Source organism: Burkholderia sp. 28_3 (genome assembly GCF_003253915.1).
Taxonomy (GTDB): domain Bacteria; phylum Pseudomonadota; class Gammaproteobacteria; order Burkholderiales; family Burkholderiaceae; genus Burkholderia; species Burkholderia cenocepacia.
In genome coordinates this window covers 1-112,900 of the sequence record NZ_QKZF01000008.1, presented here as the reverse complement: position 1 = coordinate 112,900, position 112,900 = coordinate 1, and the positions used below count along the sequence as shown (strand labels likewise).

Sequence of the window (112,900 nt, the reverse complement as noted above, 5' to 3'; positions counted from 1 at the left end):
GTCTCCCTCTCGAGGACGGCTGAACGATGCATGCGGAACCCGACGACGAACTCGTTCGCTTCGACGCGCACGGCGGCACGCCGCTGCCGGCGGCCGGCGCGGAAGGATGGATCGACCACGACGGCGCACGCATGTGGCACGCGTCGTTCGGCCAGGGGCCGGCGGTCGTGCTGCTGCACGGCGGCCTCGGCCACGGCGGCAACTGGGGCAACCAGGTGCCGGCGCTGCTCGCGGCCGGCTACCGCGCGATCGTGATCGACAGCCGCGGGCACGGTCGCAGCACGCGCGACGACCGACCCTATTCGTACGAACGCATGGCATCGGACGTGCTGGCCGTGCTCGACGCGCTGCACGTCGACCGTGCACGCTTCGTCGGCTGGAGCGACGGCGCGTGCATCGCGCTCGTGCTCGCCGCCCGCGCACCGGAACGCGCGGCCGGCGTGTTCTTCTTCGCGTGCAACATGGATCCGGGCGGCACGAAGGAGATGGTGCCGAGCCCGCTGATCGACCGCTGTTTCGCGCGGCATCGCAAGGACTATGCGCGACTGTCCGCGACACCGGACCAGTTCGATGCGTTCGTCGCGGCCGTCAGCGAAATGATGCGCACGCAACCCGATTACACCGCGCAGGACCTCGCGGCGATCGCCGTGCCGGTGGCGATCGTGCAGGGCGAGCACGACGAATTCATCCGGCCCGAGCATGCGGCGTACTTGGCACGCACGATCCCCGGCGCGACGCTGACGATCCTGCCCGGCGTGAGCCATTTCGCGCCGCTGCAGCGGCCCGAACGGTTCAACGCGGCGATGCTGGCGTTTCTCGAGCGGCTGCCGGGATGATGCACGCACGGCCCGCCGGCGAGCGGGCGCGTGCGTCGGCCCGGGTTCAGACCATCGCGTTGTCGGCGCCCGGAATTTCGTGCGCCTTGATCTGCTTGCGCTGCAGCTTGTAGCGCAGCTTCCCGAGCATGCCGTCCTCGTGGCTGACGCGCGTGATGTTCTGCACGTATTCGTCGTCCGGTGCGATGGCCTGCGCGCCCATGATCCATCGCACGCTTTCGCGATAGTCGTACAGCGACTTGTCGTTGATGTCCGCAAGGAAGAACGACAGCGCGGCCATCGCGGCAGGGTGACCGCCTTCGGCATGTCGGCGCAGTTCGTCGACGTAGCGATGGCGCGACGGATAATCCTCGATGTCGCCGATGAACATCAGCATGCACTCGAGGCCGTCCGTATGCCCCATCTCGTGCGCCTTGCGCGCGGCCTCGACGGCCTCGGCCTGCATGCGCACGCGTTCGGCACGGTCCGTGCTGGTCTGCCCGATGTGATGGTACGTGTAGCCGAGCCGGTACGCAGCCATGTTGCCGCCGGCCTCCATCGATTCGCGGAAGTAGTGGGCGGCGCGGTACGGGTCGGGCTCGACATGCGTGCCGTCCTTGTAGAAGCAGCCGAGCAGGTAGCCGCACGAATCGCCGCCCGCCTCGTAGCCGAGCTTGCAGATGGCGAGGGCATCGGCGGGGCGCCGGTTCTCATACTCGAACGCGGTGGCGATCTGGTTCCATGCGAGCGAGCCGGGCTCGTTCTCGCGCGCGGCTTCGAGCCAGGCGTCGCCGCGCGCGTCGTCCCGCGCGAAGCCGAACGTGCCGGTGCGATGCGCATAGCCGCGCAGGATCATCGCCGACGTGCAGGCGCGCGCGTCCGACGCACGTTCGATCGCGCGGGGCAGCCAGTCGCCCTGTGGATCGAGGCCGAGCGCCAGCCGCAAGCCCATCGCCATCGCGCGGTTGTCGTCGATCGGCTCGTTGCGTTCGGCTTCCTGCAGCCGCGCGTAGGCTTGTTCGTACTCGCTGCGCTTGAAGTGGCTGTACGCGAGCCAGTGCAGCGTTTCCCACCGGTGATACGGATGCAGCGCGGCCTGCGCACGCGCGAGCGTCGCGGTCATCGCGTGGCGTGCGTCGTCTTCGTCGTCGTTCGCATCGAGCGTGTTGCCGGCGTAGTCGTCGCGCCAGATCTCGTGCAGCAGCCGGTCCTTCTCGACCGCATCGAGGTGCGCGCACGCGTCGGACGCGACGAACGCGCGGATGTGATCGTGCGAGCCGCCCCAGCGCGGCTGCATGTACCAGATGAACGTGCGCATCGGGAAGAACAGCTTCGGGTGGACGTGCAGCGTCGCCTCCATCCAGTACCACTTCTCCTTGCGCAGCTTCTTGCCCTGGACCGGGCCCGGCAACGCGTCCGGAAATGCCGGCGGGCAGGCGACCGGCACGTCGGGATTCAGCCCCGAACGCGCGAACATCTGCTGCAGTTCGGCGTGCGTGGCTTCGTCGTCGGCGCCGGCGTTCAGCTGCAGTTCGGTGACGGGCCAGCGGCGCTCGCGCACGAGCTGCGCGAGCCACTCGGGTTCGCCGAACGACGACACGCTCGTGAAGATCACCATTGGCGCGCTCCACATCGTCGGCGCGAGCGCCAGCGCGCGCAGCGCGGCGACGAGCGTCAACGTCGCGCACGCATGCGCGCCGATCCAGCCGGCTTCGGTCACCGTTTCGGCCCAGCCGCCGCCGCGGTATTCGTAGGCCCAGTGGTGCCAGTAATGCGCTTCGCACAGCCACGCGTGCGCGGAGCGCGGGTTCGCGGCCTGCCACGCGCGCAGGCGCGCGAGGCCCTCGGCGCCGGCGTCGAGGCACGACTGCACGTCGGCCGGCAGCGCGTCGACGTACCGCCCTTCGGCGATGCGATCGTCGAAGCTCGCGGCGAGCGCGGCATCGAGTTGCGCGTCGAGCGCGGCGAACTCGCCCGCGCGCAGCAGCGCGTCGACGTCGCAAATGAACCAGCGGGATGTCGCGGGCGGAATCAGGTCGGCGGAAGCGGAGGACATGTCGGTATCGGCGGTCATGACGAAACGGGTTGAGGATCGAAGATGCGGTAGCGCTTCCACGGCAGCGAAAGCCAGTTTCCGGACGGATTGCGCAGGTACTCGCGCACTTCCTGCGTGGCGCGCGACGACGCGGGGCCGTCCTGGCCGCTGCCGCGCAGCCACTGCTGGCGCGCCCGCGCATACGCGAGTCCGAAGTCTTCCCAGCTGTCGAAGCTGTCCTGCGCGCGCTGGGCGTTGAGCAGCAGCACGACCCACGCGTGCTGTTCGGACGTCCAGCCGAGCAGCGCGATGCAGCGCACGAGAAATGCGGTGCGCGCGCAGTCGAACGCGAGTGCGTCGCGCACGCGCCCGACGGCGGCGAGTTGTTCGTAGAAGCCGTCGTGCGAGCGGCCGACGCCGCGGATCCAGCCCGCAAGGATCGACGGCACGCGCTGCACGATCTGCCACTCGGGCAGGTCGGCCGGCAGGTCGAGTTCGCGCCTGACCTGGCGTGCGAGCCGTTCGCGCTGCGAATCGGGCAGCGCATGGACGAGATCGTCGCAATCGCAGCGCAGCCCGTTGCGGATCAACAGGATGTCGGCCAGCGCGAGCGCCCAGCGACGGCGGTTCGGCGGCGCCTGCTCGGCCTGCGCATGCGCGAGACGAACGGCCGTGGTTTGCCGTACCGGCACCGCGCTGTCGGCGCCCGCGGCCTGGTCGGCGTCGACTTCGCGCACCATCCGCGCGGCGACCCGGAACGAGCGACACACGTACCACACGAGCCACAGCGCGACCGCGCCGAGCAGCAGTTTCAGCATGACGGGCTCCCGTCCGCCGGCACGGGCAACGCGAACGCCGCGCACAGCGCGGGATCGATCGCGATGCCTTCGATCTCGAATGCGGTCGTGGCCGGTGGTGCATTCGGTGCGCGCGCGGCCGGCAGCGCATCGGCCGGCAATGCGTGGCGCGCGGCCGCCGCGACGGCCGGATCGATCTGCCGCAGCTGGCCGAGCGCATAGGGCGCGTTGCGCAGCAGCAGCCATTGCAGCACGGCCGGCGGCTGCTCGAAATGCTCGATCAGGTGGAAGTTGTCGCTCATCACGCTCAGCAGATGGTCGGGCGAGCGCACGTCGGTGACGAAGGTCCAGGCGCCGGTGGCCGCGCCCGGCGCGTCCGGCTCGAACACGAGGCCCATGCCCTCGCAATCCGGATGGCGCTCGCCGCGCGGCGCGAGCGCGCGCAGGAACTGGCGGACGTCGTCGGCATAGCGGCGCACCGGATGACGATTCTGCTTGCCCTTGATCTGGTCGATGCGCAGGCCGTCGCCGCTGACCTGCAGGCTGATCGTCACGTGCGGCTGGTTGCCCGCGCCGCGCAGCGTGAACAGGCGCAGCCGGCCGTCCTGCGCGGCTTGCGCGTACTGCTCGCCGTAGCCGCCGCGCAACCGGCGGCGATCCGCGAACTGGCCGAGGCAGTGCTGCATGTAGTACGACTCGTACGCGAGCTCCTCGCGCAGCGCCGCATGGCTGCCGACGAATTCGAACACGATTCCGTTCGGCGTGCGCAGCACCTCGCGCAGCGCGAGGCCGCTGCTCGGCACCCAGCCCTTGTCGCGGCGCGCCTGCATCCGCTGGTGCTCGCGTTCCCACATGTCGAGCGCCATCGCGCAGGTAATGCGCTGCAGTTTCTGCGCGAGCCGCGTGCCGGCGCGCGAGCGCAGGAATTCGACCAGCACGCGTTCGCGGTCGATCAGCAGCATGTGCTCGGGATCGATGAAGTAGAGCGGCGCGGGCTCGGCGGCGGGTAGCGGCACAGCGTTGGCCGCCGGGCCGGGAGCGGCAGACGCCGCGGACGCCGGTTGCGCGCGGAACCGGCGCACGAGCCATTCGGGCGCCGGCCGGTCGGCGCCGGCGAGTGCGCGGTAATCGGCGAGCGAATCGAGCGGCTGCGCCTGCTCGAACGCACCGACGACCCAGCGAAAGAAATGGTTGCCGAGCCACGCACGGATCTCGGCCGGATCGTCGCGCTCGGTGCTGCGGCGGGCGATCGCCGCCTTGATGTCGGGCGCATTGACGACGTCGCGCGGCCGATAGGCCGACGCGGCCATGGTTTCGGTCACGGGTTCACTCTCCGGTCGGGCAGGGCGTGCGCGGGCGGTGCGCGCAGGACCCTGGCGGTTCTTTTGGCTCAACGGCGAAACGGCGAACGTGCGCGCGCAAGAACGCGCTGGCGTCGCGTATTCCGGTTCAGGTCGATCGGTGCGTGAACGTCACGCGAGCGCGCGGGAGCCGATGACGCGGGAGCGGGCGAGCGGGATAGGGCGATTCATGGATTCTCTCAGGTCGGATTTTATTTTTGGCTTTCGCGAGTCTACTTCGATCCGTGCGGATGAATCAATCACGCGGCTGGCCGGCGCCGCTGGATCTGACAAGACTTATCTCTTTTTCATCGATTTTCGACGAGGCGCCACCCGGCCGCCGGATTCGATGCTGTTAAAACCGGCAGGTTTTCCCGGAAAACGGGTGAGTGGCCCGGCCATGACGGCGGCCTCGTTCCCGCCTTCCACTTATCTCATAAGTTTTTCTTTCGGCTCGCGCAACATATCGTCGATTGTTGGCGGCCGGGCGGTAGCGGATAGTCCTGCTTCGACAGGCCGGTCGCCACCTTTTTCGCGCGGCGCGGCCGGATCTGTTGTCCATGCAACCATCGGAAAGAGAAGGAACCGCCCCCATGCGATTCAATGCGACACGCTTCGCCGCGACCCTGCTGGTCGCCGCATGCGCGACCGCCACGGCCGGTCGCGCGGCCGCCGTCACGCAGGACGACCTCCGCGACACCGTCACGCGCCAGATCGCGCCGCTGATGAAGCAGTACGCGATTCCCGGCATGGCGATCGGCATCGTCGCCGACGGCAAGCCGTACGTGTTCGACTACGGTGTGATGTCCAAGCAAACCGGCAAGCCGGTGACCGGCGACACGCTGTTCGAGATCGGCTCGGTCAGCAAGACGCTGACCGCGACATTGGCGTCGGACGCGCAGGAGGGCGGCGAACTGTCGCTCGCGGACCCTGCAGGCAAATATCTGCCCGAGCTGCAGGGCAAGCCGTTCGGCGTCGTGACGCTGCTCCAGCTCGGCACGCACACGCCCGGCGGAACGCCCCTGCAGGTGCCGGACAGCATCCGCGACGACGCGGGCCTGATCCGCTATCTCGACGCGTGGCGGCCCGCGTATGCGCCGGGCACGCACCGCAAGTATTCGAACGTCGCGATCGGCATGCTCGGCTGGCTCACCGCGAAGGCGATGCACCAGGATTTCGCGACGCTGATGGAGCAGCGGCTCTTTCCCGCGATCGGGATGACGCATACGTACATCAACGTGCCCGCCGCGCGCATGGCCGACTATGCGCAGGGCTACACGAAGGACGGCAAGCCGGTGAGGATGACGGAAGGCATGCTGTGGCAACCGGCTTACGGCGTGCGGACCACGGCGGCCGACCTGCTGCGCTTCGTGCAGGCGAACATGGGGATGATCCACACCGCGCCGCGCTTGCAGCGCGCGATCGAACGCACGCACACCGGCTACTTCCGCGCGGGGCCGCTGACGCAGGACCTGATCTGGGAACAGTACCCGTACCCGGTCGCGCTGCCGACGCTGCTGGCGGGCAACGCGCCGAAGATGCTGTTCGATGCGGTGCCGGCCAGCGCGATCCAGCCGCCGCTCGCGCCGAACCCGGCGACCTGGATCAACAAGACGGGCTCGACCGGCGGTTTCAGCACGTACGTCGCGTTCGTTCCCGCGAAGCGGATCGGGATCGTGATGCTCGCGAACGGCAACGTGCCGATCGAGGAGCGCGTGAAGGCCGCCTACCGGATTCTCGGGTCGCTCGGCGACGCGCGGTAACGTTGTCGCGCCCGCCCGTCGGGAAGCGTTCATGACGGGCGGGCGAGCCCGTGGTCGGCGGCTCGGGCCGGCGGCACGAGATCGCGGCCGACGGCTGCACGCCGGTCGAAGCGGGCTTCGCCTGACGCGGCCCATCATCCCGCCGCGCGCAAAACTGTTTTAGCGATTCACGCCTTCCGCCGTCGGCACCGGCCGTCGATACTGCGACGCACGACATTTCGCGGGACGGGCGCCGCATGGCCCGTTTCGCCTCCGGAGCAGCGGATGAAAGGCATCAGGATATTCGTGACGGGCGCGACCGGCTACATCGGCGGCTCGGTGGCCGCGCGGCTCGTCGCGGCAGGGCACGTCGTCACGGGGCTCACGCGCGATGGCAGCCACGCCGCGAAGCTCGCGGCGGCCGGCATCATGCCGGTCGTCGGCACGCTCGACGACACGGCGCTGCTGTACGCGTTCGCGCGCGACGCGGACTGCGTCGTCAACGCGGCGAGCAGCGATCACCGCGAGGCCGTCGAAACGATCATCGCGGCGCTGAGCGGCTCGGGCAAGACGTTCCTGCACACGAGCGGCACGAGCGTGATCGCGGACGATGCGCAAGGCGCACACGGCGACGCGATCGTGTTCGACGAAACGACGCCGATCGTCGAGCCTGCGAAGGCCGAGCGCCGCGCGATCGACCGGCTCGTGATGTCGGCCGCGTCCCTCGGCATCCGCTCGGCCGTGATCTGCAACAGCATGATCTACGGCGACGGCCTCGGCCTGCGTCGCGACAGCGCGCAACTGCCGCTGCTCGCGGCCATCGCGCGCGATGCCGGCGCGGTGCGCGTGATCGGCAAGGGGCTGAACCGCTGGTCGAACGTGCACGTCGCCGACGTCGCCGACCTGTATCTGCGTGCGGTCCATGCGGCGCCACCGGGTGGGTTCTACTACGCGGAAAACGGCGAAGCGTCGTTCGCGCAGATCGGCCGTGCGCTCGCCGCGCGGCTCGGGTTGCGCTCGGTCGTCGAATGGGACGTCGCCGATGCCGCGCAGGCGCTCGGTCACTCGCGTGCGCATTTCTCGCTCGCGTCGAACAGCCGCGTGAAGGCGCTGCGCGCGCGGCGGGAACTCGGATGGGCGCCGAAGCACGGCGCGATGCTGGACTGGATTCGCGACGAGATGCCCGTCGCGGCCTGACGCGGCCGCTTCGCGTCGTCTGACGAAAAGCTGCGCGTGTTGGCGTGGCCGGCTTCCCGCTTCACACCCGATTGTTCGGACAATATTCGCCGCGAATTATTGAATCGAAATCAACTGTGATTCGCACGCGCGCCCGCTTATCAAACCGGCGCGGCGGCACTATCGTGGCGGTTCCTGACACCGCTGACGACTGCCGACCATGAAGACGACCCTCGACGAGATGCTCGCGTTCGTGACCATCGCCGATACCGGTTCGTTGACGGGGGCGGCGGACAAACTGCACCAGCCGACCTCGGTGATGAGCCGGATCCTGCGACGCCTCGAGGAAAAGCTCGATACCACGCTGATCCGCCGCACCACGCGCCGCCTCGAAGTGACCGAGGAGGGCAAGCTCTTTCTCGACTACGCGCGCGAAATCATCGCGTCGGTCGAATTCGCCGAGGAACAGATCGTCAGCCAGCGCGAGACGCCGGCCGGGCGACTGCGGATCAATGCGGCGATGCCGTTCATGCAGCACGTGATCGCGCCGATGATGCCGGGCTTTCGCGACGCGTACCCGGCGATCGAGGTCGAACTGCATACGAGCGACGAGATCATCGACCTGCTCGAACAGCGCACCGACGTCGCAATCCGGATCGGCGAGCTGCGCGATTCGACGCTGCATGCACGCCGGCTCGGCAGCAGCCGGCTGCGCATTCTGGCGAGTCCGGCCTATCTGGAGAAAGCCGGCGTGCCGACGCGTGTCGCCGATCTCGCGAACCATACGCTGCTCGGTTTCGTGCAGCCGGAGACGCTGAACCACTGGCCGCTGCGCACCGCGGACGGCGACGTGTACCGCATTCATCCGGCGCTGCAGGCGTCGAGCGGCGAGACGTTGCTGACGCTCGCGCTCAATGGCGCGGGCATCGTATGCCTCGCCGACTACATGACGGGCACGCATCGCCGCGATGGCAGCCTCGTCGAACTGCTCGTCGACGACGCCATCGAGTTTCGCCAGCCGATTCACGCGGTGTTCTATCGCAACACGACGCTGTCGTCGCGCATCGTCAGCTTTCTCGACTATGTGGGCGCGCAGTTGAAGGCAGGCGGCGACATCGATTGACGTCGATGCCGCCCGCACGGGTTCACGCGACGTAAAAGGGCGACGGGTTCGCATGACATCGAACCCGTCGCCCTTTGCGCATCGCTCGAAGCGAGCCGCGTGCTTACTGCCCCAGCGCACTCATCAGCCTGACCCGGCTCAACGTTTCCTCGGTGCGCGCCTGGGCGAGCGAATCCTCGGCCGCGAGCAGCGCACGCTGCACCTCCAGCGTATCGATGAACGCCGATTCGCCGCTGCGCCACGAGCGGTTGATCTGCGTATACGCATCACGCGCATTCGACACCGCGCGCTCGAGGCGCTCGGTCCGGCCGTGATTCCGGGCGGTCGCGGCCACCGATGTCTCGACGTCGCCGACGGCCGTCAGCACCGCCGTGCGATAGGCGGCGAGTGCCTGGTCGGCCTGTGCGCGCCGCAACGCGACGACGCTGCGGCGCCGGCCGCCGTCGAACAACGGCGCGCTCGCGCCGGCGCCGGCCATCCACGCGAGCGAACGCGCGAGCGACGCGCCCGAGAAACCGTCGATCGCCGCGCCGATCACGCCGATCAGTTGCAGGTGCGGCTTCAGGTCGGCCTCGGCGACGCCGATGCGCGCATAGGCCGCGACGACGCGCGCCTCGGCCGCGCGCACGTCGGGCCGCCGGCGCAGCAGGTCGGCCGGCGTGCCGATGCCCGGCGCGGCGGCGGTCCACACCGGCGCGGGCGCGGGCGGGTCGAGCCGCGCATAGATCGCCTGCGGCGTCGACGCGGTGATGATCGACAGCCTATGGATCGCGGCTTGCCGCTGCAGTTGCAGCGCGGGCAGCTCGGCCAGCGTCGTTTCCGTCTGCGCGGTGGCGCGGTCGACGTCGGCGGCCGGCACGACGCCGGCGTCGAACAGGCGCCGTGTCGATTCCTCGGTGCTGCGCTGGCTCAACGCGTTGGCCTCGACCAGCGCGAGCCGCTGTTCGAGGCCGCGCACCGTCACGTAGGTGCGCACGGTTTCGTCGATCGTCGCGATCCGCACGGCCGTCGCATCGTTTTGCGCCGATGCGATATCCGCGTCGGCTGCCGACACCCCCTGGCGGATGCGGCCGAAGATGTCGATTTCCCATGCGAGGCTCGCATTCAGGTCGAACGCGTTGCCGGTCGTCGGCGTATCGGTCGGGAACGCCTGCGATGCGGAAAGCCGCTGACGGCTGGCGCCGGCATTCAGGTCGACGGACGGGAACCATGACGACGCCGCGCCGATCCGCACCGCGCGGGCCGCATCGATGCGCGCGACGGCCGCCTGCAGGTCCAGGTTGTTCGCGAGCGCAGTGTCGACCAGCCGGTCGAGGATCGGATCGTGGAAGCCATGCCACCACGCGCCGGTGTCGGCGGCCGGGCCGCTGGCCGCGAGATCCGCGTTCGCAAAGGTCGCGGCCAGCGGCGGCGGCGTGACGGTGGCGACCGGCGCGCTCGTGCAGGCGGTCAGGACGGCCGCTGCGGACAGCGCGGCCACGAGTCGAACGAACTTCATTGCACAGCCTCCGTCGCGACGGCTGCGACAGCGGTCTTGCGCATCGCGAGCCGGCGAACCATCACATAGAACACGGGCGTAAACAGCAGCCCGAAGAATGTCACGCCGATCATCCCGAAGAACACCGCCGCGCCGACGGCCTGGCGCATTTCCGCGCCCGCGCCTTCGGAGATCACGAGCGGCAGCACGCCGAGGATGAACGCGAGCGACGTCATCACGATCGGGCGCAGCCGCTGCACGCATGCTTCGACGACGGCCTCGACGAGCTCGGCGCCGTCGGCCTCCAGCTGTCTTGCAACCTCGACGATCAGGATCGCGTTCTTCGCGGCGAGCCCGACCAGCACGATGAAGCCGATCTGCGTGAGGATGTTCACGTCCTGGCCGAGCGCGCGCACGCCGAGCGAGGCGGCAAGCAGGCACATCGGCACGATCAGCAGGATCGATACCGGCAGGCTCCAGCTGCCGTACTGCGCGGCGAGCACCAGATAGACGAGCAGCACGCACAGCGGGAACACGAGCAGCCCCGTGTTGCCGGCCGTGGTCTGCTGATAGGACAGATCGGTCCACTCGAACGAGATGCCGGGCGGCAGCACCTGTTTCGCCAGTGTTTCCATCGTCTTGATCGCGAAGCCCGAGCCGAGGCCCGGCGCGGTATCGCCGTTGATTTCGGTGGCCGGATACAGGTTGTAGCGCGGTGCGCGATCGACGCCGAGCATGTCGTCGATACGCGTCACGCTGCCAATCGGCACCATCTCGCCGTCGCGATTGCGCACCTTCAGCCGCGCGAGATCCGACGCGCCGACGCGGAACGGCAGGTCCGCCTGCGCGGTCACGCGATAGGTGCGCCCGACGATGTTGAAGTCGTTGATATAGGTCGAACCGAAATACGTCTCGACCGCGTCGTTGATCGCCTGGCTCGGCACGCCGAGCATCTCGGCCTTCTCGCGGTCGAGTTCGACGTGCACCTGCGGGCTCGTCGCGGAGTAGGGCGTGTAGACGCCGACCATGCCGGGCGTGCGGTTCGCGGCCGCGACGAGATCCTGCGTGGCCTTCGCGAGCGCGGCGGTGCCGAGGCCGTTGCGGTCTTCGAGCCGCATCGCGAAGCCGCCCGTGCTGCCGAGACCCTGCACCGGCGGCGGCATCGCGACGACGATCGACGCTTCGGTGATGGTCGCGAGCCGCTTGCGCATCTCGGCGGCAATCGTGTCGATCGTCAGGCCGCGCGCCTTGCGTTCCGGCCAGGGCTGGAACACCGGGAACAGGCCGGCGCTGTTCGCCGAGTTCGTGCCGGTCGCCGCGTTGACGCCGGAGAACACCGGCACGCGCGCGACACCGGGCACCGACAGCGCGATGTCCTCGATCTTGCGCGCGATCGCGCTGGTGCGTTCGAGCGTCGCGCCGTCGGGCATCCGCACGAGCACGACGAGGTAGCCGCGATCCTGAGCGGGAATGAAGCCCTTCGGGCTCGACACGAGCAGGTAGCCGGTTGCGGCGATCAGTACCACGTACAGTGCGGCCATGGCGGGAATGATCCGGACGACTTTCCGGACCAGCCGGCCATACGCATCGGACAGCCGCTGGAACAGGCGGTTGAACGCGTTCGAGAAGCGTCGCGCGACGCGCATCGCCGGCGCGAACGGCGCGGCCATGCGGGATGTCGGCGTCGGTGCGTCATGGTCACCGGCGTGCGCTTTCAGCATCATCGCGGACAGCGCGGGCGCGAGCGTTACCGACGTGAAGAACGAGATCGCGGTCGACACGGCGATCGTCACGCCGAACTGGCGGAAGAACTGGCCCGAGATGCCGGGAATGAACGAGGTCGGCACGAACACCGCGCACAGCACGAGCGTGATCGCGAACAGCGCGCCGCCGACTTCCTTCATCGTCAGCAGTGTCGCGTCGCGCGGCCCCGCACCGGCCGACAGGTGCCGCTCGACGTTCTCGACCACGACGATCGCATTGTCGACGACGATCCCCACCGCGAGCACGAGGCCGAACAGCGTCAGGTTGTTGATCGAGTAGCCGAGCACGGCCATCGCCGCGAATGTGCCGACGAGCGACACCGGAATCGACAGGATCGGGATGATCGACGGCCGCCAGCCCTGCAGGAACAGCAGCACGACGAACACGACGAGCACGACGGCCTCGTAGATCGTCTTGACGAGTTCGTGGATGCTGTCGCCGATGAACGCGGTCGGGTTGTAGCCGATGTTGTAGACGATGCCTTTCGGGAAGTCCCTGGACAGTTCGGCCATCTTCTTCTCGACCGCGGCCATCGTCGCGACCGCGTTCGCGCCGGGCTGCTGCAGCACCTGCAGCGCGATCGTCGGGTGGCGCAGCATGTAGCTGTCGGTCGCATACGCGAGGGCGCCGATTTCGACGCGTGCGACGTCCTTCAGCCGCACGAGCCTGCCATCCTTGCCCTGCTTGACGACGATGTCGCTGAAATCCTCGGGGCGCTTGAGCCGCCCCTCGAAGATCAGGTTCGGCTGGAATGCCTGGTTCGTGATCGGCGCCTGCGCGACCACGCCGCCCGCGAGCTGCGTGTTCTGCGCGCGTACCGCGGCGATCAGGTCGGCCGGGCTCAGGCCGAACGACGCGACGCGCTCGGGGTCGAGCCAGATGCGCATCGAGTATTCGCGCGCGCCGAGCGCGTTGATGTCGCCGACGCCTTCGATCCGCTTGAGCACGTCCGCGACGTTGCGGATCGCATAGTTCGATACGTACAGCGGATCGTAGCGCTGGTCCGGCGAGTACAGGAAGATCGTGCCGAGCTGCGTCGGCGACGACTTGCGTACCGACACGCCGCTGCGCTGCACCGGTTCGGGCAGGCGCGGCGTCGCGAGCGCGACGCGGTTCTGCACCAGCACCTGCGCCTTGTCGACGTCGGTGCCGGGCTTGAACGTCGCGGTAATGTTCAGGCTGCCGTCCGACGTTGCCTGACTGTACATGTACAGCATGTCTTCCACGCCGTTCACTTCCAGTTCGATCGGCGTCGATACCGTTTGCGAGACCGTTTCCGCGGAGGCGCCCGGATAGGTCGCCTGGATCACGACGGTCGGCGGCGCGATGTCCGGATACTCGGACACCGCGAGCGAGAAATAGGCCAGCGCACCGGCGATCGTCAACACGATCGACAGGACGATCGCGAGCACCGGCTGCTGGACGGACAGGCGGCCGAGGTTCATTGCGCGCTCCCCATCGTGCCGCTCGCCGCGTGGGCCACCGTGGCCGCTTCGATCGCGCGCGGCACGGCCTTGACCTTGTCGCCGGCCTGCACGCGCTGGAAGCCGTCGACGATCACGGTATCGCCCGCCTTCAACCCCGCATCGATCTCGCGCAGGTTGCCGTACAGGCGGCCGGGCGTGACCGGGCGGATCGCGGCGGTGCCGTTCGCGTCGACGAAGTACAGCACGCGGCGCGTCGCATCGGTCGCGACGGCCGCATCGGGCACGAGCAGCGCGTGGTGCGCGACGCGGCTCGACAGGTACACGCGGCCGAACTGGCCGGGACTCAGGCGCCGGTCCGGATTCGCGACGCGTGCGCGCTGGCGCAGCGTGCCGGTCGAGTCGTCGAGGCGGTTGTCGACGAAATCCATCGTCCCCGTCAGCGACGGCCGGGCATCGCCCGGCAGCGCGATCGCGACCTGCCGCGACGACGCGTTGCCGCCGCTTGTCCGCGCTTCGCGCGTATAGCGCAGGTAACTTTCCTCGTCGACGTCGAAGTAGATGTCGATCGGATCCTGCGACACGATCGTCGTCAGCACGGTCGCGTCGCTGTCGCCGCCTTTCACGAGATTGCCTTCGCTCACGAGTTTGCGGCTGATGCGGCCGGACATCGGCGCGACGATGCGCGTGAACGACAGGTCGAGGCGCGCGCGTTCGAGTGCGCCTTGTGCGCTCGTCACCTCGGCCTGCGCGCCTTGCACGGCCTGCCTGCGCTGGTCGTAGAGGCTCTGCGCGATCGTATCGGTCTTGATCAGGATGCTCGCGCGCTCGAAATCCTGCCGGCTCAGCTTCAGTTGCGACTGCGCGCGTTCGAGCGCGCCCTGCGCGGCGGTGACGGCCGCCTGGTACGGGCGCGGGTCGATGACGAACAGCAGGTCGCCCTTGCGGACGGTCGCACCGTCCTGGAACGCGACCTTGTCGAGATAACCGCTCACGCGCGGACGCACGTCGACGGTGTCGACCGCTTCGAAGCGGCCGGTGTAGACGTCGACGTCGTGGACGTCGCGCACGACGGGCGCACTGACGATCACGTTGGGCGTCGCGGCCGGGGCCTTGTCGTCCGACTGGCAGCCGGCCAACGCGACGAGCGCGGCGAGCGGAACGGCGGCCAGCACGGCCGATCGCGCGATGCGTTTCAATCCTGGATATCGGTTCATATGCGTACGAGATGTCGAGTGGGGCGCGTGGCGCCGGACGGTGCGAAGTATCGGGCGCGGCGCGCGGCGGATAAACGGACGAAGCGGCATAAGAACTTGTACTGCGCAGTCACGAATCGCTGCCTGCATCGGCGACCGGCGAGCCGGTTTCGCGGAGCACGGCGAGCAAGCGGAAGGGTAGCGACGACGCGCGGCCCGAATGCCTGTTCAGGCGATTCGGGCCGGCCATGCGGAGGGGGCGGACGCGCGGTTGCGCGTATCGGAAGGCGTGCTCGCTTGCACGCCGACGTGGCTCAATGCCCGCGATAGATCGAGTCGCGGCCGTTGACCGACATCGCGCGGCCGGATTCGCCGGCCGTGCGGGTTTCGCTGCCGTAACCGGTCGTGTCCGCGGCCGGGGTGGCGTTCGGGGCGGATTGCGCGACGGCGTTTTCGCGCACACGCTGTTCGGCGGCGAGGATCGCGGCCGGATACTGGTTGTGATCCAGCGCCGGGGTGTAGCCGACGGCCGCGAGGCGGGCCATCTCGGCCTTCACTTCGGCGCGGGTCAGCTGATGGTCGGCCTGCTGCGCGAACGACAGCGCCGGTGCGGCAAGGATCAGGGCGGCAAGGGTGGAAGAAACGAGCGTTTTCATCATGGGGTACCTGTGGGGTTGAGTGAGCCGCAACCAACGTCGACCACGTCGATGTCGTTGCGCGTGCAGCCAATATAGGTACGCCGACGCCCGGGAAAAACGGCTGCCGGACCAAATCATTTTTGATTCTGAGTCACGAATCGAACGTGAATTCGGTCGGCAGCCTTGCCGGCCGGGGCGTCTGGCCCGAACAGCGGCTGGGGGCCGGTGATCGAAACAGGCCGCCAATCGGCCCATTAGACCTCGCGGGACTCAAGTGTGTCGAATTCCGTCTTGGACAGACTTAACCCGTCTCCCTAGACTGAACTCGCTTTCCTTTACTCCCTGGAGAAAATCATGAGTCTCAAAGACAAGCTGCCCGGCAACAAGATCCTCGGTTTCGGTACCGCCCCGCTCGGCAACATGTTCCGCAACATCCCCGACGCGGAAGCCGCGGCCACCGTCGAAGCCGCGTGGCAACACGGCATCCGCTATTTCGATTCGGCCCCGTTCTACGGCGCCGGCCTGGCGGAAATCCGCCTCGGCGACGCGCTCGCGAACCATTCGCGTGACGAGTACGTGCTGAGCACGAAGGTCGGCCGCGTGATCCTCGACGAAATCGAAGACGTGTCGGCGCGCGATCTCGGCGAAAAGGGCGGCCTGTTCGAACACGGCCGGCCGAACCGCATCGTCAACGACTACTCGGCCGACGCGACGCTGCGCTCGATCGAGGACAGCCTGAAGCGTCTGCGCACCGACCGCCTCGATATCGTGTGGGTGCACGACATCGCGCAGGACTTCTACGGCGACGAATGGCTCGCGCAATTCGAAGTGGCGCGCAAGGGCGCATTCCGCGTGCTGAGCAAGCTGCGCGAGGAAGGCGTGATCAAGGCGTGGGGCCTCGGCGTGAACCGCGTCGAACCGATCGAACTGGTGCTCGACCTCGCCGAACCTCAACCGGACGGCATGCTGCTGGCCGGCCGCTACACGCTGCTCGATCACGAGCGCGCGCTGCAACGCGTGATGCCGGCGGCGGCCGCGCAGAACGTCGGGATCGTCGTCGGCGGCCCGTACAGCTCGGGCGTGCTCGCGGGCGGCACGCACTTCGAATACCAGAAGGCGTCGCCGGAAATCCTCGCGAAGGTCGACCGGATCAAGGCGATCGCCGCGCGCTACGACGTGCCGATCAAGGCCGCCGCGCTGCAGTTCTCGATGTCGCATCCGGCGACCGTCGCGGTGATCCCGGGCGCGAGCCGTCCGGAGCGGATCGCGGAAGACCAGGCCGCGCTGAACGTGGCGATTCCGGCCGACTTCTGGCGCGAGATGCGTGAACAAGGCCTGATCGCGGCCAATGCGCCGCTGCCGACCGATCGTTGATCCTGAAAGGTGATGACATGGTACAGGCACATGCAAGTATCGAGATCGCGGCTTCGGCCGACACGGTCTGGCAACTGATCGGCGGCTTCGGGTCGCTGCCCGACTGGCTGTCGTACATTCCGGCCAGCGAGCTGAGCGAGGGCGGGCGCGTGCGGCGTCTCGCGAATCCGGCGGGCGATGCGATCGTCGAGCGGCTGGTTGCGTTCGACGAAGCGGAGCGCAGCTATACGTACGCGATCCTCGAAGCACCGTTTCCGGTCGTGAACTATCGCTCCACGCTGCGCGTGCGCGAGAACGGCCCGAACGCGTCGAAGGTCGAGTGGTCCGGCACGTTCACGCCGCACGGCGCGACCGACGACGAAACGATCCGGCTGTTCCGCGGCATCTACGAAGACGGCCTCGCGGAACTGGCGAAGCGCTTCGCGGTGGCCTGACGGCGACACGTCGCATCGTGTGACGGAGGCGGGGCGTCCGGCTCCCGCCACGCCTTCGCCGCGGGTGTCGCCTGCGGCGCAGGTGTGGGCGCAGGTGTGAGCGCGTCGGCGTGGTTCTACACCGACGGGCCGCCGCCATCGGCGTGCAGCTCGTCGATCAGCAGCCGCGCGCCCGGCGAGATCGGCGCGCCCTTGCGCGTGACGAGTTCGTAAGGCTCGCTGCGCGAACCGATCCGCAGCGGCAGGATGCGCGTCATGTCGTGCCGCGCGAAGAATTCGGCGACGTCGATCGACACCAGCGCGACGAACGACGGATTGCCCTGCAACAGCGCGAGCGTCGCGAATGCCGACGTCGTTTCGAGCAGATGCGGCGGAAAGCGGATGTCGGCTTCGAGGAATTCGCGTTCCAGGAGCAGCCGCATCGGCATGTTCGCGCGATACACGACCCACCTGTATTCGGCGAGGTCGCGCAGCGCGAGCTTCTTTGCGCCCTTGAGCGGATGGCGCACGTTCGCGACCACCGCGAGCGTCTCGTCCTGCAGCTTCACGCTGTCGTAGAGCTGTGGCGTGCGGCTGATCGTCGTGCGGCAGATTGCAAGATCGAGCCGGCCTGCGTCGATCTCGCTCAGCAGCGCTTCGCTGGTGTCCTCGACGATCTCGACGGACATCTCCGGATGGCGTGCGACGAGCGTCGAGATCGCATCGGTCAGCCGCGGCACCGCGCCCATGATCACGCCGACGCTCACGCGCCCGCCATGTCCGCGCAGGATGCCGACGATTTCCTCGCGCAGATGTGCGAGATCGGTATGAATCAGCCGCGCGTAGCGGATCACGCAATCGCCGACCTCGGTCGGTTCGAGCCCGCGGTTGGTGCGATTGAACAGCGGCGTGCCGAAGGTCGTCTCGATCTCCTGCAGCGCCTTGCTCGCGCCCGGCTGCGTGAGCGCGACCTGCTGCGCGGCCTTGAGCAGCGAGCCCTGGTCGGCGAGCGCGATCAGCAGGCGCAGCTGCTTCAGGTGAAGGCGGGAAATGATGGAGTGAAGCGGCGGGGTCATGGATGTGACGAAAAGTTATACCGGTATCACGTCCCGTCAATTGTCTCGACGACTGTGATTCCTTATGCTGGCCCGTCGAGCCTTTTTATCAAGCCGTTTTTGGATGGGTGAACCGGGATGCCGCCGGCGTGCGGCGGAAAGCGGGCGCACTCACTATAACTTGAACTTATTGCCGTGTCGATTGCGGTCGCACCCGGACGACACGCGCTGGATGCCAGGAGCGAAGCACACATGGATCTGAACATCGAAGACCGCTGGGCGCTGGTTTGCGCGGCCAGCAAGGGGCTGGGCAAGGGGTGCGCGCAGGCGCTCGTCGCCGAGGGCGTGAACGTCGTGATCACCGCGCGCGGCAGCGACGCGCTCGACGCGACCGCCCGCGAACTGCGCGCGCTCAACCCGGCCGTCACGGTGGTGGCGGTGGCCGGCGACATCACGACGAGCGCGGGCCGCACGGCGGCGCTCGCGGCCGCGCCGCAAGTCGACATCCTCGTGAACAACGCGGGCGGCCCGCCGCCAGGCGATTTCCGCGAATGGACGCGCGACGACTGGATCGCGGCGCTCGACGCGAACATGCTGACGGCGATCGAGCTGATCAAGGCGACCGTCGACGGGATGACCGAGCGCGGCTTCGGGCGCATCGTCAACATCACGTCGAGCGCCGTGAAAGCGCCGATCGACGTGCTCGGCCTGTCGAACGGCGCCCGCACGGGGCTGACCGGCTTCATCGCGGGCATCGCGCGGCAGAAGCGCATCGCGGCGCGCAACGTGACGATCAACAACCTGCTGCCGGGGCTGTTCGATACCGACCGTCTGAAGAAGGCGACCGAAGCGTCCGCGCAGGCAGAAGGGGCGGACTACGAAGCGACGCGTGAAGCGAAGCGCCGCAACGTGCCGGCCGGGCGTTTCGGCACGGCCGACGAATTCGGCGCGGTCTGCGCGTTCCTGTGCAGCGCGCACGCCGGTTACCTGACCGGGCAGAACGTGCTGCTCGACGGCGGCGCATATCCGGGCACGTTCTGAGCGCGCGGCGTCCGTCGCGGGATGCCCGGGCCGCACGGTGCGCCCGGGCATGGCTTGCCCGCGTTACTTGATCACCAGCGGATTGACCGGCGCACCGGTGCCGCCGACGATCTTCAGCGGCGCGGCCGTGTACAGGAATTGCCACTGGCCGTCGCGCGCGCAATCTTCGGCGAGCGCATCGAGCAGCACGACCTCGGTGAACACGACGCCGAGGTTGCGCATCAGCGCGTTGTGTAGCGGAATCATCACGCCCGACACGGGGTCGACCGTCACTTCGTTGCCCATCGTATCGGTGACGAGGTTCGGAATCTCCATCTCGCGGAACCATTCGACGAGCTCGCGGCTGAACGTGAGCCCCGGCTCGACGTAGTCGCGATAGAACTCGGCTTCGTCGCGCTCGTAGAACGATCCGATCCAGCCGGTGCGGATCAGCAGGATGTCGCGCGGCTCGATCGTCACGTTCTGCGCGCGCGCCGCGTCGAGCAGGTCGTGATGATCGAACGTCTCGCCCTTGTCGAGCACGCGCTTGTTGCGATGGCGCGCGATGTCGATCAGCACCGCGCGGCCCGCGATACCGCGCTCGGCGATCGGCAGGATGCTCGCGCGTTCGAGGCCGCCGACCGTGCTCAGCGCGTCGTAGCCGTTCCACAGCGTATCGTCGTACCACACGTGCCCGAGCGCGTCGCACTGCGTCGAGCCCTGCACGTGCATGAAGATCACGTCGTCCGCGTATTCGACGTTGCCGTCGAAGTGCGCCTTGCCCGCGAGGAAATGGCCCTTGTCGAGCACGTTCATCCGCATCGACGGGCGCCGGCCCGGAAACAGCGGCTCGCCCTTCGCGTGGCCGATGTCCACCTGCAGCGTGAAGGTGCGGCCCTGGCGAACGGCGGCGATGCCGCGCATCACCTGTTCGGATTGCAGATAATTCAGCGCGCCGACTTCATCGTCGGGGCCCCACTTGCCCCAGTTGGTCGGCAGGCCGTCGAGCAGGCGCTTGACGTCGGGGCCATCGGCCGGTTTCTGCACACACATGTTCGTCTCCATCGTTGTGATCGACGCGAACCCGGGGGCGGTTTGCCGTGCGGGCATTCGGCATCGGACGGGCGCGCCCGGTGCGGCGCGACGTCGGACCAGTATAGAAATCGCGCCGCGCATCCGGTATTGAGAGCCGCTCATAGCGCTATGAAAAGCTGTCATGCGCGAAGTATTGACGCGGGTCGGGCGGGTTTGAAACCATCGTGGTCGATCGTGGCGGCGCCGCATGCGCGTCGACGCCAACGCATCCAGTCGATTGATCCACACAGGAAACGGAAATGAACATCGCAGGCAACTTGCTGATCGGTCAGCGCGCGCGGCGCGGCACCCAGGGCGTCACGTATGCGATCGACGCGGCGAGCGGCGAACGCATGGAGCCGGCTTTCGGCGGCGCGACCGTCGTCGATCTCGACGAAGCGTGCGCGCTGGCCTGGGCGGCCTTCGACGCGTATCGCGAGACCCCGCCCGAAGCACGCGCGCAGTTTCTCGAAGCGATCGCGGCGAACATCCTCGCGCTCGGCGATGCGCTGGTCGAGCGCTGCGTCGCCGAATCGGGCCTGCCGCGCGCGCGTGTCGAAGGCGAGCGCGGCCGCACGGTCGGCCAGTTGCGCCTGTTCGCCGGCGTGGTGCGCGCGGGCGACTACCTCGAAGCGCGCATCGATCCGGCGCAGCCGGAACGCCAACCCGCGCCGCGCCCCGATCTGCGCCTGCGTCATGTCGGCGTCGGCCCGGTCGCGGTATTCGGCGCGAGCAACTTCCCGCTCGCGTTCTCGGTGGCGGGCGGCGATACGGCGTCCGCGCTCGCGGCCGGCTGCCCGGTGATCGTGAAGGCGCACTCGGCGCACCCCGGCACGTCGGAACTCGTCGGGATGGCCGTGCAGCAGGCCGTGAAAGCATGCGGGATGCCGGAAGGCACGTTCTCGCTGCTGTTCGGCAGCGGCCTTGAAATCGGCCAGGGGCTCGTGCGCGACCGCCGCATCAAGGCGGTCGGCTTCACCGGTTCGCGCCATGCGGGGACCGAACTGATCGCGATCGCGAACGCGCGGCCCGAACCGATCCCCGTCTATGCGGAGATGAGCAGCATCAACCCCGTGCTGTTGTTCCCGCACGCGCTGGAACAACGCGGCGACGCGATCGCGCAGGCATTCGTGCAGTCGCTGACGCTCGGTGCCGGCCAGTTCTGCACGAACCCCGGGCTGATCTTCGCGGTGGAAGGGCCGGCGCTCGAACGCTTCGTCGCGGCGGCGGCCGGGCGGCTCGCGCAGGCGCCGGCCGCGACGATGCTCACGCCCGGTATTCACCAGGCGTTCGAGCGTGCGGTCGCGGTGTTCGCGCAGCATCCTCAGGTGCGGACCGTCGCGCGCGCCCAGGCGCCTGCCGGTGCGAACCAGGGGCAGGGCGCGCTGTTCGTGACGAGCGCCGACGCATTCCGCGAATCGAAGGCATTGCACGAGGAGATTTTCGGCGCGGCGTCGCTGATCGTTCGGTGTCCGGACCTGAACACGATGCTCGCGCTGGTCGAGTCGCTGGAAGGGCAACTGACGGCGGCGATTCATCTCGACGAAGCCGATTACGCGGACGCGCGCCGATTCCTCCCGGCGCTGGAGCGGCGCGCGGGCCGCGTCCTGGTCAACGGCTTCGGCACCGGCGTCGAGGTCGCGCATGCGATGGTGCACGGCGGCCCGTATCCGTCTACCGCGGACGGGCGTTCGACGTCGGTCGGCAGCCTCGCGATCCGCCGCTTCCTGCGGCCGGTCAGCTATCAGGACATGCCGGATGCGCTGCTTCCCGACGCATTGCGAACGAGCAACCCGTGGGCGCTGAACCGCCTGCTCGACGGCAAGCTCACGCTCGCGCGGTAAGCGGCGAGCGAATGGCAGGCGGGGCGTCGCGACGCACCGGCGCCCCGCGTTTTCACGGCCTTATTTGCCGACTGCCGCGACGATCTCCTCGCCGGTCAGGATCTCGCGGAAGATGCCCACCAGCGGGCGCAGGTTGACCTTGTGCCACGCGGCCCACAGCGGCGTGCGGTAGCTGAACCACGGCAGCTCGCGCAGCACGACGCCTTCCGGCACCTGGTGACGCAGGCTTTGCTGGATCATCGTCACGCCGAGCCCGGCGGCGACGAGCCCGAGCGCGGCGAGCGGCTCGGTCGCTTCCACCGAGATGTCCGGCGAAAAACCGGCCTTCGCACAGGCCGCGACGAACGCGCCGTGCCGCGGCGCGCTTTCCTGCTGCGTGACGCCGATCCACGCCTGCGCGGCAAGATCGTCGGCGACCAGCGTCTTCTTCTTCGCGAGCGGATGCCCGTCGGGCAGCGCGAGCAGCATCGGATCGTTCAGCACCATCGTCGAATCGAGTTCGGGATCGTCCGGTGCGGGCGGCTCGGTCACGAGCGCGATGTCGAGGCTGCGTTCGCGCAGGCCTTCGAGCTGCGCGGCGCAGGGATAGTTGTACAGCGCGATATGCACCGACGGGCGCTCCGCGCGCAGCGTTTTCAGCGCGCGCGGCAGCACGCCCGAGTGCGTGGCCGTTTCCAGATAGCCGATGCACAGACCGCCTTCGTCGCCGCGACCGAGCCGGCGCGCGAGCGATTCGAGCCGGTTCGCATGGCGCAGGAACGCATGCGCTTCGCTGAGGAACGTGCGCCCGTCACGCGTCAGACGAATGCGCTGCTGGCTGCGTTCGAACAGCGTCAGGCCGAGCTTTTCCTCGAGCTGCGCGATCTGGCGGCTGAGCGGCGACTGCGAAATGTGCAGGCGTTCGGCCGCGCGGCCGACGTGTTCCTCTTCCGCGACCGCGATGAAATATTGAAGCTGGCGGATGTCGAGCATGTAAGACCTTATGGGACTCAAGTGTGATGAATTATGTCTTGGACAGACTTATTCATGCAACCTAGACTGGGCGCACTTTCCTGTCCCATCCGGAGAAACGCATGGCTCTCAACGACACGCTGCCCGCCGACAACCGGCTCGGTTTCGGCGCGGCGCCGCTCGGCAACATGTTCCGCGACATTCCCGACGCGGAAGCGCACGCGACCGTCGAAGCCGCGTGGGCACGCGGCATCCGCTACTTCGACACCGCGCCGTCGTATGGCGCGGGGCTCGCGGAAGCGCGTCTCGGCGACGCGCTGGCCGGCCGGCGCCGCGACGACTACTTCATCAGCACGAAGGTGGGCCGCATCGTGCTCGACGATCTGGAGGAAGCGGCCACCCGCGACTACGGCGAGAAGAGCGGGATCTTCGCGCACGGCCGCGCGAACCGGCTGGTGAGCGACTACTCGGCCGACGCGACGCTGCGCTCGATCGAGGACAGCCTGAAGCGGCTGCGCACCGATCGTCTCGACGTCGTGTGGGTGCACGACGTCGCGCAGGACATCTACGGCGACGAATGGCTCGCGCAGTTCGAGGTGGCGCGCAAGGGCGCATTTCGCGTACTGGGCAAGCTGCGCGAGGAAGGCGTGATCGGCGCGTGGGGCCTCGGCGTGAACCGTGTCGAGCCGATCGAGTTGCTGCTCGACCTCGCCGAACCGCAACCGGACGGCATGCTGCTGGCCGGCCGCTACACGCTGCTCGATCACGAACGCGCGCTGCAGCGCGTGATGCCGGCCGCCGCGGCCCGTCACGTCGGGATCGTCGTCGGCGGCCCGTACAGCTCGGGCGTGCTCGTCGGCGGCGCGCACTTCGAATACCGGAAGGCGCCGCCCGAGGTCGTCGCGAAGGTCGAGCGGATCAACGCGATCGCCGCGCGCCACGACGTGCCGGTCAAGGCCGCCGCGCTGCAGTTCGTGCTCGCGCATCCGGCGACGGCCGCGGTGATTCCGGGCGCGAGCCGCCCGGAGCGCATCGCGGAAGATGTCGCGGCGCTGACGTTCGAGATCCCCGCCGATTTCTGGCGCGAGATGCGCGAGCAGCAGCTCGTCGCGGCCGATGCGCCGCTGCCGATCGATCGTTGATTCCGTCAGAGCCGCCGAGTCCGTCTGGCCGCTGACGACGCGACGAGGCCCGCTCGCGCGGGCCTCGTCGTTTCGGCAGAAGGAAAGCTCGGCTGCGTGACCGTCAGCCGTGCGTGCGCGGCCGGTAATCGATCAGGCTGGAGAACACCGCGATCAGCACGGCCATCGCGACGAAGAACAGCAGCGCGAGGAAGTACGAGCCCGACCACTGGACGATCACGCCGATCAGGATCGGCACCACGACGCCGACCATGCTGCCGCAGAAGTTCATCGTGCCGCCGAGCACGCCGGCGCGTTCCGGGCCGCCGACGATCGCCGGCAGGCTCCAGTACATCCCGCAGAAGCGGATGAAGAACATCGCGATGCTCAGCAGCAGCACCACGGCGTTTGCGTTCGCGATATAGGCCGCCGCGAGGATGCACGCGGCCGCGATCAGCGAAGAGCCGCTGAACATCGTGCGCATCACCAGGTTCGGCGACGCGCCCGACGCCTTCCAGCGATCGCCGATGGTGCCGCCGATCAGTTCGCCGACGAAGCCCGACATGAAGATGATGAAGGTCGCGCCGCCCGTCGTCGCGATGTTGAAGCCGTAGGTCTTGTGCAGGTAGCTCGGCATCCACGTCAGCAGCCCGTAGAACACCGCGAGGATGCAGCTGTAGCCGGCGAACATCGCGAGCACCGAGCGATCCTTCACGAGTTCGCGCAGCGGCACGCGTTCGCCCGTGGTTTGCGTCGGCGCATTCGCGCGCGTGATGTGTTCGAGCTCGGCCGCATTCACGCCCGGATGCTCGGACGGATGGTTGCGGATGTAGCGCCATACGAGCACGCCCACCAGCATCGTGCCGACGCCCGCGATCACGAACGCGATGCGCCACGATCCGAACCACGCGATCAGCCCGGAAATCAGGATCGCGCCGAGCGCGCTGCCGAGCGGCGCGCCGCCGTCGACCAGCACCGCGCCGCGGCCGCGTTCGTGCGGCGTCAGCCACGTGCCGATCAGCTTCGCGCCGGCCGGGAACACCGGCGATTCGGAGAAGCCGAGGCCCATGCGCGTGAGCATCAGCAGGATCCAGTTGTGCGATGCCGCGCCGAGCGCCTGGAACGCGCCCCATGCGAGCGTCGCGGTCGCGATGATGCCGCGCGTGTGATAGCGGTCGAGCATCACGCCGACCGGGATCTGCATCAGCGCGTACGACCAGAAGAACGCGCTCAGCATCAGCCCTTCGAGCGCCGGCGACAGGTTGAATTCCGGTGCGATCAGCGGCATCGCGACCGACAGCGACGCGCGGTCGATGTAGTTGATCGCGACCAGCAGCAGCATGAGCAGGAAGATGCGCCAGCGGACGTTGGTCGGCCGCGCCGCCGCGTCGAGCGAAGTCGGCGCGGCGGCCGGGACGGCGGGGGAAGTCGAGGGGGGCATGCGTGTCTCCGTCGTTATGGTTGCGGGGGCGATGGCATCGTCGCCGTGCAGCGACTGTAGGGGCATGGCCGCGTCTTGCCTAATGACGCTTCGTGATCGCGTGATAACCAAACGGCGCGGCGCGCGGGGAATAAGCGGACGTTATCGGGCGATCCGGTTTTTTCATTACCGGCGGCAATCGGCCGCTTGTAGTGTTCGGTGCGGAGACTTCACACGGAGAAAGCACCATGAGCCCATTCCAATATTTCTTTCCCACCACGCTGAAATTCGGCAACGGCCTCGCGCGGCAGGCCGGCGAACTGCTGAAGCCGCTGTTCAGCGGCAAGCTGCTGGTCGTGACCGACGAAGGCCTGATCAAGAGCGGCGTGCTCGAAGGATTCTTCGCATCGCTGCGCGACGCGGACGTCGCCTACGAAATCTTCTCGGGCGTCGAGGCGAACCCGAGCACGGCCGTGCTCGACAGCGCGCTGACGTTCCTGAAGGAGCATCGCTGCACCGCCGTGATCGGCGTCGGCGGTGGCAGCAGCATCGACACGGCGAAGGGTGTGGCCGCGATGGCCACCAACGGCGGCACGATTCTCGACTACGAGGGCTACAACAAGATCCCGGACGAACCGCTGCCGATCTTCGCGATCCCGACCACGTCGGGCACCGGCAGCGAATGCACGGCGTCGACGGTGTTCACGAACCAGGAAACGCTGTTCAAGACCGTGATCGTCAGCCACAAGCTGTTCCCGAAGCTCGCGATCCTCGACGCGGAGCTCACGCTGAAGCTGCCGGCCGCGATCACCGCGGCCACCGGCATGGACGCGCTGACGCATGCGATCGAATCGTATGTGTCGAAGCAGGCGAACCCGGTGAGCCAGTCGCTCGCGCTGGGCGCGATCCGCCTGATCGGGCGCAGCCTGCGCAACGCGTTCTACGTCGGCTCCGATCTCGCGGCGCGCGAGGACATGCTGCTCGGCTCGTTCCTGGCCGGCGTCGCGTTTTCGCAGTCGAAGCTCGGCAACGTGCACGCGATCTCGCACACGATGGGCGGCGTGTTCAACATCGCGCACGGCATCGCGAACGCGGCGCTGCTGCCGTACGTGATCGAATTCAACCGGCCGGCCTGCCCGGCGCTGTATCGCGACATCGCGGCAGCGCTCGGCGGCAACGTGACCGGCGTCGATGCGGAAACGGCCGCGCGCGCACTGGTCGAGCAGATCGTCGAACTCAATCGCGCGCTCGCGATTCCGTCGAACATCCGCGAGCTCGGCGTCGATCTCGCGCACCTGCCGCAGATGGTGGCCGACTCGATGCGCAGCGGCAACGTGCTGGTCAACCCGCGGCTGACGACCGCGCGCGACGTCGAAGGCATCATCCGCGCCGCGTACGGCGGCGAACTCTGATCGCGCGACCCGCGCGAAGTGCGATTACCCGAATCGATTCAACCAGGAGCAGTCATGTATTACGAAATGCGGACCTACACGGTCCAGATCGGCAAGATGAACGAATACCTGCGGCACTTCGAGAAGGAAGGGCTGCCGGTGATCTCCCGCTATGCGACGCTGGTCGGCTGGTGGTACACGGAAATCGGCGAACTGAACCAGGTCGTCCACATCTGGGCATACGAAAGCCTCGACGATCGCATCAAGCGCCGTACCGCGCTGTACGAGGATCCGGACTGGCTCGAGAAGTTCGTGCCGAAGGCGTTCCCGATGCTCGAGAAGATGGAGTCGAAGCTGCTGCGCCCGGCCGCGTTCTCGCCGATCAGGTAAGCAGGGGACCTTGCAGCGTTTCGACGAGCAGGCGCGCACCCGGCGACAGGTGCGCGAAGGTACGGGCGACGACGCCGTACGGCTCGTCGAGCGCCGGGATCGCGACGGGCAGGCACGCAATCAGGCCGAAGCGCTCGCCGAACTCGGCGACTTCGCGCGGGATCACGGCCACCAGCTCGGGGTCCGCCTGCAGCAGCGTGAGCGTCGCGAACGTCGACGCGGTTTCGATCGGATAGCGCGGCACCTCGATGCCGGCGTCGGCCAGTGCGCGTTCGAGCGCGAGCCGCATCGGCGTGTTGACCGGATACGCGACCCATTCCGCATCGGTGAGATCGCGCAGCGTCAGCGTGTCGCGCCCGGCGAGCGCATGCGTGCGCGCGGTCACGACCGCGAGCGGTTCGGATTTCAGCGGCAGGTAGTCATACGCTTCCGGGCGGCGGCTGTTGCCGTTGCGGCAGATCGCGAGGTCGATGCGGCCGTCGTCGATCAGCGCGAGCAGGCTCGCGCTGGTGCCTTCGACGATCTCGACCGACAGGTTCGGCTGGCGGCGGCGCAGGTCGGTCAGCGCGCGCGTGAGCAGCGGCACCGCGCCCATGATGACGCCGACCGCGAGATGGCCGCCATGCCCCTGCGTGAGCGCGAGGACTTCGGTGTGCAGGTGTTCGAGGTCGCTGTAGATGAGGCGCGCGTAGCGCGTGACGCAGCGGCCGAGGTCGTTCGCGACGAGGCCCTTCGGTTGCCGCTCGAACAGCGGCATGCCGAGGATGTCCTCGATCTCGCGCAGCACCTTGGTGGCGCCGGGCTGCGAGATCGCGATCTCTTCGGCGGCCTTGTGCAGCGAACCGTGGTTTTCGAGCGCGATCAGCAGTTTGAGCTGCTTGAGGCGAAGGCGCGACGCGATATTGGCGAGGGAGGGAACGGCCAGCGGCTTCATGGCAACGACCAAACCGAAAGCGCGCATTATAGCCCGTCCGGCCCATAAACGATCCTGAGGATCGCCAAGAAATCGCGGGTTTTCCGGCCTTCGGATCACCCGCGCATGCGGTCAATTTCCGTACATGTCGAAGTCGAAATACTTCGACTGGATCGCGTTGTACGTGCCGTCGCCGCGAATCTGCGCGATGGCGCGATTCAGTGCGTCACGCAGGTCGGTGTCGGCCTTGCGCACGCCGGCCGCATCGCCGTTACCCATGATCTTCGCGTCGTACACCACGCCGCCCGCGAACGAGAAGCCCTTGCCGCGCGGCGTCGCCAGGAACCCGAGCTGGCCCTGCACGGCATCCATCAGCACGCCGTCGACGCGCCCGGTGACGAGATCCGCATACGCCTGGTCGTAGCTCGGATACGGCACGACCTCGACCTTCGCGGCCGCCCACTTCTCGCGCGCATAGGTTTCCTGGACCGTGCCCTGTTCGACCGCGACGCGCTTGCCGGCGAGCTTCGCCGCGTCCGGCAGCAGCCCCGACCCGGTACGCGCGATCAGCCGCGTCTGGTTGCGGTACAGGCGGTCGGTGAAGTCGATCTGCTGGCGCCGCTGTTCGGTCGCGGCCATCGACGACAGGATCACGTCGAACTTGCGCGCCTGCAGCCCCGGAATCAGCCCGTCGAAGCTGCTCGACACCCACACGCATTTCGCATTCAGCTTCGCGCACAGCGCGTTGCCGAGGTCGATGTCGAAGCCCTTCACGCTGCCGTCGGTCGCGGTCGACTCGAACGGCGGGTAGGTCGGGTCGACACCGATGCGGATGGTCGTCCATTCCTTCGCTGACGCCAGCGACGCGACAGCCATCGCGGCGGCGGAAAGGAGAATCGTGAGGCGCGTCTTCATGGTCTGGCTCCGTTCGTGTGGGGAAGAGTGGGCGTGCGCGTCAGCTCGGGAATTCGCCGCGCTGAAAATCGTTCGACAGTTCGAGGGCGTCGGCCATCTCGCCGACGGTGACCGGCTTGATCGGCGCGCGGATCCGGTAGTGACCGACGTCGCCGACGCCGCGCTGCTGCACGTCGGCGATCAGTTCGCCGACCGTCGTGCCGCACCAGCGCCCCTGGCACGGACCCATTCCGCAGCGCGTAAACGCCTTCATCTGGTTCGGCCCCTGGCAGCCGAGCGCCGCGAGCTGGCGAATCTCGCCGGCCGTGACTTCCTCGCAGCGGCACACGATCGTGTCGTCGTCGGGGCGGCGCAGCGCGGCGGGCGGCGTATACAGCGCGTCGAGCAGCGGGCGCACCGCGAGATGGCGGCGCCATGCACGCAGCACCGGGCGTTCGCGTGCGGCCTGCCGTTGCGCGTCGAGCGCACCGAGTTGCCGGGCGATGTCGAGCGCCGCCACTTCGCCGGCGAGTGCCGCCGCCTGTGCGCCGCCGATCCCTGCGCCGTCGCCCGCGATCCAGACGTGCGGCACGCTGCTGCGGCCGCGCGCGTCGCGCTGCGGGCGCCAGCATGCCGACGCTTCGTCCCATTCATGCGCGCAGCCGAGCGCGCGCGCGAGCTGCGTCGACGGAATGACGCCCTGATGCAGCAGCACGAGGGACGTGTCGAGCGCTTGTACGACGCCTTCCGCGTCGCGAAAGCGGATGCGTTCGGCGCGATCGTCGCCGTCGATGCGGATGTCGGTCGCGCCGCGATGGACGGGAATCCCGGCGTCGCGCACCGCACGCAGCATGCGCCAGCCCTTGAGCAGATAGTTGACGCCGCGCAGTGCCGGCAGCGCATGGGGAAGCGCGCGGCGCCACGCGTCGCGCGGTGTCGTATCGACCAGCGCGCGCACGCGCCGGCCCGCATTCAGCAATTGCGCGGCGAACAGCCACAGCAGCGGGCCGCTGCCCGCGAGCACGGCGTCGGCCGACGGCGCGAGGCCCGACGCTTTCAGCAGCGTTTGCGCGGCGCCGACGCCCATCACGCCGGGCAACGTCCAGCCGGGCACCGGCCACGGCCGCTCCTGCGCGCCGGTCGCGATCAGCACCGCGCGCGCGCCGATTTCGAGCGTGCCGCGCGACGGGCCGCTCTGCGTAAGCATCGCGACGGGTGTCGGTTCGAACGCGACCTGCCACACGACGCTGCGCGGCAGGTAATGCGCGCCGCTGGCGAGCAGGCCGTCGACGAGCGGCCGGCCGGCCGTATAGTCGGCGCCGAGCCATTGCGCGAGCGGCGCCGGCGCATCGGCCACGTTGCGGTAGATCTGGCCGCCGGGCGCGCGGCCTTCGTCCGCGACGACGACCGACAAGCCGGCCGTGCGCGCGGCGATGGCTGCCGCCATCCCGGCCGGCCCGGCGCCGACGATCAGCAGGTCGCACTGGCGGCGCGTCATGCGAGCCTCGCCTTGCCGTGCATCGCGCGCACCTGCATGCCCTCGGCGACGGGCGTCATGCAGCCTTGCACGTTCGGGACGCCGTCGATTTCGACGAGGCAGTCGAAGCACACGCCCATCATGCAGAACGGGCCGCGCGGCGCGCCGCTCACGGCGCTCGTGCGGCACGCGGCCGAACCGGCGGCGAGCATCGCGGCCGCGACGCTGTATTGCGCGGGCACGTCGTGCGGCGTGCCGTCGATATGGATGCGCACGCGTTCGAGCGTCGCGGCGGCGGGAACGAGGGATTCAAACATGCCGGGCTTCCGTGGGCGCGTCGAAGCGCGCGGTGGTAAAGGCGGACAGGTCGGCCGGCGCGGCGCCGCCGGCGATCCACGGCGCGACGAGATCGGCGTGGGTTGCCGCGAGCGTCACGCCGCTGTGGCAGATCGCGATGAACGCGCCGGGATGCGTGGTCGACGCCTCGTAGACGGGCAGGCCGTCGGGCGTCATGATGCGCAGCGCGCCCCACGCGCGCACGATGCGTGCATGCGCGAGCGCGGGGAAGGCGGTGCGTGCGCGACGCGCGATGTCGACCATCGCCGGGCGCGTCTGGCCGTCGTCGAAGCCGACGTCTTCGGCCGAGTCGCCGAGCAGCACCGAGCCTTCCGGCGTCTGCCGGACGACGAGCGTCGGATAGTCGAGAAACGGCGCGAGCCGTTCGGTGACCATGATCTGGCCGCGCAACGGCGAGATCGGTGCGCGCAGGTCGACCATCGGCGCGAGCCGCGCGTTGTCGAGGCCGGCCGCGAGCACCACGCGCCCGGCTTCGAGCCGTGCGTGGCGCGTGTCGATCTCGAAGCGCCCCGCGTGCGGGCGGATTTCGCTGACCTCGCTGCGCGGCAGATAGACACCGCCGCACCGCTGAAACGCCTGCAGCATCGCGCGCAGTGTATAGAGCGGATTCGCGTGACCGTCGTTCGGCGACCACAGCGCGCCGGCCAGCGACGGCGACGCCGACGGAATGCGCCGGCGCAGCGCCGCCGGATCGAGGACCTCGTACGACAGCGCGGCTTCCTGCCGGCGCAGCGATTCGAGCAGGTCGGTCGCGCCGTCGAGTTCCGCGCGGTGTTCGAACAGCTCGATGCCGCCCGGGCGTTCGAACGCGCAATCCACGCCGGTTTCGCGCTGCAACTGCGCGGCGAACGCATGCCAGCGCTCGGACGATTCGCGCGACCAGCGCGCATACGGCACGCAGCGGCCGCCTTTGCCCTGCACCCACACGAGCCCGAAATTGCCGCGCGCCGCGCGAAACGCGATGTCGTCGCCGTCGCACACCGCGACTCGCTGGCCGAGACGCGCGATGCCCCACGCGATGGCCATGCCGACGAGACCGCCGCCGGCCACGACGACGTCGAAGCGGCGCACGGTCATGCGCGGCTCCGGTGTCGCGGGTGAGGCGGTTGCGTGTTATATCCCATGGCGGCGCGGCTCCTTGCTTTCAGTACGTTGCGGAACCGATGTTCGGACAGGCAAAATGTGCTGTCCAATACAGCTTGATCAACGCTCCATAATCCAGTGTTATGACCACGCCCTCGCTCAGGATTCGTCAGATCGAAGCGTTTCGCGCGGTGATGCAGCGCCATACCGTCACACGCGCGGCACGCGATCTCCATATCTCGCAGCCGGCCGTGAGCCGGCTGATCGCCGATCTCGAGGACCGGATCGGCTTCGTGCTGTTCGAGCGGCAGCAGGGGCGCTTCACGCCGACCGCGCAGGCGCGCGTGCTGTACGAGGAGGTCGAACGCGCGTTCGTCGGGCTCGACCGCGTCGCGCAGGCCGCCGAGCAGATCCGCGCGATGCGGCGCGGCACGCTGCGCGTGGCCGGCTCGCCCGCCGTCGCGCTCGATCTGCTGCCCGAGCTCGTCACGCGTTTCTCGCACGCGCATCCGGGTGTCGACATCACGCTGCTCGCGCACAGCGCGTCCACCGTCGTCGACAAGGTCGCGTCCGGGCAATGCGATGTGGGGCTGATCGCGGAACCCGTCCCGCACCCGGCGGTGCGTGGCGAGCGGCTCGCGGAAGCCGCGATGTGCTGCATCGTGCCGCGCGGGCACCGGCTCGCCCGCAAGCGCGTCGTGCAGCCGGCCGACCTGCGCGACGAAGCGTTCATCTCGTTTCCGCCGAGCTTCGAGGCGCGCAGCGCGATCGATCGCGTATTCGTGGAAGCCGGCGTGTCGCGCGTGCTGTCGATCGAGGCGCAACTGTCGCAGACGATCGTCGCGTTCGTCGCGAACGGCGCGGGCGTCGCGCTGATCGATCCGGTGACGGCCGCGTATGCGGGCCAGCGCGTGGCCGTCAAGCCGTTCGAGCCGGCCGTGCCCGATCACTTCTATCTGGTGACGTCCGCGTCGCAGCCGCTGTCGATGATCGGCGACGCGTTCTGCGCGGATTTGCGCGACGCGTTCGCCAGGATGCGGGAGCAGGGGGCCGGGTGATCCGGCCGGGAAGGAATGGCCGCGGCGGTCGCGCCGGGGGCGTCGGCGCACCGCGGCGAGCGACCGCTCAGGCGAGCGCCGTGTCGGCGGCCGCCACCGCGGCCGGGGGCGCCGCGGCAGCACCCGCCAGCCGCCGATAACGCGCGAGCGCCCACAGCGGGAAGTACGCGGTATAGCCGTGATACTTCAGGTAGAAGATGCGCGGGAAGCCCGGCGCATTGTGCGAGCGGTGCCACCAGAAGCCGTCTTCCTGCTGCACCGACTGCAGATACGCGATGCCGCGCTTCACCGAATCGGATTCGCAGTCGCCGAACGCCATCTGCGCGAGCAGCGCCCACGCGGTGCAGTTCGACGTGCTCTCGCCGCCGTTCGTGCCGGCCAGCTTCGGGTCGAGGTAGCTGTCGTTCGTCTCGCCCCAGCCGCCGTCCGCGTGCTGCCGCGCGCGCAGCCAGTCGAGCGCGCGGGCGATATAGGGCTGCGACTTGTCCTCGCCCGCGAGCGCGAGACCGGCCAGCACGCTCCACGTGCCATAGAGGTAGTTCGTGCCCCAGCGCCCCCACCAACTGCCGTCGGGCTGTTGCGTGCGCTTCACGTAGTCGATGCAGCGCGCGAGCGACGCGCGATCTTCCGCGCGCTTCGTCACGCCGAAGCACAGCAGCACGCGGCCCGATACGTCCTCGGTGGGCGGGTCGAGCAGCGCGCCGTGATCGGCGAACGGGATCGCGTTCAGATACATGCGGTCGCAGTCGGCGTCGAACGCCGCGAAGCCGCCGTTGCGCGATTGCAGCCCGCGCATCCAGTCGAGCGCGCGTGCGACGCGCGGCGCGTACGGATTCGTGCCGTCCGCGTGGCGATGCGTGCGGCCGCGGCGATCGAGCATCGCGGTGACGAGCGCGCTGTCGTCGATGTCCGGGTAGTACGGGTTCGCGTACTGGAACGCCCAGCCGCCCGGTTCGACGTCGGCCGGGACGTTCTCGATCCAGTCGCCGCGCAGGTCGTTCACCTGCCGCGCGGCCAGCCAGTCGTACGCGCGTGCGATGCGCTCGTCGAGTTCGCGCAGCGTGCCGGCAGCCGTCTCGCCGGTTTCCGGCGCCGCGACACCGCGCGCCTGCTCGAGCGCCATCGTGCTCCAGGCGGTATCCCACACCGGCGACAGGCATGGCTGGCAATACACGCTGCCGTCCGGCCGCGTGACCAGCAGCTTTTCCAGCGCGTTTTCGCAATCGCGGCGTAGCGGATGGTCGTCCGGGTAGCCGAGCACCTGCATCATCTGGTAGCTGTAGACGATCGGCGGGAAGATGCCGCCGAGCCCGTCCTCGCCGTTCATCCGTTCCGCGCACCACGCTTGCGCATGCCGGATCGCGCGCTGCCGCAGGCGCTTCGGCATCAGCGGCTCGATATGCCGCACCGCGCGGTCGAGCGCGAGGAACAGCCGGCGCATGCCGCGCGCGGGCGGGAAGTAGCGGCGTTCCTGTTCCGGCGGCGTGACGAACAGCTCGCGGATCGAGACGTTGCGCGGATTGCGCGCACGCGCCTTCAGCGAGCACAGCACCAGCAGCGGCACCATCGTCGTGCGCGCCCAGTACGCGACCTTGTACATCGAGATCGGCACCCACTTCGGGAACAGCACGAATTCGATCGGCATGAACGGCGCCGCGCGCCACGGCACCTGGCCGAACGTCGCGAGCAGGATGCGGGTGAACACGTTCGAGCGCGCCGCGCCGCCGAGCTTCAGGATCGCGTCGCGCGCGCGGATCATGTGCGGCGCCTGTTCGCTGTCGCCGGCCGCCTTCAGCGCGAAGTACGCCTTCACGCTGCACGACACGTCCGGCGCGCCGTCGACGTACAGATCCCAGGCGCCGTGCGTGTCGAGTCGCTGGTTCGCACGCAGGTAGCGCGCCATCTTCTCCTGGCGCACGTCGTCGATCCGGTCCATGAAATGCATCATCAGGATGTATTCCGCGGTGATCGTCGCGTCGGATTCGAGTTCGAAACACCAGCTGCCGTCGGGCTGCTGAAGGCGCACGAGTGCGTCGCGTCCACGGGCGATGGCAGTGTCGAGCGTGGACCAGGGAGAGGGGGCCGATTTGTTCATGCGGCGGATCATACCATCCAGCCGGAATGTTTATCTCGAGACGTGCAGTGCTACCATCCGCACCATGAAAAAACGCCTCGAACCCGTGCCGCGCGACGTGTCCGCGCCCGTCGAACCGGCCGGAGCGCCCGACGCACGGGCCCCTGAAGAATCACCGGCGCTGCCGGCTGCCGCCGTGGCCGGCGTGCGGCGAAAAAAAGCGCCGGACCAGGTGCGCGCGCAATTGCTGGCGGCTGCATCGGAGATCGCGACGCATCACGGCGTGGCCGCATTGACGCTCGATGCGGTGGCCGAGCGTGCCGGCGTGACGAAAGGCGCGCTGCAATATCACTTCGCGAACAAGCAGGGGCTGCTGGATGCGCTGTTCGGGCAGGCGACCGAGCGGTTCGGCGCGCAGATGGCCGCGCGGATGGCGGCGGATTCCGGCGGCGACGGCGCGGCGGCGCGTGCGTATCTGCATGCGGTGCTCGATGCCGCCAATCCGGCCGCGAGTACCGACGTGCTGCGCGTGCTCGTCGCGTCGATGATCACCGAGCAGGACACGCGCGCGCGCTGGTCGGTGCCGATGCGCGAATGGACGCGGCCCGACCCGGTGCCGCTCGAGCAGGCCGCGACGCTGATGATCTGCCGGCTCGCGGCCGACGGGTTGTGGATTTCCGAACTGCTCGACAGCATCGAGATATCGGCCGAATTGCGCGCGGAAATCGTCCGGCAGCTCGATACGATGAGCAGGGGCGCGTTTCCGAAGTGATGCGCTGCACGGGATCGATGTCGTCGGGCGAGATTCTGTCGCGCGACGGCGGGGTTCGACGTGCCACGCGTATCGAGGTCGTGATGGCCGATCACGTTTGCCCGGGACTCCACCCCGTTACGTTCGATCCTGCGGCAGCGCGTGCATGGGGCATGGCCTTTCGGAAGCTGCCGGCTACTGAACCACGGGCGTGACCGCTCATCCTTGCCGCGGGTTGCGCTGATACCCGGCCCTGAGCGCGTCGACCACGAGCTCCACCGCCCGCGACGATTTGCGCCGGCTCGGGTAATAGACGTGATGCCCGACGAACGTCGGAAACCAGTCCTCCAGCACCCAGCCGAGCCGGCCGGCTTCGACGTGATGCGCGACCAGATCCTTCGGCACATATGCGAGCCCGAAGCCGGCGAGCGCCGCGTCGACCATCTGATAGACGTTGTTGAACGTCAACTGCCCTTCGACGCGAACCTGCAACTCGCGGCGTCCCTTGCTCAACTCCCACGATAGCAGCGCGTTTCTGGTCGGCAACCGCAGATTGATGCAGTTGTGTTGTGTCAGGTCCTGCGGCGTTTTCGTCGCGGGCCGGGACGCGAGGTAATCGGGAGAACCGATGATCGACATCGTCATGTCCGGCGCGATACGCTGCGCGATCATGTCCTTGGCGACCTGGTCGCCGAGCCGTATGCCGATGTCGTAGCGGCCCGCGATGAGGTCGGTCAGACCATAGTCGTTCACCAGCTCGACCTTGAGCGCCGGATACCGGCGCAGCAGCGGTTGCAGCCGTGGCCACACGTACTCGTTCGCCGCATAGTCGGTCGCGGTGATCCGGACGTTGCCGGCCGGCTGGTCCGTCATCGCGCGCAGCGATTCCAGTTCCACCTCGATTTCCTGAAAGCGTGGGGCGATCGATTCCAGCAACCGCTGGCCGGCCTCGGTCGGCGACACGCTGCGTGTCGTGCGCGTCAGCAGCGGAATGCCCATGCGCCCCTCCAGCGCGCGCACCGTTCGGCTCAACGCCGATTGAGACACGCCGAGTTGCGCGGCCGCCCGCGTGAAATTGCGCTCGCGCGCGACGGTCATGAACGCCGCCAGGTCGTTGAAGTCTTCCATTGATTCATGCACCACAGCATAGGCCTATGCCGATTTTGCCATCTAGTCGCATGAATCGCGAGTCATTAAAGTGGGATGGCTGGCCGCCGGAGCGATCCATGCGGCACCTTTTTCGGTAGAGGACGACATCATGGAACTGAAGCGCGCGGGCTCGCAGCCCTCGATCAAGGGCCCCGACGAATGGTTCACCGGCACGGTCCGGATCGACCCGCTGAACGCACCGCCGCCGCCGGCGCGCGTGTCGTGCGCCAGCGTGACGTTCGAGCCGGGCGCACGCACCGCATGGCACACGCATCCGCTCGGCCAGACGCTGCTCGTGACCGCCGGCTGCGGCTGGACGCAATGCGACGGCGAGCCGCGCGTCGAGATCCGCGCGGGCGACGTGATCTGGTGCCCGCCCGGTCACAAGCACTGGCACGGCGCGACGTCGACCACCGCGATGACCCATATCGCGATTCAGGAAGCGCTCGACGGCAAGAACGTCGACTGGCTGGACAAGGTGACGGACGAGCAATACCTCGGTAGCGGCGAACCGCAATGAACGCGCCCGCTGCCCTGACTCCGATGCCGGCTGGAGGTCGTTGGCCGCGTCGGTTGACGGGGCGAAAAGCGATGGACGCAACGTCAACTGGCCCGAACCCGTCACCGATGTGCAATACGGCGCACGGTGACGATCGCACGCGTCGCCCGTTGCGGTTCGTCGCCGCGACGGGCCTGGCGCTGCTCGCCGCCGCGTGCACTCACATGCAAAGGACCGACACCATGCAGGAACCCTTGTCTTCCCCCGATTTGAAAGCGGTCGCCCCGGCCTTCGAGCGATACACGACGCACACCGTGTTCGACGGCTTGTGGAAGCGGCCGCACCTGTCGCCGCGCGATCGCAGCATCGTGACGCTGTCGGTGCTGATCGCCCGCGGCCAGACCGTCGAGATGCCGTTGCATGTCCGCCTCGCGCTGGATCACGGCGTGAAGCCCGCGGAAATATCGGAAATGATCGCGCACCTGGCCTTTTACGCGGGATGGGCCCACGCGAGCGCCGCGTCGATCGTCGTCAAGCACGTCTATGACGAACGCGGCATCGGGCCCGATCAGCTTGCGCCGGCGGACGCCACGCCGCTGCCGCTGAACGAGGCGGCCGAGGCGCAGCGCGCACGGACGGTCGCGGAAAACTTCGGCGCCGTCGCGCCGGGCGTGGTCGAGTACACGACCGATGCGCTGTTTCGCGACCTGTGGCTTCGCCCGGGGCTCGCGCCGCGCGACCGCAGCCTGGTGACGGTGAGTGCGCTCGTCGCCAACGGCCAGGTGGCGCAGATCCCGTATCACCTGAACCGCGCGATGGACAACGGGCTCACGCAGGCCGAGGCATCCGAGGCGTTGACGCAACTGGCGTTCTACGCGGGATGGCCGAACGTCTTTTCGGCGATGCCCGTGTTCAAGGACGTGTTTTCACGGCGCGCGGCGTGACCTGCGCGCAACTGAAGAGAGGAACATCATGACCGACAACATCGACGGCAAGGTCGTCGTTATTACGGGCGCGAGCAGCGGCCTCGGCGAAGAAACCGCGCGGCATCTGGCGCAACGTGGTGCGAAGCTGGTGCTCGGCGCGCGTCGCGTGGACCGGCTGGAGCGGCTCGCCGACGAAATCGGCGCGGGACGGCAAGCGATGCTCGAAACGGACGTCACCGAACGCGACGCAGTCCAGCGCCTGGTCGACCGCGCGGTCAACCTGCACGGCCGCATCGACGTGATGCTGAACAACGCGGGGCTGATGCCGAGCTCGATGCTCGAACGCCTGCACGTCGACGAATGGGACCGGATGATCGACGTCAACATCAAGGGCGTGCTGTATGGCATCGCCGCCGCGCTGCCGCACATGATCCGGCAGAAGGGCGGGCACATCATCAACGTGTCGTCCGTGGCCGGGCACAAGGTCGGCCCGGGCGGCGCCGTGTACGCGGCGACCAAGCATGCGGTGCGCGCGCTGACCGAAGGCTTGCGGCAGGAGGTCAAGCCGCACAACATCCGCACGACCATCCTGTCGCCGGGGGCGGTGGCGACCGAGCTGACCCGGACCATTACCGACCCGGACGTCGCGAAGGGCATGAGCCAGGTGTATCAGCAGGCCATCCCGGCATCGGCGTTCGCGCGCGCGGTGGAATACGCGATGAGCCAGCCCGACGACGTGGACATCAACGAAGTGCTGTTCCGGCCCACGAATCAGGCCTATTGAGTACGGCCGCGCGCATGCGGCCGTTGTCGAATGTCGGAGAAGAACGCTATGCCCCACATCATCGTCAAAGCGTGGCCCGGGAAAACCGAGGAGCAGAAGCAACGTCTGGCGGACGCCATCACACGCGACGTGATGACGATACTCGGTTATGGTCAGGAGTCCGTGTCAGTCGGCTTCGAGGAAATTCCCTCGGATAGGTGGAAGGAAGAAGTCTATCGTCCGGATATCGAGGCGCGTGCCGCAACGCTGTACAAAAAACCGGGCTACCGGATGTAAGCGCGCATCGCAGGCGCGCCGGCTTTGACACAGATCGCTTTGCAAGTGCAAGTCCCCGTGCCGAAGCCACGATGAAGTGCGGCTGCGCCTATGTCGACGCGGCGCGCTCGTCGAGGTGTTGCCGGGGACTGGCGGCCCGAGCCGCTCGCCGCATCGCTCGCCGTCGCTCATCGGCGCAACCTTTCGCCGTGCGTGCGGGCTTTCATGGACTGGATCGGGGGCGTATTGGCGCCGTATCTGGATTAGCGGGGTAGGGGCGACGTGTCGGGGGATGTGGTCCGTTGGCGTTATGCAAACTTGCCGACATCCGCGGCTTCCTTGACGAATCGTCCGGTCGCCAGCAGCGCCTGTTCGATGTCAGCGACGATGGCCCGATTGTTGACCGGCGCGGTCACGCACCATCCCCAGAGATCGTCGTCGATTTCATAGTGGCCGCAGGCATACGACCAATAGCTGAAATAGCGGTCCTGCGACCCGGCGAGCTGCGGGTCGTCGAGGCCGTCCGGATGCGCGAGCCGGACGGAATGCAGCGCATCCCGGAGCATGGCGGCGACGTCGGGAAAGTCGGCCGCACGATGGTCGTCGAGTATTTCGACCAGCAGATCGCTACCGTGATAAACCGGTCGAACCCGGAATCGAATCGTGTGGATCATCGCTCGGTTTTTTGTTGCGGAAACGCGTGGCGCGCGCACCGATCGTCTGGCGATGCCTGAACGAACGCCGCAATGGCTTCCACCACACCGCTTGCCAAAGGGAGATCCGGGTTCGAATACGCGGCAAGATTGTCGTCGAGCGTATCCGTGTGAACGGCCTTGAGCACGTGATTGGCATTCGCGACGATCGTCAGCCGGGCGCCTGGACTCGCGTCCTTCAACCGTTGCGCGTCCTGCACGCCCACCTGAATATCGCGCGCGCCCTGCACGATCAGCACCGGTTTCGCATACCCGGCCAGAAGGGCCGCCGGATCGATGGCCAGTTCGCTCATCAGGAACCGCTGAACCTGCGGCCTGAACAACGGCATCAGTGCAGGATCGATCGTGGCTGCGTCGACCGTCTTCCCGGCTTCGAGCGATTCGAGTATCGACATCGCGTTGCCCAGAACGGCGGCATTCGCGGGGTTCGACCGCAGTTGCTGCGTCAACACCTGTGCGAGCGGCCGCCCCGGCGTGGACACGAGGATCAGGCCGTGGATGTCGGCGGTTTGCCGCGCCGCCGACAACGCGACCCATCCTCCCTCGCTATGCCCCAGCACCCATACGCGGCGCGCACCGGTCCGCGCACGGATGGCCGCCACCCACGCGCGGACGTCTGCCGCGTAGTCGTCGATCGTGACGTCGTCCGCTTCCGCGATCGCCCAAGCGCTACCGTACATGCCGCGCTTGTCGATGCGAACCGACGCGATACCTTGGCCGAGCAATCCTTCGGCGAGCAACCGGTAAGTCGATGCCTGAAGGCCGTTTGGTCCGTTGCCGTTCCGGTCGGTCGGACCCGATCCCGGCACGATCAGCACCACCGGAGCATCGCCCGCCGCTGGAGACGACAGCGTGCCGCTCAGCGGGCCGACAGGCCCCGGTATTTCGATTTCCGTCTGCATCATGTGTGAATGACGTTCCTGATCCGTGTGGTGATGAACTTCGGGCACGGCATCAACGTACCGAATCCCGCGCCTCGCCAAGCACCCATTCCGCAAACGCCTGTACCGGCGCCGCGCTCAATTCGATCGGCTCGGGCAGCACGAGGCAGAAGTTTTTCGTCACCGCTTTGCCGTCCGGCCAGGGCGCGACCAGACGCCCTTGCTCAAGCTCGGCCCCGATGTAAAGGCGCGGCACCAGTGCGACACCGAGGCCGGCCAGCGCGGCCTCGATCAGCATCGAATGGAGATCGTATCGCGGGCCGACCGCCGAATTGGTCAGCACGATGCCGGCCTCCTGCGCATAGATCTGCCACGCATCCGGATTCTGCCGCCGGTGAAGGCGCGGGAGCGCATCCAGCGACGGGTTCGCGCCAGCGTCTTCGAGGAGCGACGGGCTGCAGACGGGCACCAGCACCTCTTCCAGCAGCGGATGCAGATGCATGCCGGCCCACGCCGGATGCGCGAAATGAATGGCTGCGTCGAATCCGCTGCCGGCCAGGAGGAACGGCTCCATCCGTTCGGCGATGTGCACGGTGATGGTCGGATGCCGATCCTGAAAGCGCTTCAGCCGGGGGATCAGCCAGCGGGTCGCGAAGGTCGGAATCGCGGCGATATCGAGACTCGCGCCTTCCACGGGCTGGCCCATCAGATACAGGCTGTCCCGTTCCAGCCGATCGAGAATCTCGCGCACCTGCACCGCGTATCGCGTGCCGTTGGGCGCCAGCCGCACGCGGTTGCCGACGCGCTCGAACAGCGTCACGCCCAGAAACGCCTCCAGCCGGCCGATCTGGCGACTGACGGCGCCCTCGGTGCGGGCCAGTTCGTCGGCGGCGCGGGCGAAACTGCCGTGTCGGGCCGCCGCCTCGAAGGCCAGGAGCGCGGAATTGCTCGGAATCTTGCGTCGCATCGGGATCGAGTTGGTGAGTGCGCTCGACGGCCTGCTTGATCAAATATCACTGAAGGCTGATTTTAAGTCGATATCTGCGCGGAAAACAGCAGATTAGCATTACGTCACTGCACTGAATATCCCGCATTCGAAGCCCAGGATGCACATCCGTCACGAAGGACAATCCGATGATCTACACCGTGGAATGCAGCTTCGCCGACCCTGCCAGCGAAGCCGAATGGAATGACTTCTACAGCGCCGACAAGCTGCCGGCCCTCATCTCGGTGACCGGCTTCCACACGTCGCAGCGTTTCAGGGCGGTAAGCGACGGCTGCCCCGTCTACCTGGCCATTCACACGATCGACGGCCTCGACGTGCTGACCGGAGACGAATATCGGCAGAAGGGCGGCGGCAATTTCGCGCGCTGGCAGCAACACATCACCGACTGGCACCGCAATCTCTACGGCGATATCGGTCGGGCACCGGCGGTCGATGCCGGCGAATTGCTCGCGCTGAGTGCCGGCGGGCCCGATCCGCTGATCGGGCTGGGCCTGAAGCCGCTGGCCATGCAAGCCGTGGCGCTGGCGCAGTGCCCGGCGCGTCGCTGGCTCGCGGTCCTGCCGCGCCGCGACGCCGCGCTTGCCGGGAACCTGCCGGCCGGCCTCGACCTGTATGCGCCGATGACGCCGCAACTGACGAAGCAGGCCCGCGATGCCTAACGTGACGTTCCATATCGATGCGGACCGCATGCCGCCCGATGCGCGCCTCGCCGAACTGTCCGCCGACTGCGTCGAACTCTGTACGGCGGTTCTCCAGGCAGAAGTCCGGAACGTCCACGTCATTTACGTGGCGGTCCGGCACGGATGCGGGCATCCGGTTTACGCGGAAATCCAGTATCGCGAGGCGTCGTGTCGCCCGCTCGCGGTCATGAGCGCGTTCATGGAAGCGCTGGATCGCGCGATCGTTCGCCGCACGGGCCTGACGGCGCGCATCCGTTGTTTCGGTCATGCCGCGCCGAACCTTCACGCCCGAAACTAGCCGCTGCGGAGAAGCAGGATGTCCAACGTTACGTTTCCCGGCCGGCGTGTCGGGGATTTCACGATCACCGCGATCAGCGACGGCTACCTCACGGCCAGCCTCGATTTCCTGTCGAATATCGACGTGTCCGACGCTACCGCGATGCAGCGCGCGGCCGGGCAGCACGAGCCGTCCGCCGTGCATATCAACTGCTACGTGGTGCGCGGTGCGGGCCGCACGATTCTCGTCGACGCCGGGGCCGGCGGCATCAGGCAATGGGGCGGCCGCCTGATGGACAATTTGCGGCTGGCCGGCATCGACGCTGCCGCGATCGACACCGTCCTGCTCACCCACGCCCATCCCGACCATGTCGGCGGGCTGCTGAATGCCGCCGGACAGGTTGCGTTTCCGAATGCGGAACTCGTCGCGCATCGACGCGAGGTCGGATTCTGGCGCGACGACGGCAACCTGAGTCGCGCAAGCGAGCGCGCCCGTGGCAATTTCCGGATCGCGCGTCACGCATTCGATGCGTACGGCGACGCGCTCCGGACCGTCGACGAAGGCGAGGTGCTCCCGGGGATCGCTGCGATATCCCTACCGGGACATACCGACGGACACACCGGCTACCTGCTCGAATCCGGCGATCGGGGCCTGCTCGTGTGGGGCGATATCGTGCATTTTCCGCACATCCAGATCGAACGACCGGACGTCGCGATCGCATTCGATCAGGATGCGTCGCAAGCGGCGACGACGCGTTCGCGGCTGCTGGATCGGGTCAGCTCGGAAGGGCTGCTGATCGCCGGCATGCATCTGGGCGAACCCGGCTTCGCGCGCATCAGGCGAACGCACGGCGAATACGGGCTGTTTTACGAGACCGACGCATGAGGCGATGCACGCGGACGTGCGTGGTCGATACCCGGTGTCCGCTTTGCAGGCTGCCGCTCGAGGAGGACAATCCAGCCTGGACCCTCGTCGGCGGTCGCACGTCATGGCCCCATTCCAGCCCGATGGACGGCATACCGTCACGCCGCGGATCGTCGTTGCGGATCCGCGCAACCTGATCGTCTTCATCCGCGCGGTGTTCGACGCGGAGGGCGGATTCCGTACCGGTTTGCCTGCCGAGATCCGGATCGGCCGCCGTCGTGGTGATCGGCGGCGCAGACGGCCTGCGCGGTCCGATGCCGGCGTTTTTGCACGTGTATGTCCAGGACACCGATTCGACTTGTGGGCGGGCGCTCGCGGCGCAAGCGATCCCGCTGGAAGCGCCCGCCGACATGCCGTACCGCGACCGGCGGCCGATGGTGAAGGCTGCGTGGAGAAACGTCTGGCAGATCGCCACGCACCAGCGCGACCTGTCGATCGACGAGATTCGTTCCAGGCTCGGCGACGGCCGGTAGCCGCGCTGCTGCCTCCTTCCCTCTGTCGCAATCGTCAAGATTCGCGTCGCGTGCGGATAAAAGCCGCCCGTTCCCCGCGCCGTTAACCCGTTCGCAGCCCCCGCGCCTCGTCTTGCGTCACGGCGCGCGTCGTTCGTGTTCCGGAATTCACATTCGCCGCTGGCCGTGCCCGGCCGGCTCAAGGGAACGTCATGCGAAAACAACTCACTATCCGTGGTGGACTCGTCGCGACCATCGCCGGCTACACCGTGCTGCTCGTGCTGGTGGTCGGCGCAGGCATCGCGGCGCTTTATATGGGCAACGGTTCGCTCGAGGCGATGTACCGCGACGATACCGCGTCGCTGCTGCATCTGAAGACCAGCTCCGAGCGGATGCTGGTGCTGCGCGAACGCATGAGCGACGTCGCGCAGATCATCAGCGCCGGCCAGCCCGCGAAGGCGGAAGTCGCGCAACTCCACACGCTGCTCAAGCAGAGCGACGACGAGCTGGACGCGTACACGCGCCTGCATCCGCGCGACGCCGGCGAGCAGGCGCTGTTCGACACGCTGCAGAATCGCCGGCGCGCGCTGCTCGACCGCGTGTTCCTGAAGGCGCTGTCGCAGCTCGACGGCGACGACGCGTTCAACTTCCTCGACACCCAGCGCACCGCGCCGCCGGCATTGTTCGCCGCCTACCAGGAGGCGATCGATGCGCTCGAATCGTTCCAGGTCACGCGTCAGAAGGCGCGCTACGATGCGGCCGGTGCGAATTTCCACCGGATCGTATGGGGGATGGGGGCGGTCGCGGTGCTGGCGCTCGTCGTCGGCTTCGTTGCGCAGCGCGTGCTCGCGAAGGCGATCATCGGGCCGATCAATCTCGCGGTCGACCAGTTCGAAAAGATCTCGAAGGGCGACCTGACCGGCACCGTCGTCGTGCCGGGCGAGAACGAGATGGCGTATCTGCTGAATGCGCTGAAGCGGATGCAGGACGGCCTCGTCGAGACCGTCAGCCAGGTGCGCGCGAGCACCGAGACGATCGTCGGCGACGTGCGCACGATCGCGAGCGGCAACGTCGACCTGTCCGCGCGCACCGAGCAGCAGGCCGTGTCGCTGCAGCAGGCGGCCGCGAGCGTCGAGCAACTGACGGCGGCCGTGCGCCAGAACGCGGACAACGCGCGCGATGCGCGCACCTACGTCGAGGGCGCGGCCGGCATTGCATCGCGCGGCGGCGAAGCGATGCAGCGCGTCGTCGAGACGATGTCGGAAATTTCGCACAGCTCGACACGCATCTCCGGCATCGTCGGCGTGATCGAGAGCATCGCGTTCCAGACCAACATCCTCGCGCTGAACGCCGCCGTCGAAGCCGCGCGCGCGGGTGAGCAAGGCCGCGGTTTCGCGGTCGTCGCGAGCGAGGTGCGCGGGCTCGCGCAACGTTGTGCGGCGGCGGCGAAGGAAATCCGCGATCTGATCGGCCATTCCGCGCGACGCGTCGAAGATGGCAGCGGCCTCGTCGCCCTGGCCGGCTCGGCGATGGCCGAGCTGGTTGCGGCGGTCGAACGCGTCAACACGATCATGGGCGAAACCAGCCAGGCATTCGACGAGCAGTCGTCGGGCATCGAACAGGTGAACGCCGCGGTGATCCAGATGGAGCAGACGATGCAGCGCAATGCCGCACTGGTCGAGGAGGCGGCGGCCGCGGCGCTGTCGCTCGACGAACAGGGCGCGCGGCTGAGTGCGGCGGTCGCCCAGTTCCGTCTGCGCGAAGCGGCGCTCGCGTGACGGGCGCGCTTATTGCGGTGCGTCGGGCAACGCGTAGTCGAAGCGGTACGCATGCCGGCCGTTGTCGATGTCGATGTGCATCGAACCGGACAGCCCGAGCAACTCGTCCGTGCCGGAATCGGGCACGACCGTGATCGACTGCGCCGGCTGCCCGCGCGTCATGGTGGAGCTGTGCTGCAGGACAAAACTGCCCTTGCGTCCGCCGAGCACGCCTGTGACGGTTTCCATCGCCACGTACCCGGCCGAACCCTGAACGCTGCTGCGAAACGCGAGCATTTCGCCTTGGCTGACGGCTTCCAGATCGCCGTGAAAATGCTTGTCCAGCGACATGCGGCCGAGCCCGCTGGGTTCGGCGACGCGACTCAGGGATTCCGGATTCAGCTTCACTTCGAATGGACCGCTGGCCTGCAGTTTCATTGGCATTCTCCTGGTTGAATGGGCACTCCGCACTATAAGCCAAGCGGGTTCCGCCGACGGTGACCGAATGCCGGCCGTGTACGGGACGAGCCGTCGCGCCACCGCAGTCCGACATCTTCCTCTACTCATCGCCTTGACCTTGAAGCTGACTTGAAGCTTAGAGTCCTTGCTGACGGCAGTGAATCGGCAGGCCGTGGATTTCGCCTGCCACGGTCGAGCATCGACGAGAGGCGACGAACATGGACAGACGTTTTACACAGGTCGAATTCGGGCCGCACACGGTCGACGTGCCCGAGGGCGGGTACTACGACCGGTTCCGGATGAATCCGGACCTGGACGCGGTGGCGCGCGATCCCGCGGCGGGGAACATCGATTTTTTCCGGCGAATTCCGAAGCGTCAGGTGGCGTCACGCGTGGGCCCGACCTGGGCGCCGAACTTCTACTACCGCTCCAGCAGCATTCAACTGCTGTTCCTTGCACCGCTCGACCGCTTGCGGACCATGCTGCCGATCCCGCTCGAACCGCTGCGGGCGCTGCCCGGATACGGGCTCGTCGCGCTGACGTTCTTTTCGTATTCGGTCTGCGACAACGATCCGTACGACGAAGTATCGGTCGCGGTGGTCATTCGCCGGCCCGGCGCGACAGGTTCGCACGCGCTGGAACTGATCGACTCGATGCGGCGCCGGAGTTTCTTCGCGCACGTGCTGGCGCTGCCGGTCACGACGGACATTGCGCGGGTACGTGGCGTACACGGCTATCAGTTGCCGAAGTGGCTCGCCGAGATCGACGTGAACATCGATGCCACCGCGCGCGCGCGTATCGCCGGCCCGGGCGGGCGGCCGGATCTGAGCCTGAGCGTGCCGCTGCCGACGCTGACCCACGTCCCGTCGCAATCGCACATGGGTACGACGACGATGGTCAATCGCATCGACGGCGAATGGCATCAGTCGTCGGTGCAGACCAACATGCTGTCGTTCGCGCAGCGCCTGTTGCCGCGCAACGTCGAGCTGGTGCGGCACGGCGGGCCGCTGAGCCAGTTGCTCGACGGGCTCGGCGCATCCACAATCATGCGTCTCGACGTGGTCAAGGATGCGCAACTGGTCCTGAATCTGCCGACGCCTTTGAGGGCGTTCGACGAATCCGGAAAGCCACGCTAACGATACGGATGCGTGCGACGTGCGCGCACGGAAGGAGTCGTCCATGCCTCAACCGACCTACGATCTCGTCGTATTTGGCGCCACCAGTTTCGTCGGGCAAATCCTGACCCGCTATCTGTCCGACTACCTGTCGGACGCGGGCGCCGGCGATACGTTGCGCTGGGCGATCGCGGGCCGCTCCGACGCGAAGCTCAGGCAGGTCCGGGATACGCTCGGCGCGGCCGGGCAGTCGGTGCCGATCATCGTCGCCGACGCGGCCGACGAAGCGCAGCTTCAGGCGCTGTGCGCGCAAACGCGGGTGGTCGTGTCCACCGTCGGCCCCTACGCGCTGTACGGCGAGCCGCTGGTCAGGGTCTGCGCGCAAACCGGCACAGACTATTGCGATCTCACCGGCGAGACGCAGTGGATCAGGCGGATGATCGACCGGTACGAAGCCGCGGCCCGGCAATCGGGCGCGCGCATCGTGCATTGCTGCGGCTTCGATTCGGTGCCTTCCGACATGGGCGTGTTCTTCCTGCAGCAACAGGCGCGGCAGCAATGGGGCGAGCCGGCCGCTCATGTGAAGATGCGCGTCAAAACGCTGAAGGGCGGTGCGTCGGGCGGCACCGTGGCCAGCGTGATCAACGTCGTGCGCGAGGCGGCGGCGGATCCGGCATTGCGGCGCGAACTGCTCGATCCTTATTCGTTGTGCCCGCAACGGCATGGTTTCACGGTGCGGCAGCACGCGGTGCGATCCGCCGAATTCGATCGCGACTGCGGCGCGTGGATCGCACCGTTCGTGATGGCCGCGATCAACGAGCGCGTCGTGCACCGCTCCAATGCGCTGGCGGGCAATGCGTACGGCAGCCGCTTCACCTATGACGAGGCCGTGATGACGGGCACGGGCCTGAAAGGACGCGTGACTGCGCTGACGATGGTGGCGGGCCTCGGCGCATTCATGGTGGGCGTCCTCATCGGGCCGGTGCGCAGCCTGATGGCGCGCTTCCTGCTGCCGAAACCCGGCGAGGGGCCGAGCGTCGACGCTCAACGGGCCGGCCGCTACGATTTGCGCTTCTTCGGCCGCACCGACGACGGGCGAATCTTGCGCGTGAAAGTCACCGGCGATCGCGATCCCGGCTACGGCTCCACCGGCAAGATGCTCGGTCAGGCCGCGCTCGGCCTCGCGCTCGATTGCCGCCGCGACGGCGTGAAGACCGGCCGCGGCGGCGGTTTCTGGACGCCCGCGACGATGTTCGACGAGCGCTATATCGAGCGCCTGGTTCGCCATGCCGGGTTGCGTTTCGAGGTGATTTGAAGGCAGTCGCCATCCGCTATTCGAGCCGGGCGGGACGCCATGCAGGGGCCGGCGCCGGCGGGACGCCCGCGGGCGCTGCCCGCTACGCCCGGTTGCGCGTACTTGCTCCGGTGCGGGCGGCCGTTTCGTCCAGGATCATTGCGGCGAATTCGACGGCCGCCGGCATCCGCGCGTCGTGCATCATCACGAATTCCATCTCCGGCAGTGCCGGCAAGCCTTCGGGCAAGCCGAGTTCGCGAAGCGTGTCGTCGATCGCGCTGCGCGGCACCGGTGCGATCGCGATGCCGGCCCGTGCGAAGGTGCGGATGCCGGTCACGCTCGGGCTTTCGCACGCGATCCGGTAACGCATGCCGGCCAGCGCGAGCGCCGTGATGGCTGCGCCGCGATACGGGCACGGATCGGGGAAGCACGCGAGCGGCACGTCGCCTTCCGGCAGCGGCTCATGCCGCGCGAACGCCCAGACGAGCGGCTCTTGCCACAACGTCGCGCCATGGCCCGAGTGCGAGCACCGGCTGCCGATCACGAGATCGAATTCGCCGTCGGCATGCCGTCGAAACAGGCTGTCGCCGATATCGACGACGAGCTCCAGCCGCAGGCCGCGTCGCGCGGCGCCATGGCGGCGCATCAGGTCCGGCAGCCAGCCGCCTGCGAAATCCTCCGACACGCCGATCCGCAGCTTGACGTCGACCGCGTTACCCGTTCCCAGCCTGGCGCGCGCTTCCGCGCTCAGGTTGAGCATCGCACGCGCGTAGCCGAGCAGCGTTTCGCCGTGTGGGGTGAGCGTCACGCTGCGCGTATTGCGCACGAGCAGTGTCTGGCCGACCTGTTGCTCGAGGCGCACGATCTGCGCGCTGACCGCGGACTGGCTGAGGTTCAGCCGGCGCCCGGCGCCGGTGAAGCTGCGCACGTCGGCGACTGCAACGAACGTATGAAGCAGCGCGGTGTCGAGAGGAAGGTTCATTCATCACCAATCCGGGTTAATTCGATCAATTAATATCGTTTCCGGATTATAGGCCGACCCGCTAGGCTGCGAAGTGCAGTGGGCGAGCGCGCATCCCGTGCGCCGTCGTCACTTCTGGCAAGGACCGGCGTCATGACACGCGTGCTCTATATCGAAGGCTCACCCAACAAGGCATATTCGGCGTCCATCGAGGTATGCGACGCGTTTCTCGACACATACCGGCAAGTGCATCCCGATCACGAGATTCGGAAGCTCGATATCTGGGATCTGCCGATGCCCGAGTTCGATGCCGCCGCGCTGGCCGCGAAATATGCGGGATTGAGCGGCACGGCATTGACGCCGGAGCAGGCGGCTGCGTGGCGGCAGATCGAGCGGCTCGCGGCGCCGTTCCACGCAGCGGACAAGTTCCTGTTCGGCGTGCCGCTGTGGAATTTCAGCATTCCGTACAAACTCAAGCACCTGATCGACGTGATCTCGCAGAAGGATGTGTTGTTCACGTTCGATGCGGCGGGGTTTGCCGGCAAGCTGGTCGGCAAAAAAGCGGCGGTGGTCTACGCGCGCGGGCTGGCCTATCAGTCGCCGGGGTCGTTGACGCCGGCCGCCGAGTTCGATCTGCAGCGCCCTTACATGGAAACGTGGCTCAGGTTCGTGGGCGTGACGGACGTCACCGGGATCGTCGTCGAGCGCACGTTGTTCCCGGACGGGAAGGTCGACCGCAGCCGCGCGTTCGACGAAGCTCGGGCGATTGCGCGCACGTTCTGACGTCGCCGCGCGCTGCATCCGTGCGAGCCGAGGGTCAGCGCCCGCCGCGTGCGATGGCGAGCGCGACGCCGAAGCCCACCAGCAGGCATCCGAACGTGCGATCGATCCAGTGCCGCAGCGCCAGCAGGCGATCGCGGACGGCCGTGGCGGAGAAACACAGCGCCACGAGGCTGAACCAGCCGGCATGTGCGGCCGCGATGAATGCGCCGTAACCGATCTGCACGATCAGCGGCGTGTCGGGGCGCACGGCCTGCATGAACAGGCTGACGATGAACACCGTGGTTTTGGGATTCAGCGCGTTGGTCAGAAAGCCCGTGCGCAGCGCGGCGAGATCGGACAGCGGCGCCACGCGGGTGTCGGCTTGCGCGTCGCCGGCTTTCGTCATGAGCATCTTTGCGCCGAGGTAGATCAGGTACATCGCGCCGATCAGCTTGACGGCGTTGAAGAGCCACAGCGATTGTCGGATCAGGAGCCCGACGCCCAGCAGCGTGTAGCTCACGTGGACCGTCACGCCGAGCCCGATCCCGCATGCGGTGAACACGCCGGAACGACGCGACAGCATCAGGCTGTTGCGCGTGACCATCGCGAAGTCAGGCCCCGGGCTGATGACGGCCAGCAGCGTAATGGTGACTACGACTATCAGTTCGGTCATGGTGTTGCTCCAGCGATGAATGGGTTGATGGCACAATCGTATCCATCGTGCTTCATCGGGGAAAACGATGTTTTCTGACCAAAATGGTGAGTCTGGATCACAGTCGATTCGGACGAACCTGCCGTCGCTGATGGCGCTGCGTTGTTTCGAGGCGGCGGCGCGTCACGAGAATTTCAGCCGCGCGGCCGACGAGCTGTGCCTGACCCATGGCGCGGTCAGCCGCGCGGTACGTCTGCTCGAGGACGACCTGGGCGTGGCGCTGTTCGAGCGACGCAGTCGTCGCGTGTTCCTGACCGATGCCGGCCGCACGCTCGCCCAGGCCGTCCATGATGGCCTGGGGCTGATGCGTCACGCCGCCCACGCATTGCGCACCGAGGCCGCCCGTGCGCGACGTCCGGTCCTGTCGTGCGAGCCGACGCTCCTGATGCGCTGGCTGATTCCGCGCTGGCCGGATTTCCAGGCGCGGCATGCGGGCGTCGATATCCATCTGGTCGCCGCGGGCGGGCCGTTCTCGTTCGACGACGGTATCGACATGGCGATTCGTCGCAACGATTTCGCGTGGCCGGCCGGGTATCACGCGGAACATCTGTTCGCCGAACGGGTGGGGCCGGTTTGCCGGCCGGACAGGGTCGGCGCGTGGTTTGCATCGCGTCGCGGCGGCCGCGCGTTGAAGCCCGACGCTGCGCTGCTGCATACGCGGACCCGGCCGGACGCATGGCACGCGTGGGCGGCGGCGGCGAAGCAGCCGGCCGCGAACGGGCGCGGGCAGCGGTTCGATCACTTCTACTTCAGTCTGCAGGCGGCCGTCGCGGGGCTTGGGGTGGCGATCGGGCCGTGGCATCTGGTGCGCGACGACATCGAAAGCGGTGTGCTGGTTGCGCCGATGGGGTTCGTCGAGGATGGATCGGATTACTACCTGTTGACGCCGGCGCCGGTGGCGGACGGGAGTGCGCAGGCGGCGTTGCTGGGCTGGTTGAGGGGGCGGGTTTGACGGCGGTTGCCAGGCGGGCCTTCAAACAGGCGGCGAAGCGTGTGCCCGAAGCGCCGGGGTGATTCAGGCGATGGCAGGCGTGGCATGCCTCGCCGCTGTCAACGGACCGGCACGGGCCGGTCGTCGCGTTGAACCAGGACTCGTACCGCCCGCACGAGATGGCGATTGATCGTCGGAATCAGCGAGACGGGAATCTCGTGAGGGCCGGCAGTTCGAAAATCGGCTACGTGCATGATATGAACCAGCCCGACGTTGAACTGAACGAATGCTTCGATGTCCGGGTCGTCCCGGATCGCGCTGCCCGAGCGCAAGGAAAGTTCAGTCGACGATATAGCGCTCGCGGATTTTTTGGATTGTGGCAAGTTCGTCGAGCGGCTTCAAGGTCGCCTTGGGCAGGGAGCGACGACTGTCTCTGTATCCGGAATGGGCAGCGCAGTGGTTCCGCGCTACGCTCGTCGGCATTGATCGACGCAGATGCCAGACTGGTCTTTGCCGAATTCAATTGCACGCGACGCGGGGTTTTCCCGGGAACAAGCCGTCGCGATCGACATTGCAGGCGACGAACAGAGTTGGCGCAAAGATCGACATCGTCACCATTGCGTGCAAACCTGAGTGTTGCAAGGGCAATACCGGATAGCCGTCCAGACGCACGGGCGTGGCAGATTTCGACCGGCTTTGCCGAAATGGCGCATGATGGCGTGCGCGTCGCTAAAAGATCGTTGCGATGTGCTTTATCGCACCCGTGAATGAGCGTGGATAAAGTTGCACTCATTCTTCATCTTTTTTACAAAACATTTAACGACGCACGTGCAACCCCGGGCGATGTCGGGCAGCAGCGAACATTTCCCGTCGTCTTTAAACCCGCATCTTTACCCGACCATCCACGACGAGGCGCGGCGATGCTACTTCAAACCGGTAATTTATTCAGCGCCGAAGGGCGGCGCGGCGGCGACGAGCGAATCGACATGCTGGTCACGGGCCCGCACGTGAACGTCGAGCGAATCGTATCGATGGGGCATGCGAGCCCGGACGGGTTCTGGTACGACGACTCGCGCGCCGAATGGGTCGTGCTGCTGTCCGGCGCGGCCGTGCTCGAATTCGAAGCGGATGCAACGCGGCTCGATATGCGCGCGGGAGATTACGTGCTGATCGAGCCGCATTGCCGTCATCGTGTCGCGTGGACGCATGACGAAATGCAAACCGTCTGGCTTGCGATCTATTACGAACGCTGAAGAAAGGATTGGCGTGCGGCACGATCGGTCGATTGACCCGTGCGCGACACGCCGATCGGGCAAAACCTCGTCAACCGGAACGGCCTTGGAAACCCGCCGGTATCGATGCCCGACTCAATGCCCAAATCGCCGGACAGCGCGTTGAATCGCGCGCCGGATCATGCCGGCAATCTTATTCCTGGATCAGGAATCGATTGCGATTCTTCGCATCCTTGATCCATGCGGGCGCGCGACCGCGGCCCGACCAGGTCGCGCCGGTCTTCGGATCGCGATACTTTGCCTGCACGGGAGCGCCCGCTTGTTTGGCCGGCCGACCGCGGCGCGTACCGAAAATGTCTTTTTCGGTAATGCCGTATTCCGCGACTTTGGTGCGGATGTCGTCGACGATCGCCTGGAATTCAGCGACGCGCGCTGCTTCGGCTTTCTCGGCCAAAGCGTCCATTTGAGCTTTCAGTTCCTTGTAAGTTGCCATATATCACTCTTCAGGTTGTGTCCATACATGATAGCGGTTTCAACCGGAAATGATAAAGAAAATTGCGCCGACTACGAATTCCATTGCCGATATGGCAATGCGCGACTACTTCGAACACCTGAGAAGTGGTTTGACTTGAATCGTTTGCGTCCGATCTTCTCCGGCGAGACACGCTGCGGAGACTCAATTATTCTTTATCTTTTTTCAGAGGGATTGGGGAATTCACTGATGAACAGGGATGACACGCTGAAACAGGTTGCAGCCGAATTCGGATTCGATCCGGACGAAACGATCAGGATCGGCGGAAAGTACACGCCCGTGCTGGTCGACGGAAGCACGGCCTACATTGCCGGCCAGGTGCCGCGTATCGGCGAAGTGGTGCATTTCGTCGGCGTCGTGGGCGAATCCGTTTCGCTGGACGATGGCCGCCGCGCGGCCGGCATCTCGGCGCTGCGCGCGCTGTCGCTGATCCGCAAGCATTGCGGCACGCTCGATGCGATCGCGACGGTGCCGCGCATGACCGTGTACGTGCGCAGCGCGCCCGGCTTCACGATGCAAAGCGAAGTGGCCGACGGCGCGTCCGACGTGTTGTACGCGGTGCTCGGCGACGCCGGCGTCCATACGCGTTCGTCGGTCGGCGTGCTGCAATTGCCGAAGGGTGCATCGGTCGAAGCGGATTTCATTTTCGGGCTGAACCGCGGCGGTGCCGCCGGTTGATTCGCCGTGGCTGGGCGACGGAACGCGCCGCCTGGCGCCGATCAGCGCGCCGTGCGCGAACGGGCGGCTTCGGGCGTCATTCCGGTCCATTCACTGAATGCGCGGAAGAACGAATTCGGATCCTGGTAGCCGAGCAGGAAAGCGATCTGACTGTAGGGCAGATCCGAGCGATCGAGGTAATGCCACGCGAGCTTCTCGCGAACTTCCGCGAGCAGCGTTTTGAAGTTCGCGCCTTCGTCGCCGAGCCGCCGCTGCAGCGTCCGCTTGCTGATCGCGAGCGTTCGGGCGACGCCGTCCGTGGTGGCGAGCCCGCCCGGAATCAATTCGAGCAGCGCCGCGCGCACGCGCTCGACGATGCCGGCTTCGGCCGACAACGCGTCGAGGCGGCGGCGCAGGTCGGGCTCGAAAATCTGCCACATCGCATGGTTCGCGGTCACGAACGGACGCCGCGCATCCTGCAGCGCCACGCTGACGGAAGGCGCATCGCCGTACTGAGGCGTCACGCCGAAAAAGCGCGCATAGCCGGGGTGCGGGCGAACGTCGCGCGGCAGCGTGACGGCGCGCGCCGGCAACTCGGTGCGGGTCGCGAGCCGTGCCAGTTTCACGAAGAAGCCGAGTTCGGCCGCGACCAGCATGCCGGGCGGCGGCACCTCGCGTTCCAGGAAGTCGACGGCGAGGGTGAGCGCGTCGGCCTCGTGCGACACACGCAACCGGATCGGGCCGATCAGCGGCTTGAACTGGCCGATCCGCCGGATCGCGATCTCCAGGTTGGGGCTGCACAACGCGGCGAACAGCGGCGGATCGAAGGCTTCGACCGAGAGCAGATCGAGGATGCGCAGTGCGACGGCCGGCATGTTCGCCATGTCCTCCATCGCACGCCACATGCGGAAGTACTCGCGGGTCGTCAGCCCGTTCTCCGGCCGCGTGAACAGATCGGCGGGCAATTGCGCGTGCCGCAGCAGTTCGTCGGCGCGCAGGCCGAGGTCGACCATCACGACCTGCCAGCCCGGCGAAATCGCGAAGCGGTTCATCGCCGCAATTGCCCGGTTTCGACGAGTTGCTGAAAGAAATCGTTCATCGACTCGGCGAGCGGGCGATAGCGGATCCCCAGTTCGTTGCGGCTGCGGCTGTTGTCGGCGCGCCAGGGCAGCCCGATGTTGCGGGCGACCACGCGGCGCGTCACGCTTTTGTTCGCGAGCGGGCCGACCAGCCACACCAGCCATTTGGGCAGGATGCGCCGCGGAATCGGGTAGTCGGCGCCATACCGTTCCAGCAGCGTGGCGGCCATCGCCGGCAGGCTCGTGTCGTGCGCCGACACGATGTAGCGGCCGTTGGCGTTCGGCAGGAACGCCGCACGCAGATGCGCGTCGGCCACGTCGCGGACATCCACCGCGCCCAGGCCGAGATCCGGCACGCCGGCCTTCATCGTGCCGTTGCCCATCTGCCGCACGATCTCGAAGCTTTCCGATGTCGCATACGGGTTGATGCCGGGCCCGATCACGAGCGACGGATTGATGGTCACGAGATCCCAGCGTTGCTGCTGGCGGGCGATCTTCCACGCTTCGCGCTCGGCAACCGTCTTCGAATACGAATAGGGCTGATGGGTCAGCGACGAACTGGTGTTCCAGATCGCTTCGGTGAACACACCACCGGGTGTTGCGGCGAGATCGGCGTTGTCGCCGTAGATCGCGGCGCAACTGCTGGTCAGCACGACGCGCCGCACCGACGGCGTGCGGTTGGCCGTCTCGAGCACGTTGCGCGTGCCGAGCAGCGCCGGATCGACCAGCTCCTTCTGCGGATCGGTGACCGTGACGGTGAACGGCGACGCGGTATGGAACACGGTTCCGCAACCGGCCATCGCGTCGGCATATGACCCGGGTTCGAGCAGGTCCGCGCGGAAATAGCGGATCGTGCCGGGCTTGCCGGCCGCGATGCGCTGCAGATGCTCGAGCTTGTCGGGGCTGTCGGGGTCGCGCACGGCCGCATGGACCGTCAGGCCGGCCTCGAGCAGCCGCTGCACGAGCCAGCCCGCGACGTAGCCGGTTGCGCCCGTCACCATGACGGGCAGGTCGGTATCGATATTCATGGACGGGATTCCGTTGCAGAGATGATGCGCCATGATGCCGCCTTTTGCGCGCCACTTCACTCGCAAAGCGCGCCAATCGACATGCAGGGCGCGACAGCGTCGCGACGTACGCAGGCTCATGTGAGCGCCATTCACGCGATCGGATCGACGGCGTCATGCGCATCGGACCGTCACTGCTCGACGCGCTCGCGAGCGACGGCAGGAAATTCCGCGGCGCGCTGTTTCGCGCCAATGCTCGGCTTTCCTATCGAATGGATGACGACTGGAACGATGCCGCGCGCTGGAACATCACGAAGCCCGGTGGTGCATCCGGGCGTCCGGACGGGCGGGAAGCGCTGGAGCCGCCGGACTGACGTGTGACGTGCGCGGCATCGCGTGCGACGAAGCGGCACGTCGCTCCCGGCGGTCGATTCGTCAGATGTGAAAGCGCGCGATTCGTCGTGCGGTAGCGTCCCCCTCCTGTCTTCATCCCCGTCATTTCCGGAAGCCGCGACCTGACCGATATCAACCGGCATCCCCACTTTTGGGGATGCCGGCGCCGCGCGGTACGCCTACGATGATCAACAAGGCACCGGGGACCGGATATCACCAGAACAATCGAGCAGGCCTGTCGTTCCGTGTCGATCGCCGTGAACGTCCGCACGGTCGATCGTCACAGCCGTCGCGTACGCTGACGTGCAACGTAGGCGGTGCGTCGTTGGCGCCGCGAACGACGGCGCGTTGATGACGGAAGGCCTGATGTCGTATTTCGGGGAATTTCAATCAATATGCTCGCACGAGACTATGTGGAACGAGAGCTCTCGCATATCCAGCGCATGGTGGCGCTGCTGGACAGCGAGACGGACGTCGACGACGTGTCGATGTCGGGCGCGGGACGCGTCAGGCATCCGAGTTACTGGCGCGGGCGCATCGAGGAACTGCTGTCGACGCCCGACGTGCCGCGTCACGTCAGAAAGCTGAGCGAAGCGGTGCTCGTGAAGATCGACGAGATGGAAGCGCGATTCGCGACGATGAAGTAAGTGCATCGTCGGGAGCAGGCGCCGAACCGCGTGCCATCGCAACACGATCGGCCTCGAACGCCGCCACTTGCGACAACCTTTCGTTCCGCGCCACCCGCGCCACCCGCGCCACCCGCGCCACTCGCGCAGGCCGCCATCCGCCGTCTGCGTCAACGCCGATTCCACGGCCGCCGTGTCAAAAACGACCATTACGTCAGACGAGAAACGGTAACAAACGTGGTATTTCGATCAAACCCGCATCGGCAATTTGAACAATGAGGCCGATTGAGTAAGATGCCCGAACGACGTTCGACGAAAACGCACGGCGCGGGGTGGCCAGATGCAGATGAACGGGTTGATTCCATCGGCATGGATCGATGACATCTACGCCGCGGCACTGGGCGATCAACGATGGGAAGCGGTGCTGGACGGGCTGCGCTTGTCGGTCGGCGCACGCATGGCCACATTGCTGTCGTTCGACGATGCGGCGAGGCTGCCGGCGATCGAACAGGCGGCCGGCGACGATCCGTCGTGGGTCGCCGCGTGCCACCACAGCTACAACACCGAGTTCTACCTGTACGACCCGGTCGTGCCGGTTGCCGCCGACTGGCCGGCGGGGCGCTGGTTCGAGGACGTCAAGCACCTGTCGGTGCGCGAGCGCACACATGGCGTGTTCTACCGGGAATTCCTGCAGCCGTTCGGGCTCGGCAGCATCTCGGGCCTGTACATTCATCGCGGCGAAGGCGCCGGCGCGTTCCTCAGCGTACAGGGCGGCCCGGAAGCGCAAGGGCTGTCCGACGCGCAGCGCCGCACCATCGAAATCATGGGCGCCCACATCAGCCGCGCGCTGCGCATCCACGCACGCATCGGCGAGCTCGAAGCGCGCGTGGCCGCCGCGGAGTCGGCGCTCGATGCGGTGCCGGTGCCGGTATTCCTGCTCGGCGCGCAGCGCGAGCTGCGCTATATGAATCGCGCCGCCCAGCAGCTGATCGCCGCTGAACCGGTGCTGCGGATCGTGAACGGCCGGTTCGCGCCGGAAGGCTGCGTCGACGATGCGCAATGGCGGCACGCGTTCGCGCGCGGCGGGCTGTTGCTGCGGCGTACCACCGGCGAACCGCTGCCGCTCGCGCTGATTCCCGTTCCGGAACAGTCGCGCCTCGCGCGCGAACGGCCCGGCGTCGCGGCGCTGATGACGGCCGCCGACCTGCGTTCGCCGGCGGCGCGCGCGCAGCGCTTGCGGGTGTTCTACGGGCTGTCGTCGGCCGAAGCCGATCTCGCCGTGCTGCTGTGCTGCGACGGGCATTCGCCGCAGGAATGCGCGGCGCTGCGCGGCGTGTCGATCGGCACGGTCCGCGCGCAGATCAAGTCGATCTACACGAAGACGGACGTCGCGCGCGCCGCGCAACTGACGTCGCTCGTCATGCAGACCTGAACGATCGATGCACGCGCGCGCGGCGGCGTTTTGACCTATCCGCCGCCGATTCCCTGCAGTATCTTGCCGGTCCCGCCGCAGACGGTGCATGGCTGGCCCTCCACCCGGCCGGTGCCGCGGCAGACGCGGCACGTGTCCTCGCCGATGCCCGGCGCGTCGGCCGGGCCTTCGTCGCCGGCGTTCGGCGAGGCAGCCGGGTCGGGGGTCGCTGATGGCTTCGTGGTCGACATCACAGGCTCCTTTCGCGTTGCGTGATGTCACGGCGAGCATCGCGCGTGCCCGCGAGGCGGCACGCGCGACGGCGACGGCAGGACCGTGCGTTACAGCGCCGGCGCCCACGTCGACCCGAACGGGTTCGACTGGTCGATGCCCGGGAAGTCGACGAACGCCTTGCTGCAGTCGAGCACGCTGGCCGGATCGATCGCGTGGACCGCACTGCCGTTGACGACCACCCGGTTCGCGGTCGACGGGAACACCGGCAGGTTCACGTTGCGCAGCGTGAGGTTCGCGTCGGACGCGATCGTCGCGATGCCGTCGGGCGTATCGGCCACCACGTCGGTCAGCGACATCACGAGCGGGAACGCCGGCTCGCCGTAGCCGCCGGTATTCGCTTCGAAGCCCTGCAGCTTCACGCCGGCCGCGCCCTCGATCACGACGTTCGCGAGCGAGATGTCGTGGAAGTTCGGATACAGCGGGCCGCTCGCGGGCACGGCCTTGGTACTGTAGTACGGCGTGAACAGCAGCGCGTTCTTCGCATCGCGGATGCAGATGTTCGCGTAGTGGATGTTGCTCACTTCGCCGCCGCGCGCATAGTCGGACTTGATGCGCAGTCCTTCTTCCGAATCGCGGAACGCATTGTCGTACACCTGAACGTTGGTCACGCCGCCGTTGGTCTCGCTGCCGATCGAGATGCCGTGCCCCCAGTAGATGTGGTTGTGCGCGATCACGACGCCCCATTTGCGATCGGCGCGCACGTCGCGATTGCCGTCGATGCCGAACAGCCCCGAGCCGGCGGGCGCCGGATTGTTGCTGCCCTTGAGCGCGATGTCGTCGTCGCCGGTGCTCACGTAGTTGTACGCGAACACGAAGTTCTTCAGGTAGCCGTCGAACGAGATCGCGGCGGCGGACGTCGTCGTGCTGCCGGTCGACAGCGCCACCGACGTCGGCTTCGACGCGGAGCCCGGGTCGAACGCGTCGGTGTTCTTCACGTTGTCCGCGTTGAACGTCTGCCCGTTGTACAGCGGGTTGCCGTTGCCGGCCGGGTTCGCGAACGCGGCGAGCGTCGGCGTCTGCACCTTCACGTTCCAGATCGTCAGCCCGTCGACGCCGCTCGGCACCACGTGGAAATTCGGGCTGTTGTTCAGCGTGATGCGGTACAGCGTGAGGTTCTTCGCGTAGTTGAACACCATCAGCCGGAAATTCGACTGCGAGCCGAAGCCGGTCGTGCCGTTCTGCACCATGTTGCCGAGATACGCGAGATCCCACCACGTCATGTTGCGCACCGTCGATTTCGAATCGACGACCGTGCCGCCGTCGTCGCATGCGGTGCCGTCGGGCGCCACGGTGCCGCTCTTGTACGCCGCGTAGGTGTTCGAGCAGGTCAGGTCGACCTTCATCAGCGGGTATTTCGCATCGGACGTCACGAGCTCCGCGTAGCCGCGCCCGTCGATCCGGCCGTCGCCGACCACGGCCGCGTTGACGAGGTTGGTGCCGGTGATCAGCGCGGCGCAGTTCGACGAGCTGCCGGCTTTCGTCGCGCTGACGGCCGTGTTGCCGCAGTACGGGCCGGCGGCGTTCGGCGAATACGCCTTCACGTCGCGCGACGCATACAGCGTGACGCCCTTGTCGATCCACAGCGTGACGCCGGACGGCAGCGTCAGCGGCCCGCTGATGAAGCCGTTGCCGGGCCCCGCGCGATTGACGACGAGTCGCACCGCGAACTTGCTCGCGCGGTACTTCGGCTTCGCGAGTTCCTCGCCGGACGCGCCGGCGAGGTTCGCGTTCGGCGCGGCGGCCGTCTTCTGCGCGGCGGTGGCCGCGGCGTCCGCCGCCGCGATCGTCGCGCCCACTTCGGCGTCGACCGCCGCGCCGCAGGCGTCGAGCGCGGCCTGGATGCGCGCCTGGTCGGGGTTGGCCGTCGCGGTCGACACGGCCTTGCCTACGCCGGCCGTCGACGGATCGGCCTCCGGCGGCAGCGAGCCGTCGGGGCGGCTCACGAGCGTATTGGCGGCTTCGAGCGTGCTGCACACCTGCGTGTCGGCGGGCAACGCCGGTTCGGGCGGCAGGTTCGGGTCGACGGTCGTCGTGCCGACCTGGAACACGCTGGTCGCGGGCGGTGCGGTCGACGCCGCGCCGCCGCCGGTACTCGCGTCGTCGCCGCCGCACGCGGTGAGCGCGGCGGCGGTGGCGAGCAGCGCGGCGAGCAGGCCGAGCGCACGCGGGCGTCGGCTGGGCGGGGAATTCGGCCGGGAATGTGGCCGGGCAACGGAAAGTGTCATGACGGAGATCTCCTGAAGAGGCATCGGCGGCGCGATGCCGGGTTGGTATCGGGTCGTTCGGGCGGCGCGGGTCGCCGCGACGCGAGCGCGGGCGGTGACGGGCAGCGGGCAACGCTGAAGCGGGGGAGAGCGGCCGCCGGCGCGGTTCGTCGGGCGCGCGCCACGAGCGCGAATCGCGTCGTGCGGGATGCGGGCCGGCGCGCGCTCGTGGCGCCGCGGCGGCGTGACAACATCGTGGTCAGTCATCCTATAACGACGACAAGCGAAGCGAAACAAGGCCGCCGGATGTCGGGAAACCGCCACGTCGGTATCCCGTTTGCATGCCGACCCGGTTCCGGAAAACGTTTCGCGAAAAAGCGCGGAAACAGAGAATGCGATTCCTCGATTCCCGTCAAAAGCCCTTGATAGCAGCGGTTATAGGGGTATGCACCAAGTGAGTTAAACGGTTAACCGACGTACATTCGCTCGACATGTCATACGACGTATGACTCTGCGGTTCAAGGAAGCGTACCGGCGACGCAGGCGCCTGCCGACGGATCGCCGCACAACAACGATCGACCATCAAGGAGACTCACCATGAAGCACCGATTCACCGGCTCCCGTACCGCCCTGGCCGTCGCACTGATGGCCGGTTTCGTGATGTCCGCGCAGGCGCGCGTGTTCCGCTCGGCGGACGTGCACGGCGACACCTTCCCGACCAACATGGCCGTGAAGTTCATGGGCGAGGAACTGTCGAAGCAGACGGGCGGCAAGGATTCGATCAAGGTGTTCGGCAACAGCGCGCTCGGCTCCGAGAAGGACACGGTCGACCAGGTGCGGATCGGCGCGATCGACATGGCGCGCGTGAACGGCGCGTCGTTCAACGAGATCGTGCCGGAATCGCTGATTCCGTCGTTCCCGTTCCTGTTCCGCGACGTCGCGCACTTCCGCAAGGCGATGTACGGGCCGGCCGGCCAGAAGATCCTCGATGCGTTCACCGCGAAGGGGATGATCGCGCTGACGTTCTACGAGAGCGGCGCGCGCTCGATCTACGCGAAGCGCCCGGTGCGCTCGCCGGCCGACATGAAGGGGCTGAAGGTGCGCGTGCAACCGTCCGACCTGATGGTCGACGAGATCAAGGCGATGGGCGGCACGCCGACGCCGATGCCGTTCGCCGAGGTGTACACGGGCCTGAAGACGGGCCTCGTCGATGCGGCGGAAAACAACCTGCCGTCGTACGAGGAAACCAAGCATTACGAAGTCGCGCCCGATTACTCGGAGACGCAGCACGCGATGACGCCGGAAGTGCTGGTGTTCTCGAAGAAGATCTGGGACACGCTGTCGCCGCAGGAGCAGGCGGCGATCCGCAAGGCGGCGGCCGATTCGGTGCCGTACTACCAGAAGCTGTGGACCGCGCGCGAGGCGTCCGCGCAGCAGCTGGTGACGAAGGGCGGCGCGAAGATCCTGCCGGCCGCGCAGATCGACCGCGCGGCGTTCGTGAAGGCGATGCAGCCGCTGTGGACCAAGTATGAAAAGACGCCGCAGATGAAGCAGATCGTCGACGAGATCGAGGCCACCAAGTGACGCGTCGCACTTCCCTGAACAGCGCGGCGGCCGCAGGCGCGTCGGCCGCCGCCCCCGACGGCGCGGCGCCGGCGCGGCCGCACGCCGCGCCGCTGCTGCGCTGCGTGAACGACGTGCTGTTCCGCGTGCTGGCGGGAATCGCTTCAGCATGCCTCGCGGTACTCACGGTGCTGGTGTTCTATGCGGTCGTGATGCGCTACGTGTTCGAGAACGCGCCGGATTTCGTCGAGCCGATCGCGCTGTTGCTCGTGATCGTGATCGCGATGTTCGGCGCGGCGATGAAGGTGCGCGACGGCGGCCATATCGGCCTCGATTCGCTGGTGCGCCGGCTGTCGCCGAAGGCGCGCACGGTCGTCATCGCGATCCAGCACCTGAGCCTGATCGCGTTCGCGATCATGATCATGATCGGCTGCGGCAGCATGGCCGCCGAGACGATGGGCGACCGCATCCCGATCATCGGGCTGCCCGAAGGCGTGCGCTACCTGATCACGATGCCCGCGGCGGTTGCGATCATCTTCTTCTCGCTCGAGCACCTGCTCGCGCTTCGTCGTACTTCGTCGGGACAATAACGCCATGGAACTCGCGATCCTGTCCGTCAGTTTTCTGATCTTCCTCGTGCTCGGCGTGCCCGTGTCGTTCGCGCTCGGCATTGCGTGCGTGCTCACCTACCTGGTCGAAGGCCTGCCGATCGCGACCGCGATGCAGGCGATGATCTCGGGGATGAACGCGTTCTCGTTCCTCGCGGTGCCGTTCTTCATCTTTTCCGGCGAACTGATGCTGCACGGCGGCATCGCGGACCGGATCCTGCGCTTCGCGCAGGCGACCGTCGGCCATTTCCGCGGCGGCCTCGGGATGGCGAACGTCGTCGCGTGCACGCTGTTCGGCGGCGTGTCGGGCTCGCCGACCGCCGATACGTCGGCGATGGGCGGCGTGGTGATTCCGCTGATGAAGCGCGAAGGCTACAGCGCCGCGTACGCGGTCAACGTGACGACGCATGCGTCGCTCGCCGGCGCGCTGATGCCGACGTCGACCAACATGATCATCTACGCGTTCGCCGCGCAGGGCATCACCGGGATGCTGCACGGCCAGCCGGTGAGCGGCGTGTCGATCGGCGACCTGCTGTTCTCGGGGCTCCTGCCGGTGTTGTGGGTGATGGGCTTCGTGCTCGCCGCCGCGTACTGGCAGGCCGTGCGTCACGGCTATCCGCACCGCGAGGACGGCTCGTCCGCGCTGCCGCGGTTTCCCGGCTGGTATGCGGTGCTGCGCAGCTTCGTCGGCGCGGTGCCCGGGCTGATGGTGATCGCGATCATCCTCGTGTGCGTCGCGAAGGGCATCGCCACCGCGACCGAGGCGGCCGCGATCGCCGTCGTGTACTCGCTGGTGTTGACCGCGGTGGTCTACCGGACACTGACGGCCGAGAAGCTGCGCCGCGCGCTGTCGCATGCGGCGCGCACGACGGGCGTCGTGCTGCTGCTGATCGCGGTGTCCAACATGCTGCGCTTCCAGATGTCGTACCTGGAGATCCCGGATGCGATCGAAGGGCTGCTGAAGCAGTCGACCGCCGCGCCGTGGCTGATGCTGCTGTACATCAACATCATCCAGGTGTTCCTCGGCACGTTCGTCGACATGGCCGCGCACATCCTGATCACGACGCCGCTGTTCCTGCCGATCGCGATGGCGTGCGGCGTCGGCCCGGTGCAGTTCGGGATCATGCTGCTGCTGAACTGCTCGCTCGGCCTCGTGCATCCGCCGATCGGGTCGGTGCAGTTCGTCGGCTGCGCGATCGGCAACGTATCGATCGGCGAGACCACGAAAATGGCGTGGCCGTACTACCTCGCAATCTTCAGCGCGATCAACATCGTCACGTACATGCCGTTCTTCTCGACGTGGCTGCCGAGCCTGATCAGCGGGCACGCGGTGTTCTGATTGCGTTGCGCGTTTCGCCCGTCGCGGCGCCGGACGACCGAGGTGGTCCGGCGCCGCGGTTGCATGCGCGGCGCGCTTGCCGCGCCGTCGCGAGCCGGCTGCTCAATCCTGCCGTCCATCCGGTTCGAGGTCGCGAGCGATCGACCGTTCGTCGCGCCAGTCCGCCAGTTCGCGCCACAGCGCCGGGCGCGCATGGTCGCGCGGCGGCAACGGGATCACGCAGGCGACGCCCCGCACGTTGACCACCACGCCCGAGTCGGGCAGCGTGGCCGGGATGCCCGAGGACGAAGGATCGGCGTCGGGTTCGGAAGGCGTGCCCGGGCCGGGCGGGTGTCGAAACATCATGCGAAATCTCCGTGGCGCCGTGAAGCGGCGCATCAGTAACGGACCCGCCCGACCAGCCCGAGCGGATCGATCGCATGCTGGACGGCGCCGGCGAGTTGCCGGTGCGCGGCCGGCACGTGCTTGCGGTAGTACGCGATATTGACCGGCCCGACGCCATGTTCCGCGCTGAAGCAGCCGCCCGCGCGCACGACGCGGTCGTACAGCGCGCCGCGCAACGCCACCTGCTGCAGCGGCCCGTAGCGTTCTGCTTCGGTATGCGGAATCGATACGACGAGATGGCAGCCGCCGTCGCCGAAATGCCCGAACGCATGGCAGCGCAGCGCCGGATGCGCGGCGGCGAGCCATTGCTCGGCGTCGGCGACGAATCCGGCCAGCGCGCCGCGCGGGAACGACACGTCGAACGACAGCGGCACGCCGTCCTGCGCGACCGCGACCGGCAATGCGTCGCGAATCCGCCAGAACCGTTCCGCCGGCGCACACGCCGCGTCGAGCACCCGCCGTTCGCTTGCGAGCGCGTCGAGCGTCGCGACCGTGCGTTCCTCGAGCAGCGCATCGAGCCCCGGCATGCCGGTCGCGATCTCGACGAGCGCGTAGCACGCGGCAGCGCTCGCGTCGAACGGCGCGCGCAACGCGGGAAACGCGGCGGCGACGCAACCGACCGCCGCCGCCGACATGAATTCGAACGCCGACAGCATCTCGCCGAACGCGCGTTCGAATGCGAGCAGGCCGGCGAGCGCCGCGTCGTACGACGCGAACGCGACGAACGCCGCGCACGACGACCGCTCGAGCGGCGCGAGCGCGAACGACACGGCCGTCACGAGCCCGTTTGCGCCATTCGCGCCGATGAAACACTGCGCGACGTCGAAGCCCGCGTTGCGCTTGCGCAGCGGCGCGAGCGCGTCGATCACGGTGCCGGCTTCATCCGCAAGAACCACTTCGACGCCGAGCACGTGACGGCGCACGTCGCCGTACTTGATCAGGCGGCTGCCGCCCGCGTTCGCGCCGACGAGGCCGCCGGCCGCCGGATCGCTGCCGAGATCGATCGGCACGCAGAGCCCGGCTTCGCCCGCCACGCGATTGATGTCGGACAGCCGCACGCCGGCGTCGACGGTGATGCTGCGATTCGAAGGATCGAACCCGCGAACGGCGCGCATCCGCTCGAACGACACCACGCATTGCGTGCCGCTGCGATCGGGCACGGCGGCGCCGACGAGCCCGGTGCGCGCGCCCTGGGCGACGAGCGCGATCCGGTGCGCGACGGCGACGCGGACGAGCGCGCGCACGTCGGCGGTCGACGCCGGCCGCGCGACGCCGAGCGGCACGCCGCCGTATCGCGCGACGTCGATCGCATACGGCTCGCAGGCCGAGCCGTCGAGCCAGCCGTCGCCGAGTGCCGCGGCGAGCGCGTGCCGCTGCGCGGCGTGGGCTGCGTGTGCGGGCAGCGCGTTCATCGTCAGCTTGCCCGCGCGAGCTGCTTGCGCAGCCGGCCGCGCACGACGACCAGCGCGATCAGCGGCACGACGCCGCCCCACAGCGGGCTGTGGCGCATCGTGATCGACACCGCGAGCGCGACGACGGTGACGGCGAGCAGCACGAGCGACAGCGAACGCGCGCGCGCATGGTCGACGAACGTGCCGTCGACGAAGCCGCCGTCCGACCACGCGGTATGCACGATGCCGACCACCAGCACGCAGACGAGCATCGCGGCCGGCCCGAGCTCCTCGCCCCACAGACGGCTACCTGTCGGCGAGACGAGCGCGAGCACCGCGCCGATCACGAGGAACAGGTCGACGCCGAGCGCGATGCTGTTGCGTTCCGCGCGGCGCATCAGCCACGCGCCGTGCACGAGCGCGAGCACGCCGCCGATCAGGAACGCGTGGGTCCAGCGCAGGTCCGGCTGCTCGGGGCCGAGCCGGCCGTAGAACAGGAACACGATCGCCGGCAGGAAATTGCTCGCGTGCAGCAGGTAGCCGGTTATGGGATGGTTCGATTTCATCGATGATTCTCCTTCGTCGAAACAGCGGGGCGACGCGTCAAGCGTCGTGCCAGCGGAACAGCCGCACGGCGGCGAACAGGAACAGCGCGGTGCACGCGGTCATGCCGAGCAGTTGCGGCGCGAGCTGCGCGTACGGCGCGCCGTCGACCAGCGCGCCGCGCAGCGCGACTGCGAACTGGTTGGTCGGCAGGAACGCGAGCCCGGCCTTCAGCCACGCGGGCGCGTCGTGCATCGGGATCGTCAGGTCGCTGAAGAACAGCAGCGGGTAGTAGGTGACGTTGCATGCGAGTTCGGCCGCGGCGAGCGAGCGGGCGCGGCTCGCCAGCAGCACGCCGATGCTCAGCACCATCGCCGCGCCGAGCAGCACGATCGGCAACGCGCGCAGCCCGTCCGGCGTCGCGATCGGCAGCGCGATGCCGAACGCGACGCGCGCGACCGTCAGCAGCACGAGCGCCGACAGCGCCATCATCGCCATCCGCGCGACGATCAGCGCGGCGAGGAACACGCCGCGCGACACCGGAAAGCACACGTACAGCTTGAACGTATTGCGCTCGCGCAGCGCGGCGATCGCGGTGGTCGTCGAATTGAGGCCGATCGCCATGAACGCCATCACGAGGATGCCGGTCGCGAAGAACGCGCCGTAGTCGAACGGCCGGCGCGTCGGCGCGGCATTCTCGAAGCGCGCCTGTGCGGCCGGCAGCCCGAGCCGCTGCGCGGCGCAGCGCGCAAGCGCGATCTCGACGACCCGCGATGCGGCCTTCACCGCGAGCGGGCCGTTGAAGTCGTAGCGGATCGTCGCCGGCGTGCGCTCGTCGGCGCCGAGCACGACGGTCACGCGATCGGCCGGCGCGCCGCGGCCGCCGAAGGTCGCCTTCACCGTGTCGCTGTGCGACAGGCTGGCGACGATCTGCGCTTCGCATGCGCGGCTGTACGGCGTTGCGCCGCCGGGCACGTCGAACGCGATGTCGGCCGTGCCGAGCGAGCCCGAGCCGCCGAACGCGAACAGCATCACGCTCAGCAGAAACACCGGGAACACGAGCGTCCAGAATAGCGACGAGCGGCTGCGCAGATAGCCGAGCAACTCGTTGCGCACGAGGATCAGGAACACCTTAGTCATGGGTCGGGCCCTCGGTGCACAGGCGCAGCAGGTCGCCCGGCGTGCTGGGCGCGAGCGCCAGATGCTGGATGCCGCGTTCGCCGACGATCCGGTGCACGTTCGGATGCAGCGTGGCGTCGCCGAACGCCTCGACCACGTGCGCGGCCGACACGCGCACGCCGGTCACGCCGGGCAGCGCCGCGAGCCGCTTGCGCAGCGCGCGCGCATCGGCTTCGTCGCGGCAATGCAGCACCGCGCGCGCGTCGCCGACGAGCTCGGCGCGCAGCGTATCCCGGTCGCCCTGGTAGCGCACGCCGCCGTCGCGTACCCAGACGAGATCGTCGACCACGCTCAGTTCTTCCTCGGAATGGCAGATCATCGCGACGCTCGTGCCGCTTGCGCGGTGGCGCAGCAGATCGATCACGACGCCCGCATAGCGGCGGTCGAGGCCCGTGAACGGCTCGTCGAGCACGGCCAGCTCGGGCCGGTGCGCGAGCGCGACGTACAGGTCGACGCGCTGGCGCTGCCCCTTCGACAGCGCGCGGCACGGCTTGTCGAGCAGTTCGGCGATGCCGAGCGCGTCGGCGATCGCCGCATCGGTGTGCGCGTACATCGCGCGGTGCAGCGCGACGATCTCGGATACACGCAGATGATCGGGATACTCGACCTTCTGCAATTGCGCGCCGAGCCGCTGTAACGACCGCGAATCGCGCATGAAGCGTTCGGCCGGCACGTCGAGCACGCGCACGTCGCTGCCGCCGCGCCGGAAGCCGAGCAGCGTTTCGAGCAGCGTGGTCTTGCCGGAACCGTTCGGCCCGACGATCGCGGTGATCGCGCCGAGCCGGAAGCGCACGTGGCGCGCGGACAAGCGGAAATCGCCGGCCGCGACGTCGATCGCGCGCGCGCCGAGCGCCGCGCCCGGCGCATGCGCGTCGGGCCGCGGCGGCGTGCCCGCGCGCTGCGGTCGATCGAACGCGGGGGACGGGCCGAACATCGCGCGCACCGACGCAAGAAACGAAACGCTCATCGTCGGCATCCTCAGTCGAACAGCATGACCTGCGTGTCGCGCGCGCCCCGGTACGGGTTGCGGCCGTGCGCGACCAGCATGTTGTCGACGACGAGCACGTCGCCGGTCTGCCACGGGAACGCGAATTCCTCGTCGTCGAGCGCGTCGTAGATCGCCACCAGATCGTCGAACGGCATCGGCGCGCCGTCGCCGTAGCGGATCTCGTACGGGAACGCGGCGCGCGCGCCGTACATGCGCTGCAGGTAGCGATAGCTGAGCTCGCCCATCGAGCGCGGGTTCGGGTGCTGCGCGCTCGCCTGGTTGAACCACACCGTCTCGCCGGTGCGCGGATGCGTGCGCAGCGCGCTGCCGACGTGCGACACGGTCACGCTGCCGTCGTCGAGCCAGCGGCAGCCGACGCCGCGTTCCGCGCACAGCCGCTCGACTTCGTCGCGCTCGGTCGTCCCGAATGCGTCGTCCCACGGCCGGTGGTACGCGGCGAACGGCAGGTTCGGGTTCGCGGCGAGACTGTCCACGCGGTCGCCCGGCGCCGCGAAATTGCGCAGGTACATCACGCCGCGTTCGGCGAATCGTTCGCGCAGCGCGGCCGGCACGCGCGCGGTCACGCGCCGCATGTCGCAGATCGGCGTCTCGCCGCCGGCTTCCGCCGGCAGCCGGCAGTAGAACGCGACGAGGCGCGGAAACGCGGGCATGTAGGCCATTTCCTGATGCAGCCCGATCCTGAACGGCGGCGGCATGCGGGTCGACTCGTAGACCTGGCCGTCGATCTGCCGGCGCGGCGCGGCGCCGGCCGTGTAGCCGTTCGCGTGCGGCGGATACAGCGCGCCGAGGCGGCCGAACGCGGCGGTGTCGGGCACCGCGAAGCCGCGCCACAGCAGCGCGCCGCATGCGTCGAGCAGCGTGTCGATCGTGTCGAGCCGCGAGCGGTACCACGCGACGAACATCTCCGGCGACGTCGCGAGTTCGGCGCTGCGCGGCGTCACGCACAGCGGCAGCGTCGCGCCGGGCGCGACCGCCGCGCAGTGCACGTCGTCGGCTCCGAGGCGCGCGGCGGCATGCGCGGCGAGGAAGGCGAGATCGGTCATCGCTCAGGCCAGCGCCGGTTTCTTCAGCAGGATTTCGAAGCCGAGCGCGCCGAGCCCCATGCTCGGGCTGTAGATCGACGCAACTTCGGCCAGACCGGCCTCGGCGACGAGCGCATGTGCTTCGTCGAGCGTGATCTTTTCCTCGACGTGGGTCGGCGGATAGTCGGCGGCCGCGCGCATCGCGGTGAAGCGGTCGAGCAGGTGCTGCGGCGCGTCGCGGCGCATGTCGTGCACGAGCGCGATGCCGCCCGGCGCCAGCACGCGGTACATCTCGGTCAGGCTGAGCGCCTTGTCGGGCAGGTGATGCAGCGTCGCGCGGCCGACCGCCATCGTCAGCGTGCCGTCGTCGAACGGCAGCGCGAGCGCGTCGCCGACGCGCATCTCGATCGTGTCGTCGAGCCCGAGTTCGTGGATGCGCGGGCGGCCTTCGTCGAGCATCGCCGGATCGAGGTCGATGCCGACGTAGCGCCAGCCGCGCATCGCCGGATCGGTCGCGAGCCGCACCGGCACGACGCCGGTGGCCGTGCCGATGTCGGCGATCGTGCCGGCCGTCATCCCGCGCGCCAGCTGGCGGATGCGGCTGATGAACAGCAGGTCCCACGGTTCGAGCGTTTCGGTGGCGAAGCGATCGTAGTCGTTCGCCGGGCGCAGGTTCTTGAGCAGCATGACGTTCCTTGTGCAAAAAGGGTGAGGGTTCACAGCCAGCCGACCGGCACGGCGGCCAGGAGCCGCCGCGCGGTCGCGCTGTTGACGCCGAACGCCGGGCGGCGGCGCCGTTCCACCGCATGCGCGGCCATCGCCGCGATGCGCGCGCCGAGTCCGACGCCGACGCCCCACGACGGCGCGGCGACGCCGAGTTCGAGCAGCGTCGCGGCGGTCAGGAAATCGATGTTCGGCCGCAGCGCGCGGCGCGCATCGGCCTGTGCGCAGCACGCGTCGAACAGCGTCACGTAGCCGCCGTCGAAGCCGCATGCGGCGAACCGGCCGCGCATGTGCGGCGGACGCGGATCGGCGACGAACAGCGGATGGCCGAAGCCGTACAGCGTGCGTTTCGCGTCGAGCGCCGTATCGATCGCCGCGCGGCCGGCCGCGTCGAGCGCGGTGGCCGGCGCGCCGGCGCCGCCCGGTATGGATCGCGCGAGTGCCGTGAGCCACTGCATCGCTTCGAGCGCCGCCCCGACGTGCGACGGCCCGCTCGCGAGGAAGCCGGACGCGATCGCCTGCGTCAGCGTGACGCCGGTGCCGATCGCGACGCGCGGCGCGAGCACGGTCGGCGTGATGTAGCCGAAGCCGGCGTGCCACGCGACGAGCAGCATGTCCATCGCCGCTTGTGCCGGCGAGTCGTGGCGTGTCGCGCCGGTCAGCACGAGCATGCGTTGCGTGTGCGTCCGCGCTGCATCGAGCGCGGTGCCGCCGCGGGCGTGCGGGCCGGCGGCGAACGGCCGCCCCTCGATCGCCGCGTGCAGCAGGAACGGCGCGGCGGCCGCGCACAGCAGCATCGTGTCGAGATCGGCATCGTCCGGCGCCGGGCCGCGCACGCGGTCGGTCACGTCGTCGAGGCCGCGCAGCAGGCCGGACGCGGCCGCGAACACCGGCGCGACGCCGGCCGCGCCGAGCTCGGCTGCGATCGACTGCGCGACCGAGCCCGGCGCGAGCGCGTCGGCGAACGCCGCGAGCCGCGCACCGATCGTCGCCTCGTGCGTGCGGTGGTCCGCGCGGCCGGGCGCGACGTCGAACCACAGATGCGCGAGCGCGCCTTCGAACGTCGTCGCGCCGATCAGCGCGTTCAGGTCGAGATCGCGCACGCGGAGCGCTTCGGGGTCGAGCGTCGCGCCGTCGATGTCGGTGCCGCGATGGCGCGTCGTCGGCCGGCCGAGCAGGTTGCGCGGCGCATCGCCGGTCTTCGCGGCGGGGACGCTGGAGTCGAGTGTCGTATCCATGTCATTCCACCGCGGCGAGTTCGTCGCTGCTGACGCTGATCGCCGCGTGCGCCATCGCGGCGATCACGGCCGCGTGCTGGTCGACGACGGGCAGCACGTTCGCGAAGTAGTAGCGCGCGCTTTTCAGCTTGCCGCGATAGAACGCGAGTTCGGCTGGCGTGTCGGCCGTCTCCGGCGCATCGAGCCGGCGCGCGGCGATCGTCGCCGATTCGAGCAGCACCCACGCCGACGTGACCACGCCGAACATCTCCAGGAAGCGCGTGTAGAACTGGCTGCTGCGATGCGTGTGGCCGTCCTGCACGTCGCGCGCGATGTCGTCGAGCGCGGCGGCGATGCGGTCGGCGCCCGCGCGCAGCGCATCGAACAGCGGCCGCAATTCCGCATGCGTGGCGGTGTGATGCTGCTGCGCGAGGAACGCGTCGAGTTCGTCGCGGTAGTACTGGATCAGCCGCGAATGACGGCCGAAGCCGAGCTTGTCGCGCACGAGATCCTGCGCCTGGATGTAGTTCGTGCCTTCCCAGATCGACAGGATTTTCACGTCGCGCGCGTTCTGCTCGACGGGGCTCGCATCGGTATAGCCGAGCCCGCCGTGCACCTGGATCGCCGTTTCGCAGATGCGCCACGCCTGGTCGGAGATGAACGCCTTGCAGATCGGCGTCAGCAGCAGTTGCAGCTTGCGATGGCGTTCGATCTCCGCCGGGTCGGCGTCGGGCGTCGCCTCGAGCATCGCCGCGCGCGTCGCGGTCGCCGCGAGCTTGCCGAGCAGGCCGCGGCAGCCGTCGACGCGGCTTTTCATGTCGACCAGCATGCGCTGCACGTCCGCGTGCTCGACGATCGCGACGCGCGCGGCATTGGTGTTCGACGCGCGCTCGATCGGCCGGCCCTGCAGCCGGCGGCCCGCATACTCGACCGCGTGCAGGTACGCGCTCGACGCGACGCCGACGCCGAACATCCCGGTGCTCATCCGCGCCTGGTTCATCAGCGGCATCAGCTGCAGCAGGCCGACGTTGCGCCGGCCGCCGAGCAGCCAGCCTTTCGTCGTGCCGTTCGCGCCGAATACCAGATGCGTGTTCGCGCAGCCCTTCAGCCCCATCTTGCGCGGCAGGCCGATGCAGTCGACGTGGTTCGGCTGCAGCTCGCCGGTTTCGTCGTCGGGCCAGAAGCGTGGCACGACGAGGCACGACAGCGAGAACGAATCCGGCGACGCGGTATCGATGCGCCCGAGCACGAAATACAGCGTGTTCTCCGTCAGCTCGTGCATGCCGGCCGAGATGTAGACCTTCTCGCCGTCGATCGCGTAGACGTCGCGTTCGATCGGCGTCGCGCGCAGCGCCACGGCGGTGAGGTCGGTGCCGGCCTGCGGTTCGGTCGCGCAGAAGCACGCGTCCCAGCGGTACGCTTCGAGCGGCGCAATCAGCGCCTTCTGGTGCGGCGTGCCGTGCATCTGCAGCAGCTTGATCGCGGGGCGCGTGAAGCCGCCGTAGGTCATGAACGACGGATTCGCGCCCATGAACATCTCGTAGATCATCTGCGTGACGATCGGCGGCAGCCCGTGCGCGGTGCCGAACAGCGTGTTCGACCATTCGTCGCGAAAGCGCGCCCACAGCGCGTGGAAATGCGACGGAATCCGGACCTGGCCGTCGTCGAGCAGCGTGCAGCCCTCGACGTCGGCCTGCTGATAGCTGCGGCCGAGGTCGAGCGCGAAGTCGCGCGCGCGTTCGAGCAGCGCGTCGATCGATGCACGATCGTGCGTGCCGTACAGGCCGTGCTCCGCCAGGAACCGCTTGTCGGCCTCGAACAGTTCCCACAGAAAGAAGCGCAGCTCGCGCAGGCTCACCTTGTATGCGCTCATCATGCGTCTCCTTCGATGTCGAGCGCGGCGTCGAGGCCGCCGGCCAGGTCGACCACGGCGGCGGCGGCCCCGCCATGCAGCGCCGCGTCCCAGACGAGCACCGTGCGGCGTTCGCCTTCGTCGAGCGCGCCCGCGAGCCGGATCAGCGCGGCGGCCGATTCGGCCGACGACAGATGGCCCGAGCCGTCGTGCTGGATACGTGCGCCGACCGGAATCGACGCGGCGTCGGCCACGCGCGCCGCGAAGCCGGGATCGAAGCCGGGCGGCACGCACCAGTCGATCTGGTTCGCGCGCAGGTTCGCCTGCTCGAGCGCGCGGCGGATCGCGCGGGCCGCGACTGGCGCGAGCGTGTCGCGCAGCGCGGCCGGCGCATCGGCCCACGGATCCGTGACCGACGGCCCGAATTCGAGCGCGACGGCGCGCACGCCGCCCCACGCGGCCGGCTCCGGCGCGGGGCCCGCGCGCGATACGAGCAATGCGGCGGCCGCGTCGCCGTAGCCGACCAGGTCGCCGAACTGGCGGAAGAACGGGTAGAGCCACTTGTCGCTGAGGATCACGAGCGCCTGGTCGCCCTCGTCGAGCAGCAACCCGTCGAGCAGCATCAGCGCCGAATACCAGCCGAGCGTGCCGTTCTGGCCGAGCGCGAACGGCGTCACGCGCTGCAGCCCGAGTTCGTACTGCATGCGGCCGACGACCGAGTCGCCGATCCCTTCGTTGAGCGCGCAACTCGCGACGATCACGTGCGTGGTGCGCGCCAGCGCGCCGGAGCCGAGCTGGTCGCGCAGGTCCAGCGCCGCGTCGGCGGCGAGGTCGGCGAGGCTGCGCCCGGGCGGCGCGACGCGCAGCGCGGGCCGGCCGCCGGGCGCGAGGCGCGTGCCTTCGTCGGGCGTCAGCGCGCCCATGCCGCGCGGCCGCGCAAAGCGCGCCTGCGGCAACAGCAGGTGCCGGTAGCCGGGGTGGCGCTCCTGCGCCTGGATCGCGCTGAACACGACGGCGGGCGGCAGCACCACGACGCCGCCGGACAACGCGAGCGTACCGGGCGCGGCGACGCGCGGCGCGCCGATACAGGTTTCATCGAGCGTCGACAGGGTCATGCGGCGGTCTCCTCGAGGTTCGGGCGCGCGAACGCGTCGCGATACTGCGCTTTCAGCGCCGGTCGGTCGATCTTGCCGTTCGGGTTGCGCGGCAACGCCGGCAGCGGCTCGACGACGAGCGGGTTCATGTAGGTGGGCAACGCATCGCGGCACGCGCGGGCGATGTCGGCGCGGCACGCGTCGGCGTCGAGCGTCGATACGACGCATGCGGCGATCGCTTCTCCGAGTGCGGGATGCGGGACGCTGAACACCGCGGCCTCGCGGATGTGCGGCAGCGCGAACAGCACGTCCTCGACCTCGGTCGGACTCACGCGATAGCCGGACGTCTTGATCATGTCGTCGCCGCGTGCGACGAAGTACAGGTAGCCGTCCGCGTCGCGCCGCACGATGTCGCCCGACCACACGGCGACGTCCGGGCGCGGAATCTCGCCGTGCCGGCGCGGCAGCGGGCGGAAACGCTGCGCGGTCAGCTCGGGCCGGTTCCAGTAGCCGAGCGTGACGAACGCGCCACGATGCACGAGTTCGCCGGGTTCGTCGGCCGCGCATTCGCTGCCATCCGCGCGCAGCACGAGGATCTCCGCGTTCGGCACGGCCTTGCCGATCGACGTCGGGCGCAGCGCGGCATCCGCGGGCGGCAGGTAGGTCGAGCGGAATGCCTCGGTCAGCCCGTACATCAGGTACGGCGAAGCCTGCGTGAACAGCGCCTGCAGGCGGTGCAGCAGCGGCGTCGCGAGATGGCCGCCGGTGTTCGCGAAGCGGCGGAGCCGCGTGCGCGCGGTGTCGCTCCAGCCGGCCGACGCGAGCTGCATCCACAGCGGCGGCACGCCGGTGATCGACGTGACGCCGAACGCGTCGCAATGGCGTGGCACTTCGGCCGGCTGCAGGAAGTCGAGCGGCGTGTAGCACGCGCCGGACGCCAGCGCGGTCGTGAGCTGGCTCAGGCCCGCATCGAAGCTGAGCGGCAGCACGCCGAGCACGACGTCGTCGGCGGCGAGCCGCTGGTACGCGGCGACACTGAATGCGCCCGACACCAGGTTGCGGTGCGATACGACGACGCCCTTCGGCTTGCCGGTGGAGCCGGACGTGTAGAGCAGCGCGGCCGGATCGTCGTCGACCGGCCGGCCGGCGGGGGCCGCTGCCGACGCCGGCGTGTCGGTGCCCGGCGAGTCGATCGCATCGGCCAGCTCCTCGATCAGCAGCGTGCGCGTGCCGACGAGCGCGGCGAGCGCCGGCAGGCGCTTGAGCCGCTGCGCGCCGGTCACGAACAGCGCGGCGCCGCTGTCGGCGACGATGTGTTCGATCTGCGCTTCCTTCAACTGCGGATTGACCGGCACGAAGATCGCGCCGAGTGCGTTGGCCGCGAGCATCGCGACCACGGTTTCGACGCGCTTCGGCGCGTAGATCGCGACGCGTTCGCCGGGCTGCACGCCGCGCGCCGCGAGCACGGCGGCGGCGCGTCGGACCGCGCGGGCGAGCTGGTCGTAAGTCAGGGTGCCGCCGCCGTCGGCATACGCCGGATGATGCGGCCAGCGCTCGGCGCCGTGTTCGAGCAGGTCGGCGATGCTGATCAATGCGTTCATGATCGGCTCCTCTGGTTCAGGCCGGCCGCACGTACACGTGCGCGGCTTCGTGGGACAGGAAATGCGCCATCGAGTACGTGCGGTGATACGCGCCGCAGCGTTCGAACACCGCGATGTCGCCGACCTGCGGCGGCGCGCCCGCGTCGTCGCGGCCGATCACGTCCGCGCGGCTGCAGGTGCTGCCGACGTAGAGCGTCGGCACGCCGCGCGACGGCGGCGCGGGCATGCGGCGCACGAGCGACGGCGCGGCCAGGCGGCGCATCACCGATTCGGTCTGCGCGAGCAGGAACGCATGCGACAGCCCGCCGTCGCAGACGGCGATCGTGCGGTCCTGCCACGTCTTGACCGCGACGACGCGCGTCGCGAACACGCCCGCATCGGCGAAGATCGCGCGGCCCGATTCGTGCGCGAGCGAATACCGGCCGGCCAGCGGCGCGAGCGCGGCGGCATAGCGTTCGAACGCGGCATCGCCCGGGTGATCGTCGGCAAACCCGCCGCCGAGGCTCAACGAACCGAGCGGTGCGCCGTTGGCGGGCGCGAGATCGCGGGCCAGCGCCGCGAGCCGCTCGGGCAGCACGAGCGTGTCGGGCTGCGTCGGGTCCTGGCGGATGAACGAATGCGGGCCGGAGAACACGTGCAGCCCGGCCACCAGCAGGCCGGCGGCGGCGAGCGTGCGCACCGCGTCGTGCGCCTCGTTCGGCGTCATCCCGAAGTGGTCGTGCCACTGCGCGCGGGCGAGTTCGCCTGCCAGCGCGCCGGCATTCACGCGCAGCAGGACGGCGCCCGGCGTGCTGCCGCCGGCCGCCGCTTCGCGGGCGAGCGGCACGAAACGGGCGACCGCGTCGGGGTTGTCGAGCACGAAATGGCAGCGCGACGCGAGCCCGGCACGCATGAACATCTCGTCCATCGACGGATTGTTCAGGTAGCGCGCCGTCTTGATCCGGCCGATCACCGCGTCGAGTTCGCCGCGGCTCGCGAGTTCGACGCCGTCCTCGTACGCATGCGCGCAGCGCGCGAGCATGTCCTGGTTCGGGTTCGCCTTCAGCGACACGATCAGCCGCGTGCCGAGGCGCGCCTTCAGCGACCGGTAGCGGGCGATCGCGACCTCCGGCTCGTACACGTAGCACGGCGTGCGCAGATCGGCGATCCACGCGTGATCGCCGGCGGATGGAAGCGGGCGCTCAGGCGTCATGGCAGCCCACCGGATGGAGCGTGGCGGCCGCATACGCGCCGCAGTTCGACTGCATCACGCCGAGCACGCGCTTGCCGTGCGCGACCGCGTCGAGCCCGACGTCGGCCAGGTTGATCGGAAAATCCGAACAGCATGCGTGGCCGCGCGCATGGATGTTGTCCGCATACAGCCGCTCGGCCGGCACGCGCATCGCGCGGCACAGCGCGTTCCAGCCGGGCAGGTCGGCGTTGTGCGGCAGCACGAGGTCGTACGCGTCGAGCGCATGCGGCTCGAGCGCGACGGCCGCGTCGATCGCGCGGCGCGTGTACGGCCACTCCATCATGATCAGGTCGGCCTCGTTCGCGGCGACGGTGTCCGACCCGCGATGCCATTTCGCGTGCGTCTCGATCGCGATGCCGCCGAGCCGGTTCTTCGTGCTGTTGCGCACGATCAGCATCGCGGCCGCGCCGTCGCACTGCACGCCCGTCATCTGCCGCATCCGGTAGTCCTCGCCGTACACGCGATCGGACGAGACCACGAGCGCCGTGTCGAGCTGCGGATGGCGGCGCATCAACGCGCGCACGGTTTCGATGCCGGCCGCGACCGACACGCAGTTCAGTTGCGCGACGGAGCCGAGCCACAGCGGCTCGATGCCGAATTGCGCGGCCACTTCGTGCGGCAGGCTGCGCGGCGCGGGCGGCACGCTGAATTGCTGCGTGTGCACGTGCACGATCGCACCGACGTCGGCCGGCTGCACACGCGCGGTGTCGAGCAGCCGGCCGACCGCCGCGATCGCGAGATCGGTCTCGCTCGTGTCGAGCGCCATGTGGAAATAGCGGCTGCCCGACTGCGCGATCGCGGCCGCCCGCTGCGCCGGGTAGTCGCGTTCGGCGGCCCAGGCCTCGATATCGACCGGCAGGCCCGGCAGCTCGTAGGCCACCGCGTCGATGCCGATCCAGAAATCGCGTGACGTTTGGGAGGAGGTCGTCGTCATGGTTCAGTTGAGCGGCATCGCCGCGTAGTCGAGGACGTCGAGCTTTGCGAAGGTCGCCTGCACGGTCGGCGTGAGCAGGCCCATCTCGCGGATCGTCGGCACCAGGCGCCGGAAGATCGAGCGGCGGATCGAGCTCGACACCGGCGATTCGCGCACCATCGCGCTGCATTCGCGCCTGGACAGACCCATCGGTTCCCAGATGTCGTCCGCGCACAGGTGGTCGTACAGCACGGCCGCGCCTTCGCTGATGAACTCCTCGCGCTCGCGCAGCTCGTGCGCACTCATCTCCGCGTACACGCGGCACAGCGTGATCCGGCCGACCGCGAAGTGGCGTGCTTCGTCGCGCTGGATTCGCAGGAACAGGTCCTTGATGAACGGATCGGTGCTGTACGCGACGACGCTCTGGAAGATCGACAGCGCGATGCCCTCGACCAGCACCTGCATCCCGAGGTTCGTCATGTCGAGCGCGCTGCTCGTGATCGTGTCGTGCAGCAGCCCCTTCAGCGAGCGGCTCATCGGGTAGCTGACGTCGAGCTTCTCGTTGACGAGTTTCGCGTAGGCCTCGACGTGGCGCGCTTCGTCCATCATCTGCGCGGCTGCGCACAACCGCGCGCTCAGACCATTCTCGGCCGACGCGAGCTTCGACGCGCAGATCAGCGCGGCCTGCTCGCCGTGCAGGATCTGCGACAACAGCCAGCCCTGCGCGTGATGGCGCACCTCGCGCTTGTCCGCGTCGGCCAGCTTGCCCCACAGCTCGGTGCCGTAGATCAAGAGTGTCGGATCGGGCATGCCGAGCGGGTTCGCCGGGTCGAGGTCGTGGCGCCAGTCGACGTCGGTCGCGACGTCCCACTGCGCGGCCTTCGCCTTCTCGTACAGCCGGTTCAGCGCCTCTTCGCGCAGTGCGTAGTCGTTCGACATCAGCGCGTCGACGGGCATCGACCAGCGGATATCGGCCGTGTCCTGCATCACGGTAAGCGTGTCATTCATGTCAGGGTCTCCCCGGCCGCGCGGCGGCGCCGGAATGATGGGCGGAATCGGTGAACGGGGCGGCGGCGCGCGACGCGCCCGGGTGCGGCTCGACGCGGATCGCGAACGACGGCCACGCGCCGCGCAGTTGCGCGTCGAACGCGTCGGCGAGCCGCGCGGGCCAGATCGCGCAGCACACGCGGTTGTCGCCGGCGAACTCCGCGTCGCGCAGGATGCGGTCGCCGATCCACACGACCGGCGCGCCGCGCGATGCGTCGCGCAATGCTTCGTCGTACAGGTGCACGCCGAGCAGCACGTGCGGCGCGAGCAGTTCGGCCGGCAGCGCGCCGAAATACGGTGCGCACACTTCGATGAACAGGCGTGCGTCCGGATGCACGGCGTCGCGAATCCGCGCGGTGATTTCCGCGAGGAACGCGAAATACTGCACGTGATCGAGCAGCACGCGGCGCTCGCCGCCGGCCACGTCGTACGTATTGCCCGCGTCGTACGCATCGCCGGCCGCTTCCGCGAGCGCGGCGCGTGCGTAATCGGCTGGCGTGTCGAGCGGCATCCGGTACGCGCTGGCCGCGACCGCCACAGGCTGCCGCGCGTCGCGCTCGATCCGGTACGTGAAGTGAACGGGTCGCACCATGTCACGCCTCGCCGTCGAGAGAAAACGTCACGTCCGGCGCGAACGCGACGTCCGCGATCGCGTAATAGCCGTTCAGCGCGAGCGAGCAGACGGCCGCGCGGCGCGGCGTATCGCCGTCGCGGTGCGCGAGCAGCACCGACAGCCACGGGTCGCTGCCGAACGCATGGCCGAATACGCCGTGGCCGTCCGGCAGCAGCGGCGTCTTGCCGACCGACGCGAGCAGCGCGCGGCGCGACGTGGCCGGAAAGAACGGCAGCGCCGCGTGCAGGCCGGGGCGCGCCGCGCAGAACGTGCGGATGTCGCGGCCGAGCCGCACGACCGCGCTGGCCGGCGGCGCGGCGTCCGCAATGACCGACTGCGCCGGTTCGCGGCCGACGTCGACGAGCAGCGTGCAGACGCCGAAGCCCGAGCGCCCCCAGGCGGGGTTGCCGTGCCAGTACGTGTAGCCGTGCACGTCGAGGTCGACGATCTGCAGCAGCAGCGTGCGCGGCCCGGTTTCCGCCGCGGTCGCGAGCGTGCGGCGCAGCACGTAGCCCCAGCCCGCGCATTCGTACGAGCAGGTCATCCAGTCGGGCGTGTAGTCGTTCGCGCCGGCAAGGGCCTGCGCGAACACGCGATGCTGCGGCGAATCGTTCATCAGCAGCATCGACAGGATCGTCGAGCTGACCACGTAGTCGTCCGCGCCGATCGCACCGCACAGCCGCTCGCGTTCGGCGCACGCGAGCGTGCCGATCGCGCGGGCCGTGTCGTCGAGCGGCACGGCCGCGCCGTCGCGCGACGGCGCGACGCGCCGGTACGCGAGCGCCTGCACGGTCAGCGCGGTCGCCGGGGCCGGCTGGACGGCGGCGGCCGCCACGGGGGCAAGGGGCGCGAGCATGGTCGGATCAGGCCGCGTGCTGCTGGCTGCGCAGTTGCGCGTCGAGCTGCTGCAGCGTCGTGTACTGCGTGATGTTCAGCGCTTCCGGATCGATCGAGCCGTAAAGCTGTTCGCAGAACACGATCAGCTCGACGATGTTCAGCGAATCGATGCCGAGTTCGCCGATGCCGGCGTCGGTGTCGACGGTTTCGACATTGAGGATCTTCGCGACTTCGCGGGACAGGATGTCGAGCGCGTCGGCCGGAACGTTCTGGGTCGTCATGAGGGGAGCTCCTGAAGTTGAGTGGATTGGATCGGGATCGATCGGCCTGTCGCGTGGATCAACTGCCGGCTTCGCAGCGCAGGCTCTTGCGAAGCTCGTGATAACAACGGTACGAACTGCCTTCCATCTTCGAAAACGCCAGCAGGTCGCGCTGGTCGTCGAACAGCGGCACCTTGCCGTCGCGCACGAGCGCGGTCAGGAACTCGTTCGACAGCAGCTTGATCGCGAGCACACGCTGCACCTTGCCGAAGCTGTAGTGCGCGTCGTCGGTCTGGCTGCGCGCGGCGTCCGCGATGAAGCGGTGCACGGCGCGCGCATCGGCGTCGAGCTCGACGCGGCCGGTCCGTTCGAGCCAGCCGACGTGCGCCATCAGCGCGCGGACGAAGTACGGCCGCACGACGGTCAGGTATTTGTTGAACACGGTGGGGCCGCCGATCCGCAGGCGGTCCTCGGCGGCGACGCGTACCTGGCCGCCGACGTTCGCGAGCTGCAGGTTGCCCGCGAGGAACGGCGCGCCGCAGGTCGTGCGGGTCAGCTTCCGGTATTCGTCGGGCCATACGAGATAGGCGGCCGGGAACATCACGCCGGGCAGGCGCGCGGCGACGACGGCCATGCAGTCGCGATGCGCCTCGATGCCCCACACCTTGTCGACGGTCAGCGCGAGGCCGTGGTCGTCGCTGCGCACGACGGTGCGCCACGCGGCGAGCGTCGGGCCGCCGCCGTCGCTCATCAGGAACGCGAAGTTGTGGCCGGCGTCGATGCACTCGCAGGCACGGCGGTTCTGGTCGTCCGAGAAGAACAGCCCGAACATGATGCGGATGAACGCGCGCATGAACGGCTTGAACAGGTGATGAAACCCTTCGCGGCCGATCTGTCCGAGCAGCGCTTCGGTGAGCGGCGCTTCGTCGTGCCGCAGCGGGGTCGACGCGGATGCGTCGGGCAGCACGTCCGGTGCCGTGGAGCGCAGCGCGATCACCATCTCGCTGTCGAGCAGCCGCACGGCGGCGGCCTCGACGAGCCGGGCGGCCGCGCGTGGCGGCGTGCCGATCGCGTCGAGGTGGCGCAGCACCGGATACGCGGCCTGATCGGCCACGCGCAAGAGCAGCGACGGTGCGAGCGGGGCGGGGGCGGAAAGCGTGGACATGGCAGGGTTCCTGTCAGAAACGCACGCGCACGGCGGCGTCGATGCGGGTGCCGAGACCGACCATCCGGTACTCGGACTGGCTGTCGGAGAAGGCGTGGGTGAGCGCGACATCGACGCTCACGCGTGTGTTCACGTCGGCGACGACCTGCGCGATCGCGAGCAGGCCCTTGTCCTGCGGCGAATAGACGCCGCGCAACGAATACTCGATGCGGCCAACCTTCTTGCCGAGCCGCGCGAACAGGTAGTCGCGCAGGCTGCCGTCGACGCTCACGAAGCTGGCCGTGCCGCCGAGGCCGGCCAGCGCGGCGCCGGGCGCGACGGGCAGCAGCGCGTTGTTCGCCTGCACCGCGCCGACCATCCGGCGCCACTGGCTCGCGTCGTAACGCGCTTCGTCGTGCGACCACTCGACGATCAGCGACAGGTTGCCGGGCAGCGCGCTCTGCATGCCGAGCGCGCTGCGCCACATGTATTGGCGATCGTTGCGGCGATCGACGGCGTCGTACGCGGCCGCCGAATCGAGCGGCGTGCCGTTCGCGATGAAGGCGGGCAGCGGCCGCGTCGTGCCGCGTTCGAGCCACGCGCTCGCATAGACGGTGTTCGAGCGCGCGACGTCGAACGACAGCGTCGCGCCCGCGCCGCCGCGGCCCGCGTGACGGCCGGCGAGCAGCGCGGCGGAGCCGCCCGACCAGTTGTACGCGCCGCGCACCAGCTGCGTCGCGCCTTCGACGTCGCGGTTGTCGACGTCGTTGCGCAGCGTGCGGTTCTCGCCGGCGATGAACTGCAGCGTGGTCTGCTCGCCGGCCCATTTCGCTTCGACGAGCGGTGTGCCTTCGACGTCGCCGTAGCGATCGTAGATGTCGGCCGTCGCGGCCCGTTTCTGGAAGAAGCCGAGCGGGAAGAACGCCTGCGACGTGTCGAGCGTATCGATCCGCTTGCCGGCCGTGAGCGTGATGCCGTTGTCGAACGCGTAGCGCACGCCGGCTTCGTTGAAGCGGCTCGCCTGCGCGCCGAGCGAATGGTTGCTGGCGACCACGCGCGCATTCACGAACAGGTTCTCGCCGTCGATGCGCGCGAGCAGCCCGGCTTCCTGCTGGTTGCGCGGCGAATCGCCGATCAGGCGGCCGAGCAGCGCGTGGCCGTCCATGCTGTCGACGGAGCGCGCGTAGCCGATCCCGTTGAGCGTGCCGAGCTGGTCCATCAGCGATTCTCCGTGCGCGAGCGTGCAGCCGAGCGCGAGCGGGATGGCGAGCGCCACACCGGGCCAGCCGCGACGGGCGCGCTCGGGCGATGAACGGCGGCGGTCACGATGAGCGTCGGCATCGGCGTCGTACTCACTGGCCATCGGCGAGCGTGTCGGGATTGAACCAGCCCGACGGAATCTTGCGCGGCTGGCCGTCGAGGATGTCGACGACGCTCGCGCGCTGCTTCTCGACCTCGTTGCGATACGTGATCTTGCGGATCACCTTGCGGCCGTTCGCGTCGACCGGCGCGGAGAAATCCGCACTGCGAAACAGCAGGCCGCTCGCGAGGAAGAACTGCGCGCGCAGCGGCACGTCGGTATCGGGCGTGACCCACAGCTTGATCGTCGGGTACACGTTGTCGGGATCGGTCGCGGTCAGATCGAGCTCGGTGGCCGGCTTGCCGGCGATCGGCGTCGTGCCGGGCGCGACCGTCGCGCGATAGCTGTCGGCCCAGTGCGTGCGCGTGATGTCGCTGATCACGACTTCGCCCTGCAGCCGCTGCATTCCGTTGATGCGCACCGCGCTGCGCGTGTTCGGCACGTAGAACCAGTGCCCGCGCGTCGTCGCGAGGTATTTCTGGCCGTCGTTCTCGCCGCTGCGCGTCAGCGCGAGCGTGTCGCCGTTGCCGCGCGTGTAGACGAGATAGCGCGTCGCGTCGCCGGATTGTCCGCCGACTTCGTTGGTGATCTCGATGTTGGTCTGCGTATCGGCGGCCGTGCTGCGGTAAGCGTCGGCACGGGCGAGCATGGTCTGCGCCGGCGGCGCGTCGGCCGCGTGGGCGGCGAGCGGCACGCACGCGACGAACGCGGCGAACGTGAGACGAATGCGATTCATGGGGCGAGTCCTTCGAGGATGTTGCGTTTCGCGAGCCCGAGCGTCGCGAGCAGCGCCGCGGCCACGCCGAGCACGACGAACGCGGCTTCGACGGCAGCCACGGCGACGGGCGACACGGTGAATTCGAGCAGGATCGGTTTCACGCGGCCGGGCGGCGCGGGCAGGTGGATCTGCGCGTGATTGAGCGCGACCATCGTCAGCAGCGCGAGCGCGATGCCGGCGGCCGCGCCGAGCAGGCCGAGCAGCGCGGTTTCCTGGATCAGCACGCCGCGCACCGTCGCGGCCGGCACGCCGAGCGCGCGCAGCGTCGCGATCTCGCGGCGGCGCTCGACGATGCTCATCAGGATCCAGTTGCTCATCGACAGCAGGATCGTCACGCAGAGGATCGCGCCGAATACCGAGAACTGGTTCTTGTACAGCGCGACGACCTGGTGATAGAGCGACACCAGCTGGTCCCAGGTCCGCACGTCGAGCGTCGGCAGCGCGGCGCGCAGCGTCGCGGCGGCGGCCGGCGTGCCGGCGGTGTCCTTGAGGAACACCGCGATGCGCGACGCGCGGTCGGTGCGCAGCAGCGCCTGCGCGGCCGCGAACGTCACGTTGACGATCCGCTCGTCGACGTCCTTGTTGCCGGTGCTCATCACACCGACGATCTGCGCGTCGGTCGCGTTGATCCCGCCGTGCGCGGTCGACGCCATCAGCTGCACGACCGAGCCGACGTGCACGCCGAGCTTGCGCGCGAGTTCGGCGCCGACGACGACTTCGGTGCCGGCGTTCGTCGGCGACAGGTAGCGGCCCGACAGCACCGTGTGATAGTCGAAGAAGCCGGGCGGTTCGCGGTTCGGCTCGATCCCTTCGCCGACGAACCCGTAACTGAGATCGCCGTTCGACACGAGTCCGTCGAAGTCGATGCCGCGCGCGGTCGTCGCGACGCCGGGCAGCTTTGCAATCGCCTGCGTGGCGGCAGCCTGTTCGTCGGCGCTCAGCCCGTACTGCAGCGGCCGTTCGCCGATCAGGTCGAGATAGCCGTGATGCAGCACCTGCACGTGGCCGACGCCGCTGTCGATCGAGCCTTCGCGCACCGCGTCGAACGTCGCGATCACGTAGCCGAGCGCGAGGCTCGACGCGAACGCGGCGACGCCGATCATCGCCATCGTCAGCACGGTGCGGCGCCGGTTGCGCCAGAGGTTACGCCACGCAAACGTCGACCAGTTCACGATTCACTCCCGGTACGCCGTCGCGCATTTCGATGCGGCGCGGCAGGTGCGCGCACAGACGATCGTCGTGCGACGCAATCAGAAAGGCGGTGCCCAGCGTGCGCTGGGTGTCGAGGATCAGCTCGGCGACCGCCCGCGCGTTGGCGCTGTCGAGGCTCGCGGTCGGCTCGTCCGCGATCACGATGGCCGGCTCCTTGGCGAGCGCGCGGGCCAGCGCGACGCGCTGTTGCTCGCCGCCGGACAGCTCGCCGGGGCGGTGCCGTTCGCGCGCGGCGAGGCCCACCGCGTCGAGCATCGCGCGGGCGCGTTCGCGCCGCGTGCGCGGCGTGCCCCACGCGAAGCAGCCGAGCTCGACGTTCTCGAGCGCCGACATCACCGGAATCAGGTTGAATTGCTGGAACACGAAGCCGATGCGCTCGCGGCGAATCCGTTCGAGCGTGTCCGGCGCGTCGTCGATCCGGCGGCCTTCGAGCCAGCGTTCGCCGCTGCTCGGCACGTCGAGAAAACCGGCGAGGTTGAGCAGCGTGCTCTTGCCGCTGCCCGACGGTCCGACGAGCGCGACGACGTCGCGCCGGCCGATCGAGATCGTCGCGCCGCGCACCGCGACGACGCGGCCCGCGCCTTCGTACACGCGGGTGACGTCGCGCAGTTCGAGCACGGAGTCGAGCGGGACGGCCGTCATGCGAACGCTCCCTGGCCGGCTTCGGCGGCAACCGGCGCGGCGATCACGGGCAGTGCGCCGTTCGCATAGAGATCGCGGCACTTCAGGCGCTGCAGCTTGCCGCTCGTCGTGCGCGGCAGCGAGCCGGGCTCGACGAAACACAGATCCTGCGCGGCGAAGCCGATGCGCGACGTGAGCAGTTGCTGGCACTCGGTGCGCGTTTGCGGCGTCGCGTCGACCGGCCGCGCCTCGATCGCGACGACCAGCCGCTCGGTGCCGGTTTCGGGATCGGGCAGGCCGAACGCGATGCAGGTGCTCTTGCGCAGCGCGCAGTGCGAGGCCAACGCTTCCTCGATCTCGTGCGGGAAATAGTTGCTGCCGCGAATGATGATGACTTCCTTCTTGCGGCCGAGGATATGCAACTGGCCGTCCGCGACGTAGCCGATGTCGCCGGTGCGGAACCAGCCGTCGGCCGTCAGCGGCGCGGCGATCGTGCCGTCGTCGGGGTTCAGGTAGCCGAGCATCACCGACGTGCCGCGGATCGCGACTTCGCCGACCGCGCGATTGGCCAGCGCGTGGTCGCCGTCGTCGAGGATGCGGAACGCCATCCCGTCGATCGGCGTGCCCATCGCGAGCACCGTTTCGGTCTCCGTGTCCTGGCCATCGTTCGCGGCGGCCGGCTGCGCGTCGCGGCGCTCGATCAGCGCGCGCCGGTCGAGCGTATCGGCGATCACGTACGGCGCGCCATCGACCGCGCCTTCGTGCCAAGCACGATGCATCGATACCGCGAGCGTCGATTCGGCCATCCCGTAGCACGGTTGCAGCGCCGACGCCGCGAGGCCGTACGGCGCGAACGTCGCGGCGAAATCGCGCAGCGTCGCGTCGTCGACGCGTTCGCCGCCGATGAAGATGTTGCGGCACGCGGACAGGTCGACGCCATCCATCGCGGCGGCATTGAAGCGGCGCACGCAGTAGCGCAGCGCGAAGGTCGGCACCGACGTCGTCGTCGCGCGCGCCGACGCGATGCGCTTGAGCCAGCCGAGCGGATTCCGGATGAAGCTGTTCGGCTGCATCATCAGCAACGGCGCGCGGTAATGCAGGTTCGACAGCAGCGTGAGCAGCCCCATGTCGTGATAGAGCGGCAGCCACGACGCGGTGCCGTCGCCGGCCGCGATGTCGAAGCGCACCGATCCGCCGATGCCGAGCACGTTCGCGATCACGTTCTCGTGACTGAGCACCGCGGCTTTCGGATACGACGTCGAACCCGACGTGAGCTGCACATGATGCGGATCGCGGCCGCTCTTCGAACTGATCAGCGCGCGCGCGCCGGCATCCGCCGCGCTCGACAGCGTCGCGAGATCGACGACGCGCGTGGCGGCCGCGGGAAACGCGTCGTCGCGCCAGGCCGCGGCCTGCGCGTCGGCGGCGATGACGAGGCGCGGCCGGTACAGCTCGCACGCGACGTCCGCCACCTGCCGCCCGGCCGTGGCACGCCGCGCGGGAACGGGCACGGTGCACGGCAGCGCGCCCGTCATCACGCACGCCATCATCGCGACCGCATGCTCGACCGACGCCGGCAGCGCAAGCATCACCAGGTCGTTCTCGCGCACCCCGAGCTCGCGCAGCGCGCCGGCCTGGCGAAACACCGCTTCCGCGAAGTGCCGGTACGTGATGCCCGCTTCGTGGCCCGCGTCGTCGACGAACGTCATGCGATGCATGGCGCCCGCGACGTCCTCGAGCGATTCGATCAGACGGTGAATGGTGGAAGCGCACTTCGTCACGAGGATTCTCCCCTTGAGGAACACGGCCGCTCGCGCCACGGTGCCGGCGGCGCCGTTCGTCGAGTGAGGAGGATTCTTGCCGGATCGATCGGCGGCGACAAACGGAATCTATGCAGGCTATGCATGAGCAGCGCGCATCCACGAGGTGACTGGTCGGTCTCATTCGACCGGTCGTCTAGTTCACGATGTGGTGCGCTCATGCGCAGGCGTCATGCAATGCGTTCGGAAAATTCGTTTGTCCGAAACATCGACTCACAGAAGAATTGCAACCCGGCAGCGCGCCAGCGTCGCCGCGTCATCGTGCCGGGGCAGTCCGGCTCAAGGAGAGCGTCTTGTCCGTCACCTCATCGCTTGTCGCCCGCCCGAAACCGGTTGCGGACATGAAGAGCCGCCCGAGCGGCGTGGTCTTCTCGCTGAAGCTGGCGGTCTACGTCGCGCTCATCGCGCACGGGATGATGTTCGCGCTGTCGACGCTCGTGATCCTGAAGATCGTCGGCATCCTGCTGATCGGCGCGATGTACGCGCACGGCGTCGAGCTGCAGCATCAGGCGCTGCATTACCAGGGGTTCCGCAGCAAGCGGCTGAACATGGTGTTCGGCGTGCTGCTCGGCATGCCGATGCTCGTGTCGTTTCATGCGTACCAGGACAGCCACCTGCGGCATCACCGGCTGCTCGGCACACCGGAGAACAAGGAGTTCTTCGATTACGGCGACCAGTACGGCGCACGCCCCGTCGTCAACGTCGGGCTGTGGATGTGGCGGCTGTCGATGGCCGCGCACTATATCCAGTTCGCGAAGAACGTCGCGAAGCTCGTCGTGCCGGGCGCGCGCTTCGGCGACAATGCGCTCGTGTCGCGCGCGATCCGCCGCGACTACCTACTGATGGCCGCCGCGATCGCGCTGCTGGCCGCGCTGTCGTTCGCGTTGCACACGTGGTTCGTCGTCTGGGTGTGGGTCGTGCCGCTCGTATCGGTCGCGGCGCCCGTGCATGCGCTGGTCGAGATGCCCGAACACTACCGCTGCGACCTGACGAGCACCGACCCGTTCCGCAACACGCGGACGATCGAGAGCAACGCGTTCATGACGTGGTTCACGAACGGCAACAACTATCACGTCGAGCATCACATGATGCCGAACCTGCCGATCGAGCGGCTGCACGACCTGCATGGCGCGATCGCGCCGCGCATCCGCTATTACCACCGCACGTATCGGCAGTTCTACTCTGCGTTGCTGCGCGGCCGGCTGTCGCCGCGTGCGGTGGACGACGACCGGGACGATCGCGAGCCCGATGCCGAGGCGGCCACGCCGGCCTCGACCCAATCGGCATGACCGCGCCACGCGTTGCGACGACGGTGACGACGATGCTCTATCCGGAATTGTTCAGGTCGCTCGAAGCGGTCCGCTGGGACATGGAGAAGGACATTCCGTGGGACAAGTTCGACGCTTCGCTGCTCACCGACGAGCAGGCGAAGACGATCAAGATGAACGCGATCACCGAATGGTCGGCGCTGCCCGCGACGGAAATGTTCCTGCGCGACAACCAGCACGACAGCGACTTTTCCGCGTTCATGAGCGTGTGGTTCTTCGAGGAGCAGAAGCATTCGCTGGTGCTGATGGAATACCTGCGCCGCTTCAAGCCCGAGATGGTGCCGACCGAAGAGGAACTGCACGCGGTGCGCTTCCAGTTCGATCCGGCGCCGCCGCTCGAGACGCTGATGCTGCACTTCTGCGGCGAGATCCGCCTGAACCACTGGTACCGCTGCGCGGCCGACTGGCACACCGAGCCCGTCATCAAGCAGATCTACGAAACGATTTCGCGCGACGAAGCGCGTCATGGCGGCGCGTACCTGCGCTACATGAAGAAGGCGTTGAACAACTGCGGCGACGTCGCCCGTGCCGCATTCGCGAAGATCGGCGTGCTGATGGCGTCGGCGCGCCGCACCGAGAAGCCGCTGCACCCGACCAACCTGCACGTGAACCAGGCGCTGTTCCCGCGCGACACCGTGCAGTCGCGTCTGCCGGATCCGGAATGGCTCGAGCGCTGGCTCGACGAGCAGATCCGGTTCGACGGCGAGTGGGAGAAGAAGGTCGTCGAGCGGATCCTGCACAACCTGTCGATCCTGTTCGAGCGCACGTTCGCGACCGCGCAGGAATTGAACCGCTATCGCCGCGAAGTGACCGCGCGCGTGAATGGCGCGGCGGACGGTCCGTAGCGGATTCATCTTGACGGTCGTCGCGCGGCGCGGCCCGAATTCCGCCCGACATGCGCATCGAATGCACACCGACCGGCGCTGCCGGCCGGCGGATTATGCATTTCCGGACATAATCGGCTCGTCAGTTTCACGAGGCGGCATGAAAATACCGGATTTCATCCGTTTAGTATATTTTAATAAACGCTAAATTCCGGATTTGAATGGCATTTTGTATGTATGTTGCAGACTGTTTGTTTTCGCAATCCGGAAAATAAAATGAAAAGTCGGCTGATTGAAATCGATTTGTAGGCATCGGATGATTTCTCTGTCATGACGTCGATATGGATGCGATGACGTCGAATTTTGTCGGCAATCGCCTGTTTTTACGCCAATTTATCAACCCTTTTGGTACGCTCGATTCGTTCGCATATTAATTTACAAAATCACTACTTGATAATGTTTGTGTAAGCGTATCGATGCGATGAAAATTGATAGATAAATACAAGTGTCACGATTGAAAATAAGAATGATATGCATCCATGCTTCAATATAAAATCGTTTCCGAATCCAAATAGGAGAGACGATCCAGGGAGACGAACGGCAACTTGTCTGTCGATGGGTGCAACTTTGAGGCGGCGGTATGGCTAATGTGAGATTGGCAAAGCGATTGAGAAGTCTGCCTTCGCTGGATTTCCTGAGAGGCTTCGAATGCGCGGCGCGCCATTTGAGCTTCACGCGTGCGGGGCAGGAGCTCAACGTCACGCAATCGGCCGTGAGTCGGCAGGTCAAGGCGCTCGAAGAGCAGCTCCGGATCGAGCTGTTTCATCGGCACATTCGTTCGCTCACGCTGACCGACAAGGGGCGCGAGTTGTACGACGCGATCTCGTTCGCGTTGTCCGATCTGGAATCGGTGGTCGGCAAGCTGTCGTCGAGCGTCGGCCAGCGCGCCATTTCGTTGTCGACCACCGTTTCGTTCGCCGCGCTGTGGCTGATTCCGCGCCTCGGTTCGTTCCGCGCCAGCTATCCGGACATCGACGTGCGCGTGTCGGCAACGAGCGAAATTGAAGATCTTAAACGCAAACGTTTGCACCTGGCGGTGCGTTATGCCGGCCCGTATACGTCGACCGACGATACGGACGTGTTGTTTCGCGAGCGTGTCGTGGCGGTGTGCAGCCCGAGCCTGTTGACGGCGATGGGCGACGCCGCATCGATGAAGCCGGCCGATCTCGACAAGCACGTGCTGCTGCATCTCGATGACCCGCGCGGCGAATGGCCGTGGCACGGGTGGAGCCATTTGCTGAAGGAGCTCGGCGTGCCGCGGCTGCGGCCGGCCGGCGCGCTGCACTTCAGCCAGTACGATCAGCTGGTCCAGGCCGCGGTCGACGGGCACGGCATCGCGATCGGCAGGCGGCCGCTGGTCGACGGGCTGCTGAAGCAGGGGCGGCTCGTCGAGCTGTTCCCGCATTGCACCGTTGCGTCGGGCAGCTACGTGCTCGTGCAGAACCCCGATGCGTGCAACGAATTCGATATCGCGGTGCTGACCAACTGGCTGCTCGATCAGGCGTGCCCCGCGCTCGCGCCGGAGCAGGACACGGCAGGCAGCAACGTGCTGCCGATGTATCGCGTCGGATAGCGCGGCCCGGCGAATGCGTTGTGCGCGGCGTCATGCGCAATACCTGCAACCTGTGCGATGATGCGCCGCTTCGCGTTCGTCACGGAACGCCACCGACCGGCGACGCCCGGTTCCGGGCCACCGCCGAGTCCTGACCTCCCGGAGACAGCATGCCCGCACACGGCATTCAAGGCAGTACCCTGCATTACCTCGATCACGGCGCCGGGTTTCCGGTGCTGCTCGGGCACAGCTATCTGTGGGATGCCACGATGTGGGCGCCGCAGATCGACGCACTGTCGCGCCGGTATCGCGTGATCGTGCCGGACCTCTGGGGGCATGGCGCATCGGGCGCGCTGCCGGACGGCACGCACACGCTCGACGATCTCGCCACGCAGGCGAGCGCGCTGCTCGACGCGCTGGAAATCGAACAGTGCGCGGTCGTCGGCCTCAGCGTCGGCGGCATGTGGGGCGCACGGCTCGCGTTGCGCGAGCCGCAGCGCGTGCGCTCGCTGGTGATCATGGACGCGTCGCTCGACGCCGAGCCGGACGCGACGCGCGCCCGCTACTTCGGAATGCTCGATGCGATCGAGGCCGCGGGCCGCATCGCGCCGCCGCTGCTCGACGCGATCGTGCCGCTGTTCTTCCGGCCGGACGTGAATCTGGAAGATCCGGTGCCGACCGCGTTTCGCGATGCGTTGGCGAACCTGCCCGCCGACCGGTTGCGGCAATCGATCGCGCCGCTCGGTCGGCTGATCTTCGGCCGGCCCGACACGCTGCCCGCACTGGCCGAACTCGACGCGGAACGCACGCTGCTGATGTGCGGCGCGGGCGACATGGCGCGCCCGCCGTCGGAAACCGTGAAGATGGCGAGCGTGATCGGCTGCGCGCATGCGCTGGTGCCGGACGCCGGCCATATTTCGAACCTGGAAAATCCCGCGTTCGTCACGCGCACGCTGCTCGACTGGTTCGACGCGCAGCCGCTGCACGCGAACTGACGACCGCGCGACCGGCGACACGCGCGCAGGCCGCGCGGCGTCGCATCGACCTGCGTTACGCGCGCTCGCTGACCGGTGTGAACCTCCGGCCGCGCACACGCGTTTCGTCGGCGCTACCGCGCACGAGGCTCAACGCTTCCGCGTGGCTCGCCACGCACGGCCCGGAGCCGGGCAGCGGCTGGCGCGCGGTCTCGCGCAGCGCAAGCACCGACACGATGCCGATGAACGACGCGCCCATCAGGTAGTACGCGGGCATCATCAGGTCGCCGGTGCGATCGACCAGCCACGCGGTGACGAGCGGCGTCGTGCCGCCGAACAGCGACACCGACACGTTGAAGCCGATCGCGAGCGCGCCGTAGCGGATCCGCGTCGGGAACAGCGCGGGCAGCGCGGACGGCATCACGCCCGTGAACGTCGACAGCAGGACGCCGTAGATCAGCATCCCGCCGAAGATCGGCAGCATGCCGCCGGTGCGGATCAGCATCAGCGCCGGCACCGACAGCGCGAGCAGGCCCACGCAGCCGGCCATCATCACCGGCTTGCGGCCGACCTTGTCCGACAGGTGCCCGGCGTACAGCGTCATCGGCATCATCAGCACCATCACGAGCAGCACCATGAAGAGCCCGTGCGATTCGCGAACGTGCAGCGTCGCCGACAGGTAGCTCGGCAGGTACGACAGCGCCATGTAGTCGGTCACGTTGAAGATCAGCACGAGACCGACGCATTGCAGCAGCGGCTTCCACTGTTCGACGAGCAGCGTCGCGAAGCGCTGCTTCGGCCGCGCGCGTTCGTCCGCTTCGCGTGCTTCCGCCTCCTTCTTGAACGCCGGCGTTTCCTCGAGCTTGAGCCGCACGTAGAGGCCGACGAGGCCGAGCGGACCGGCGATGAAGAACGGTACGCGCCAGCCCCACGACAGCAGCGCGTCCTGCGACAGCGTGGCCGTCAGCAGCGCGACCGTGGCCGCGCCGAGCGTATAGCCGATCAGCGTGCCGAATTCGAGGAAGCTGCCCATGAAGCCGCGACGCTTGTCGGTCGCGAACTCGGCGATGAAGGTTGCCGCGCCGCCGTATTCGCCGCCCGTCGAGAAGCCCTGCACGAGGCGGGCGACGAGCAACAGGATCGGGGCCATGATGCCGATCGACGCATAGCTCGGAATCAGGCCGATCGCGAAGGTGCCGACGGCCATCATGATCATCGTCGCGGCGAGCACGCGCTGGCGGCCGATGCGGTCGCCGAGCGGGCCGAACACCATGCCGCCGAGCGGGCGCACGAGGAACGCGGCCGCGAACGTGCCGAAGGTCGCGAGCAGCTGCGCGGACGGGCTGCTGGACGGGAAGAACACCTTGCCGAGCGTGACGGCGATATAGCTGTAGACGCCAAAGTCGAACCATTCCATCGCATTGCCGAACGCCATCGCGCCGACCGCGCGCTTGAGGACGGCAGGGTCGACGATCGTGATGTCATCCAGCTTGACGGACTTGCGCGAAGACCGGGCTTTCGCGGGGTGCGCTTGCGACGGGCTCAATGAACTCTCCTGGAATGGCCTTGGCAACCGGCCGGCGGGAATGCAGCGGGGTCGTGCGGGCCGGCGGACTGCGAAGGCGGATGTCTCGGGGATGCCTCGATGCCGGTGGCGTGACGCGCGCAGCGGGACGACACCGGGCAGGTGTATTGTGCGAACCAGTTTAGAGAAACGGGCGCGAGCGGCTATCGGTCATGCGCCCGGAAACCGGTGGTAAACGACACGCGGGGACGTCGCCCGGATTGCACCCCGGCGGGCGGGGCGCGGCGTGGACGGTCATCTCGCCGCGCGCCGGCTCGCGGACACCAGCAACGCGACGAACGCCGCTTCATCCGCGCGCAGGCCGCGCGGCGAGCGCCGGACCGCCAGCGTGGCGAGCGCGCCCGACTCGAACGCGTCGAGCACGACCGGATGGATGTAGCAGCGCCGGCACACGGCCGGCGTGTTGCGCAGCAGGTCCGCCACCGCGCGCACGGTTTCGACGATCTGCTTGCGGGCATGCGTGACGCCGCGGTGCTCCACGCGCCGCAGCAACCCGAGCGCGTGCACGCTGCCGGCCCACGTCCGGTAATCCTTCGCGGTGAAATCGGCGCCGCCGGCTTCGCGCAGGTAGTCGTTTACGTCGGACGACCCGACCGGATGGCGCACGCCGTCGTCGTCCACATACTGGAACAGCTCGTGACCGGGCAGTTCCGCGCAGCGCCGCACGATCCGCGCGACCCGCGCATCGTCGACCGTCACGTCGTGTTCGATCCCGCTCTTGCCGGTGAAGCGCAGCCGCACCTGGCCGGGCTGGATCTTCAAATGGCGCTTGCGCAGCGTCGTCAGCCCGTACGAGCCGTTTTCGCGTGCGTATTCCGCGTTGCCGATCCGCGCGAGCGTCGTGTCGAGCAAGCGGACGATCGTCGCGACGACCTTGTCGCGCGGCATGCCCGGCAACGCCAGGTCGCGCGTGACGCGCGCGCGGATGCGCGGCAGCGCCCGCGCGAACGCGGCCATTCGTGCGTACTTGTTCGCGTCGCGGGTCGCCCGCCACTGCGGGTGGTAGCGATACTGCTTGCGGCCGCGCGCGTCGCGGCCCGTCGCCTGCAGGTGGCCGAGCGGGTCCGCGCAGATCCACACGTCGGTGTACGCGGGCGGGATCGCGAGCGCGTTGATGCGCGCGATTTCCGCGGCATCGCGAATCCGCGTGCCGTCTTGCGCGTAATACGCGAAGCCGTTGCGCAGGCGGCGGCGCGTGTAGCCGGGCTGGCGGTCGTCGACGTGGCGCAGCGCCGCGGCCGTGCTCGAAGCGGGCTGCTTCATGCGCGCGTGTGCCGGTTGGCGGCGATGGAGACGGCGATGGCGACGGATGGCGACCCGTGCTCGTGGGCGGCGGTCATGTGTTTGCTCCCTTGTTCGTAATGGGCGCGGACGGCGACCTGCAGCACGGCATGAGCGGTCGTTGCGGAACGGGAGCAAGAATCGTGCGCCGGCTGGCCGTACGACGCGACGGCAGAGCGGCCGGGAAATGCCGTTCGCGGCGACGACGAAACGTCATCGGCCGGCCGTGGGCTCGGGACACCTCGACATCCCCTGGTCGAGCTTCTCCAGCAGAAACTCGGCGACGGCCGTCACCGCGGGCGGCAGCGGCGGGCGGCTCGTATAGACGAGCTGCAGCCCGAGCCCGGCGCCGGAGCGTTGGTAGGCCGGCAGCACGCGCGCCAGCTTGCCTTCGTCGATCGCCGCCGCGGCGAGCACCCGCGGCACCAGCGCGATGCCGAGGCCGGCGAGGCACGCCTGCATGACCACGCGCATGTCGTTGACCGAGAAACGGCTGTCGATCGAAATCTCCTGCGTGCCGCGCGGCCCCTGCAGGCGCCACATGCTGCGTCCCTGGCGGCTCGACACCGTGAGGCAATCGTGGTCGGCCAGCTCGCGCGGCGTGCGGGGCGTGCCGCGTCGTTCGAGATAAGCGGGGCTGGCGGCGAGGATCATCGTGCCCGGCGCGATCCGGCGCACGCGGAAGCTGCCGCCGGTCTCGATGCCGATGCGCAGTGCGAGGTCGATGCGCTCGGCGATCAGGTCGGACGGCGTGTCGTCGAGCAGGAAGTCGATGCTGATGCGCGGATAGCGCGCGTAGAACTCGGCCAGCCATTCCAGCTTGATCACTTCGAACAGGCCGGCCATCGCCGCCACGCGCACGGTTCCGGCCGGTTCCTGCCCGTCCGCATGCTGCCGCTCGATCTCGAAGATCCGGTCGAGTGCCGGCGCGTAGCGCTCGAACAGAGCCAGGCCCTCGGTGCTCGGCGCCAGCTTGCGGGTCGAGCGATGCAGCAGGCGCGTGCCGATGTGCCCTTCGAACTGGTCGATGCGCCGGCTCAGCGTATTGGCCGGCATGCGCAGGCGTCGTGCGGCCTCCGAAAAGCTGCCGGCGCGGACGACCTGGACGAACAGCGCGAGATCATTCAGATCGAGCATGGAATTGCTCCAGAAATGGATTAATCAAATCCTGTTTATCCATCTAGTGTAAAGCTGAATCGATCTCCATACTGGTCTCACGCTACCGGCGAATCCATCCGTCTCAAGGAGAATCTGCATGAAACTGCTGCACATCGATTCGAGCATCCTCGGCCAGGGCTCGGTCAGCCGCGAACTGTCGGCGGAAATCGTCGCCCGCTTCCGCGCCCGCGATCCCGGCCTCACGGTCACGCGCCTCGACCTCGCCGCCACGCCGCTCGGCCATCTGGCCGCCGAACACCTTGCCGCCGCGCAAGGCGCGCCGGTCGACGACGCGCTGAAGGCGGACGTCGAGATCGGCCAGCGCGCGCTTGAGGAATTCCTTGCGGCCGACATCGTTGTCATCGGCGCGCCGATGTACAACTTCGGCATCGCGTCGCAACTGAAGGCGTGGGTCGATCGCATCTCGGTGGCCGGCACGACATTTCGCTACGACGAAAACGGGCCGGTCGGCCTGTGCGGCGGCAAGAAGCTGGTCATCGCGTCGTCACGTGGTGGCGTGTACAGCGTCGGGTCGCCGTTCGCATCGTTCGATCATCAGGAAACCTATCTGAGAGACGCGTTCGGTTTTCTCGGCATCACCGACATCACGTTCATTCGTGCCGAAGGCGTCGCGATGGGGGCGGACAAGCGCACGGGCGCGATTGCATCGGCGAAGGAAGCGGCAGCGGCCCTCGCGGCCTGACGCAATACGCCGGATACCGGCCACCGGAGAACCGATGTTGAATACCCTCGATTCCGTTCCCTCGACCACCGTCGCCGGCCGTCGTGTCGTGTTCCGCACGCGCGGCCACGCGCACGGGCCGGTCGTCCGCATGGTCAGCCCGTCCGACGTCGGCGAGATGATCAAGCCGTTCGTGTTCCTCGACCTGATCGATACGCGGGCGCCGCTCGGCAAGCCGGCCTTCGGCTGGCATCCGCATTCGGGCATCGCCACGCTGACGCTCATGATCGACGGGCACGGCACCTACGTGGAATCGACGGGCCACGAAGGCCCGATGGGGGCCGGCGACATCGAATGGATGAGCGCCGGGCGCGGCGTCTGGCATACGGGTTCCATGGTGCCGCCGGTCAAGGCGTTCCAGCTGTGGGTGGCGTTGCCGCCGGGGCGCGAGCTGGCGCCGGCGTTCAGTCAGCACCTGTCGATCGACGACATCCCGACGGACGGGCCGGCCCGCGTGCTGCTCGGCCGCCACGGCGACGCGGTCAGCCCGGTCGATGCGCCGCCGGGCATCAACTACGTCGTCGTGCAGTTGACGGCGGGCGAGCGCTGGACCTGCCGGCCGCCGCAGGGCCACCGGGTCGGCTGGACCGCCGTGATGGACGGCCGCCTGCGCACGCCGGACCCGGTTGGGCGGGGCGAGCTGGTCGTGTTCGACGCGTCCGACGCGCCGATCGAATTCGAGGCCGTGACCGACGCGCGCTTCGTGGTCGGTACGGCGATTCCGCATCCGCACGATCTTCATCTGGGCGCCTACTCGGTGCACACGAGCGCCGCCGCGTTGGTGGAAGGCGAGCGCGAAATCGGGCGTATCGGCCGTGAACTGCGCGCCAGGGGCGTGATGCGCTGATGCTTTCGTCATCGTCGATATCCGGCCTCCGTTCAAGGCGGCCGGCGTGCCGAGACGCCGCGCCCGCGGGGTGTCGCGCTTAGGTGTTTATACGTATGCCGATTCCGACATCGGCTCAATCCAATATTTCATTGGAAGGTTATCGGACTTGTTTCTAGACTGATGCGGGGCCTGTATACCGCGCCGGCCGAACACGCCGGCCGGCGCAGCCCGATCCGCGCCAGCGCCACGCAGAAACACAACAGCGCCGCGGCACACAACGACATCATCGGAGACGGACCATGACATTCATCAGGAAGCTGGCGGCCGGCGCGATCGTCGCCGCGGCGACGGTGCTGGCAGGCGGCGCGCACGCGCAGCAAAAGCCGATCACGCTCGGGTTCTCGCAGGTCGGCGCGGAAAGCGCATGGCGCACCGCGAACACCGTGTCGGTGAAGAGCGCGGCGAAGGACGCCGGCATCAACCTGAAGTTTTCCGACGCGCAGCAGAAACAGGAGAACCAGATTCGCGCGATCCGCTCGTTCATCGCGCAGAAGGTCGACGTGATCGCGTTCTCGCCGGTCGTCGAATCGGGCTGGGAGCCGGTGCTGACCGAAGCGAAGGCCGCGCATATCCCGGTGATCCTGACCGATCGCGGCGTCGACGTGAAGGACCCGTCGCTGTACGTGACGATGATCGGCTCCGACTTCCTCGAGGAAGGGCGGCGCGCCGGCCACTGGCTGGAAGAGCGCTACAAGAACGACGCGGGCCCGATCAACATCGTCGAGCTGCAGGGCACGGTCGGTTCCGCGCCGGCCAACGACCGCCGCGCGGGCCTGCTCGAAGTGATCAAGAACAATCCGAAATTCAAGGTGATCGCGTCGCAAAGCGGCGACTTCACGCTCGCCGGCGGCAAGCAGGTGATGGAAGCATTCGCGAAGACCTACGGCAAGCAGATCAACGTCGTCTACGCGCACAACGACGACATGGCGCTCGGCGCGATCCAGGCGATGGAAGAGGCCGGCATCAAGCCCGGCAAGGACGTGAGCGTCGTGTCGTTCGACGCGACCAAGGGCGGCTTCCAGGCGATGGTCGCGGGCAAGATCAACGTCGACGTCGAATGCAGCCCGCTGCTCGGCCCGCAGCTGATGACCGCGGTGAAGGACGTCGTCGCCGGCAAGCAGTTGCCCAAGCGCATCGTGACCAACGAAACGGTGTTTCCGATGAACGTCGCGGCGCAGGTGCTGCCGACCCGCAAGTACTGACCTGTCCGCCCGGGCGGCGGCCTGGCGGCCACCGTCCGGGGACGCTTCGAGGGAGGCTGCATGCAGAGTTCGCCGGTGGTCGAGATGATCGGCATCGACAAGTCGTTTCCGGGCGTCAGCGCGCTGCAGCGCGTCGACTTCCGGCTGTTTCCGGGTGAGATCCACGCGCTGATGGGCCAGAACGGCGCGGGCAAGTCGACGCTGATCAACGTGCTCACCGGCGTGCATGCGCACGATGCGGGCGAGATTCGCGTCGGCGGCGCGCCGGTGAACTTCGCCGCGCCGCGCGAGGCCGAGGCGGCTGGCATCCAGACGCTCTATCAGGAAGTGAACCTGTGCGCGAACCTGTCGGTTGCCGAGAACATATTCGCGGGCCGGCAGCCGATGCGGCGCGGCGCGATCGACTGGAAGACGATCCATGCGCGCTCGCGCGACGCGCTCGCTGAACTCGACCTGGCGCTCGACGTCACGCGTTCGCTCGATTCGTATCCGATCGCGGTGCAGCAGATGGTCGCGATCGCGCGCGCGGTGTCGGTCGACGCACGCGTGCTGATTCTCGACGAGCCGACCTCGAGCCTCGACGACGGCGAGGTCGCGCGGCTGTTCGACGTGCTGCGCCGGCTGAAGGCGTCGGGCATCGCGATCCTGTTCGTCACGCACTTTCTCGAGCAGACCTATGCGGTGTCCGACCGGATCACCGTGATGCGCAACGGCGAGCGCGAAGGCGAGTATCTCGCGCGCGACCTGCCGGTCGACCTGCTGGTCGCGAAGATGACCGGCCGCGAGCGCATGTCCGAGACGCTGCAGGCGGGCGCCGCGGCGGTCGAGCGCGACACCGCGACCCCCGCGCCGTTCCTGTCGATGCAGCAGGTCGGCCGGCGCGGGATGATGAGCGCGCTCGATCTGGACGTGCGCCCCGGCGAGATCGTCGGGCTGGCCGGGCTGCTCGGCTCGGGCCGCACCGAAACCGCGCAACTGGCGTTCGCCGCCGCGCGCCCCGATACCGGTGCGATCGAGATCGGCGGCGCGCGCACGCGGCTCGCATCGCCGCACGATGCGGTGCGCCACGGCATCGCGTACTGCCCGGAGGACCGCAAGAAGGAGGGCATCGTCGCCGCGCTGTCGATCCGCGAGAACATCGTCCTCGCGCTGCAGGCGCGGCGCGGCTGGTGGCGGCTGATCGGGCGGGCGCGCCAGCGCGAGATCGCCGACACGTACATCGCCCGGCTCGGCATCAAGGCGCGCGACGCGGAGCAGCCGATCGGGCTGCTGTCGGGCGGCAACCAGCAGAAGGTGCTGCTCGCGCGCTGGCTCGCGACGGACCCGAAGCTGCTGATTCTCGACGAGCCGACGCGCGGCATCGACGTCGCCGCGAAATTCGACATCATGGAGCGTGTGCTCGCGCTGTGCGCGCAGGGGCTCGCGATCCTGTTCATCTCGTCGGAGATCGGCGAGGTCGTACGCGTGAGCCACCGGATCGCGGTGCTGCGCGACCGCCGCAAGGTCGCCGAATTGACGGGCGCCGATGCGTCCGAGGAGCAGGTTTACCGGTTGATCGCGGGAGGCCAGTCATGACGCGGTTACGCACGCTGTTTCGTCATCCGCTCGCGTGGCCGGTGCTGACGCTCGCGCTGCTGTTCGCGCTGGACGTCGCGCATCGCCCGGGCTTCCTGTCGATCGCATTGCTCGACGGCCACCTGTTCGGCGCGCCGATCGACATCCTCAATCGCGCGGCGCCGCTCGTGATCGTGTCGCTCGGGATGACGCTCGTGATCGCGACGCGCGGGATCGACATCTCGGTGGGCGCGATCGTCGCGATCGCCGGCGCGGCGGCCGCGATCGTGCTCGAGGCGGATCCGTCGCGGGTCGGCATGGCGCTGGCCGCCGCGCTCGGCGTCGGGCTGCTGGCCGGCGCGTGGAACGGGCTGCTGGTCGCCTTCGTCGGGATGCAGCCGATCATCGCGACGCTGATCCTGATGGTCGCGGGGCGCGGCGTCGCGCAATTGCTGACGGGCGGCCAGATCATCCCGATCGGCGCGCCCGGCTACCTCGCGCTCGGCGGCGGCTATCTCGCGACCGTGCCGTGCGCGGTGTGGATCGCACTCGCGACGATCGGCGCGATCGCGCTGCTGGTGAACCGCACGGCGCTCGGGCTGTTCATTCGCGCGATCGGCGTGAACCCGGTCGCGACGCGGCTCGTCGGGCTGCGTTCGGGCGCGGTCGTGTTCGGCGTGTATCTGTGTTCGGGCGTGATGTCGGCGCTCGCGGGCATCCTCGCCAGTTCGAACGTGCGCAGCGCCGACGGCAACAACGCGGGGCTGCTGCTCGAACTCGACGCGATCCTCGCGGTGACGCTCGGCGGCACGTCGCTGCTCGGCGGCCGCTTCAGTCTCGCGGGCTCGGTGCTCGGCGCGCTGATCATCCAGACGCTCACCTACACGACCTACTCGATCGGCGTGCCGCCGGAGGCGACGCTCGTCGTCAAGGCGGTCGTCGTGATCGTCGTGACGCTGATCCAGTCGGACGCGGCGCGCGCGCTGCTGGTCCGGCACGCGTCGCGACTGCTGCCTTCCGCGCGATCGCGCGCCACCACCACCGGAGCGACGCCGCGATGACCCGTTTCCTTGGCCGCCTCGCCGATCCGCGCACGCTGCCGATCGTCGTGACGATCGTGCTGTTCGTCGCGCTGTTCGGTTTCGGGTCCGTGATGTACACGGGCTTTTTCTCGATGCAGGTGCTGACCGGGCTGCTCGTCGACAACGCGTTCCTGCTGATCGTCGCGATCGGGATGACGTTCGTGATCGTATCCGGCGGCATCGACCTGTCGGTCGGCTCGGTCGTTGCGCTGACAACGATCTTCTGCGCGGTGGGCGCCGAACGGCTGCACTGGCCGGTATGGGTGATCGTGCCGCTCGTGCTCGCATTCGGCGCGCTGTACGGCGCCGCGATGGGCGCGCTGATCCACTATTTCCGGTTGCAGCCGTTCATCGTCACGCTCGCCGGCATGTTTCTCGCGCGCGGCGCGTGCTTCCTGATTACGACGCAGTCGATCACGATCAACCAGCCGGCGTTTCATGCGATCGCCGGCATCAGCGTGCCGGTCGGCGGCGGCACGCTGAGCGCCGGCGCGCTGATCGCGCTCGCGACGCTGGCCGTCGCGATCTACGTCGCGCATTTCACGCGCTTTGGCCGCAACGTGTATGCGGTCGGCGGCAACGAACGCTCGGCACTGCTGATGGGCTTGCCGGTCGCGCGCACGAAGATCGGCGTCTACGCGCTGAGCGGCTTTTGTTCGGCGCTCGGCGGCGTGGCGTTCACGCTGTACGTGCTGTCGGGTTACGGGTTGCAGGCGCAGGGAATGGAGCTCGACGCGATCGCCGCGACCGTGATCGGCGGCACGCTGCTGACGGGCGGCGTGGGCTACGTGATCGGTTCGGTGTTCGGGGTCGGCATCCTCGGCACGATCCAGGTGCTGATCACGTTCGACGGCACGCTGAGTTCATGGTGGACGCGGATCGTGATCGGCGCGCTGCTGTGCGTGTTCTGCGTGTTGCAGCGGGTCATCGAGCGGCACGCGACGCGGCGGCGCACCGGCGGCACCGGGCTCGGCGCGAAGCGGCCGACGCGCGATACTGCCCCCGCGCGGCCGGCGCCGCCGGAAGAGGACATCGCGCTGGTCTCGACGATGCGGCGGTCGTAGTGCGACCGCGCCCCCTTTGCGCGAGGAGAACGGCATGAAGCGTGATGACATGACGGCGGGCGTGGCCGATACGCTGGCTATCGAGCACGGCCGCCGGCCGCTGCTCGACCTGGGCGACGCGCGCGACTGCCGGATCGTGGCCGATGCGCTGCGGGTGCTGCTGCGCGAACGTTCCGAAGCGCTGGCGTTCGCGATGCGCGTGGCCGACGAGCATGGTCGCCCGCGCCCGGATGCCGGCGAATTCGGCCTGACCGACATCATTCGGTTGACCCGCGTGGTCGAGCGGGCCGATCGGCAGCGCGAGCGTACCGCGGTGAAATGACGCGTACGGGTTCGCGCCGTCAGGCCGGCCCGGTCGCGTCCGTCTCGGTGTCGAACGACGTATCCGCGACGCGCGTGCGTTTCAGCGAGCCGGCCAGTTTTTCGATCGCGTGCAAGTCCAGTGCGTCGAGGTGCGCGCGCATTTCGTGCACGAACGGCGCGTGATCCGGCTCGTCCACATACTGGCCGAGCCATTCCTCGATATCGGTCAGCCGGCCTTCGCCGGCGAGCGCGATCAGTTCCGCGAGTGCATCGGCAGGCGGGCTGCGCATCGCGGGCGCGGCGCGGGCCGGCTGCGCTTCGTCGGCCGGATGAAACCGCCTGACGAGCCCCGACGCCGGTGCGAGCGCATGGCCGAGGGCCGGCGCGACGACCGCGAACGAGAACGACGTGCCGACGCCCGGCTGGCTCGCGACGGCCAGCTCGCCGCCCATCGCGGCGACGATCCGCTGCGCGATGAACAGGCCGAGCCCGGTGCCGCCGTTCACGGCCTGCACCTGCTGGTACGCGCGGAAGATGTCGGTGGTCGCGGTGATGTCGATGCCGATGCCCGTATCGGCGACCTCGAACAGCAGGCGCCACGCGTCGCCTTCGCGCGACGCGTGAACCGACAGCGTGACCGTGCCGCTGCGCGTGAATTTCGATGCGTTGGACAGCAGGTTCAACAGCACCTGTTGCAGCCGGATGCCGTCGATCAGCACCGTGCGCGGCAGCGCCGTGACCGGTTGGTAGACGAACCGGTTGTCCTGCTGCGCGCACAGCGCGAGCGCGTAGTGGCCGATGTCGTCCAGCAGCCCGGGCAGGTCGGTGCGGTCGGGCGCGACGCCGAGCGGCTGCAGTTCGGCCTTCGTGAACGCGAGCAATTCGTCGATCAGCGCGAGCTGGTAGCGGATGCTGCGGTCGATCGACCGGATCAGCCGCGCCTGGCCGCGCGTCGCGCCTTGCAGCAGCAGCTTCGCATAGCCGTTGATCGTCGACAGCGGCGCGCGCAGGTCGTGGCTGACGTAGCCGAGCGTCTCGATCTTCTGCTGCAGGTGCGTCTTCGACTGTTGCAACGCATCGTTGAGCGCCACCGTGCGCCGCGCGACTTCGTCGCGCAGCCGGTCCTGTTCGGTGAGCTGCCAGTGTTCGAGCCGCTTGCGCGCCTCGGTGCGTTGTTTGCCCACGTGGTGAATCCACGCGGCCAGCACCAGCAGGTGCGTCGCGAGCCCGATGATCGCGATGACGGGGTTCGGAAAGACGTCGGACCGGATCCATGACAGCACGGACGGCAACGCGTCGCGGCCATCGAGCATGCGGATCAGCATGTTGAACGTCGCGAACGCGACCGCGATCAGCATCACGCGGCCCGTCGGCGTGCGCCGGATCACAAGCATCAGCGCCAGGCTGATGTTGACGATCGCGAGCGCGGTGTTCAGCCACAGGCAGAACCGTGCGAAGGTCCCCAGATCGCCGAACGCCGCGCCGGCGATTCCCGCGCATTCGAGCGCGAGAAATACCACGTACACCGCGCGCATCGGAATCTTCGCCTTCTCGCGATGCGCGACCATCAGGATGAAGACGATGAAGCACGCGACCGACAGGTACGCGAAGATCGTTTCGCCGCGCGTCGACCATTCTCGGGCGGCGGGGGACAGGGCCATCGCGAGATAGCCACGGTACGCGGCTTCGAACAGCGCGGTGTTCAGGGTCAGCACGGCCAGCACGTGGAACACGCCGCTGCGCGAGAAAAAGCCGATCAGCAGCGCGCACCAGACGAGTGCAAGCAGCCCGCCGAAGAAGCCGAAGTTCCACATCGACGCGTGCAACTCCTGCGCGATCCACGCGTCGCGGGTGAACGCGATCGGCGCGAGCCGCATTTCCTTGCGCGACGTGATGCGGATCAGCACGGGGAGCTGTTCGCCCGCGTGCAGCGTGACGTCGAGGGTCGGGTAGCGCGACGGCGCCTCGCGCGCGTCGCCGCGATCGGCCGGGAAGCTGTGGTCGGGCAGCCAGCGACCGTGCCGCTCGACATAGAAGTCGGCCCGGTCGACGCGCGCATCGCGAATCGCCAGCACCAGCGGACGCGTTTCGCTGTCGCGATTGATCAGCGTCGCGCGGACCCACCACGCCGAGCGCGAAAACGTCACGTTGAACGACGGGCGGGATGCCGTGGCCGCGTCGCGGTGCGCATCGTCGAGCCGGGCGGCCACGTCGGCGACGGACAGCGTCGTGCCGGCGTCTTCGAACACCGCGACGGCTTCGAGTTGCGCGGGATTCGGCGCCGTTGCGGCACGAGCCGTCGCGCACGTGACGGCCAGCGCCGCCAGCAGCAGGAGCAATCCGCGACATCCCGCTGCCCATGCCGCGTATTGCCTACGCATCGCCGTGGTGCCCCCCGGGTGCGGCCGGCGCGCCGACCGCGTGGCGCTGGCGCCGCCAGTCGGACGGCGTGATGCCGAAGCGTTCGCGGAACGCCGTCGCGAAATTGCCGGGCGTGGAGAAGCCGATTTCCTCGGCGATGTCGCCGATCCCCATCGACGTTTCCGACAGGAAGTGCATCGCGGCGCGCAGCCGCGTGTCGCGCAGGTACTCGAACACGGTCTGGCCGAGATGATCGCGGAACACGCGCGACAGCCGCTTTTCGTGCGTGCCGACTTGCCGGGCGAGTTCCTCGAGCGCCGGCGGATGGCGCAGGTCGCGCAGCAGCACGTCGCTCGCGGCGCGCACGAGCGCCGCGTCGGGGTTGTCGGGCAATTCGGGCAGATGCGCGAACGGCTGGCTGCGCCGCCCGCGCTTCAGGTGATTGCGGATGCGCGCAATGACTTCCGCCGGCTCGAACGGCTTGACGATGTAGTCGAGCGCCCCCGTTTCGAGCCCCGCGATGCGATCCTCGAGATCGCCGGCGGCCGTCAGGATGATCACCGGAATGGACTGCGTCGACGGGGTCGACGCCAGCAGCCGGCTCGCGGCGAAACCGTCCATGCGCGGCATGCGCACGTCCATCAGGATCAGGTCGGGCGCGATGGCCTGCGCGCGGTGATAGGCCTGCAGCCCGTCGAACGCGACGCTGATCCGGCACTGCGCGGCGCGCAGGATTTCGGTCAGGAGCCGCAGGTCGTTCGGGCGATCGTCGACGATGAGGATATGTGCGCCAGCGAGATCCGGCGTGGTGCGTGGCGACGCCGAACTGGACAAGCGGGATGGCATGGTTGCGAACGCGTTGGAAGGGAATGGCCTGTCAGGTCGGAGGCATCGCTATCTGCACGATTGTTGCAAAAAATTATATGCCGACAACAGTATCGCCTGTGAGGATTCCGTGCGGCGCGTGGGGACTTGTCGGGCGGGCGCGGGGACGGCCCGGCGAGGTGGTTCGCTTTCGACGAAATGATTCGGAAAAATGTGCCGAATCGATTTTTATAATTCCGGTCTTTATTTCCGGTCAAATGGACTGGTGGAATCGAAATGGCCCGAATGATGAATTTGTGAGCGTGCTGTCGAAATTCGATGGAGCGGTCTGAATTGAATCTGCTAATTCATTGTCGTGGTGATTAAGTTTTCGTTGATGTCGCGGGGATATTCCGCTTTCCGGAAAATCGGATTTCCTGCGAATGTGTATGAATGTAAATGCTGTCCGCTCGGGAAAAGGATTTGTCCGCTGCGGAAAAGGTTTGTTTGAACGAATGCCGGCACACTAGCCCAGACGCGGCTGGAATCGGTTCTTTCCCCGACTCCGGTTGCCACGAAAATTGCTGTTGCCGTCGCCTCCATGGCAGCCGATATTCAATGTCACATTGAATGATGGCATTCTCAGATGATGAGAGGGCGATGACAAAAGAATAACAGGCACGAGGGTAATGAAAACGTCATGATTCGTGAAATGCTAGATATACAAGGCGAATCGAGAAATGACGGCGTGGGTGTGGGTGAAAGGCATCGAGCGAGAAGAAATCGTCAAGCAAATTCGATCGATTAATTCGATGCCGGGGTCGTTCGTCGAGTAGCCGGTTTTTTTCCGGAAATCCGGAAAAACGGGTCGCCCGTCGGACGGAAAGGGGTGAGTGGTTTCGCGTGGGCCGCCGGGCGGTTTGATCGATCCGAAGGCCGTGCGCGGCGCTCTATCGAATCAGGCGGATACGAAAAATATGAATACGACAAGCATGGCAGGTCAGGGCGTCGGGTCGATCGATCCGGTGCCGGCTGTCAGCGTCAGCGATCCGGCGGCGCATGCTTCAGACCCGGGGACAGCATGGCGCCTTTCGCCGCCTGAATGACACATGACGGGCCGCCCGCGATGCGGGCCGGCCTCCGTTCGTCCAGCGTCCGAGCGACGCTTTTCCGATGAGATTCGAAGTCGCCCGTCGGCGGGTGCGACGGTGGACGCGCGTGCGGTCTCGCAGCGCGGCATGCACCGTGGCGCCGCCGGGCCGGCGAAGTCGATTTCCATGAGCCGCTAACCGGCGATCGTGATCGCGTGTCGTGCCGAACGGGCACGCGCGTCGATCGGCCGTGCCGTTGCGATGGTGTCGAGCGTGTCGAGCAACGCTGTTCGTAGTTTTTATTAGTTATGCGAAGTAGCAAGCGGAGCGTCGCGGGGCAGGCGAAAGCGGAGAGGGTCCGCGCCGCGCCTGATGTCGCGTTCGCTGTTGCGTCATCCAGCACATGAGAACCGAGGGAACACGAGATGAACAAGTCGTTCAAGTCGATCTGGAACGAAGCACTGGGAGCCTGGGTTGCGGCTTCGGAACTTGACCGGGCGCGCGGGAAGCGGGTGGCGTCGTCGAGAAGGGTGGCCGAGCACGTCGCGCAGGCGGGCGCCGCGGTGCGCCCGGGCGCGCATGCAGGGTTGTCGCCGCGGCGTATCGTGATGACGCTGGCGGCCGCGTATCTCGGGCTGTTTCAGGCTGGCGCGCACGCGCAGTATTCGGCGGGCGGCGGCTCCGCGACCGGCGGCGCCAGTTCGATCTCGGTCGGTAACGGTTCGGTGGCCACGCAGGTGAATTCAACCGCGTTCGGTAACCTGTCCACGGCGGCAGGCACATCGGCCACGGCACTGGGCCCGGGTGCGCACGCGATGGGTGACGGATCGACGGCCGTCGGCATCAATGCGCAAGCGACCGGCGTCGACAGTGCATCGCTCGGCGTGCAGGCGATCGGTTCGGGCGCGTATTCGGTTGCCATCGGCAACCTGTCGAGCGCGACCCAAAGCGGTGCGGTGGCGATGGGCAGCGGCGCGGCGGCGACCGGTGTTGCCGCCATCGGGCTCGGCAACAATGCGTTCGCGTCCGGTCAGTATGCGGCCGCGCTGGGTCTCGGGGCGAGTGCGGCCGGGGCGCAAAGCGTCGCGCTCGGCTATGCGACGCATGCGACTGATACCGGCACCGTCGCAATCGGCAACCAAGCGACGAGTACGGGCTCGGCAGGCGTGGCCGTCGGCAGCGGTGCACTGGCGACCGGCAATTCCGGCGTTGCAATGGGCGTCAACAGCGGCGCAAAGGGCACCAGCTCGATCGCGATCGGCTGGGGCGGCACCGCAGGCGTGCCCGGGTCGGGCACGCAGTCGCTCGGCACGAGTTCGATCGCGATGGGCTCGAACACGACGGCCGGCGCGGACAATGCGCTGGCATTCGGCCTGAACGCGAACGCGTCGGGCGTCAGCTCGATCGCGATGGGCGTGCAATCGACCGCGACGGCGCTGTTCGGCGTCGCGCTCGGCAATCTCGCGCTCGCGACCGGCACGTCGGCAACCGCACTAGGCCCCGGCGCGACTGCATCCGCCGTCGGGGCAACCTCGATCGGCATCAACAGCGTGGCGGCGGCGGACTGGACCGTCGCGATCGGTGCGTCCAACTCGGTCGCGGCCGGCGCGGGCGCCGGTTCGATCGCCGGCGGCAACAACTCGAAGGTGCTGGGCGGGACCGGCGCCGTGGCGCTCGGCCAGGGCCAGACGGTGAGCGGTGACGGCGCCGTCGCGATCGGCGATCCGAGCAGCGCGATCGGCACCGGCGCGGTCACGATGGGTTCGAACAATACCGCGAACGGCAACGGCGCGGTGGCGATCGGCAATACGAACAATGCGCAGGGCACGGGTTCACTCGCACTCGGCAACACGTCGACCGCCGCAGCCGCGGGCGCGATCGCGTTCGGTGCGTCGGCCGTCGCGAACAATGCAAACGATGTCGCGCTCGGCTCCGGTTCAGTGACGGACGTGCCGCATCCGACGGCGACCGGTACGCTCGGCGGCGTCACGTACAACTACAACGGTACGAATCCGACGAGCGTCGTCAGCGTCGGCGCGGCGGGCACCGAGCGCCAGATCACCAACGTCGCGGCCGGGCGCGTCAATTCGGCGAGCACGGATGCGATCAACGGTTCGCAGCTTGCCGCGACGAACACGGCGCTCGATTCGCTGTCGACGTCGACGGCGTCGAGCATCACGTCGTTGTCGACCGGGGTTTCGTCGTTGTCGACGGGCCTGAGTTCGACCAACAGCGCGGTGACGTCGCTGTCCACGTCGACGTCGACCGGTATCAGCTCGCTGTCGACGGGCCTGAGTTCGACCAACAGCGCGGTGACGTCGCTGTCCACGTCGACGTCGACCGGCATCAGCTCGTTGTCGACGGGCCTCAGCTCGACCGACAGCACGGTCACGTCGCTGTCGACTTCCACGTCGACGGGGCTGTCGTCGGCCAATAGTTCGATCACGTCGCTGTCCACGTCGACGTCCACGGGTATCGGTTCGTTGTCCACCGGCCTGAGTTCGACCAATAGCGCGGTGACGTCGCTGTCCACGTCGACGTCCACGGGCATCGGTTCGTTGTCCACCGGCCTCAGTTCGACCAACAGTTCGGTGACGTCGTTGTCCACGTCGACCTCGACGGGCATCAGCTCGTTGTCGACGGGCCTGAGTTCGACCAACAGCACGGTGACGTCGCTGTCGACGTCGACCTCGACGGGCATCAGCTCGCTGTCCACCGGCCTGTCGAGCACGAACAGTTCGATCACGTCGCTGTCGACCTCGACCTCGACCGTCGTCGGCTCGCTGTCCACCGGCCTGAGTTCGACGAACAGCAACCTGACGTCGCTGTCCACGTCGACGTCGACCGTCGTCGGCTCGTTGTCCACCGGCTTGAGCTCGACCAACAGCTCGATCACGTCGCTGTCCACGTCGACCTCGACGGTCGTCGGCTCGCTGTCGACCGGCCTGAGCTCGACGAACAGCAACCTGACCTCGCTGTCGACCGCCACGTCGACCGGGATCAGTTCGTTGTCGACGGGCCTGAGCTCGATCGCGAACAACAACACGAACCTCGGCAACAGCACGGCCGGCGCGATCGGCGGCGGGGCCACCTACGATCCGACCACCGGCACGATCTCGGCGCCGTCGTACGTGACGTACAACAGCGACGGGTCGACCACGATCAACAACAACGTCGGCTCGGCGATCGACAACATCAACGCGCACGGCATCAAGTACTTCCACGCGAATTCGACCGCGCCGGACAGCCAGGCGGTGGGCGTCGACAGCGTCGCGATCGGCCCGAACGCGATTTCCAAGGTCGACGGCAGCATCGCGCTTGGCTCGGGCTCGGTGGCCGACCGCGCGGTAGTGCCGTCGTCGGGCATCCTGCGCAACGGCAGCGCGTCGATCCCGTTCGACACGACCGACCAGACGCTGCTCGGCGCGGTGTCGGTCGGCGATGCGACGAACAAGACGTACCGCCAGATCACCAACGTCGCGGACGGCACCGGCCAGCAGGACGCGGTGACGGTGCGGCAGCTGAC

The 112,900-nt window shown here is 68.1% G+C and carries 103 protein-coding genes and 1 pseudogene; 47 read left to right on the top strand and 57 right to left on the bottom strand.

Going from position 1 to position 112,900, the window contains the following annotated elements; genetic code table 11:
• The first annotated feature begins 26 nt into the window (after nt 1–26).
• Nucleotides 27–836 (top strand): alpha/beta fold hydrolase, encoded by an 810-nt coding sequence (locus DFS13_RS18930; protein WP_111441990.1) that lies wholly within the window; start codon nt 27–29, stop codon nt 834–836.
• A 46-nt stretch (nt 837–882) separates the two neighbouring features.
• Here the strand turns inward: DFS13_RS18930 and DFS13_RS18925 are convergent, their stop codons facing one another.
• The 3 genes from DFS13_RS18925 to DFS13_RS18915 are packed head-to-tail and all read right to left on the bottom strand — an operon-like array spanning nt 883 to nt 4,969.
• Nucleotides 883–2,871, bottom strand: a complete 1,989-nt coding sequence (locus DFS13_RS18925; protein WP_231883191.1) for a DUF4034 domain-containing protein — start codon at nt 2,869–2,871, stop codon at nt 883–885.
• Nucleotides 2,872–2,885: 14 nt separating this feature from the next.
• On the bottom strand, nt 2,886–3,668 hold the full coding sequence (locus tag DFS13_RS18920; protein WP_006497948.1) for a DUF1266 domain-containing protein: 783 nt from the start codon (nt 3,666–3,668) through the stop codon (nt 2,886–2,888).
• On the bottom strand, nt 3,662–4,969 hold the full coding sequence (locus DFS13_RS18915; protein ID WP_181461621.1) for a hypothetical protein: 1,308 nt from the start codon (nt 4,967–4,969) through the stop codon (nt 3,662–3,664). The genes DFS13_RS18920 and DFS13_RS18915 overlap by 7 nt, the downstream gene beginning before the upstream one ends.
• Before the next feature lie 611 nt (nt 4,970–5,580).
• Between DFS13_RS18915 and ampC the strand changes: the two genes are divergently transcribed.
• From ampC to DFS13_RS18900, 3 genes are all read left to right on the top strand, one after another.
• Nucleotides 5,581–6,750 (top strand): class C beta-lactamase, encoded by a 1,170-nt coding sequence (gene ampC, locus DFS13_RS18910; protein WP_006485212.1) that lies wholly within the window; start codon nt 5,581–5,583, stop codon nt 6,748–6,750.
• Between the two features lie 264 nt (nt 6,751–7,014).
• Entirely contained in the window at nt 7,015–7,926 is a 912-nt protein-coding gene (locus tag DFS13_RS18905) for an NAD-dependent epimerase/dehydratase family protein (RefSeq protein ID WP_006497951.1), read from the top strand.
• A gap of 199 nt (nt 7,927–8,125) precedes the next feature.
• Nucleotides 8,126–9,028, top strand: a complete 903-nt coding sequence (locus tag DFS13_RS18900; RefSeq protein ID WP_111441988.1) for a LysR substrate-binding domain-containing protein — start codon at nt 8,126–8,128, stop codon at nt 9,026–9,028.
• Between the two features lie 103 nt (nt 9,029–9,131).
• On the opposite strand, the gene DFS13_RS18895 is transcribed toward DFS13_RS18900, so the two are convergent.
• The 4 genes from DFS13_RS18895 to DFS13_RS18880 form a co-directional block, all read right to left on the bottom strand.
• The gene (locus DFS13_RS18895; protein ID WP_060213238.1) at nt 9,132–10,526 is read right to left on the bottom strand and encodes an efflux transporter outer membrane subunit; all 1,395 of its coding nucleotides are present in this window, start codon (nt 10,524–10,526) and stop codon (nt 9,132–9,134) included.
• Entirely contained in the window at nt 10,523–13,714 is a 3,192-nt protein-coding gene (locus DFS13_RS18890) for an efflux RND transporter permease subunit (RefSeq protein ID WP_006497954.1), read from the bottom strand. Before DFS13_RS18890 ends, DFS13_RS18895 begins: the two co-directional genes overlap by 4 nt.
• Nucleotides 13,711–14,892, bottom strand: a complete 1,182-nt coding sequence (locus DFS13_RS18885) for an efflux RND transporter periplasmic adaptor subunit (RefSeq protein WP_241308514.1) — start codon at nt 14,890–14,892, stop codon at nt 13,711–13,713. The genes DFS13_RS18890 and DFS13_RS18885 overlap by 4 nt, the downstream gene beginning before the upstream one ends.
• Before the next feature lie 311 nt (nt 14,893–15,203).
• Nucleotides 15,204–15,548 (bottom strand): DUF4148 domain-containing protein, encoded by a 345-nt coding sequence (locus DFS13_RS18880; RefSeq protein WP_181461624.1) that lies wholly within the window; start codon nt 15,546–15,548, stop codon nt 15,204–15,206.
• 333 nt (nt 15,549–15,881) lie between these two features.
• On the opposite strand from DFS13_RS18880, the gene DFS13_RS18875 reads away from it, so the two are divergent.
• Both DFS13_RS18875 and DFS13_RS18870 read left to right on the top strand, forming a co-directional pair.
• Nucleotides 15,882–16,901 carry an aldo/keto reductase gene (locus tag DFS13_RS18875; RefSeq protein ID WP_111441986.1) on the top strand — a complete coding sequence of 340 codons (1,020 nt, stop codon included), beginning with the start codon at nt 15,882–15,884 and terminating at the stop codon, nt 16,899–16,901.
• A gap of 17 nt (nt 16,902–16,918) precedes the next feature.
• The gene (locus tag DFS13_RS18870) at nt 16,919–17,335 is read left to right on the top strand and encodes an SRPBCC family protein (protein WP_048988552.1); all 417 of its coding nucleotides are present in this window, start codon (nt 16,919–16,921) and stop codon (nt 17,333–17,335) included.
• 116 nt (nt 17,336–17,451) lie between these two features.
• On the opposite strand, the gene DFS13_RS18865 is transcribed toward DFS13_RS18870, so the two are convergent.
• Nucleotides 17,452–18,390, bottom strand: a complete 939-nt coding sequence (locus DFS13_RS18865; protein ID WP_006497959.1) for a LysR family transcriptional regulator — start codon at nt 18,388–18,390, stop codon at nt 17,452–17,454.
• A gap of 231 nt (nt 18,391–18,621) precedes the next feature.
• Between DFS13_RS18865 and DFS13_RS18860 the strand changes: the two genes are divergently transcribed.
• On the top strand, nt 18,622–19,410 hold the full coding sequence (locus DFS13_RS18860) for an SDR family oxidoreductase (protein ID WP_111441985.1): 789 nt from the start codon (nt 18,622–18,624) through the stop codon (nt 19,408–19,410).
• Nucleotides 19,411–19,473: 63 nt separating this feature from the next.
• Here DFS13_RS18860 and DFS13_RS18855 read toward each other — a convergent pair whose 3' ends face one another.
• A complete protein-coding gene (locus DFS13_RS18855) occupies nt 19,474–20,442 on the bottom strand; it encodes a cyclase family protein (protein ID WP_006497961.1) in 969 nt (322 codons plus the stop codon).
• Between the two features lie 281 nt (nt 20,443–20,723).
• On the opposite strand from DFS13_RS18855, the gene DFS13_RS18850 reads away from it, so the two are divergent.
• Nucleotides 20,724–22,307, top strand: a complete 1,584-nt coding sequence (locus tag DFS13_RS18850) for an aldehyde dehydrogenase (NADP(+)) (protein ID WP_111441984.1) — start codon at nt 20,724–20,726, stop codon at nt 22,305–22,307.
• Nucleotides 22,308–22,367: 60 nt separating this feature from the next.
• On the opposite strand, the gene DFS13_RS18845 is transcribed toward DFS13_RS18850, so the two are convergent.
• On the bottom strand, nt 22,368–23,279 hold the full coding sequence (locus DFS13_RS18845; protein ID WP_069352166.1) for a LysR family transcriptional regulator: 912 nt from the start codon (nt 23,277–23,279) through the stop codon (nt 22,368–22,370).
• Nucleotides 23,280–23,380: 101 nt separating this feature from the next.
• Between DFS13_RS18845 and DFS13_RS18840 the strand changes: the two genes are divergently transcribed.
• Complete coding sequence (locus DFS13_RS18840) at nt 23,381–24,400, top strand: aldo/keto reductase (RefSeq protein ID WP_077056932.1); 1,020 nt, start codon at nt 23,381–23,383, stop codon at nt 24,398–24,400.
• Between the two features lie 103 nt (nt 24,401–24,503).
• On the opposite strand, the gene DFS13_RS18835 is transcribed toward DFS13_RS18840, so the two are convergent.
• Nucleotides 24,504–25,820: an MFS transporter gene (locus DFS13_RS18835; protein ID WP_006497965.1), complete on the bottom strand. Its 1,317-nt coding sequence runs from the start codon at nt 25,818–25,820 to the stop codon at nt 24,504–24,506.
• A gap of 227 nt (nt 25,821–26,047) precedes the next feature.
• Here DFS13_RS18835 and DFS13_RS18830 point away from each other — a divergent pair, with 227 nt between their 5' ends.
• Nucleotides 26,048–27,211 carry an iron-containing alcohol dehydrogenase gene (locus DFS13_RS18830; RefSeq protein WP_111441983.1) on the top strand — a complete coding sequence of 388 codons (1,164 nt, stop codon included), beginning with the start codon at nt 26,048–26,050 and terminating at the stop codon, nt 27,209–27,211.
• Between the two features lie 54 nt (nt 27,212–27,265).
• A complete protein-coding gene (locus tag DFS13_RS18825; RefSeq protein WP_006497967.1) occupies nt 27,266–27,580 on the top strand; it encodes an NIPSNAP family protein in 315 nt (104 codons plus the stop codon).
• Here DFS13_RS18825 and DFS13_RS18820 read toward each other — a convergent pair.
• From DFS13_RS18820 to DFS13_RS18800, 5 genes are all read right to left on the bottom strand, one after another.
• Nucleotides 27,573–28,514: a LysR family transcriptional regulator gene (locus tag DFS13_RS18820; RefSeq protein WP_006497968.1), complete on the bottom strand. Its 942-nt coding sequence runs from the start codon at nt 28,512–28,514 to the stop codon at nt 27,573–27,575. The two genes, DFS13_RS18825 and DFS13_RS18820, sit on opposite strands and share 8 nt — an antisense overlap.
• A 111-nt stretch (nt 28,515–28,625) precedes the next feature.
• A complete protein-coding gene (locus DFS13_RS18815) occupies nt 28,626–29,408 on the bottom strand; it encodes an ABC transporter substrate-binding protein (RefSeq protein WP_006485210.1) in 783 nt (260 codons plus the stop codon).
• 40 nt (nt 29,409–29,448) lie between these two features.
• Nucleotides 29,449–30,885 carry an NAD(P)/FAD-dependent oxidoreductase gene (locus tag DFS13_RS18810; RefSeq protein WP_111441982.1) on the bottom strand — a complete coding sequence of 479 codons (1,437 nt, stop codon included), beginning with the start codon at nt 30,883–30,885 and terminating at the stop codon, nt 29,449–29,451.
• Nucleotides 30,882–31,181 carry a (2Fe-2S)-binding protein gene (locus DFS13_RS18805; protein WP_077056934.1) on the bottom strand — a complete coding sequence of 100 codons (300 nt, stop codon included), beginning with the start codon at nt 31,179–31,181 and terminating at the stop codon, nt 30,882–30,884. The genes DFS13_RS18810 and DFS13_RS18805 overlap by 4 nt, the downstream gene beginning before the upstream one ends.
• Nucleotides 31,174–32,298: an FAD-binding oxidoreductase gene (locus DFS13_RS18800; RefSeq protein ID WP_006497970.1), complete on the bottom strand. Its 1,125-nt coding sequence runs from the start codon at nt 32,296–32,298 to the stop codon at nt 31,174–31,176. The genes DFS13_RS18805 and DFS13_RS18800 overlap by 8 nt, the downstream gene beginning before the upstream one ends.
• Nucleotides 32,299–32,447: 149 nt before the next feature.
• Here DFS13_RS18800 and DFS13_RS18795 point away from each other — a divergent pair, with 149 nt between their 5' ends.
• Nucleotides 32,448–33,362 carry a LysR substrate-binding domain-containing protein gene (locus tag DFS13_RS18795; RefSeq protein WP_006497971.1) on the top strand — a complete coding sequence of 305 codons (915 nt, stop codon included), beginning with the start codon at nt 32,448–32,450 and terminating at the stop codon, nt 33,360–33,362.
• A gap of 67 nt (nt 33,363–33,429) precedes the next feature.
• On the opposite strand, the gene shc is transcribed toward DFS13_RS18795, so the two are convergent.
• Nucleotides 33,430–35,469, bottom strand: a complete 2,040-nt coding sequence (shc, locus tag DFS13_RS18790) for a squalene--hopene cyclase (protein WP_048988563.1) — start codon at nt 35,467–35,469, stop codon at nt 33,430–33,432.
• A gap of 52 nt (nt 35,470–35,521) precedes the next feature.
• On the opposite strand from shc, the gene DFS13_RS18785 reads away from it, so the two are divergent.
• The gene (locus DFS13_RS18785; RefSeq protein WP_080331943.1) at nt 35,522–36,208 is read left to right on the top strand and encodes a TetR/AcrR family transcriptional regulator; all 687 of its coding nucleotides are present in this window, start codon (nt 35,522–35,524) and stop codon (nt 36,206–36,208) included.
• 198 nt (nt 36,209–36,406) lie between these two features.
• Here the strand turns inward: DFS13_RS18785 and DFS13_RS18780 are convergent, their stop codons facing one another.
• Nucleotides 36,407–37,315: a LysR family transcriptional regulator gene (locus DFS13_RS18780; protein ID WP_080331944.1), complete on the bottom strand. Its 909-nt coding sequence runs from the start codon at nt 37,313–37,315 to the stop codon at nt 36,407–36,409.
• Nucleotides 37,316–37,445: 130 nt separating this feature from the next.
• Between DFS13_RS18780 and DFS13_RS18775 the strand changes: the two genes are divergently transcribed.
• The 5 genes and pseudogenes from DFS13_RS18775 to DFS13_RS41160 form a co-directional block, all read left to right on the top strand.
• Nucleotides 37,446–37,856 carry a cupin domain-containing protein gene (locus DFS13_RS18775; RefSeq protein WP_006497975.1) on the top strand — a complete coding sequence of 137 codons (411 nt, stop codon included), beginning with the start codon at nt 37,446–37,448 and terminating at the stop codon, nt 37,854–37,856.
• A gap of 221 nt (nt 37,857–38,077) precedes the next feature.
• Entirely contained in the window at nt 38,078–38,779 is a 702-nt protein-coding gene (locus tag DFS13_RS18770; protein WP_370542517.1) for a carboxymuconolactone decarboxylase family protein, read from the top strand.
• Between the two features lie 28 nt (nt 38,780–38,807).
• Nucleotides 38,808–39,545, top strand: a complete 738-nt coding sequence (locus DFS13_RS18765) for an SDR family oxidoreductase (protein ID WP_048988565.1) — start codon at nt 38,808–38,810, stop codon at nt 39,543–39,545.
• A 48-nt stretch (nt 39,546–39,593) separates the two neighbouring features.
• Nucleotides 39,594–39,821: a tautomerase family protein gene (locus DFS13_RS18760; RefSeq protein ID WP_006483372.1), complete on the top strand. Its 228-nt coding sequence runs from the start codon at nt 39,594–39,596 to the stop codon at nt 39,819–39,821.
• A 100-nt stretch (nt 39,822–39,921) separates the two neighbouring features.
• Nucleotides 39,922–40,067 (top strand): annotated as a pseudogene (locus tag DFS13_RS41160) (LysR family transcriptional regulator); the annotation flags it as partial.
• A gap of 41 nt (nt 40,068–40,108) precedes the next feature.
• Here DFS13_RS41160 and DFS13_RS18750 read toward each other — a convergent pair.
• From DFS13_RS18750 to DFS13_RS18740, 3 genes are read right to left on the bottom strand one after another with little or no spacing between them, the layout of a single operon-like run.
• Nucleotides 40,109–40,474: a hypothetical protein gene (locus DFS13_RS18750; RefSeq protein WP_111441981.1), complete on the bottom strand. Its 366-nt coding sequence runs from the start codon at nt 40,472–40,474 to the stop codon at nt 40,109–40,111.
• Entirely contained in the window at nt 40,471–41,418 is a 948-nt protein-coding gene (locus tag DFS13_RS18745) for an alpha/beta hydrolase (RefSeq protein WP_111441980.1), read from the bottom strand. The genes DFS13_RS18750 and DFS13_RS18745 overlap by 4 nt, the downstream gene beginning before the upstream one ends.
• A gap of 49 nt (nt 41,419–41,467) precedes the next feature.
• The gene (locus tag DFS13_RS18740) at nt 41,468–42,361 is read right to left on the bottom strand and encodes a LysR substrate-binding domain-containing protein (protein ID WP_006491561.1); all 894 of its coding nucleotides are present in this window, start codon (nt 42,359–42,361) and stop codon (nt 41,468–41,470) included.
• A gap of 167 nt (nt 42,362–42,528) precedes the next feature.
• On the opposite strand from DFS13_RS18740, the gene DFS13_RS18735 reads away from it, so the two are divergent.
• The 5 genes from DFS13_RS18735 to DFS13_RS18710 all read left to right on the top strand — a co-directional run bounded on the left by DFS13_RS18735 (nt 42,529) and on the right by DFS13_RS18710 (nt 46,511).
• Complete coding sequence (locus DFS13_RS18735) at nt 42,529–43,059, top strand: hypothetical protein (RefSeq protein ID WP_006483378.1); 531 nt, start codon at nt 42,529–42,531, stop codon at nt 43,057–43,059.
• A complete protein-coding gene (locus DFS13_RS18730; RefSeq protein ID WP_006483371.1) occupies nt 43,052–43,378 on the top strand; it encodes a hypothetical protein in 327 nt (108 codons plus the stop codon). Before DFS13_RS18735 ends, DFS13_RS18730 begins: the two co-directional genes overlap by 8 nt.
• 18 nt (nt 43,379–43,396) lie before the next feature.
• Nucleotides 43,397–44,242, top strand: a complete 846-nt coding sequence (locus tag DFS13_RS18725) for an MBL fold metallo-hydrolase (protein ID WP_006483377.1) — start codon at nt 43,397–43,399, stop codon at nt 44,240–44,242.
• 257 nt (nt 44,243–44,499) lie between these two features.
• Nucleotides 44,500–44,754 (top strand): glyoxalase, encoded by a 255-nt coding sequence (locus DFS13_RS18715; RefSeq protein WP_230205755.1) that lies wholly within the window; start codon nt 44,500–44,502, stop codon nt 44,752–44,754.
• Nucleotides 44,755–44,945: 191 nt separating this feature from the next.
• Entirely contained in the window at nt 44,946–46,511 is a 1,566-nt protein-coding gene (locus DFS13_RS18710; protein WP_034203940.1) for a methyl-accepting chemotaxis protein, read from the top strand.
• Nucleotides 46,512–46,520: 9 nt separating this feature from the next.
• Here DFS13_RS18710 and DFS13_RS18705 read toward each other — a convergent pair whose 3' ends face one another.
• The gene (locus DFS13_RS18705; RefSeq protein ID WP_062911510.1) at nt 46,521–46,928 is read right to left on the bottom strand and encodes a DUF3224 domain-containing protein; all 408 of its coding nucleotides are present in this window, start codon (nt 46,926–46,928) and stop codon (nt 46,521–46,523) included.
• Nucleotides 46,929–47,167: 239 nt separating this feature from the next.
• Between DFS13_RS18705 and DFS13_RS18700 the strand changes: the two genes are divergently transcribed.
• Both DFS13_RS18700 and DFS13_RS18695 read left to right on the top strand, forming a co-directional pair.
• A complete protein-coding gene (locus tag DFS13_RS18700) occupies nt 47,168–48,085 on the top strand; it encodes an acetoacetate decarboxylase family protein (RefSeq protein WP_006483364.1) in 918 nt (305 codons plus the stop codon).
• A gap of 43 nt (nt 48,086–48,128) precedes the next feature.
• On the top strand, nt 48,129–49,379 hold the full coding sequence (locus DFS13_RS18695) for a trans-acting enoyl reductase family protein (RefSeq protein ID WP_006497984.1): 1,251 nt from the start codon (nt 48,129–48,131) through the stop codon (nt 49,377–49,379).
• A gap of 82 nt (nt 49,380–49,461) precedes the next feature.
• On the opposite strand, the gene DFS13_RS18690 is transcribed toward DFS13_RS18695, so the two are convergent.
• A complete protein-coding gene (locus DFS13_RS18690) occupies nt 49,462–50,340 on the bottom strand; it encodes a LysR substrate-binding domain-containing protein (protein ID WP_111441979.1) in 879 nt (292 codons plus the stop codon).
• Nucleotides 50,341–50,472: 132 nt separating this feature from the next.
• Between DFS13_RS18690 and DFS13_RS18685 the strand changes: the two genes are divergently transcribed.
• Complete coding sequence (locus tag DFS13_RS18685; protein WP_111441978.1) at nt 50,473–51,102, top strand: FMN-dependent NADH-azoreductase; 630 nt, start codon at nt 50,473–50,475, stop codon at nt 51,100–51,102.
• A gap of 34 nt (nt 51,103–51,136) precedes the next feature.
• Here the strand turns inward: DFS13_RS18685 and DFS13_RS18680 are convergent, their stop codons facing one another.
• The gene (locus DFS13_RS18680) at nt 51,137–51,754 is read right to left on the bottom strand and encodes a LysE family translocator (protein WP_060213203.1); all 618 of its coding nucleotides are present in this window, start codon (nt 51,752–51,754) and stop codon (nt 51,137–51,139) included.
• A 67-nt stretch (nt 51,755–51,821) separates the two neighbouring features.
• Between DFS13_RS18680 and DFS13_RS18675 the strand changes: the two genes are divergently transcribed.
• A complete protein-coding gene (locus DFS13_RS18675; protein ID WP_111441977.1) occupies nt 51,822–52,745 on the top strand; it encodes a LysR family transcriptional regulator in 924 nt (307 codons plus the stop codon).
• 899 nt (nt 52,746–53,644) lie between these two features.
• Nucleotides 53,645–53,977: a cupin domain-containing protein gene (locus DFS13_RS18665; RefSeq protein WP_006483368.1), complete on the top strand. Its 333-nt coding sequence runs from the start codon at nt 53,645–53,647 to the stop codon at nt 53,975–53,977.
• Nucleotides 53,978–54,149: 172 nt separating this feature from the next.
• Here the strand turns inward: DFS13_RS18665 and DFS13_RS18660 are convergent, their stop codons facing one another.
• On the bottom strand, nt 54,150–54,449 hold the full coding sequence (locus tag DFS13_RS18660; protein WP_006483375.1) for an H-NS family nucleoid-associated regulatory protein: 300 nt from the start codon (nt 54,447–54,449) through the stop codon (nt 54,150–54,152).
• Between the two features lie 228 nt (nt 54,450–54,677).
• Here DFS13_RS18660 and DFS13_RS18655 point away from each other — a divergent pair, with 228 nt between their 5' ends.
• Nucleotides 54,678–55,166, top strand: a complete 489-nt coding sequence (locus DFS13_RS18655) for a RidA family protein (RefSeq protein WP_006483369.1) — start codon at nt 54,678–54,680, stop codon at nt 55,164–55,166.
• 41 nt (nt 55,167–55,207) lie between these two features.
• Here the strand turns inward: DFS13_RS18655 and DFS13_RS18650 are convergent, their stop codons facing one another.
• Nucleotides 55,208–56,197, bottom strand: a complete 990-nt coding sequence (locus DFS13_RS18650; protein ID WP_058903851.1) for an AraC family transcriptional regulator — start codon at nt 56,195–56,197, stop codon at nt 55,208–55,210.
• Entirely contained in the window at nt 56,194–57,252 is a 1,059-nt protein-coding gene (locus DFS13_RS18645; protein ID WP_181461620.1) for an NAD-dependent epimerase/dehydratase family protein, read from the bottom strand. The genes DFS13_RS18650 and DFS13_RS18645 overlap by 4 nt, the downstream gene beginning before the upstream one ends.
• Before the next feature lie 44 nt (nt 57,253–57,296).
• Between DFS13_RS18645 and DFS13_RS18640 the strand changes: the two genes are divergently transcribed.
• The 3 genes from DFS13_RS18640 to DFS13_RS18630 all read left to right on the top strand — a co-directional run bounded on the left by DFS13_RS18640 (nt 57,297) and on the right by DFS13_RS18630 (nt 59,682).
• The gene (locus DFS13_RS18640; RefSeq protein WP_111441975.1) at nt 57,297–57,605 is read left to right on the top strand and encodes a hypothetical protein; all 309 of its coding nucleotides are present in this window, start codon (nt 57,297–57,299) and stop codon (nt 57,603–57,605) included.
• A 414-nt stretch (nt 57,606–58,019) separates the two neighbouring features.
• Entirely contained in the window at nt 58,020–58,271 is a 252-nt protein-coding gene (locus DFS13_RS18635) for a hypothetical protein (RefSeq protein ID WP_111441974.1), read from the top strand.
• 325 nt (nt 58,272–58,596) lie between these two features.
• Nucleotides 58,597–59,682, top strand: a complete 1,086-nt coding sequence (locus DFS13_RS18630; protein ID WP_226244988.1) for a helix-turn-helix transcriptional regulator — start codon at nt 58,597–58,599, stop codon at nt 59,680–59,682.
• A 35-nt stretch (nt 59,683–59,717) separates the two neighbouring features.
• Here the strand turns inward: DFS13_RS18630 and DFS13_RS18625 are convergent, their stop codons facing one another.
• Together DFS13_RS18625 and DFS13_RS18620 are read right to left on the bottom strand one after the other, a co-directional pair.
• Complete coding sequence (locus DFS13_RS18625; protein ID WP_006483370.1) at nt 59,718–59,912, bottom strand: hypothetical protein; 195 nt, start codon at nt 59,910–59,912, stop codon at nt 59,718–59,720.
• A 90-nt stretch (nt 59,913–60,002) separates the two neighbouring features.
• Nucleotides 60,003–62,180: a glycoside hydrolase family 28 protein gene (locus DFS13_RS18620; RefSeq protein WP_111441973.1), complete on the bottom strand. Its 2,178-nt coding sequence runs from the start codon at nt 62,178–62,180 to the stop codon at nt 60,003–60,005.
• A gap of 576 nt (nt 62,181–62,756) precedes the next feature.
• On the opposite strand from DFS13_RS18620, the gene DFS13_RS18615 reads away from it, so the two are divergent.
• The 3 genes from DFS13_RS18615 to DFS13_RS18605 are packed head-to-tail and all read left to right on the top strand — an operon-like array spanning nt 62,757 to nt 65,669.
• Nucleotides 62,757–63,743 carry a TRAP transporter substrate-binding protein gene (locus tag DFS13_RS18615; RefSeq protein WP_111441972.1) on the top strand — a complete coding sequence of 329 codons (987 nt, stop codon included), beginning with the start codon at nt 62,757–62,759 and terminating at the stop codon, nt 63,741–63,743.
• Complete coding sequence (locus DFS13_RS18610; protein WP_012493692.1) at nt 63,740–64,312, top strand: TRAP transporter small permease; 573 nt, start codon at nt 63,740–63,742, stop codon at nt 64,310–64,312. The genes DFS13_RS18615 and DFS13_RS18610 overlap by 4 nt, the downstream gene beginning before the upstream one ends.
• A 4-nt stretch (nt 64,313–64,316) precedes the next feature.
• Nucleotides 64,317–65,669 (top strand): TRAP transporter large permease, encoded by a 1,353-nt coding sequence (locus DFS13_RS18605; RefSeq protein WP_111441971.1) that lies wholly within the window; start codon nt 64,317–64,319, stop codon nt 65,667–65,669.
• 102 nt (nt 65,670–65,771) lie between these two features.
• Here the strand turns inward: DFS13_RS18605 and DFS13_RS18600 are convergent, their stop codons facing one another.
• From DFS13_RS18600 to DFS13_RS18490, 23 genes are read right to left on the bottom strand one after another with little or no spacing between them, the layout of a single operon-like run.
• Nucleotides 65,772–66,014: a hypothetical protein gene (locus DFS13_RS18600; protein WP_006482540.1), complete on the bottom strand. Its 243-nt coding sequence runs from the start codon at nt 66,012–66,014 to the stop codon at nt 65,772–65,774.
• A 32-nt stretch (nt 66,015–66,046) separates the two neighbouring features.
• Nucleotides 66,047–67,465, bottom strand: a complete 1,419-nt coding sequence (locus DFS13_RS18595) for an FAD-binding oxidoreductase (RefSeq protein ID WP_111441970.1) — start codon at nt 67,463–67,465, stop codon at nt 66,047–66,049.
• Between the two features lie 2 nt (nt 67,466–67,467).
• A complete protein-coding gene (locus tag DFS13_RS18590; protein WP_006491295.1) occupies nt 67,468–68,010 on the bottom strand; it encodes a hypothetical protein in 543 nt (180 codons plus the stop codon).
• A gap of 37 nt (nt 68,011–68,047) precedes the next feature.
• Complete coding sequence (locus DFS13_RS18585) at nt 68,048–69,127, bottom strand: ABC transporter permease (RefSeq protein ID WP_006497999.1); 1,080 nt, start codon at nt 69,125–69,127, stop codon at nt 68,048–68,050.
• Entirely contained in the window at nt 69,120–70,133 is a 1,014-nt protein-coding gene (locus tag DFS13_RS18580; protein WP_034204100.1) for an ATP-binding cassette domain-containing protein, read from the bottom strand. The genes DFS13_RS18585 and DFS13_RS18580 overlap by 8 nt, the downstream gene beginning before the upstream one ends.
• A gap of 11 nt (nt 70,134–70,144) precedes the next feature.
• Nucleotides 70,145–71,218 carry a TauD/TfdA family dioxygenase gene (locus DFS13_RS18575; RefSeq protein ID WP_111441969.1) on the bottom strand — a complete coding sequence of 358 codons (1,074 nt, stop codon included), beginning with the start codon at nt 71,216–71,218 and terminating at the stop codon, nt 70,145–70,147.
• Between the two features lie 3 nt (nt 71,219–71,221).
• On the bottom strand, nt 71,222–71,884 hold the full coding sequence (locus tag DFS13_RS18570) for a class I SAM-dependent methyltransferase (protein ID WP_006490905.1): 663 nt from the start codon (nt 71,882–71,884) through the stop codon (nt 71,222–71,224).
• 29 nt (nt 71,885–71,913) lie between these two features.
• Nucleotides 71,914–73,158 (bottom strand): citrate/2-methylcitrate synthase, encoded by a 1,245-nt coding sequence (locus DFS13_RS18565; RefSeq protein ID WP_111441968.1) that lies wholly within the window; start codon nt 73,156–73,158, stop codon nt 71,914–71,916.
• A gap of 1 nt (nt 73,159) precedes the next feature.
• Nucleotides 73,160–75,010: an acyl-CoA dehydrogenase gene (locus DFS13_RS18560; RefSeq protein ID WP_166677919.1), complete on the bottom strand. Its 1,851-nt coding sequence runs from the start codon at nt 75,008–75,010 to the stop codon at nt 73,160–73,162.
• Nucleotides 75,010–76,104 (bottom strand): hypothetical protein, encoded by a 1,095-nt coding sequence (locus DFS13_RS18555; RefSeq protein ID WP_048988590.1) that lies wholly within the window; start codon nt 76,102–76,104, stop codon nt 75,010–75,012. The genes DFS13_RS18560 and DFS13_RS18555 overlap by 1 nt, the downstream gene beginning before the upstream one ends.
• The gene (locus DFS13_RS18550) at nt 76,101–77,684 is read right to left on the bottom strand and encodes an acyl-CoA ligase (AMP-forming), exosortase A system-associated (protein ID WP_034203960.1); all 1,584 of its coding nucleotides are present in this window, start codon (nt 77,682–77,684) and stop codon (nt 76,101–76,103) included. The genes DFS13_RS18555 and DFS13_RS18550 overlap by 4 nt, the downstream gene beginning before the upstream one ends.
• A 16-nt stretch (nt 77,685–77,700) precedes the next feature.
• On the bottom strand, nt 77,701–78,876 hold the full coding sequence (locus DFS13_RS18545; RefSeq protein ID WP_060213177.1) for a PLP-dependent decarboxylase: 1,176 nt from the start codon (nt 78,874–78,876) through the stop codon (nt 77,701–77,703).
• Nucleotides 78,866–79,849 (bottom strand): 3-oxoacyl-ACP synthase, encoded by a 984-nt coding sequence (locus DFS13_RS18540; protein ID WP_111441966.1) that lies wholly within the window; start codon nt 79,847–79,849, stop codon nt 78,866–78,868. The genes DFS13_RS18545 and DFS13_RS18540 overlap by 11 nt, the downstream gene beginning before the upstream one ends.
• A 3-nt stretch (nt 79,850–79,852) precedes the next feature.
• Entirely contained in the window at nt 79,853–80,836 is a 984-nt protein-coding gene (locus tag DFS13_RS18535; protein WP_166677918.1) for a ferritin-like domain-containing protein, read from the bottom strand.
• 1 nt (nt 80,837) lies between these two features.
• Complete coding sequence (locus DFS13_RS18530) at nt 80,838–81,467, bottom strand: hypothetical protein (protein WP_006487268.1); 630 nt, start codon at nt 81,465–81,467, stop codon at nt 80,838–80,840.
• A 1-nt stretch (nt 81,468) separates the two neighbouring features.
• On the bottom strand, nt 81,469–82,344 hold the full coding sequence (locus tag DFS13_RS18525; RefSeq protein ID WP_109343076.1) for a hypothetical protein: 876 nt from the start codon (nt 82,342–82,344) through the stop codon (nt 81,469–81,471).
• Between the two features lie 7 nt (nt 82,345–82,351).
• Nucleotides 82,352–82,606, bottom strand: a complete 255-nt coding sequence (locus tag DFS13_RS18520; RefSeq protein ID WP_006481176.1) for an acyl carrier protein — start codon at nt 82,604–82,606, stop codon at nt 82,352–82,354.
• A gap of 58 nt (nt 82,607–82,664) precedes the next feature.
• Entirely contained in the window at nt 82,665–83,750 is a 1,086-nt protein-coding gene (locus tag DFS13_RS18515; protein WP_111441965.1) for a hypothetical protein, read from the bottom strand.
• A 13-nt stretch (nt 83,751–83,763) separates the two neighbouring features.
• Complete coding sequence (locus DFS13_RS18510; RefSeq protein ID WP_111441964.1) at nt 83,764–85,092, bottom strand: hypothetical protein; 1,329 nt, start codon at nt 85,090–85,092, stop codon at nt 83,764–83,766.
• The gene (locus DFS13_RS18505; protein ID WP_006482245.1) at nt 85,082–85,825 is read right to left on the bottom strand and encodes an outer membrane lipoprotein-sorting protein; all 744 of its coding nucleotides are present in this window, start codon (nt 85,823–85,825) and stop codon (nt 85,082–85,084) included. The genes DFS13_RS18510 and DFS13_RS18505 overlap by 11 nt, the downstream gene beginning before the upstream one ends.
• Entirely contained in the window at nt 85,822–87,039 is a 1,218-nt protein-coding gene (locus DFS13_RS18500; protein WP_048988606.1) for an ABC transporter permease, read from the bottom strand. The genes DFS13_RS18505 and DFS13_RS18500 overlap by 4 nt, the downstream gene beginning before the upstream one ends.
• On the bottom strand, nt 87,011–87,721 hold the full coding sequence (locus DFS13_RS18495) for an ABC transporter ATP-binding protein (protein WP_058903861.1): 711 nt from the start codon (nt 87,719–87,721) through the stop codon (nt 87,011–87,013). The genes DFS13_RS18500 and DFS13_RS18495 overlap by 29 nt, the downstream gene beginning before the upstream one ends.
• On the bottom strand, nt 87,718–89,481 hold the full coding sequence (locus DFS13_RS18490; RefSeq protein ID WP_241308518.1) for a fatty acyl-AMP ligase: 1,764 nt from the start codon (nt 89,479–89,481) through the stop codon (nt 87,718–87,720). The genes DFS13_RS18495 and DFS13_RS18490 overlap by 4 nt, the downstream gene beginning before the upstream one ends.
• 380 nt (nt 89,482–89,861) lie before the next feature.
• Here DFS13_RS18490 and DFS13_RS18480 point away from each other — a divergent pair, with 380 nt between their 5' ends.
• The 4 genes from DFS13_RS18480 to DFS13_RS18460 all read left to right on the top strand — a co-directional run bounded on the left by DFS13_RS18480 (nt 89,862) and on the right by DFS13_RS18460 (nt 94,279).
• Entirely contained in the window at nt 89,862–90,809 is a 948-nt protein-coding gene (locus DFS13_RS18480) for a fatty acid desaturase (RefSeq protein ID WP_111441962.1), read from the top strand.
• Between the two features lie 23 nt (nt 90,810–90,832).
• Nucleotides 90,833–91,693 (top strand): diiron oxygenase, encoded by an 861-nt coding sequence (locus DFS13_RS18475; protein WP_111442029.1) that lies wholly within the window; start codon nt 90,833–90,835, stop codon nt 91,691–91,693.
• 619 nt (nt 91,694–92,312) lie between these two features.
• Nucleotides 92,313–93,305, top strand: coding sequence for a LysR substrate-binding domain-containing protein (locus DFS13_RS18465; RefSeq protein ID WP_006482230.1), 993 nt, complete (start codon nt 92,313–92,315; stop codon nt 93,303–93,305).
• Between the two features lie 149 nt (nt 93,306–93,454).
• Nucleotides 93,455–94,279, top strand: coding sequence for an alpha/beta fold hydrolase (locus DFS13_RS18460; RefSeq protein WP_060214139.1), 825 nt, complete (start codon nt 93,455–93,457; stop codon nt 94,277–94,279).
• Between the two features lie 55 nt (nt 94,280–94,334).
• On the opposite strand, the gene proP is transcribed toward DFS13_RS18460, so the two are convergent.
• The 3 genes from proP to DFS13_RS18445 all read right to left on the bottom strand — a co-directional run bounded on the left by proP (nt 94,335) and on the right by DFS13_RS18445 (nt 98,261).
• On the bottom strand, nt 94,335–95,804 hold the full coding sequence (gene proP, locus DFS13_RS18455; protein ID WP_111441961.1) for a glycine betaine/L-proline transporter ProP: 1,470 nt from the start codon (nt 95,802–95,804) through the stop codon (nt 94,335–94,337).
• 273 nt (nt 95,805–96,077) lie between these two features.
• On the bottom strand, nt 96,078–97,106 hold the full coding sequence (locus DFS13_RS18450) for a DNA topoisomerase IB (RefSeq protein ID WP_109342262.1): 1,029 nt from the start codon (nt 97,104–97,106) through the stop codon (nt 96,078–96,080).
• Between the two features lie 231 nt (nt 97,107–97,337).
• Nucleotides 97,338–98,261: a LysR family transcriptional regulator gene (locus DFS13_RS18445; protein WP_048985937.1), complete on the bottom strand. Its 924-nt coding sequence runs from the start codon at nt 98,259–98,261 to the stop codon at nt 97,338–97,340.
• Between the two features lie 118 nt (nt 98,262–98,379).
• On the opposite strand from DFS13_RS18445, the gene DFS13_RS18440 reads away from it, so the two are divergent.
• The 7 genes from DFS13_RS18440 (at nt 98,380) to DFS13_RS18410 (ending at nt 105,137) form a co-directional block, all read left to right on the top strand.
• Nucleotides 98,380–98,985 (top strand): FMN-dependent NADH-azoreductase, encoded by a 606-nt coding sequence (locus DFS13_RS18440; protein WP_048985938.1) that lies wholly within the window; start codon nt 98,380–98,382, stop codon nt 98,983–98,985.
• A 34-nt stretch (nt 98,986–99,019) separates the two neighbouring features.
• Nucleotides 99,020–99,871, top strand: coding sequence for a pirin family protein (locus DFS13_RS18435; RefSeq protein ID WP_048985939.1), 852 nt, complete (start codon nt 99,020–99,022; stop codon nt 99,869–99,871).
• A gap of 281 nt (nt 99,872–100,152) precedes the next feature.
• Nucleotides 100,153–101,115, top strand: a complete 963-nt coding sequence (locus DFS13_RS18430; RefSeq protein WP_006482235.1) for an ABC transporter substrate-binding protein — start codon at nt 100,153–100,155, stop codon at nt 101,113–101,115.
• Between the two features lie 60 nt (nt 101,116–101,175).
• Nucleotides 101,176–102,690 (top strand): sugar ABC transporter ATP-binding protein, encoded by a 1,515-nt coding sequence (locus DFS13_RS18425; RefSeq protein ID WP_006482243.1) that lies wholly within the window; start codon nt 101,176–101,178, stop codon nt 102,688–102,690.
• The gene (locus DFS13_RS18420) at nt 102,687–103,730 is read left to right on the top strand and encodes an ABC transporter permease (protein ID WP_111441960.1); all 1,044 of its coding nucleotides are present in this window, start codon (nt 102,687–102,689) and stop codon (nt 103,728–103,730) included. Before DFS13_RS18425 ends, DFS13_RS18420 begins: the two co-directional genes overlap by 4 nt.
• Nucleotides 103,727–104,815, top strand: coding sequence for a galactofuranose ABC transporter, permease protein YjfF (gene yjfF / locus DFS13_RS18415; RefSeq protein ID WP_048985943.1), 1,089 nt, complete (start codon nt 103,727–103,729; stop codon nt 104,813–104,815). The genes DFS13_RS18420 and yjfF overlap by 4 nt, the downstream gene beginning before the upstream one ends.
• Before the next feature lie 16 nt (nt 104,816–104,831).
• The gene (locus DFS13_RS18410; RefSeq protein ID WP_226244984.1) at nt 104,832–105,137 is read left to right on the top strand and encodes a hypothetical protein; all 306 of its coding nucleotides are present in this window, start codon (nt 104,832–104,834) and stop codon (nt 105,135–105,137) included.
• Nucleotides 105,138–105,156: 19 nt separating this feature from the next.
• On the opposite strand, the gene DFS13_RS18405 is transcribed toward DFS13_RS18410, so the two are convergent.
• Together DFS13_RS18405 and DFS13_RS18400 are read right to left on the bottom strand one after the other, a co-directional pair.
• Complete coding sequence (locus DFS13_RS18405) at nt 105,157–107,499, bottom strand: sensor histidine kinase (RefSeq protein ID WP_111441959.1); 2,343 nt, start codon at nt 107,497–107,499, stop codon at nt 105,157–105,159.
• Complete coding sequence (locus DFS13_RS18400) at nt 107,492–108,325, bottom strand: response regulator (RefSeq protein WP_006498031.1); 834 nt, start codon at nt 108,323–108,325, stop codon at nt 107,492–107,494. Before DFS13_RS18400 ends, DFS13_RS18405 begins: the two co-directional genes overlap by 8 nt.
• Before the next feature lie 1,474 nt (nt 108,326–109,799).
• Here DFS13_RS18400 and DFS13_RS18390 point away from each other — a divergent pair.
• Nucleotides 109,800–112,900: ESPR-type extended signal peptide-containing protein (locus DFS13_RS18390; protein WP_111442028.1), on the top strand; the 3,101-nt coding region annotated here is incomplete at its 3' end.

Bases quoted from the DNA above. Each gene is read 5' to 3' on its own strand.
- DFS13_RS18930 (WP_111441990.1), top strand. From the start codon at position 27: ATGCATGCGGAACCCGACGACGAACTCGTTCGCTTCGACGCGCACGGC.
- DFS13_RS18925 (WP_231883191.1), bottom strand. From the start codon at position 2,871: ATGTCCTCCGCTTCCGCCGACCTGATTCCGCCCGCGACATCCCGCTGG.
- DFS13_RS18920 (WP_006497948.1), bottom strand. From the start codon at position 3,668: ATGCTGAAACTGCTGCTCGGCGCGGTCGCGCTGTGGCTCGTGTGGTAC.
- ampC (WP_006485212.1), top strand. From the start codon at position 5,581: ATGCGATTCAATGCGACACGCTTCGCCGCGACCCTGCTGGTCGCCGCA.
- DFS13_RS18905 (WP_006497951.1), top strand. From the start codon at position 7,015: ATGAAAGGCATCAGGATATTCGTGACGGGCGCGACCGGCTACATCGGC.
- DFS13_RS18900 (WP_111441988.1), top strand. From the start codon at position 8,126: ATGAAGACGACCCTCGACGAGATGCTCGCGTTCGTGACCATCGCCGAT.
- DFS13_RS18895 (WP_060213238.1), bottom strand. From the start codon at position 10,526: ATGAAGTTCGTTCGACTCGTGGCCGCGCTGTCCGCAGCGGCCGTCCTG.
- DFS13_RS18890 (WP_006497954.1), bottom strand. From the start codon at position 13,714: ATGAACCTCGGCCGCCTGTCCGTCCAGCAGCCGGTGCTCGCGATCGTC.
- DFS13_RS18880 (WP_181461624.1), bottom strand. From the start codon at position 15,548: ATGATGAAAACGCTCGTTTCTTCCACCCTTGCCGCCCTGATCCTTGCC.
- DFS13_RS18875 (WP_111441986.1), top strand. From the start codon at position 15,882: ATGAGTCTCAAAGACAAGCTGCCCGGCAACAAGATCCTCGGTTTCGGT.
- DFS13_RS18870 (WP_048988552.1), top strand. From the start codon at position 16,919: ATGGTACAGGCACATGCAAGTATCGAGATCGCGGCTTCGGCCGACACG.
- DFS13_RS18865 (WP_006497959.1), bottom strand. From the start codon at position 18,390: ATGACCCCGCCGCTTCACTCCATCATTTCCCGCCTTCACCTGAAGCAG.
- DFS13_RS18860 (WP_111441985.1), top strand. From the start codon at position 18,622: ATGGATCTGAACATCGAAGACCGCTGGGCGCTGGTTTGCGCGGCCAGC.
- DFS13_RS18855 (WP_006497961.1), bottom strand. From the start codon at position 20,442: ATGTGTGTGCAGAAACCGGCCGATGGCCCCGACGTCAAGCGCCTGCTC.
- DFS13_RS18850 (WP_111441984.1), top strand. From the start codon at position 20,724: ATGAACATCGCAGGCAACTTGCTGATCGGTCAGCGCGCGCGGCGCGGC.
- DFS13_RS18845 (WP_069352166.1), bottom strand. From the start codon at position 23,279: ATGCTCGACATCCGCCAGCTTCAATATTTCATCGCGGTCGCGGAAGAG.
- DFS13_RS18840 (WP_077056932.1), top strand. From the start codon at position 23,381: ATGGCTCTCAACGACACGCTGCCCGCCGACAACCGGCTCGGTTTCGGC.
- DFS13_RS18835 (WP_006497965.1), bottom strand. From the start codon at position 25,820: ATGCCCCCCTCGACTTCCCCCGCCGTCCCGGCCGCCGCGCCGACTTCG.
- DFS13_RS18830 (WP_111441983.1), top strand. From the start codon at position 26,048: ATGAGCCCATTCCAATATTTCTTTCCCACCACGCTGAAATTCGGCAAC.
- DFS13_RS18825 (WP_006497967.1), top strand. From the start codon at position 27,266: ATGTATTACGAAATGCGGACCTACACGGTCCAGATCGGCAAGATGAAC.
- DFS13_RS18820 (WP_006497968.1), bottom strand. From the start codon at position 28,514: ATGAAGCCGCTGGCCGTTCCCTCCCTCGCCAATATCGCGTCGCGCCTT.
- DFS13_RS18815 (WP_006485210.1), bottom strand. From the start codon at position 29,408: ATGAAGACGCGCCTCACGATTCTCCTTTCCGCCGCCGCGATGGCTGTC.
- DFS13_RS18810 (WP_111441982.1), bottom strand. From the start codon at position 30,885: ATGACGCGCCGCCAGTGCGACCTGCTGATCGTCGGCGCCGGGCCGGCC.
- DFS13_RS18805 (WP_077056934.1), bottom strand. From the start codon at position 31,181: ATGTTTGAATCCCTCGTTCCCGCCGCCGCGACGCTCGAACGCGTGCGC.
- DFS13_RS18800 (WP_006497970.1), bottom strand. From the start codon at position 32,298: ATGACCGTGCGCCGCTTCGACGTCGTCGTGGCCGGCGGCGGTCTCGTC.
- DFS13_RS18795 (WP_006497971.1), top strand. From the start codon at position 32,448: ATGACCACGCCCTCGCTCAGGATTCGTCAGATCGAAGCGTTTCGCGCG.
- shc (WP_048988563.1), bottom strand. From the start codon at position 35,469: ATGATCCGCCGCATGAACAAATCGGCCCCCTCTCCCTGGTCCACGCTC.
- DFS13_RS18785 (WP_080331943.1), top strand. From the start codon at position 35,522: ATGAAAAAACGCCTCGAACCCGTGCCGCGCGACGTGTCCGCGCCCGTC.
- DFS13_RS18780 (WP_080331944.1), bottom strand. From the start codon at position 37,315: ATGGAAGACTTCAACGACCTGGCGGCGTTCATGACCGTCGCGCGCGAG.
- DFS13_RS18775 (WP_006497975.1), top strand. From the start codon at position 37,446: ATGGAACTGAAGCGCGCGGGCTCGCAGCCCTCGATCAAGGGCCCCGAC.
- DFS13_RS18770 (WP_370542517.1), top strand. From the start codon at position 38,078: ATGCAGGAACCCTTGTCTTCCCCCGATTTGAAAGCGGTCGCCCCGGCC.
- DFS13_RS18765 (WP_048988565.1), top strand. From the start codon at position 38,808: ATGACCGACAACATCGACGGCAAGGTCGTCGTTATTACGGGCGCGAGC.
- DFS13_RS18760 (WP_006483372.1), top strand. From the start codon at position 39,594: ATGCCCCACATCATCGTCAAAGCGTGGCCCGGGAAAACCGAGGAGCAG.
- DFS13_RS18750 (WP_111441981.1), bottom strand. From the start codon at position 40,474: ATGATCCACACGATTCGATTCCGGGTTCGACCGGTTTATCACGGTAGC.
- DFS13_RS18745 (WP_111441980.1), bottom strand. From the start codon at position 41,418: ATGATGCAGACGGAAATCGAAATACCGGGGCCTGTCGGCCCGCTGAGC.
- DFS13_RS18740 (WP_006491561.1), bottom strand. From the start codon at position 42,361: ATGCGACGCAAGATTCCGAGCAATTCCGCGCTCCTGGCCTTCGAGGCG.
- DFS13_RS18735 (WP_006483378.1), top strand. From the start codon at position 42,529: ATGATCTACACCGTGGAATGCAGCTTCGCCGACCCTGCCAGCGAAGCC.
- DFS13_RS18730 (WP_006483371.1), top strand. From the start codon at position 43,052: ATGCCTAACGTGACGTTCCATATCGATGCGGACCGCATGCCGCCCGAT.
- DFS13_RS18725 (WP_006483377.1), top strand. From the start codon at position 43,397: ATGTCCAACGTTACGTTTCCCGGCCGGCGTGTCGGGGATTTCACGATC.
- DFS13_RS18710 (WP_034203940.1), top strand. From the start codon at position 44,946: ATGCGAAAACAACTCACTATCCGTGGTGGACTCGTCGCGACCATCGCC.
- DFS13_RS18705 (WP_062911510.1), bottom strand. From the start codon at position 46,928: ATGAAACTGCAGGCCAGCGGTCCATTCGAAGTGAAGCTGAATCCGGAA.
- DFS13_RS18700 (WP_006483364.1), top strand. From the start codon at position 47,168: ATGGACAGACGTTTTACACAGGTCGAATTCGGGCCGCACACGGTCGAC.
- DFS13_RS18695 (WP_006497984.1), top strand. From the start codon at position 48,129: ATGCCTCAACCGACCTACGATCTCGTCGTATTTGGCGCCACCAGTTTC.
- DFS13_RS18690 (WP_111441979.1), bottom strand. From the start codon at position 50,340: ATGAACCTTCCTCTCGACACCGCGCTGCTTCATACGTTCGTTGCAGTC.
- DFS13_RS18685 (WP_111441978.1), top strand. From the start codon at position 50,473: ATGACACGCGTGCTCTATATCGAAGGCTCACCCAACAAGGCATATTCG.
- DFS13_RS18680 (WP_060213203.1), bottom strand. From the start codon at position 51,754: ATGACCGAACTGATAGTCGTAGTCACCATTACGCTGCTGGCCGTCATC.
- DFS13_RS18675 (WP_111441977.1), top strand. From the start codon at position 51,822: ATGTTTTCTGACCAAAATGGTGAGTCTGGATCACAGTCGATTCGGACG.
- DFS13_RS18665 (WP_006483368.1), top strand. From the start codon at position 53,645: ATGCTACTTCAAACCGGTAATTTATTCAGCGCCGAAGGGCGGCGCGGC.
- DFS13_RS18660 (WP_006483375.1), bottom strand. From the start codon at position 54,449: ATGGCAACTTACAAGGAACTGAAAGCTCAAATGGACGCTTTGGCCGAG.
- DFS13_RS18655 (WP_006483369.1), top strand. From the start codon at position 54,678: ATGAACAGGGATGACACGCTGAAACAGGTTGCAGCCGAATTCGGATTC.
- DFS13_RS18650 (WP_058903851.1), bottom strand. From the start codon at position 56,197: ATGAACCGCTTCGCGATTTCGCCGGGCTGGCAGGTCGTGATGGTCGAC.
- DFS13_RS18645 (WP_181461620.1), bottom strand. From the start codon at position 57,252: ATGAATATCGATACCGACCTGCCCGTCATGGTGACGGGCGCAACCGGC.
- DFS13_RS18635 (WP_111441974.1), top strand. From the start codon at position 58,020: ATGCTCGCACGAGACTATGTGGAACGAGAGCTCTCGCATATCCAGCGC.
- DFS13_RS18630 (WP_226244988.1), top strand. From the start codon at position 58,597: ATGAACGGGTTGATTCCATCGGCATGGATCGATGACATCTACGCCGCG.
- DFS13_RS18625 (WP_006483370.1), bottom strand. From the start codon at position 59,912: ATGTCGACCACGAAGCCATCAGCGACCCCCGACCCGGCTGCCTCGCCG.
- DFS13_RS18620 (WP_111441973.1), bottom strand. From the start codon at position 62,180: ATGACACTTTCCGTTGCCCGGCCACATTCCCGGCCGAATTCCCCGCCC.
- DFS13_RS18615 (WP_111441972.1), top strand. From the start codon at position 62,757: ATGAAGCACCGATTCACCGGCTCCCGTACCGCCCTGGCCGTCGCACTG.
- DFS13_RS18605 (WP_111441971.1), top strand. From the start codon at position 64,317: ATGGAACTCGCGATCCTGTCCGTCAGTTTTCTGATCTTCCTCGTGCTC.
- DFS13_RS18600 (WP_006482540.1), bottom strand. From the start codon at position 66,014: ATGATGTTTCGACACCCGCCCGGCCCGGGCACGCCTTCCGAACCCGAC.
- DFS13_RS18595 (WP_111441970.1), bottom strand. From the start codon at position 67,465: ATGAACGCGCTGCCCGCACACGCAGCCCACGCCGCGCAGCGGCACGCG.
- DFS13_RS18590 (WP_006491295.1), bottom strand. From the start codon at position 68,010: ATGAAATCGAACCATCCCATAACCGGCTACCTGCTGCACGCGAGCAAT.
- DFS13_RS18585 (WP_006497999.1), bottom strand. From the start codon at position 69,127: ATGACTAAGGTGTTCCTGATCCTCGTGCGCAACGAGTTGCTCGGCTAT.
- DFS13_RS18580 (WP_034204100.1), bottom strand. From the start codon at position 70,133: ATGAGCGTTTCGTTTCTTGCGTCGGTGCGCGCGATGTTCGGCCCGTCC.
- DFS13_RS18575 (WP_111441969.1), bottom strand. From the start codon at position 71,218: ATGACCGATCTCGCCTTCCTCGCCGCGCATGCCGCCGCGCGCCTCGGA.
- DFS13_RS18570 (WP_006490905.1), bottom strand. From the start codon at position 71,884: ATGCTGCTCAAGAACCTGCGCCCGGCGAACGACTACGATCGCTTCGCC.
- DFS13_RS18565 (WP_111441968.1), bottom strand. From the start codon at position 73,158: ATGGATACGACACTCGACTCCAGCGTCCCCGCCGCGAAGACCGGCGAT.
- DFS13_RS18560 (WP_166677919.1), bottom strand. From the start codon at position 75,010: ATGAGCGCATACAAGGTGAGCCTGCGCGAGCTGCGCTTCTTTCTGTGG.
- DFS13_RS18555 (WP_048988590.1), bottom strand. From the start codon at position 76,104: ATGACCCTGTCGACGCTCGATGAAACCTGTATCGGCGCGCCGCGCGTC.
- DFS13_RS18550 (WP_034203960.1), bottom strand. From the start codon at position 77,684: ATGAACGCATTGATCAGCATCGCCGACCTGCTCGAACACGGCGCCGAG.
- DFS13_RS18545 (WP_060213177.1), bottom strand. From the start codon at position 78,876: ATGACGCCTGAGCGCCCGCTTCCATCCGCCGGCGATCACGCGTGGATC.
- DFS13_RS18540 (WP_111441966.1), bottom strand. From the start codon at position 79,849: ATGACGACGACCTCCTCCCAAACGTCACGCGATTTCTGGATCGGCATC.
- DFS13_RS18535 (WP_166677918.1), bottom strand. From the start codon at position 80,836: ATGAATGACACGCTTACCGTGATGCAGGACACGGCCGATATCCGCTGG.
- DFS13_RS18530 (WP_006487268.1), bottom strand. From the start codon at position 81,467: ATGGTGCGACCCGTTCACTTCACGTACCGGATCGAGCGCGACGCGCGG.
- DFS13_RS18525 (WP_109343076.1), bottom strand. From the start codon at position 82,344: ATGCTCGCGCCCCTTGCCCCCGTGGCGGCCGCCGCCGTCCAGCCGGCC.
- DFS13_RS18520 (WP_006481176.1), bottom strand. From the start codon at position 82,606: ATGACGACCCAGAACGTTCCGGCCGACGCGCTCGACATCCTGTCCCGC.
- DFS13_RS18515 (WP_111441965.1), bottom strand. From the start codon at position 83,750: ATGTCCACGCTTTCCGCCCCCGCCCCGCTCGCACCGTCGCTGCTCTTG.
- DFS13_RS18510 (WP_111441964.1), bottom strand. From the start codon at position 85,092: ATGGCCAGTGAGTACGACGCCGATGCCGACGCTCATCGTGACCGCCGC.
- DFS13_RS18505 (WP_006482245.1), bottom strand. From the start codon at position 85,825: ATGAATCGCATTCGTCTCACGTTCGCCGCGTTCGTCGCGTGCGTGCCG.
- DFS13_RS18495 (WP_058903861.1), bottom strand. From the start codon at position 87,721: ATGACGGCCGTCCCGCTCGACTCCGTGCTCGAACTGCGCGACGTCACC.
- DFS13_RS18480 (WP_111441962.1), top strand. From the start codon at position 89,862: ATGAAGAGCCGCCCGAGCGGCGTGGTCTTCTCGCTGAAGCTGGCGGTC.
- DFS13_RS18465 (WP_006482230.1), top strand. From the start codon at position 92,313: ATGGCTAATGTGAGATTGGCAAAGCGATTGAGAAGTCTGCCTTCGCTG.
- DFS13_RS18460 (WP_060214139.1), top strand. From the start codon at position 93,455: ATGCCCGCACACGGCATTCAAGGCAGTACCCTGCATTACCTCGATCAC.
- DFS13_RS18450 (WP_109342262.1), bottom strand. From the start codon at position 97,106: ATGAAGCAGCCCGCTTCGAGCACGGCCGCGGCGCTGCGCCACGTCGAC.
- DFS13_RS18445 (WP_048985937.1), bottom strand. From the start codon at position 98,261: ATGCTCGATCTGAATGATCTCGCGCTGTTCGTCCAGGTCGTCCGCGCC.
- DFS13_RS18440 (WP_048985938.1), top strand. From the start codon at position 98,380: ATGAAACTGCTGCACATCGATTCGAGCATCCTCGGCCAGGGCTCGGTC.
- DFS13_RS18435 (WP_048985939.1), top strand. From the start codon at position 99,020: ATGTTGAATACCCTCGATTCCGTTCCCTCGACCACCGTCGCCGGCCGT.
- DFS13_RS18430 (WP_006482235.1), top strand. From the start codon at position 100,153: ATGACATTCATCAGGAAGCTGGCGGCCGGCGCGATCGTCGCCGCGGCG.
- DFS13_RS18425 (WP_006482243.1), top strand. From the start codon at position 101,176: ATGCAGAGTTCGCCGGTGGTCGAGATGATCGGCATCGACAAGTCGTTT.
- DFS13_RS18420 (WP_111441960.1), top strand. From the start codon at position 102,687: ATGACGCGGTTACGCACGCTGTTTCGTCATCCGCTCGCGTGGCCGGTG.
- yjfF (WP_048985943.1), top strand. From the start codon at position 103,727: ATGACCCGTTTCCTTGGCCGCCTCGCCGATCCGCGCACGCTGCCGATC.
- DFS13_RS18405 (WP_111441959.1), bottom strand. From the start codon at position 107,499: ATGCGTAGGCAATACGCGGCATGGGCAGCGGGATGTCGCGGATTGCTC.
- DFS13_RS18400 (WP_006498031.1), bottom strand. From the start codon at position 108,325: ATGCCATCCCGCTTGTCCAGTTCGGCGTCGCCACGCACCACGCCGGAT.